This window comes from Mycobacterium sp. 852002-40037_SCH5390672, assembly GCF_001665875.1.
Taxonomy (GTDB): Bacteria; Actinomycetota; Actinomycetes; order Mycobacteriales; family Mycobacteriaceae; genus Mycobacterium.
The window spans coordinates 1-114,877 of sequence record NZ_LZTA01000038.1; the positions used below are offsets into that span (position 1 = coordinate 1).

General features: G+C 65.4%; 104 protein-coding genes, 2 tRNA genes, 3 rRNA genes and 5 pseudogenes (1 of these 114 cut by a window edge). 72 read left to right on the top strand and 42 right to left on the bottom strand.

Annotated elements, in window-relative coordinates; all coding sequences use genetic code 11:
• Both A5782_RS26695 and A5782_RS05430 read left to right on the top strand, forming a co-directional pair.
• Positions 1-332, top strand: a pseudogene (locus tag A5782_RS26695) (hypothetical protein); the annotation flags it as partial.
• Positions 329-1,339 carry a sensor domain-containing protein gene (locus A5782_RS05430; protein ID WP_082942790.1) on the top strand — a complete coding sequence of 337 codons (1,011 nt, stop codon included), beginning with the start codon at positions 329-331 and terminating at the stop codon, positions 1,337-1,339. The pseudogene A5782_RS26695 and the gene A5782_RS05430, both read left to right, overlap by 4 nt.
• A gap of 26 nt (positions 1,340-1,365) precedes the next feature.
• Here A5782_RS05430 and A5782_RS05435 read toward each other — a convergent pair whose 3' ends face one another.
• Positions 1,366-1,737, bottom strand: coding sequence for a nuclear transport factor 2 family protein (locus A5782_RS05435; protein WP_067096240.1), 372 nt, complete (start codon positions 1,735-1,737; stop codon positions 1,366-1,368).
• A gap of 118 nt (positions 1,738-1,855) precedes the next feature.
• Here A5782_RS05435 and A5782_RS05440 point away from each other — a divergent pair, with 118 nt between their 5' ends.
• Positions 1,856-2,341, top strand: coding sequence for an NUDIX domain-containing protein (locus A5782_RS05440; protein WP_231986610.1), 486 nt, complete (start codon positions 1,856-1,858; stop codon positions 2,339-2,341).
• Between the two features lie 72 nt (positions 2,342-2,413).
• A complete protein-coding gene (locus tag A5782_RS05445) occupies positions 2,414-2,923 on the top strand; it encodes a hypothetical protein (RefSeq protein WP_067096246.1) in 510 nt (169 codons plus the stop codon).
• A gap of 34 nt (positions 2,924-2,957) precedes the next feature.
• Here the strand turns inward: A5782_RS05445 and A5782_RS05450 are convergent, their stop codons facing one another.
• Complete coding sequence (locus A5782_RS05450; protein WP_067096952.1) at positions 2,958-3,245, bottom strand: DUF732 domain-containing protein; 288 nt, start codon at positions 3,243-3,245, stop codon at positions 2,958-2,960.
• 280 nt (positions 3,246-3,525) lie between these two features.
• Complete coding sequence (locus A5782_RS05455; RefSeq protein ID WP_067096955.1) at positions 3,526-4,218, bottom strand: glycoside hydrolase; 693 nt, start codon at positions 4,216-4,218, stop codon at positions 3,526-3,528.
• An 84-nt stretch (positions 4,219-4,302) separates the two neighbouring features.
• Here A5782_RS05455 and A5782_RS05460 point away from each other — a divergent pair, with 84 nt between their 5' ends.
• Positions 4,303-4,803: a nitroreductase family deazaflavin-dependent oxidoreductase gene (locus A5782_RS05460; protein WP_067096249.1), complete on the top strand. Its 501-nt coding sequence runs from the start codon at positions 4,303-4,305 to the stop codon at positions 4,801-4,803.
• A gap of 32 nt (positions 4,804-4,835) precedes the next feature.
• Here the strand turns inward: A5782_RS05460 and A5782_RS05465 are convergent.
• Positions 4,836-4,908, bottom strand: a tRNA-Arg gene (locus tag A5782_RS05465).
• Between the two features lie 127 nt (positions 4,909-5,035).
• Here A5782_RS05465 and argS point away from each other — a divergent pair.
• The 21 genes and pseudogenes from argS (at position 5,036) to A5782_RS05570 (ending at position 26,709) form a co-directional block, all read left to right on the top strand.
• Positions 5,036-6,688 (top strand): arginine--tRNA ligase, encoded by a 1,653-nt coding sequence (gene argS, locus A5782_RS05470; protein ID WP_067096251.1) that lies wholly within the window; start codon positions 5,036-5,038, stop codon positions 6,686-6,688.
• A gap of 56 nt (positions 6,689-6,744) precedes the next feature.
• Positions 6,745-8,103, top strand: coding sequence for a diaminopimelate decarboxylase (gene lysA, locus A5782_RS05475; protein WP_197694132.1), 1,359 nt, complete (start codon positions 6,745-6,747; stop codon positions 8,101-8,103).
• A 3-nt stretch (positions 8,104-8,106) separates the two neighbouring features.
• Positions 8,107-9,432, top strand: coding sequence for a homoserine dehydrogenase (locus tag A5782_RS05480; protein WP_067096257.1), 1,326 nt, complete (start codon positions 8,107-8,109; stop codon positions 9,430-9,432).
• On the top strand, positions 9,429-10,511 hold the full coding sequence (gene thrC, locus A5782_RS05485) for a threonine synthase (protein WP_067096261.1): 1,083 nt from the start codon (positions 9,429-9,431) through the stop codon (positions 10,509-10,511). Before A5782_RS05480 ends, thrC begins: the two co-directional genes overlap by 4 nt.
• A 49-nt stretch (positions 10,512-10,560) precedes the next feature.
• Entirely contained in the window at positions 10,561-11,505 is a 945-nt protein-coding gene (thrB, locus tag A5782_RS05490; protein ID WP_067096264.1) for a homoserine kinase, read from the top strand.
• 268 nt (positions 11,506-11,773) lie between these two features.
• The gene (gene rho / locus A5782_RS05495) at positions 11,774-13,651 is read left to right on the top strand and encodes a transcription termination factor Rho (protein ID WP_067096267.1); all 1,878 of its coding nucleotides are present in this window, start codon (positions 11,774-11,776) and stop codon (positions 13,649-13,651) included.
• A gap of 189 nt (positions 13,652-13,840) precedes the next feature.
• Entirely contained in the window at positions 13,841-14,071 is a 231-nt protein-coding gene (gene rpmE / locus A5782_RS05500; protein ID WP_067096270.1) for a 50S ribosomal protein L31, read from the top strand.
• 99 nt (positions 14,072-14,170) lie between these two features.
• Complete coding sequence (gene prfA, locus A5782_RS05505) at positions 14,171-15,244, top strand: peptide chain release factor 1 (RefSeq protein WP_067096958.1); 1,074 nt, start codon at positions 14,171-14,173, stop codon at positions 15,242-15,244.
• The gene (prmC, locus tag A5782_RS05510; RefSeq protein WP_067096273.1) at positions 15,241-16,119 is read left to right on the top strand and encodes a peptide chain release factor N(5)-glutamine methyltransferase; all 879 of its coding nucleotides are present in this window, start codon (positions 15,241-15,243) and stop codon (positions 16,117-16,119) included. The genes prfA and prmC overlap by 4 nt, the downstream gene beginning before the upstream one ends.
• Positions 16,112-16,771 (top strand): L-threonylcarbamoyladenylate synthase, encoded by a 660-nt coding sequence (locus A5782_RS05515; protein ID WP_067096961.1) that lies wholly within the window; start codon positions 16,112-16,114, stop codon positions 16,769-16,771. Before prmC ends, A5782_RS05515 begins: the two co-directional genes overlap by 8 nt.
• Positions 16,772-16,799: 28 nt before the next feature.
• A pseudogene (locus tag A5782_RS05520) lies at positions 16,800-18,009 on the top strand (glycosyltransferase family 4 protein); the annotation flags it as partial.
• Positions 18,010-18,225: 216 nt separating this feature from the next.
• The gene (locus A5782_RS05525) at positions 18,226-18,720 is read left to right on the top strand and encodes an ATP synthase subunit I (RefSeq protein WP_067096279.1); all 495 of its coding nucleotides are present in this window, start codon (positions 18,226-18,228) and stop codon (positions 18,718-18,720) included.
• On the top strand, positions 18,713-19,468 hold the full coding sequence (atpB, locus tag A5782_RS05530; RefSeq protein ID WP_067096282.1) for a F0F1 ATP synthase subunit A: 756 nt from the start codon (positions 18,713-18,715) through the stop codon (positions 19,466-19,468). The genes A5782_RS05525 and atpB overlap by 8 nt, the downstream gene beginning before the upstream one ends.
• 95 nt (positions 19,469-19,563) lie before the next feature.
• Entirely contained in the window at positions 19,564-19,809 is a 246-nt protein-coding gene (locus tag A5782_RS05535) for a F0F1 ATP synthase subunit C (RefSeq protein WP_065052998.1), read from the top strand.
• Positions 19,810-19,818: 9 nt separating this feature from the next.
• Positions 19,819-20,358 carry a F0F1 ATP synthase subunit B gene (locus A5782_RS05540; protein ID WP_067096286.1) on the top strand — a complete coding sequence of 180 codons (540 nt, stop codon included), beginning with the start codon at positions 19,819-19,821 and terminating at the stop codon, positions 20,356-20,358.
• A gap of 6 nt (positions 20,359-20,364) precedes the next feature.
• The gene (locus A5782_RS05545; protein WP_067096288.1) at positions 20,365-21,705 is read left to right on the top strand and encodes a F0F1 ATP synthase subunit B/delta; all 1,341 of its coding nucleotides are present in this window, start codon (positions 20,365-20,367) and stop codon (positions 21,703-21,705) included.
• 70 nt (positions 21,706-21,775) lie between these two features.
• Positions 21,776-23,467 (top strand): F0F1 ATP synthase subunit alpha, encoded by a 1,692-nt coding sequence (gene atpA / locus A5782_RS05550; RefSeq protein WP_067096291.1) that lies wholly within the window; start codon positions 21,776-21,778, stop codon positions 23,465-23,467.
• 6 nt (positions 23,468-23,473) lie between these two features.
• Positions 23,474-24,382: a F0F1 ATP synthase subunit gamma gene (locus tag A5782_RS05555; RefSeq protein WP_067096294.1), complete on the top strand. Its 909-nt coding sequence runs from the start codon at positions 23,474-23,476 to the stop codon at positions 24,380-24,382.
• Positions 24,383-24,400: 18 nt separating this feature from the next.
• Positions 24,401-25,858 (top strand): F0F1 ATP synthase subunit beta, encoded by a 1,458-nt coding sequence (gene atpD, locus A5782_RS05560; protein WP_067096297.1) that lies wholly within the window; start codon positions 24,401-24,403, stop codon positions 25,856-25,858.
• Between the two features lie 35 nt (positions 25,859-25,893).
• Entirely contained in the window at positions 25,894-26,259 is a 366-nt protein-coding gene (locus A5782_RS05565; RefSeq protein WP_067096299.1) for a F0F1 ATP synthase subunit epsilon, read from the top strand.
• 6 nt (positions 26,260-26,265) lie between these two features.
• Positions 26,266-26,709 (top strand): DUF2550 domain-containing protein, encoded by a 444-nt coding sequence (locus tag A5782_RS05570; protein WP_067096300.1) that lies wholly within the window; start codon positions 26,266-26,268, stop codon positions 26,707-26,709.
• Between the two features lie 37 nt (positions 26,710-26,746).
• Here A5782_RS05570 and A5782_RS05575 read toward each other — a convergent pair whose 3' ends face one another.
• The gene (locus A5782_RS05575) at positions 26,747-27,328 is read right to left on the bottom strand and encodes a cob(I)yrinic acid a,c-diamide adenosyltransferase (protein ID WP_067096964.1); all 582 of its coding nucleotides are present in this window, start codon (positions 27,326-27,328) and stop codon (positions 26,747-26,749) included.
• 70 nt (positions 27,329-27,398) lie between these two features.
• On the opposite strand from A5782_RS05575, the gene murA reads away from it, so the two are divergent.
• From murA to rrf, 4 genes are all read left to right on the top strand, one after another.
• Positions 27,399-28,652: a UDP-N-acetylglucosamine 1-carboxyvinyltransferase gene (murA, locus tag A5782_RS05580; RefSeq protein WP_067096302.1), complete on the top strand. Its 1,254-nt coding sequence runs from the start codon at positions 27,399-27,401 to the stop codon at positions 28,650-28,652.
• 370 nt (positions 28,653-29,022) lie between these two features.
• A 16S ribosomal RNA gene (locus A5782_RS05585) occupies positions 29,023-30,553 on the top strand.
• Between the two features lie 284 nt (positions 30,554-30,837).
• A 23S ribosomal RNA gene (locus A5782_RS05590) occupies positions 30,838-33,946 on the top strand.
• 89 nt (positions 33,947-34,035) lie between these two features.
• A 5S ribosomal RNA gene (gene rrf, locus A5782_RS05595) occupies positions 34,036-34,148 on the top strand.
• Together the 16S, 23S and 5S rRNA genes form the textbook arrangement of a ribosomal RNA operon.
• Positions 34,149-34,209: 61 nt before the next feature.
• On the opposite strand, the gene A5782_RS05600 is transcribed toward rrf, so the two are convergent.
• Entirely contained in the window at positions 34,210-34,713 is a 504-nt protein-coding gene (locus A5782_RS05600) for a methylated-DNA--[protein]-cysteine S-methyltransferase (RefSeq protein ID WP_067096305.1), read from the bottom strand.
• Positions 34,710-36,197: a DNA-3-methyladenine glycosylase 2 family protein gene (locus A5782_RS05605; RefSeq protein ID WP_067096307.1), complete on the bottom strand. Its 1,488-nt coding sequence runs from the start codon at positions 36,195-36,197 to the stop codon at positions 34,710-34,712. The genes A5782_RS05600 and A5782_RS05605 overlap by 4 nt, the downstream gene beginning before the upstream one ends.
• A gap of 226 nt (positions 36,198-36,423) precedes the next feature.
• Here A5782_RS05605 and A5782_RS05610 point away from each other — a divergent pair, with 226 nt between their 5' ends.
• On the top strand, positions 36,424-37,497 hold the full coding sequence (locus A5782_RS05610; protein ID WP_067096310.1) for a GGDEF domain-containing protein: 1,074 nt from the start codon (positions 36,424-36,426) through the stop codon (positions 37,495-37,497).
• Between the two features lie 56 nt (positions 37,498-37,553).
• Here A5782_RS05610 and A5782_RS05615 read toward each other — a convergent pair whose 3' ends face one another.
• Positions 37,554-38,453 (bottom strand): LysR family transcriptional regulator, encoded by a 900-nt coding sequence (locus A5782_RS05615; protein WP_067096313.1) that lies wholly within the window; start codon positions 38,451-38,453, stop codon positions 37,554-37,556.
• An 89-nt stretch (positions 38,454-38,542) separates the two neighbouring features.
• On the opposite strand from A5782_RS05615, the gene A5782_RS05620 reads away from it, so the two are divergent.
• On the top strand, positions 38,543-39,796 hold the full coding sequence (locus A5782_RS05620) for an MFS transporter (RefSeq protein ID WP_067096316.1): 1,254 nt from the start codon (positions 38,543-38,545) through the stop codon (positions 39,794-39,796).
• 9 nt (positions 39,797-39,805) lie between these two features.
• Here A5782_RS05620 and A5782_RS05625 read toward each other — a convergent pair whose 3' ends face one another.
• Together A5782_RS05625 and A5782_RS05630 are read right to left on the bottom strand one after the other, a co-directional pair.
• Positions 39,806-40,183, bottom strand: a complete 378-nt coding sequence (locus A5782_RS05625; RefSeq protein WP_067096319.1) for a hypothetical protein — start codon at positions 40,181-40,183, stop codon at positions 39,806-39,808.
• A gap of 59 nt (positions 40,184-40,242) precedes the next feature.
• The gene (locus tag A5782_RS05630; RefSeq protein WP_067096322.1) at positions 40,243-41,871 is read right to left on the bottom strand and encodes an adenylate/guanylate cyclase domain-containing protein; all 1,629 of its coding nucleotides are present in this window, start codon (positions 41,869-41,871) and stop codon (positions 40,243-40,245) included.
• Between the two features lie 45 nt (positions 41,872-41,916).
• Between A5782_RS05630 and nucS the strand changes: the two genes are divergently transcribed.
• Both nucS and A5782_RS25210 read left to right on the top strand, forming a co-directional pair.
• A complete protein-coding gene (nucS, locus tag A5782_RS05635; protein ID WP_067096967.1) occupies positions 41,917-42,588 on the top strand; it encodes an endonuclease NucS in 672 nt (223 codons plus the stop codon).
• A 23-nt stretch (positions 42,589-42,611) separates the two neighbouring features.
• Positions 42,612-42,920 carry a hypothetical protein gene (locus tag A5782_RS25210; protein WP_082942791.1) on the top strand — a complete coding sequence of 103 codons (309 nt, stop codon included), beginning with the start codon at positions 42,612-42,614 and terminating at the stop codon, positions 42,918-42,920.
• Between the two features lie 11 nt (positions 42,921-42,931).
• Here A5782_RS25210 and mce read toward each other — a convergent pair whose 3' ends face one another.
• A complete protein-coding gene (gene mce, locus A5782_RS05640; RefSeq protein ID WP_081397970.1) occupies positions 42,932-43,399 on the bottom strand; it encodes a methylmalonyl-CoA epimerase in 468 nt (155 codons plus the stop codon).
• Between the two features lie 89 nt (positions 43,400-43,488).
• Between mce and A5782_RS05645 the strand changes: the two genes are divergently transcribed.
• Together A5782_RS05645 and A5782_RS05650 are read left to right on the top strand one after the other, a co-directional pair.
• Positions 43,489-44,670 (top strand): acetyl-CoA C-acetyltransferase, encoded by a 1,182-nt coding sequence (locus A5782_RS05645; RefSeq protein ID WP_067096325.1) that lies wholly within the window; start codon positions 43,489-43,491, stop codon positions 44,668-44,670.
• 180 nt (positions 44,671-44,850) lie between these two features.
• On the top strand, positions 44,851-45,768 hold the full coding sequence (locus tag A5782_RS05650) for a tetratricopeptide repeat protein (protein WP_067096327.1): 918 nt from the start codon (positions 44,851-44,853) through the stop codon (positions 45,766-45,768).
• A gap of 16 nt (positions 45,769-45,784) precedes the next feature.
• Here A5782_RS05650 and glgB read toward each other — a convergent pair whose 3' ends face one another.
• Together glgB and A5782_RS05660 are read right to left on the bottom strand one after the other, a co-directional pair.
• Positions 45,785-47,980: a 1,4-alpha-glucan branching protein GlgB gene (gene glgB / locus A5782_RS05655; RefSeq protein WP_067096330.1), complete on the bottom strand. Its 2,196-nt coding sequence runs from the start codon at positions 47,978-47,980 to the stop codon at positions 45,785-45,787.
• A 23-nt stretch (positions 47,981-48,003) separates the two neighbouring features.
• A complete protein-coding gene (locus A5782_RS05660; RefSeq protein ID WP_231986600.1) occupies positions 48,004-50,097 on the bottom strand; it encodes an alpha-1,4-glucan--maltose-1-phosphate maltosyltransferase in 2,094 nt (697 codons plus the stop codon).
• A gap of 227 nt (positions 50,098-50,324) precedes the next feature.
• Here A5782_RS05660 and glgP point away from each other — a divergent pair, with 227 nt between their 5' ends.
• A complete protein-coding gene (glgP, locus tag A5782_RS05665; protein ID WP_067096334.1) occupies positions 50,325-52,985 on the top strand; it encodes an alpha-glucan family phosphorylase in 2,661 nt (886 codons plus the stop codon).
• Positions 52,986-52,994: 9 nt separating this feature from the next.
• Here the strand turns inward: glgP and A5782_RS05670 are convergent, their stop codons facing one another.
• Positions 52,995-54,998, bottom strand: coding sequence for an ATP-dependent DNA helicase (locus A5782_RS05670; RefSeq protein WP_156623816.1), 2,004 nt, complete (start codon positions 54,996-54,998; stop codon positions 52,995-52,997).
• Positions 54,999-55,063: 65 nt separating this feature from the next.
• Positions 55,064-56,380, bottom strand: coding sequence for a nicotinate phosphoribosyltransferase (locus tag A5782_RS05675; RefSeq protein ID WP_067096337.1), 1,317 nt, complete (start codon positions 56,378-56,380; stop codon positions 55,064-55,066).
• Positions 56,381-56,447: 67 nt separating this feature from the next.
• Between A5782_RS05675 and clpS the strand changes: the two genes are divergently transcribed.
• From clpS to rph, 7 genes are all read left to right on the top strand, one after another.
• Positions 56,448-56,753, top strand: coding sequence for an ATP-dependent Clp protease adapter ClpS (gene clpS, locus A5782_RS05680; RefSeq protein ID WP_067096345.1), 306 nt, complete (start codon positions 56,448-56,450; stop codon positions 56,751-56,753).
• 24 nt (positions 56,754-56,777) lie between these two features.
• Positions 56,778-57,359: a DUF2017 domain-containing protein gene (locus tag A5782_RS05685; protein ID WP_067096348.1), complete on the top strand. Its 582-nt coding sequence runs from the start codon at positions 56,778-56,780 to the stop codon at positions 57,357-57,359.
• Positions 57,360-57,375: 16 nt separating this feature from the next.
• Positions 57,376-58,416, top strand: coding sequence for a P1 family peptidase (locus tag A5782_RS05690; RefSeq protein ID WP_067096351.1), 1,041 nt, complete (start codon positions 57,376-57,378; stop codon positions 58,414-58,416).
• 62 nt (positions 58,417-58,478) lie between these two features.
• Positions 58,479-59,162 (top strand): rhomboid family intramembrane serine protease, encoded by a 684-nt coding sequence (locus tag A5782_RS05695; protein WP_067096354.1) that lies wholly within the window; start codon positions 58,479-58,481, stop codon positions 59,160-59,162.
• Positions 59,159-59,974: a glutamate racemase gene (murI, locus tag A5782_RS05700; protein ID WP_067096357.1), complete on the top strand. Its 816-nt coding sequence runs from the start codon at positions 59,159-59,161 to the stop codon at positions 59,972-59,974. The genes A5782_RS05695 and murI overlap by 4 nt, the downstream gene beginning before the upstream one ends.
• A 72-nt stretch (positions 59,975-60,046) precedes the next feature.
• Positions 60,047-60,829, top strand: coding sequence for a cyclic nucleotide-degrading phosphodiesterase (locus A5782_RS05705; RefSeq protein WP_067096360.1), 783 nt, complete (start codon positions 60,047-60,049; stop codon positions 60,827-60,829).
• Between the two features lie 23 nt (positions 60,830-60,852).
• Positions 60,853-61,632 carry a ribonuclease PH gene (gene rph / locus A5782_RS05710; protein WP_067096363.1) on the top strand — a complete coding sequence of 260 codons (780 nt, stop codon included), beginning with the start codon at positions 60,853-60,855 and terminating at the stop codon, positions 61,630-61,632.
• A 92-nt stretch (positions 61,633-61,724) separates the two neighbouring features.
• On the opposite strand, the gene A5782_RS05715 is transcribed toward rph, so the two are convergent.
• Positions 61,725-62,168 carry a nitroreductase family deazaflavin-dependent oxidoreductase gene (locus A5782_RS05715; RefSeq protein ID WP_067096367.1) on the bottom strand — a complete coding sequence of 148 codons (444 nt, stop codon included), beginning with the start codon at positions 62,166-62,168 and terminating at the stop codon, positions 61,725-61,727.
• A gap of 162 nt (positions 62,169-62,330) precedes the next feature.
• Here A5782_RS05715 and rdgB point away from each other — a divergent pair, with 162 nt between their 5' ends.
• Positions 62,331-62,945, top strand: a complete 615-nt coding sequence (rdgB, locus tag A5782_RS05720) for an RdgB/HAM1 family non-canonical purine NTP pyrophosphatase (RefSeq protein WP_067096370.1) — start codon at positions 62,331-62,333, stop codon at positions 62,943-62,945.
• 180 nt (positions 62,946-63,125) lie between these two features.
• Here the strand turns inward: rdgB and A5782_RS05725 are convergent, their stop codons facing one another.
• Both A5782_RS05725 and A5782_RS05730 read right to left on the bottom strand, forming a co-directional pair.
• Positions 63,126-63,476, bottom strand: a complete 351-nt coding sequence (locus A5782_RS05725; RefSeq protein ID WP_067096373.1) for a DUF3817 domain-containing protein — start codon at positions 63,474-63,476, stop codon at positions 63,126-63,128.
• Positions 63,473-63,853 carry a hypothetical protein gene (locus A5782_RS05730; RefSeq protein ID WP_067096376.1) on the bottom strand — a complete coding sequence of 127 codons (381 nt, stop codon included), beginning with the start codon at positions 63,851-63,853 and terminating at the stop codon, positions 63,473-63,475. The genes A5782_RS05725 and A5782_RS05730 overlap by 4 nt, the downstream gene beginning before the upstream one ends.
• Positions 63,854-63,948: 95 nt before the next feature.
• Between A5782_RS05730 and A5782_RS05735 the strand changes: the two genes are divergently transcribed.
• Both A5782_RS05735 and A5782_RS05740 read left to right on the top strand, forming a co-directional pair.
• A tRNA-Leu gene (locus A5782_RS05735) sits at positions 63,949-64,032 on the top strand.
• 61 nt (positions 64,033-64,093) lie between these two features.
• Positions 64,094-64,453: a hypothetical protein gene (locus A5782_RS05740; protein WP_197694123.1), complete on the top strand. Its 360-nt coding sequence runs from the start codon at positions 64,094-64,096 to the stop codon at positions 64,451-64,453.
• A 6-nt stretch (positions 64,454-64,459) separates the two neighbouring features.
• Here the strand turns inward: A5782_RS05740 and A5782_RS05745 are convergent, their stop codons facing one another.
• On the bottom strand, positions 64,460-64,885 hold the full coding sequence (locus A5782_RS05745) for a thiol-disulfide oxidoreductase DCC family protein (RefSeq protein WP_067096378.1): 426 nt from the start codon (positions 64,883-64,885) through the stop codon (positions 64,460-64,462).
• 276 nt (positions 64,886-65,161) lie between these two features.
• On the opposite strand from A5782_RS05745, the gene A5782_RS05750 reads away from it, so the two are divergent.
• The 3 genes from A5782_RS05750 (at position 65,162) to A5782_RS05760 (ending at position 70,674) form a co-directional block, all read left to right on the top strand.
• The gene (locus A5782_RS05750; protein ID WP_067096381.1) at positions 65,162-67,777 is read left to right on the top strand and encodes an ABC transporter ATP-binding protein/permease; all 2,616 of its coding nucleotides are present in this window, start codon (positions 65,162-65,164) and stop codon (positions 67,775-67,777) included.
• Positions 67,774-69,510, top strand: a complete 1,737-nt coding sequence (locus tag A5782_RS05755) for an ABC transporter ATP-binding protein (RefSeq protein ID WP_067096383.1) — start codon at positions 67,774-67,776, stop codon at positions 69,508-69,510. Before A5782_RS05750 ends, A5782_RS05755 begins: the two co-directional genes overlap by 4 nt.
• Before the next feature lie 87 nt (positions 69,511-69,597).
• Positions 69,598-70,674: a phosphotransferase family protein gene (locus A5782_RS05760; protein ID WP_067096386.1), complete on the top strand. Its 1,077-nt coding sequence runs from the start codon at positions 69,598-69,600 to the stop codon at positions 70,672-70,674.
• A gap of 4 nt (positions 70,675-70,678) precedes the next feature.
• Here A5782_RS05760 and A5782_RS05765 read toward each other — a convergent pair whose 3' ends face one another.
• Genes A5782_RS05765 through A5782_RS05775 form a run of 3 tightly spaced genes read right to left on the bottom strand, consistent with a single transcriptional unit; the run spans position 70,679 to position 73,212 of the window.
• Positions 70,679-71,107, bottom strand: coding sequence for a pyridoxamine 5'-phosphate oxidase family protein (locus A5782_RS05765; RefSeq protein ID WP_067096976.1), 429 nt, complete (start codon positions 71,105-71,107; stop codon positions 70,679-70,681).
• Between the two features lie 58 nt (positions 71,108-71,165).
• A complete protein-coding gene (locus A5782_RS05770; RefSeq protein WP_067096389.1) occupies positions 71,166-71,987 on the bottom strand; it encodes a mycofactocin-coupled SDR family oxidoreductase in 822 nt (273 codons plus the stop codon).
• Positions 71,988-72,027: 40 nt separating this feature from the next.
• Complete coding sequence (locus A5782_RS05775; RefSeq protein WP_067096392.1) at positions 72,028-73,212, bottom strand: acyl-CoA dehydrogenase family protein; 1,185 nt, start codon at positions 73,210-73,212, stop codon at positions 72,028-72,030.
• 128 nt (positions 73,213-73,340) lie between these two features.
• On the opposite strand from A5782_RS05775, the gene fabG reads away from it, so the two are divergent.
• The 6 genes from fabG to A5782_RS05805 all read left to right on the top strand — a co-directional run bounded on the left by fabG (position 73,341) and on the right by A5782_RS05805 (position 78,939).
• Positions 73,341-74,075 (top strand): 3-oxoacyl-ACP reductase FabG, encoded by a 735-nt coding sequence (gene fabG, locus A5782_RS05780; RefSeq protein WP_067096979.1) that lies wholly within the window; start codon positions 73,341-73,343, stop codon positions 74,073-74,075.
• Positions 74,072-75,298: an acetyl-CoA C-acetyltransferase gene (locus A5782_RS05785; protein WP_197694124.1), complete on the top strand. Its 1,227-nt coding sequence runs from the start codon at positions 74,072-74,074 to the stop codon at positions 75,296-75,298. Before fabG ends, A5782_RS05785 begins: the two co-directional genes overlap by 4 nt.
• Positions 75,295-76,494 (top strand): CoA transferase, encoded by a 1,200-nt coding sequence (locus A5782_RS05790; protein ID WP_067096395.1) that lies wholly within the window; start codon positions 75,295-75,297, stop codon positions 76,492-76,494. Before A5782_RS05785 ends, A5782_RS05790 begins: the two co-directional genes overlap by 4 nt.
• A gap of 23 nt (positions 76,495-76,517) precedes the next feature.
• Positions 76,518-77,711, top strand: a complete 1,194-nt coding sequence (locus tag A5782_RS05795; RefSeq protein WP_067096398.1) for an acyl-CoA dehydrogenase family protein — start codon at positions 76,518-76,520, stop codon at positions 77,709-77,711.
• 4 nt (positions 77,712-77,715) lie between these two features.
• On the top strand, positions 77,716-78,402 hold the full coding sequence (locus tag A5782_RS05800) for a GntR family transcriptional regulator (protein WP_067096401.1): 687 nt from the start codon (positions 77,716-77,718) through the stop codon (positions 78,400-78,402).
• A 174-nt stretch (positions 78,403-78,576) separates the two neighbouring features.
• The gene (locus A5782_RS05805; protein ID WP_067096404.1) at positions 78,577-78,939 is read left to right on the top strand and encodes a hypothetical protein; all 363 of its coding nucleotides are present in this window, start codon (positions 78,577-78,579) and stop codon (positions 78,937-78,939) included.
• Here A5782_RS05805 and A5782_RS05810 read toward each other — a convergent pair.
• The 6 genes from A5782_RS05810 to A5782_RS05835 are packed head-to-tail and all read right to left on the bottom strand — an operon-like array spanning position 78,936 to position 85,963.
• The gene (locus A5782_RS05810; protein ID WP_067096407.1) at positions 78,936-80,474 is read right to left on the bottom strand and encodes a class I adenylate-forming enzyme family protein; all 1,539 of its coding nucleotides are present in this window, start codon (positions 80,472-80,474) and stop codon (positions 78,936-78,938) included. The two genes, A5782_RS05805 and A5782_RS05810, sit on opposite strands and share 4 nt — an antisense overlap.
• Entirely contained in the window at positions 80,467-82,035 is a 1,569-nt protein-coding gene (locus tag A5782_RS05815) for a class I adenylate-forming enzyme family protein (RefSeq protein WP_067096410.1), read from the bottom strand. Before A5782_RS05815 ends, A5782_RS05810 begins: the two co-directional genes overlap by 8 nt.
• Complete coding sequence (locus tag A5782_RS05820) at positions 82,025-83,494, bottom strand: class I adenylate-forming enzyme family protein (RefSeq protein WP_067096413.1); 1,470 nt, start codon at positions 83,492-83,494, stop codon at positions 82,025-82,027. The genes A5782_RS05815 and A5782_RS05820 overlap by 11 nt, the downstream gene beginning before the upstream one ends.
• Positions 83,494-84,288 carry an enoyl-CoA hydratase/isomerase family protein gene (locus A5782_RS05825; RefSeq protein WP_067096416.1) on the bottom strand — a complete coding sequence of 265 codons (795 nt, stop codon included), beginning with the start codon at positions 84,286-84,288 and terminating at the stop codon, positions 83,494-83,496. The genes A5782_RS05820 and A5782_RS05825 overlap by 1 nt, the downstream gene beginning before the upstream one ends.
• Complete coding sequence (locus A5782_RS05830; RefSeq protein WP_067096419.1) at positions 84,285-85,097, bottom strand: enoyl-CoA hydratase/isomerase family protein; 813 nt, start codon at positions 85,095-85,097, stop codon at positions 84,285-84,287. The genes A5782_RS05825 and A5782_RS05830 overlap by 4 nt, the downstream gene beginning before the upstream one ends.
• 44 nt (positions 85,098-85,141) lie before the next feature.
• Positions 85,142-85,963, bottom strand: a complete 822-nt coding sequence (locus tag A5782_RS05835) for an enoyl-CoA hydratase/isomerase family protein (protein WP_067096985.1) — start codon at positions 85,961-85,963, stop codon at positions 85,142-85,144.
• A 121-nt stretch (positions 85,964-86,084) separates the two neighbouring features.
• Between A5782_RS05835 and A5782_RS05840 the strand changes: the two genes are divergently transcribed.
• Both A5782_RS05840 and A5782_RS05845 read left to right on the top strand, forming a co-directional pair.
• Positions 86,085-86,780, top strand: coding sequence for a hypothetical protein (locus A5782_RS05840; protein WP_067096420.1), 696 nt, complete (start codon positions 86,085-86,087; stop codon positions 86,778-86,780).
• Positions 86,777-87,685 carry an enoyl-CoA hydratase/isomerase family protein gene (locus A5782_RS05845; protein ID WP_067096423.1) on the top strand — a complete coding sequence of 303 codons (909 nt, stop codon included), beginning with the start codon at positions 86,777-86,779 and terminating at the stop codon, positions 87,683-87,685. Before A5782_RS05840 ends, A5782_RS05845 begins: the two co-directional genes overlap by 4 nt.
• Positions 87,686-87,704: 19 nt before the next feature.
• On the opposite strand, the gene A5782_RS05850 is transcribed toward A5782_RS05845, so the two are convergent.
• The gene (locus A5782_RS05850; protein WP_067096426.1) at positions 87,705-88,517 is read right to left on the bottom strand and encodes a TetR/AcrR family transcriptional regulator; all 813 of its coding nucleotides are present in this window, start codon (positions 88,515-88,517) and stop codon (positions 87,705-87,707) included.
• A gap of 191 nt (positions 88,518-88,708) precedes the next feature.
• On the opposite strand from A5782_RS05850, the gene A5782_RS05855 reads away from it, so the two are divergent.
• On the top strand, positions 88,709-89,506 hold the full coding sequence (locus A5782_RS05855; protein WP_067096429.1) for an SDR family NAD(P)-dependent oxidoreductase: 798 nt from the start codon (positions 88,709-88,711) through the stop codon (positions 89,504-89,506).
• A 43-nt stretch (positions 89,507-89,549) separates the two neighbouring features.
• Positions 89,550-90,566 carry a dihydrodipicolinate synthase family protein gene (locus tag A5782_RS05860; RefSeq protein ID WP_067096432.1) on the top strand — a complete coding sequence of 339 codons (1,017 nt, stop codon included), beginning with the start codon at positions 89,550-89,552 and terminating at the stop codon, positions 90,564-90,566.
• A gap of 60 nt (positions 90,567-90,626) precedes the next feature.
• Here A5782_RS05860 and A5782_RS05865 read toward each other — a convergent pair whose 3' ends face one another.
• Positions 90,627-90,866, bottom strand: a complete 240-nt coding sequence (locus tag A5782_RS05865) for a CsbD family protein (RefSeq protein ID WP_067096435.1) — start codon at positions 90,864-90,866, stop codon at positions 90,627-90,629.
• 347 nt (positions 90,867-91,213) lie between these two features.
• On the opposite strand from A5782_RS05865, the gene A5782_RS05870 reads away from it, so the two are divergent.
• The 6 genes from A5782_RS05870 to A5782_RS05895 are packed head-to-tail and all read left to right on the top strand — an operon-like array spanning position 91,214 to position 98,025.
• On the top strand, positions 91,214-92,059 hold the full coding sequence (locus A5782_RS05870) for an enoyl-CoA hydratase (RefSeq protein WP_067096438.1): 846 nt from the start codon (positions 91,214-91,216) through the stop codon (positions 92,057-92,059).
• A 30-nt stretch (positions 92,060-92,089) separates the two neighbouring features.
• Entirely contained in the window at positions 92,090-93,292 is a 1,203-nt protein-coding gene (locus A5782_RS05875; protein ID WP_067096988.1) for an amidohydrolase family protein, read from the top strand.
• A gap of 31 nt (positions 93,293-93,323) precedes the next feature.
• Entirely contained in the window at positions 93,324-94,949 is a 1,626-nt protein-coding gene (locus A5782_RS05880; protein ID WP_067096441.1) for an acyl-CoA synthetase, read from the top strand.
• Positions 94,946-95,776 (top strand): amidohydrolase family protein, encoded by an 831-nt coding sequence (locus A5782_RS05885; RefSeq protein ID WP_067096444.1) that lies wholly within the window; start codon positions 94,946-94,948, stop codon positions 95,774-95,776. Before A5782_RS05880 ends, A5782_RS05885 begins: the two co-directional genes overlap by 4 nt.
• A gap of 2 nt (positions 95,777-95,778) precedes the next feature.
• Entirely contained in the window at positions 95,779-96,825 is a 1,047-nt protein-coding gene (locus A5782_RS05890; protein WP_067096447.1) for an acyl-CoA dehydrogenase family protein, read from the top strand.
• Complete coding sequence (locus A5782_RS05895) at positions 96,826-98,025, top strand: acyl-CoA dehydrogenase family protein (RefSeq protein WP_067096450.1); 1,200 nt, start codon at positions 96,826-96,828, stop codon at positions 98,023-98,025.
• A gap of 20 nt (positions 98,026-98,045) precedes the next feature.
• On the opposite strand, the gene A5782_RS05900 is transcribed toward A5782_RS05895, so the two are convergent.
• The 9 genes and pseudogenes from A5782_RS05900 to A5782_RS05930 form a co-directional block, all read right to left on the bottom strand.
• Positions 98,046-99,191, bottom strand: coding sequence for a thiolase family protein (locus A5782_RS05900; protein WP_067096453.1), 1,146 nt, complete (start codon positions 99,189-99,191; stop codon positions 98,046-98,048).
• A 155-nt stretch (positions 99,192-99,346) separates the two neighbouring features.
• Positions 99,347-100,561 (bottom strand): CaiB/BaiF CoA-transferase family protein, encoded by a 1,215-nt coding sequence (locus tag A5782_RS05905; protein ID WP_067096455.1) that lies wholly within the window; start codon positions 100,559-100,561, stop codon positions 99,347-99,349.
• 21 nt (positions 100,562-100,582) lie between these two features.
• Entirely contained in the window at positions 100,583-101,791 is a 1,209-nt protein-coding gene (locus tag A5782_RS05910; protein WP_067096458.1) for a cytochrome P450, read from the bottom strand.
• A 98-nt stretch (positions 101,792-101,889) separates the two neighbouring features.
• A pseudogene (locus A5782_RS26700) lies at positions 101,890-102,024 on the bottom strand (acetoin dehydrogenase); the annotation flags it as partial.
• A 65-nt stretch (positions 102,025-102,089) separates the two neighbouring features.
• Positions 102,090-102,260 (bottom strand): annotated as a pseudogene (locus tag A5782_RS26705) (SRPBCC family protein); the annotation flags it as partial.
• Between the two features lie 81 nt (positions 102,261-102,341).
• Positions 102,342-103,994, bottom strand: coding sequence for an acyl-CoA synthetase (locus tag A5782_RS05915; RefSeq protein WP_067096461.1), 1,653 nt, complete (start codon positions 103,992-103,994; stop codon positions 102,342-102,344).
• An 8-nt stretch (positions 103,995-104,002) separates the two neighbouring features.
• Entirely contained in the window at positions 104,003-104,623 is a 621-nt protein-coding gene (locus tag A5782_RS05920) for a PaaI family thioesterase (RefSeq protein WP_067096464.1), read from the bottom strand.
• The gene (locus A5782_RS05925) at positions 104,620-105,249 is read right to left on the bottom strand and encodes an isochorismatase family protein (RefSeq protein WP_067096466.1); all 630 of its coding nucleotides are present in this window, start codon (positions 105,247-105,249) and stop codon (positions 104,620-104,622) included. Before A5782_RS05925 ends, A5782_RS05920 begins: the two co-directional genes overlap by 4 nt.
• Entirely contained in the window at positions 105,246-106,253 is a 1,008-nt protein-coding gene (locus tag A5782_RS05930) for a Rieske 2Fe-2S domain-containing protein (RefSeq protein ID WP_067096469.1), read from the bottom strand. Before A5782_RS05930 ends, A5782_RS05925 begins: the two co-directional genes overlap by 4 nt.
• Positions 106,254-106,337: 84 nt before the next feature.
• On the opposite strand from A5782_RS05930, the pseudogene A5782_RS27195 reads away from it, so the two are divergent.
• From A5782_RS27195 to A5782_RS05945, 4 genes and pseudogenes are all read left to right on the top strand, one after another.
• Positions 106,338-106,415: pseudogene (locus A5782_RS27195) on the top strand (DUF4440 domain-containing protein); the annotation flags it as partial.
• 182 nt (positions 106,416-106,597) lie between these two features.
• Positions 106,598-107,743 (top strand): PHB depolymerase family esterase, encoded by a 1,146-nt coding sequence (locus tag A5782_RS05935; RefSeq protein WP_067096991.1) that lies wholly within the window; start codon positions 106,598-106,600, stop codon positions 107,741-107,743.
• Positions 107,743-108,123 carry a nuclear transport factor 2 family protein gene (locus tag A5782_RS05940; RefSeq protein ID WP_067096472.1) on the top strand — a complete coding sequence of 127 codons (381 nt, stop codon included), beginning with the start codon at positions 107,743-107,745 and terminating at the stop codon, positions 108,121-108,123. Before A5782_RS05935 ends, A5782_RS05940 begins: the two co-directional genes overlap by 1 nt.
• The gene (locus tag A5782_RS05945) at positions 108,120-109,163 is read left to right on the top strand and encodes a TIGR03857 family LLM class F420-dependent oxidoreductase (protein ID WP_067096475.1); all 1,044 of its coding nucleotides are present in this window, start codon (positions 108,120-108,122) and stop codon (positions 109,161-109,163) included. The genes A5782_RS05940 and A5782_RS05945 overlap by 4 nt, the downstream gene beginning before the upstream one ends.
• Positions 109,164-109,195: 32 nt before the next feature.
• On the opposite strand, the gene A5782_RS05950 is transcribed toward A5782_RS05945, so the two are convergent.
• The gene (locus tag A5782_RS05950; RefSeq protein WP_067096477.1) at positions 109,196-110,692 is read right to left on the bottom strand and encodes an acyl-CoA carboxylase subunit beta; all 1,497 of its coding nucleotides are present in this window, start codon (positions 110,690-110,692) and stop codon (positions 109,196-109,198) included.
• Between the two features lie 158 nt (positions 110,693-110,850).
• On the opposite strand from A5782_RS05950, the gene A5782_RS05955 reads away from it, so the two are divergent.
• Both A5782_RS05955 and A5782_RS05960 read left to right on the top strand, forming a co-directional pair.
• On the top strand, positions 110,851-112,071 hold the full coding sequence (locus A5782_RS05955) for a cytochrome P450 (protein ID WP_067096480.1): 1,221 nt from the start codon (positions 110,851-110,853) through the stop codon (positions 112,069-112,071).
• Between the two features lie 52 nt (positions 112,072-112,123).
• Complete coding sequence (locus A5782_RS05960; protein WP_067096994.1) at positions 112,124-112,945, top strand: SDR family NAD(P)-dependent oxidoreductase; 822 nt, start codon at positions 112,124-112,126, stop codon at positions 112,943-112,945.
• Between the two features lie 21 nt (positions 112,946-112,966).
• Here the strand turns inward: A5782_RS05960 and A5782_RS05965 are convergent, their stop codons facing one another.
• Both A5782_RS05965 and A5782_RS05970 read right to left on the bottom strand, forming a co-directional pair.
• Positions 112,967-114,124 (bottom strand): Zn-dependent alcohol dehydrogenase, encoded by a 1,158-nt coding sequence (locus A5782_RS05965; RefSeq protein WP_067096482.1) that lies wholly within the window; start codon positions 114,122-114,124, stop codon positions 112,967-112,969.
• Positions 114,121-114,877 carry the 3' portion of a cytochrome P450 gene (locus A5782_RS05970; RefSeq protein ID WP_067096484.1) on the bottom strand. The gene runs 476 nt beyond the window's last position, so the window shows 757 of its 1,233 coding nt (coding positions 477-1,233); the start codon falls outside the window, past its right edge; the stop codon is at positions 114,121-114,123. The genes A5782_RS05965 and A5782_RS05970 overlap by 4 nt, the downstream gene beginning before the upstream one ends.

Consider the following 114,877-nt stretch of genomic DNA (forward strand, 5'->3'; position numbering starts at 1 on the left):
GCGGCCTCGGAATATGCGCGGGCGTGGCGATTTTCGTCCTCGGCCCGGGGGAGTCCGTGGCGTGGTTCGGCCAGTTGCTGCACGTGGGCGCCGTCGCGACGATGATCATTTCGGTGGCGTCCGCTGTGTTGCTTGGGTTGCCGGAGTCCCACGCGTACTTCGGGCAGGGGAGCCGACCTAAACCCGCTGCCGCGCCGGCCTTTCCGAATCCAGCCGGTTTTTCCGCGCCGCCGACCCCGTATCAACCTCCGGCGCCGACGCAACCGTCGGCCGGTTCCGCACCACCGCCACGGATGCCCGCGAATGACTCTGACTACGACCCGTTTTCATGACGGCTAGCTGGCCTGGCCCCAACTGGCCGAACCCCTTCGACCCGGGCGCACCGCCGCCCCCGCCGCCGGGCCAACCGCCCGCGCGCCCGCCTTCCGACGACGTGAACCCGCTTGCGACGCTGTCAGTCGTGTTTGCGTTTCTGCTGGCCCCGGTGGGAGTGGTGTTGGGGCACTTCGCCCTTGCCGATATCCGTCGCCGCGGCGACCGCGGCCGCAATCGTGCCCTGGTTGGACTGACGCTGTCGTATGCCTTCACCGTGATCGCCGTGGTGGCGCTGGTGCTGTGGGCGACCCTGGGCAACAACCGCGCCGGCCAGTCAACGGCGCACTCCGGGGGAACGACCGCCGGGGGTGCGGCGAAACCGAGTGCCCCTGCGTCCGCACCGCCGGAACCTTCGGTGACGGCCGAAGGCCTGCAGTCGCTGGTGCTCACCGGGGAAGATGTCGCCGGCCTCATCAAGGCGCCGGGCATGTACGTCAACAAAACATGGACTCAGACGCATGAACTGCAGCCCGGCGACAGCTTTGATCCCCCGCAGTGCACCGAAGCGGTGTTCAACGGCTTGACGGCGTCCTATCGCGACAGCGGTTACCGTGCCATCTACGGTGTCGACCTGGGTCAGCACACCAACGGCTTCCCGCATGGGGTTTCCGAGTTCGTCGCGACGTTCGACAACGCCGCGGCCGCAAAGAGTTTCGTCACCAGCGCCGTCAATCAGGTCAACAGCTGCGCCGGCAAGCAATTGACGTACTCGCACGGCGGCGTGTCGGGTATCTACAGCGTCGGAACACCGGTGCAAACCGGTCCGGTGACATCGGTGCGCAGCACCCTGGGGACCGTGCAGGACAACGGACGGACCACCGACGTGGGGAGTCAGCACACCAGCGCGCTGCGGGCCCTGGCGGCCAAGGCCAACGTCGTGGTCGACGTCGATGTCATCGGACGCGATCTCGGCGACGACGCCACCACCGTCGTGCAGGGCATCCTGGGCCGAATCCCGAGTTGAGCCGGGTGCCAAGAAGATTGACGGATTTACAGGAGCTGTACGTCTGCGGGTGACCAGAACGCGCGCATCGACGTGATCTTGGCGTCCCCGTCGAACGACATCGTCGAGATGGGCGAGATGCGGGTGCGGCTGTCCCCGGCGTCGAGGGTCAGGTGCCAGAAGAAGGCGGCTTCACTGCCCGAGATCCGCAACTCGGCGAGTTCGGTGTCTTTCTTCGCGTCTTGGAATCCCGCATAGAAGGCGCGGATGGCGTCATGCCCGCGCCGGATGTCGGATCCGATCGGATCCTCGATGGTGGCGTCGGCGGCGTAGAGGGTCACGATGTCCTCGGCGGTACCGGTGGCGACCAGGGCGAGGTAGCGATTGACGGTCTCGGTGACGGCTTCTGGGGACGGCATAGCTTCGGACGCTACTCCCCGCCGTCCCCACCGTACGAGTTGCGGTATTCACGGCAATACTGGCGGCGTGACGTTTATCGAACGCCTCGCGAGCCGCGAGATCTACCGGAACCCGTGGATGGTGCTGCGCGAGGACGACATCCGCCGCCCCGACGGCAGTGAGGGCATCTACAGCGTCGTCGACAAGCCGGCCTATGCGCTGGTGATGCCCTACGACGGGCACCGTTTCCGATTGGTCGAGCAGTTTCGTTATCCCCTCGGCGAGCGACGCTGGGAGTTTCCGCAAGGCACCGCTCCCGATCTGGTCGACCCCGAACCGGCCGAGTTGGCCGAGCGTGAGTTGCGGGAGGAAACCGGATTGCGCGCAACGTCGTTCGAGGCACTCGGCCAGCTCGACGTCGCTCCGGGAATGACCAGTCAACGCGGTTGGGTGTTTTTGGCCACGGGCATCGCCGAGGGAGAAGCCGACCGCGAGCACGAGGAGCAGGACATGCGCAGTGCGTGGTTCTCGCGTGAGGAGGTCGAGCAGATGATTCGCGGGGGAGTCATCGCCGACGCGCAGTCGGTGGCCGCCTACGGACTGTTCCTGTTGCGCCGGCGATGAATCCCGCGAGAACACCGCGATTGTGTCCGCGCCGAGATCGCGCCGCGTCATCGGACGCCCACCATTGACGTAATGCGGCCGACGTCTCGGGTAGTTGCGGTGCTCGCTGCCGTCTCCACGTTGGTCGTCGGTGCACCCGCCACGTGTGCGAATGCGATGTCGCCCTCGTGGAACGGCAAATACTCGTTGGTCAGGTATGCCGCCAGCAAGTCCGGCACCAGCATCGCCGCGACACAAGCCGAACCGACCTTCCGCGCGGACTACGTCTTCACCACCGCGTGCTCGTCGGGCAAGTGCGTGGCCACCGCCACCAACGGCCCGACGCCCAAGAACCCGACGCTGCCCCAGCCTTCGCACTACGCCTGGGACGGCGCGAAGTGGGTCGAGCGATTCGACTTCCAATGGGATTGCTATATGGGCGAAGGCGTTACGAAGGTGTGGACACCGGCACGGTCGTGGGCCTTTTACACACCGCAGCCGGACGGGTCACTGCGTGGCACCTGGCACACCGACATCAGCAGCGGTCCCTGCGCCGGGTCCGTCGAAATGCCGGTGGCGGCGTTCGCCGCCGGGCCGGCATGACGGAGACGCCGTCAAGACGACGCCTCAGGATCAATCAGGGGCAGTAGTTCGATTCCGCGGCGCTCACGATGGCCGTGGCGTCTGCGTAGTTGAAGGAACTGCTCAGCCCGGAATGCACATCGCTGGCCAGGTCGTCAGGAGTTTTGCCCGCGGCGCGGTCCGAGCAGATGGCATGGCCGAGCGAAATCAGCGTGCCTTCCCCACCTGGCTGCCAGACAACGCCGATCTTCTTCAATTGGCCGAGGTACCCGTCGTCGTCAGCGACGGCAATTCCGCTACCTACCGTTAACGCGGCAGCAACGACAGCCGGAATACATAACATGCGTAGCCCGCAAACAGCCTTCACGCGCGGCTCCATTTCTCTTCAATGGTGATGACTGCTCATTATGCGGTCTGCGGTGCGGCACTGCGCGGCGAATAGCAAAAGCTGGCAAGCGAGCATTAAGCAACTGTGTCCGCTGTCAGCAATCGAGGATTCTTTCCATGGCTATCGCTTTGGCCTGCGGTGGCGGGCAGGACGGATACGGGGAACCGCCGGAGCCCGCCCGTGGCGGGTGCTATAGCCGATGCCCGATCCTGTTGCCGCGCAATGGTGTAACGGATCAGTCCGGCGGCGTAGGGGTCATGGAGGCGATGTAATAGGTTTCGTGCCCGGTCGGGTAGCCACCACCGCCGGTGGCGATGTGAACGTGGTCGTAGTGGTCCGCGGTTTCCGAACCGAGGTCCGCCATCCAGTTGCCCCCGCCGACGCCCGGGTAGATCTTCTGGCGCCAGATCACGTGGTTGATGCCCCATCGTTTCGTGTTGGCCAAGGCATACCCGGCGATCTGGTTGCCGAGCTCAATGCCTTCCGGGGTGTGGAAGTTCGGGATCATCACGTCGATCGCCAACCCGTTGGGGTGCCACGGCAACGGGTCCTCGCGGTACCCGTAGATGGTTGTGATCTGGGGGAAGAGCACGCTGATGACCCGGGCCGCCCAGATGGTCTTGACCTGCAACCGTTCCTCGGACGCGACGCCGCGAGGCAACGCGAGCTGGAATGGCTGGCCGGCAGAAGGGGCGGGCGGTGCCAGGGCCGTCAACGATTCCACCTCGGCCGGACTGGCGGTGCGCGGAGCGTTTGCGGGCGGCGGAGCCGCTGCGGCGCTGGTGGCGGGGGTGCGGGTCGCCGCGGGCGTCTCGACGCAGCACCGTGCCTTGGTGCCCTGGGCGTGGATCATGGCAGCGGAGACGACGAGCGATGCCGCGATCGCCAGCCACCGGCCCCGGCCATTGGCCAACACTTTCACGCCCACGACCAGCAGCTTAATGTCGTCTGTGGCGCGTGGGGCGCTTTTCAATTGCTTGTTCAGCTCGGGCGGGCGGACCACAATGAGGCCATGCCCGGGCCATCGTTTGATGATGCGAATGCTTTTCACCGCACGATGCGTCGCTTCGCGTCCACGACCGTGGGTGTGGCGCTTCTTCGCCCGACGGCGCACCACCTCGACCGCCTCGTTGCCAAGGCCACCGGAGGTAGGAGCAGCTTCGCCATGGTCGCGACCGGCATCCCGGTGGTCATGCTCACCACCACGGGCGCCAAATCCGGTGAATCCCGCACCGTCGCCGTGTACGGGATCCCGCACCCGGACGGCGTGGCCCTCATTGCGTCCAACTTCGGCGGTACCAAGCATCCGGCCTGGTACCACAACCTGAAGGCCAACCCGAAAGCGACGGTCACCATCGGCCGCGATACCTGGGATGCCACCGCGCGGCTCGCGACGCCACGCGAGCGCGACGAGATCTGGGCCAAGGGCCTTGAGCTGTATCCCGGCTGGCGCAAGTACGAAGTTCGGGCGAAAGACCGGCACATCGAGGCGTTCGTGCTGGCACGCAGCTGAGGTGACCGGCACCGTTTCAGCTGGTCAAACGGTGCCCCCGGCAGGATTCGAACCTGCGGCCTTCTGCTCCGGAGGCAGACGCTCTATCCCCTGAGCTACGGGGGCGCACCGACATACCTGTTGCGCCATGGGGCTTTCGAACAAGCACGGACAGACTAACGCATTGCGGTGGCCGCGCTGCCACCGCAATGGATTCGAGGCGGGGGCACCACAGCCAATAGGATGAACGTTCGTGACCCCCGCTGACCTCGCTGAGCTGCTCAAAACCACCGCCGCGGCGGTGCTGGCCGAGCGCGGGCTGGATGCTGGCGCGATGCCGCAGACGGTCACCGTGGAGCGTCCCCGCAATCCCGAGCACGGCGACTACGCCAGCAATCTGGCACTGCAGCTGGGCAAAAAGGTCGGCGCCAACCCCCGCGAGCTGGCCGGATGGCTTGCCGAGGCGCTGTCGCAGGCCGACGGCGTCGCCTCGGCGGAGGTGGCCGGTCCCGGCTTCATCAACTTGCGCCTCGAGGCATCCGCGCAAGCCGTCGTCGTCACCAACGTCATCGACGCGGGCGAGCGCTTCGGTCACTCCGAGGCGCTGGCCGGCCACAACATCAACCTGGAATTCGTGTCGGCCAACCCGACCGGACCGATCCACATCGGCGGGACCCGCTGGGCCGCCGTCGGCGACGCCCTGGGCCGGCTGCTGTCCACGCAGGGCGCCGACGTGGTGCGCGAATACTATTTCAACGACCACGGCACCCAGATCGACCGGTTCGCCAGCTCGCTCATCGCCGCGGCCAAGGGCGAACCCACCCCGGAAGACGGCTACGCCGGCAACTACATCAACGACATCGCCGCCCAGGTGTTGCAGAAGGCGCCCGACGCGCTGAGCCTGCCCGACAGCGAAATGCGCGAGACCTTCCGCGAAATCGGTGTCGACCTGATGTTCACCCACATCAAAGAGTCGTTGCACGAGTTCGGCACCGACTTCGACGTCTACACCCACGAAGACTCGATGCACACCAGCGGTCGGGTCGACGAAGCCATCGCCAGGCTGCGCGAAACCGGCAACATCTACGAGAAGGACGGCGCAACCTGGTTGCGCACCAGCGCCTTCGGCGACGACAAGGACCGCGTCGTCATCAAAAGCGACGGCAAGCCGGCCTACATCGCCGGTGATATCGCCTATTACCTGGACAAGCGCCAGCGCGGCTTCGACCTGTGCATCTACATGCTGGGAGCCGACCACCACGGATATATGCCCCGGCTCAAGGCCGTGGCAGCGGCATTCGGCGATGATCCGGCCACCGTCGAGGTGCTCATCGGGCAGATGGTCAACCTGGTCCGCGACGGCGCACCGGTCCGGATGAGCAAGCGGGCCGGAACGGTGATCACGCTGGACGACCTCGTCGAGTCGATCGGCGTCGATGCCGCCCGCTACAGCCTGATTCGTTCCTCGGTGGACACCGCCATCGATATCGACCTCGCACTGTGGTCGTCGGCGTCGAGTGAAAACCCGGTCTATTACGTGCAATACGCGCATGCTCGGCTCTCGGCGCTGGCCCGCAACGCCGCCGAACTCGGCCTGATCCCCGACACCACGCACCTCGAGCTGCTCAGCCACGACAAGGAAGGGACGCTGCTGCGCACCATCGGCGAATTCCCGCGGGTGCTCAAAACGGCGGCGACTCTGCGCGAACCCCACCGGGTATGCCGGTACCTCGAAGACCTGGCCGGCGACTACCACCGGTTCTACGACTCATGCCGGGTCTTGCCGCAGGGCGATGAGCAACCGACCGATCTGCACACCGCGCGCCTGGCGCTGTGCCAGGCGACCCGTCAGGTCATCGCCAACGGACTGGCGATCCTCGGTGTCACCGCTCCGGAGCGAATGTGAACGTTCATCCCGCCGGTCCTCGGCACGCCGAAGAGACCCGCCATGCCGAAAGTCCGCTGCGGCCGCAATCCCCCGAGGAGCTGCTGCTGCTGGCGCCGAATGTATGGCCCCGCAACGTTGCCCGCGACGAAGCCGGAGTCGCCAGCATCGCGGGCGTCACGGTGACCGACCTCGCCCAGGAGTACGGCACCCCGCTGTTCGTCGTCGACGAGGACGACTTTCGTTACCGCTGCCGCGAAATCGCGTCGGCCTTCGGTGGCGGCGAAAACGTGCACTATGCGGCCAAGGCGTTCCTGTGCAGCGAGATAGCGCGCTGGATCGACGAAGAAGGTCTGTCGCTCGACGCGTGCACCGGCGGTGAGTTGGCCGTCGCGCTGCACGCCCATTTCCCACCGGAGCGGATCACCTTCCACGGCAACAACAAATCCGTCGCCGAACTGACTGCGGCGGTCAAAGCCGGTGTCGGCCATGTCGTATTGGACTCGATGATCGAGATCGACCGCCTCGACGCCATCGCGGGGGAGGCGGGCATCGTCCAGGACGTCTTCGTCCGTCTCACGGTCGGTGTCGAGGCGCACACCCATGAGTTCATCTCCACCGCACACGAGGACCAGAAGTTCGGGCTGTCGTTGGCCAGCGGTGCGGCCTTGGACGCCGTCGGCAGGGTATTCCAAACGCAGCATCTGCGTCTGGTGGGTCTGCACAGCCATATCGGTTCGCAGATCTTCGACGTCGCCGGCTTCGAACTCGCCGCGCGCCGGGTCATCGGTCTACTACACGAGGCCGTCGAGCGGTTCGGTGTCGACAAGACCGCACAGATCTCCACCGTGGATCTCGGTGGCGGGCTCGGCATTTCCTACCTCGCCGCCGACGATCCACCGCCGATGGGCGAGCTGGCCGCCAAGCTGAGCGCGATCGTGCAGAACGAGTCGGCGGCCGTTGGGCTGCCGACCCCGCGGCTGGTGGTCGAGCCGGGACGCGCCATCGCAGGACCGGGCACCATCACGCTCTACGAGGTGGGCACCGTCAAGGATGTCGACGTGAGCGCCACCGCGCATCGGCGTTACGTGAGCGTCGACGGCGGCATGAGTGACAACATCCGCACCGCGCTCTACGACGCGCAGTACGACGCCCGGCTGGTCTCGCGGCTCAGCGACGCCCCGGCGGAGCTGGCCCGTGTCGTCGGGAAGCATTGCGAGAGCGGCGATATCGTGGTACGCGACACCTGGGTTCCTGGGGACCTGCGGCCCGGTGACTTGATCGGGGTGGCCGCCACCGGTGCCTACTGTTATTCCTTGTCGAGTCGTTACAACATGATCTGCCGGCCCGCCGTTGTTGCGGTGCGCGACGGGCGCGCGCGTCTGGTTCTGCGTCGTGAGACGGTCGACGATCTATTGAGTCTGGAAGTGAGGTGAACTGTGCCCCGTGACGAAAAGCCGGTCGGTGTAGCGGTACTCGGGTTGGGCAACGTCGGCAGCGAAGTCGTCCGAATCATCGAGGGCAGCGCTGATGACCTCGCCGCTCGTATCGGCGCACCCCTGGTGTTGCGCGGCGTCGGAGTGCGTCGCGTCGCCGACGACCGTGGTGTCCCCGTCGATCTGCTCACCGATGACATCGAGGAACTCGCCGGGCGTGACGACGTCGACATCGTCGTGGAACTGATGGGACCGGTGGAACCGGCCCGCAAGGCCATCCTGTGCGCCCTCGAGCACGGTAAATCCGTAGTCACGGCGAACAAGGCACTATTGGCCACCTCCACGGGCGAGTTGGCCCAGGCCGCCGAAAGTGCGCATGTCGACTTGTATTTCGAGGCGGCCGTCGCGGGCGCCATTCCGGTGATCCGTCCGCTGACGCAGTCGCTGGCCGGCGACACGGTGTTGCGGGTCGCCGGGATCGTCAACGGCACCACCAACTACATCTTGTCCGCGATGGACAGCACCGGCGCCGACTACGACAGCGCGCTGGCCGAAGCCAGCGCGCTGGGCTACGCCGAGGCCGACCCCACCGCCGACGTCGAGGGCTACGACGCCGCAGCCAAGGCAGCGATTCTGGCCTCCATTGCCTTTCACACCAGGGTGACTGCCGACGACGTCTATCGCGAAGGCATCACCAAAGTCACCCCGGCCGACTTCGAGTCGGCCCGTGCCCTGGGTTGCACCATCAAGCTGCTGTCCATCTGCGAGCGCATCACGACCGACGATGGCCAAGAGCGGGTTTCGGCGCGCGTCTATCCGGCGCTCGTGCCGTTGTCACACCCGCTGGCGACGGTGAACGGCGCCTTCAACGCGGTGGTGGTCGAGGCCAAGGCCTCCGGACGGCTGATGTTCTACGGTCAGGGCGCGGGCGGCGCTCCCACCGCGTCCGCCGTGGCCGGTGACATGGTGATGGCCGCGCGCAACAGGGTGCTGGGCAGCCGCGGGCCGAAGGAATCAAAGTACGCCCAGCTTCCAGTGGCCCCAATGGGTTTCATCTCCACGCGCTATTACGTCAGCATGAACGTCGCCGACAAGCCCGGCGTACTGTCCTCAGTGGCCGCCGAATTCGCCAAGCGCGAGGTGAGCATCGCCGAGGTCCGTCAGGAAGGCGTCGCGGACGAGGGCGGACGACGGGTGGGCGCCCGCATCGTCGTGGTCACCCACACCGCGACGGATGCCGCGCTGTCCGAAACCGTAGATGCGCTGGCCGATCTGGATGTCGTCCAGAGCGTCACCAGCGTGCTGCGACTGGAAGGGACCGCCCTATGAGCGCTCCGCGCACCGCCGTCCACAAGCCGTGGCCCGGTCTCATCGAGGCATATCGGGATCGGTTACCGGTGGGCGACAACTGGACCCCGGTCACCCTGCTCGAGGGTGGCACCCCGCTGATCGCGGCGGGCCGGATCTCGGAAAAGACCGGCTGCAGCGTGTATCTCAAGGTCGAAGGCCTCAATCCCACCGGCTCGTTCAAAGACCGGGGCATGACGATGGCGGTCACCGACGCGTTGGCGCGCGGCCAGCAGGCGGTGTTGTGCGCGTCGACCGGAAACACCTCGGCGTCGGCGGCGGCATATGCGGCGCGTGCCGGTATCACCTGCGCGGTGCTGATACCGCAGGGCAAGATCGCAATGGGCAAGCTGGCGCAGGCGGTTATGCACGGCGCCAAGATCATCCAGATCGACGGCAACTTCGACGATTGCCTGGAGTTGGCCCGCAAGATGGCCGCCGACTTTCCGACCATCGCGTTGGTCAACTCGGTCAACCCGGTGCGCATCGAGGGCCAGAAGACGGCGGCGTTCGAGATCGTCGACGCGCTGGGTGCCGCGCCCGATGTGCACGCCCTGCCGGTCGGCAACGCGGGAAACATCACCGCGTACTGGAAGGGATACACCGAGTATCACCACGAGGGGCTGATCGAGAAGTTGCCGCGCATGCTGGGCACCCAGGCGGCGGGTGCGGCCCCGCTGGTGCACGGCGCGCCGGTCAAGAACCCGGAGACGATCGCCACCGCGATCCGCATCGGAGCGCCGGCGTCGTGGACGGCAGCCGTTGACGCGCAGCAGCAATCGAATGGCCGCTTCCTGGCCGCGACCGACGAAGAGATCCTGGCCGCCTATCACCTGGTCGCCGAGTCCGAAGGAGTCTTCGTCGAACCCGCCTCTGCGGCCAGCATCGCCGGACTGCTCAAGGCCGTTGACGACGGTTGGGTGGCCCGCGGGTCGACGGTTGTGTGCACGGTCACCGGCAATGGCCTCAAGGACCCCGACACCGCCCTGCGGGATATGCCGACCGTGACCCCCCTGCCGGTGGACCCGGTCCTCGTGGTGGAAAAGCTGGGGCTGGCCTAGTGGCGGGTCGGCACGTTTTGGGATCAGTGGCGATCGCGAAGGGCTGTTGATGACCCCGACGCTGCCCGCCGGGCTGGTGGCCAGCGCCGTGGTATCGGCGTCCAGCGCCAACCTTGGCCCCGGCTTTGACAGCCTCGGTCTGGCGTTGAGCCTTTACGACGAAATCATTGTCGAGACAACCGATTCCGGCTTGGTTGTGGTCGTCGAGGGTGAGGGAGCGGGCCAGCTGCCGGTGGGCCCCGAACACTTGGTGGTGCGTGCCTTGGAGTGCGGGCTGCGGGCCATCGGGGTCCGCGCACCGGGGCTGGTGGTGCGTTGCCGCAACGCCATCCCGCATTCACGCGGCCTCGGCTCCTCCGCGGCGGCGGTGGTGGGCGGCCTGGCGGCCGCGAACGGCCTTGTCGCACAGACGGATTGGAAGCCGCTCAGCGAGCCACAACTCATACAGCTGTCCTCGGAGTTCGAGGGTCATCCCGACAACGCGGCGGCCGCCGTGTTGGGCGGTGCGGTGGTTTCGTGGGTCGACAGCAGTGGTGATCGCCCGCAGTACGCCGCCGTGCCCCTGCGGCTACATCCCGATATCCGCCTGTACTCCGCGATACCCGAGGAGCGCTCGCTCACCGCGGAGACCCGCGTGCTGCTGCCCGCACAGGTCAGCCACGAGGATGCGCGCTTCAACGTCAGCCGCACCGCGTTGCTGGTGGTGGCGCTCACCGAACGCCCGGACCTGCTCATGGAGGCCACCGAAGACGTGCTGCACCAGTCCCAGCGCGCACCGGCCATGCCGGCCTCAGCGGAATATTTGCGACTGCTGCGGCGTCATAACGTTGCGACGACGCTTTCCGGGGCCGGACCTTCGCTGATAGCACTGTCCACGGCGTCGGAGTTGCCCTCAGAAGTGCTGAACTACGGGGCCACACACGGATTCACCATCACCGAAATGACCGCTGGCGAACCAGTTCGCTGGAGCCCAGGAGTCACCGCCGTCGGTTGATCCACAGCGTGGCCGGAGGGTTTGCTTGCTTCCGGCAAGGATGGGGGCTATCCTCGGAGCCGTCCAGCAATTGCAGCATCTGCATCTGCATCCATACTGCCTTGCCGCTAGGACAACACCAATTCTTCTTGTGGACGAGGTTCGCCGTTTACTCCGCCGATCCAGGCGATCACCGTTGCAGAGTCGATGATTGGGCGCACTCGGCAATTTTGCCTGAATGCAACGAACCCCCCGTATGGCCTGATCAGCGGGGGAAGAAAGGAAATCCGTGACCGATACGGACCTGTTCACGGCTGGCGAAAACACTGACGCCAATCAACTGTCGAATGCCGTGACCACAGACACTCCAGACGCGAAACGCAACGTCTCGGGAGGTGCACTGTCCACGATGGTGCTGCCCGAGTTACGCGCGCTGGCTAATCAAGTTGGCGTCAAAGGGACGTCGGGTATGCGTAAGAATGAACTGATCGCCGCGATCAAGGAAGTCCGGGGGCAGGCCAACGGCGCTCCCGCCAATGGCACGAAGTCCACTGAGGACAGCGGCAAGTCGGACAACAAAGCCGACGACAAGAACGACAACAGCGCCGAAGCACCGGCGGCACAGGATGACCAGAACGGTGTGACGACCGAGGCTCCCCGTCGCGAACGGCGCGGTGCTTCCCGCGATGGGGGTTCATCCGGCCGCGGCAACGACGACGCCGACCGCGAGGGCTCGGGCAGCCGCGAGGGCTCGGGCAGCCGTGAGGGCGCCGCCAGCGGTGAGGCCGACCGCCGCGAGAAAGCCAAACACGACAACCAGAATGACGGCCGCGGCCAAGACGGCGGCAGCGACCAGGATCAAAACTCGGGCGGCCAGCAGGGCCGCGGCGGCTCGAACCAGCAGGACGACGACGGTGAGGGCCGTCAGGGCCGGCGGGGACGCCGGTTCCGCGACCGTGACCGCCGTCGCCGGGGTGAGCGATCCGGTGAGGGTGGCGACACCGAGCTGCGTGAGGACGACGTCGTCCAGCCGGTAGCCGGCATCCTCGACGTCCTCGACAATTACGCGTTCGTGCGCACCTCCGGTTATTTGGCCGGCCCGCACGACGTCTACGTGTCGATGAACATGGTGCGCAAGAACGGCCTTCGTCGTGGTGACGCCGTGACCGGGGCGGTCCGCGTACCGAAGGAAGGCGAACAGCCCAACCAGCGGCAGAAGTTCAACCCGTTGGTGCGCCTGGACAGCATCAACGGCGGCTCGGTCGAGGACGCCAAGAAGCGTCCCGATTTTTCCAAGCTGACGCCGTTGTACCCCAACCAGCGACTCCGCCTGGAAACCACGAGCGACCGGCTGACCACGCGGGTCATCGACCTGATCATGCCGATCGGCAAGGGCCAACGCGCCCTGATCGTGTCGCCGCCCAAGGCCGGTAAGACCACGATCCTGCAGGACATCGCGAACGCGATTACCAGGAACAACCCGGAATGTCACCTCATGGTCGTGCTCGTCGATGAGCGGCCCGAAGAGGTCACCGACATGACCCGCTCGGTCAAAGGGGAGGTCATCGCCTCGACCTTCGACCGGCCGCCGACCGACCACACGGCGGTCGCCGAGCTTGCCATCGAGCGCGCCAAGCGCCTGGTTGAGCAGGGCAAGGACGTCGTCGTGCTGCTGGACTCGATCACCCGCCTCGGGCGCGCCTACAACAACGCGTCGCCGGCGTCGGGCCGGATCCTGTCCGGTGGTGTCGACTCCACCGCGCTGTACCCGCCGAAGCGGTTCTTGGGCGCCGCGCGCAACATCGAGGAAGGCGGATCGCTGACGATCATCGCCACGGCGATGGTCGAGACGGGGTCCACCGGTGACACGGTCATCTTCGAAGAGTTCAAGGGCACCGGTAACGCCGAGCTCAAGCTGGATCGCAAGATCTCCGAGCGGCGCGTCTTCCCGGCGGTCGACGTGAACCCGTCGGGTACCCGCAAGGACGAACTGCTGCTGTCGCCGGACGAGTTCGGCATCGTGCACAAGCTGCGCCGCGTGCTGTCGGGCCTGGATTCGCATCAGGCCATCGACCTGCTGATGTCGCAGCTACGCAAGACGAAGAACAACTACGAGTTCCTGGTCCAGGTCTCCAAGACGACACCCGGGGCGATGGACAACGACTAGCCTTCTCGCCTGACCCGAGCGCGGATCGGGTCATCGGGAATGTACGGGCGCAACTCGCTGTTTGGGATGATGGTGGTTGACCTGGCATAATCGGGGCTCGATTATCCGCACACCGCCTGAGGTTCGGAGTTCACGCCCGACCGTCTGAATTTGGACGGGGGCGGGCGACAAACGATCGAAGAGGACATCATGAAAGCTGACATTCATCCCGCCTATGCGGAGACCACGGTGCTCTGCGGGTGTGGTAACACCTTCCAGACGCGCAGCACCAAGGACGGCGGACGCATCGTCGTCGAGGTCTGCTCGCAGTGCCACCCCTTCTACACCGGCAAGCAGAAGATCCTCGACAGCGGCGGCCGCGTGGCCCGCTTCGAGAAGCGGTACGGCAAGCGCAGCGCCGGAACCGCCGCCGACAAATAGCTCGGTTACCGACGCCCGAACTGTGCACAGCGTCGCACAGGCCGGGCGTCGGTTTGCGTTTGCGGTAATGACAGGCGAAGCGGGGCAGGAGGTATGGCATTGACCAAGCCGGTACAGACCATTGATGTGCTGCTCGCCGAACACGCCGACCTCGAGCGCCGGCTGTCAGATCCCGAATTGCACAGCAATCCCGACGAGGCCCGCAAAGCCGGACGCCGGTTCGCTCGGCTGGCGCCGATCGTGGGCACCTACCGCAAGCTGGCGGCCGCCCGCGGCGACCTCGAAACGGCGCGAGAGCTGGCTGCCGACGACGACTCGTTCGCCGCCGAGGTGACCGATCTGGAAACCCAGGTGGCCGAGTTGGACAACCAACTCACCGACATGCTGGCCCCGCGCGACCCGCACGATGCCGACGACATCGTGCTCGAAGTCAAATCGGGTGAAGGCGGCGAGGAATCGGCCTTGTTCGCCGCGGATCTGGCCCGAATGTACATCCGCTACGCCGAGCGGCACGGCTGGACCGTCACCGTGCTGGACGAGACGACTTCGGACCTCGGCGGTTACAAGGACGCGACGCTGGCGATCGCCAGTAAGGGCGATACGGTCGACGGGGTCTGGTCGCGGATGAAATTCGAGGGCGGAGTGCACCGGGTGCAACGTGTGCCGGTGACGGAATCCCAAGGCCGCGTTCATACTTCGGCGGCCGGCGTGCTGGTGTATCCGGAACCCGAAGAAGTCGGTGAGGTGCAGATCGACGAGTCGGACCTGCGCATCGATGTGTACCGCTCTTCGGGCAAGGGCGGCCAAGGTGTCAACACCACCGACTCCGCGGTGCGTATCACGCACCTGCCCACCGGCATCGTGGTCACCTGCCAGAACGAGCGCTCACAGCTACAGAACAAAGCCCGCGCCCTGCAGGTCCTGGCCGCCCGGTTGCAGGCCTTGGCCGAGGAGCAGGCGCTGGCAGATGCCTCAGCGGACCGGGCCAGCCAGATCCGTACGGTGGACCGCAGCGAACGCATCCGCACCTATAACTTCCCGGAAAACCGGATCGCGGACCACCGCATCAATTTCAAGTCGCACAACCTCGACCAGGTCCTCGACGGCGACCTGGACGCCTTGTTCGACGCGCTGGCCGCCGCTGACAAGCAGACCCGGTTACAACAGGCATGAACGTCCTGCGGCGCGCGATCGACGATGCTGCGGCCACCCTTGCCGAAGCGGGAATCGATTCTGCGCGTTGGGATGCCGAACAGCTGGCCGCGCACCTCACGGGGACTGACCGCGGGCGCCTGGCCCTGCTCGAGTCGCCCGGCGAGGACTTTCTCGGGCGTTATCGCGACGTCGTGGCCGCCCGCTCGCAACGGGTACCCCTGCAGCATCTCCTCGGGACCGCGGCGTTCGGGCCCGTGCTGCTGCACGTCGGGCCCGGGGTTTTCATACCCCGTCCCGAGACCGAGGCCATGCTGGAATGGGCTATCGCGCAGCAACTTGCGCCGCGGCCCGTCATCGTCGACTTGTGCACCGGTTCGGGCGCCTTGGCGGTGGCGCTGGCCCACCACCGGCCCGCGGCGCGGATAGTCGCCATAGACAACTCCGATGCCGCGCTCGAGTACGCGCGCCGCAACGCGCAGGGCACTGCGATCGAGCTGCTGCGAGCCGACGTCACGGAGCTGGATTCCGGGCGGGGCTTGCTCGCCGAGCTGGACGGTCGGGTCGACCTGGTGGTGGCCAACCCACCCTATGTTCCCGATGATGCCGTGCTGGACCCCGAAGTCGCGCAACATGACCCACACCAGGCCGTCTTCGGCGGACCAGACGGATTGGCGGTGATCGCCCCTCTCGTCCGCCTCGCCGGTCGCTTGCTGCGCCCGCGCGGACTGATCGGCGTCGAGCACGATGACACCACCTCGGCGGAGACGGTCGAATTGTTCCATCGCACAGGAGCATTCGAAGACATTCAGGCCCGGCGAGACCTGACCGGCCGGCCTCGATTCGTGACAGCCCGCAGGAGGGCAGCAACCGGGGAGAACGGTGCACGTGACTGACGTCTTCGATTGTGCCAATCCCGATCAGCGCTCACTGGGAATAGCGGCCGCTGCAGCGGCGCTCAAGGGTGGCCGCCTGGTGGTCATGCCGACCGACACGGTGTACGGCATCGGCGCCGATGCGTTCAACAGCGCTGCGGTATCTGCCTTGTTGTCGGCAAAGGGCCGGGGGCGTGACATGCCGGTGGGCGTGCTGGTCGGCTCCTGGCACACCATCGAGGGACTCGTCTACACGATGCCGGACGGGGCCCGCGAGCTGATCCGCGCCTTCTGGCCGGGTGCGTTGAGCCTCGTGGTGACCCAGGCGCCGTCGTTGCAGTGGGATCTCGGCGATGCCCGCGGCACCGTGATGTTGCGCATGCCGCTGCATCCCGTTGCGATCGAACTGTTGCGCGAAGTCGGGCCCCTGGCGGTATCCAGCGCCAACATCTCTGGCCGCCCGGCCGCCGTGGACGCCAACGAAGCGCGCAGCCAGCTGGGCGATCTGGTCGACGTCTATCTGGAAGCGGGCCCGTCCGATCAGGGGGCCGCCTCCACGATCGTCGACCTGACCGGTGCCACGCCGCGGATTCTGCGCCCGGGCCCGGTGAGCGCGGAGCGGATCGCGGAAGTGCTCACCGTCGATCCGGAAAGCTTGACCGCCCAGGCCTGACTGGAGCGGTTGTCGAGGTGCCAGGTTTGTCCAGTACGGTCTCGGTGATGTCCAGCGACGTAACCAACCTTGCCGGTGGTTTGCTCGCCCTGGCTGACCGCGGCGCCGGTGTTCCGCTTCGTGAGCTGGCGCTGGTGGGGTTGACCGCAGCGATCATCACGTACTTCGCCACCGGACCGGTGCGGGTGCTGGCCACCCGGCTGGGCGCGGTCGCCTATCCGCGGGAGCGCGACGTCCACGTGACGCCGACTCCTCGGATGGGTGGGCTGGCAATGTTTTTCGGGGTCATCACGGCCGTCTTTCTGGCGTCTCAGCTTCCGGCGCTCACCCGTGGGTTCGTCTACTCCACAGGTATGCCGGCAGTCCTGGTGGCCGGCGCGGTCATCATGGGTATCGGCCTTATCGACGACCGGTGGGGCCTCGACGCGTTGACCAAGTTCGCCGGTCAAATCACTGCGGCCAGCGTCATGGTCACCATGGGTGTGGCGTGGAGCGTCCTGTACATCCCTATCGGCGGCGTGGGCACCATCGTGCTCGACCAGGCTTCGTCAATCCTGCTGACCCTGGCGCTCACTGTGTCGGTCGTCAACGCGATGAACTTCGTCGACGGGCTCGACGGCCTGGCCGCCGGGCTGGGACTGATCACCGCGTTGGCCATCTGCATGTTCTCGGTCGGCCTGCTGCGCGACCACGGCGGTGACGTCTTGTTCTACCCGCCGGCCGTGATTTCGGTCGTGCTCGCCGGGGCCTGTCTGGGCTTCCTGCCGCACAACTTCCACCGCGCCAAGATCTTCATGGGCGACTCCGGTTCGATGCTGATCGGGCTGATGCTGTCGGCCGCTTCGACGACGGCCGCTGGCCCGGTCTCGCAGAACGCCTACGGCGCACGCGACGTGTTCGTCCTGCTGTCACCGTTCCTACTGGTGGCGGCGGTCATCTTCGTACCGATGCTCGATTTGCTGTTGGCGATCGTGCGCCGGACCCGCGCGGGCCGCAGCGCGTTCAGCCCCGACAAGATGCATTTGCATCACCGGTTGCTGCAGATCGGTCACTCCCACCGCCGGGTGGTGTTGCTGATCTATCTGTGGGTAGGGATTGTCGCGTTCGGCGCCGCCAGCACAATCTTTTTCCGTCCCCGCGACACCGCGGCGGTAATGCTGGGCGCCATCGTGGTGGCCGGCATCGCGACGGCGATCCCCCTCCTGCGCCGGCGCGACGACTACTACGACGAAGGGTAGTAGTGGGGCTCGGCATGTGGTACGGTGCTGGTAGAACCCCAAAAAGCCGTGCAGGCTACCGGCCCATCGGAGGCTAATCCGACCGGGCTGGTTCAAGACCGGCCTCGGGAGATACCCCTTGGGTGATTCAACTGTGACGTGCGATACGCTCGGCGGACCACCGATCAATCGGTCGGGGGGGTTCCCGTTCCATCAATCTGGGATTGAGGTGCTGCAGTGACGACACCAGCGCAGGACGCGCCGTTGGTGTTTCCCTCTGTTGCTTTCCGCCCGGTTCGGCTCTTCGCGATCAGCATTGCCATCACCGCGGCGGCGATGCTCGCCGGCGGACTGTCCGGTCACCTGATGGTCGGAGTCTTCTTCGGCATCGGACTTCTCCTGGGTTTGCTCAATGCGGTGCTCGTGCGTCGCTCAGTTGAGTCGATTACCGCCAAGGACCACCCGCTGAAAAGGTCGATGGCGGTCAATTCGGCGTCACGGCTGGCCATCATCACCGTCTTCGGGCTGATCATCGCCTACGTCTTTCGGCCCGCCGGGCTGGGCGTCATGTTCGGATTGGCGCTTTTCCAGGTCCTATTGGTGGCGTCGACCGCGCTTCCGGTGTGGAAGAAGTTGCGCGCCGGCGATTGGGCGGAGTCCTCGGACAATGCCGAAGGCGGCGTGATCGCAGGATCGGAAGGACCGGAAGGAAGGAACACCACCGATGCCTGAGACGACGTTCCTGGCCGCGGCGATCGAGGTTGGCGAGCACACCAAAGCCAAGTGGCTCGGCCTGACCGTCAACACCGACACGATCCTGTCGACCGCGATCGCGGCGGTGATCGTGATCGGGCTGGCCTTCTTCCTGCGTGCGAAGATCACTTCCAAGGGCGTGCCCAGTGGCGTTCAGCTGTTCTGGGAGGCGATCACCGAACAGATGCGCGCACAGATCGAGAGCGCTATCGGCATGCGGATCGCCCCGTTCGTGCTGCCGTTGGCCGTCACGATCTTCGTGTTCATTCTGATCTCCAACTGGCTGTCGGTGCTTCCGCTGCAGTACACCGACAAGTCGGGACATGCCACCGAGGCGCTGAAGTCGGCGGCGGCGGACATCAATTACGTTCTGGCGCTGGCCCTTTTCGTCTTCGTCTGTTATCACGTAGCTGGCATCTGGCGCCGCGGCATAATCGGGCATCCGCTCGCGGTGGTCAAGGGTCACGTGGCGTTCTTGGCGCCGATCAACCTGGTCGAAGAGCTCGCGAAGCCGATCTCGTTGTCTCTCCGACTTTTCGGCAATATCTTCGCCGGCGGCATCCTGGTCGCGCTGATCGCGCTGTTCCCGCCGTACATCATGTGGGCACCCAACGCGATCTGGAAGGCCTTCGACCTGTTCGTCGGCGCGATCCAGGCCTTCATCTTCTCGATCCTGACCATCTTGTACTTCAGTCAGGCCATGGAGATCGAGGATCACCATGATTGAGACCGCCATGAATTGTTTTGTGCCACGCATCATTACAGAGGCCTGGTAGACCTCTACCAGATAGCCCCGAATATAGGAGGAAAAGAATGGCAGCCCTGGACCCCCAAATCGCTGCCGCCGCTCTCATCGGCGGTGGCCTGATCATGGGTGGCGGCGCGATCGGCGCCGGCATCGGTGACGGTATCGCCGGTAACGCGTTGGTTTCCGGTATCGCCCGCCAACCCGAGGCGCAAGGCCGGTTGTTCACGCCGTTCTTCATCACGGTCGGTCTGGTCGAGGCGGCCTACTTCATCAACCTGGCGTTCATGGCGCTGTTCGTCTTCGCTACCCCGGTCAAGTAATTCGCTGCAATGCGCGACGCGAACTTGAGCATTCTGGCATCCAGCCAGGCGGTGGCCGAGGGAGGCAACAACTTCCTCGTCCCCAACGGCACCTTCTTCTTCGTGCTGGCCATCTTCCTGATCGTGCTGGCCGTCATCGGCACATTCGTTGTGCCGCCGGTCATGAAAGTGTTGCGCGAGCGCGACGCCATGGTCGCCAAGACGGCCGCCGACAACAAGAAGGCGGCGGAGCAATTCGAAGCGGCCAAAGCCGACTACGAAGAAGCCCTTACCGAAGCGCGGGTTCAGGCGTCGTCTTTACGCGACAACGCCCGCGCCGAAGGCCGTAAGGTGGTGGAAGACGCGCGCGCCCGGGCCGAACAACAGGTGATGTCGACGTTGCAAATGGCATCCGAGCAATTGAAGCGGGAGAGGGACGCCGTGGAACTGGATCTGCGTGCCAACGTGGCTTCGATGTCGGCGACACTCGCCAGCCGGATCCTCGGCGTCGAGGTCGCACCGGCCACCGCCACCGCGAGCGCATCCGCAGCAGGAAAGTCCGGACGGTAATTACGTATGTCGACTTTCATCGGGCAGCTGGTCGGATTCGCGGCCATCGTGTTTCTGGTCGTGCGGTATGTCGTGCCCCCGGTGCGCCGTCTGATGACCGCTCGGCAAGACACCGTGCGCCAACAGTTGAAAGATGCTGCAACGGCGAGCGATCGGTTGACCGAGTCGACCACGGCACATAGCAAGGCCGTCGAATCCGCCAAGTCCGAGGGTGAACGGATCGTCGAGGAGGCCCAGACCGACTCTGGCCGCATCGTCGAACAGTTACGTGCCCAGGCTGATGTCGAGTCCGAACGCATCGGCACACAGGGCAGGCGGCAGGTCGATCTCCTGCGTACCCAGCTGAGCCGGCAGCTCCGTTTGGAACTGGGCCACGAAGCGGTGCGCCAGGCCGGCGAGTTGGTACGGAACTACGTCGCGGACGCGGCAGAGCAGTCAGCCACCGTCGACCGGTTCCTCGAGGAGCTCGACGAAATGGCGCCCGCGTCGGCCGACGTCCAGTATCCCTTGATGACCAAGATGCGCTCGTCGAGTCGCGTCGCACTGGGCAATCTGTCGGACAAGTTCAGCACCATAGCTAAAGACCTTGACAACAAGGGGCTTTCGAATCTCTCCAGTGAACTGGTAGAGGTGGCCCAGATGCTGGACCGCGAGATCGTTGTGACGCGGTATCTCACCGTCCCCGCCGAGGATGGGGCCCCCAGGGCCCGGTTGATCGAGCGACTGGTCTCCGGGAAGGTCGGCGACGCCACACTCGACGTGCTGCGCTCGGCCGTATCGGAGCGTTGGTCGGCCAACTCCGACCTCATCGACGCCATCGAACACGTGTCCCGGCAGGCGTTGCTCGAAGTCGCAGAACGTGAGGACAAAGTCGACGAGGTCGAAGAACAGCTGTTCCGGTTCTCCCGCATCCTCGACGCGCAACCGCGACTTTCCATCCTGCTGGGCGACTACGCCGTTCCGGTCGAAGGCCGAGTTGCGTTGTTGCGCAAGGTGCTTGACAGCGCAAGCGGCAAAGTCAACCCCATTGTGGCTGCGCTGCTGACCCAGACGGTCGAACTGCTCAGAGGCCAGCCGGCCGAGGAGGCTGTTCAGTTCTTGACAGAAGTCGCCGTGGCGCGCCGCGGCGAGATCGTCGCCCAGGTCAGTGCGGCGGCCGAACTCAGCGATGGCCAGCGATCTCGTCTCATCGACGTGCTCGGCCGCATCTACGGTCACACGGTGGCGGTGCAGCTGCAGATCGATGCCGAATTACTGGGTGGCCTACTCATCTCCGTGGCCGATGAAGTGATCGACGGAACACTCGCTTCTCGCCTTGCCGCGGCCGAGGCTCAATTGCCCGATTGACCACCGCCGACCAATCACAAACCTATTCCGACACCCGCGATACCAAGATCAAGTAGGAAGACGAAAAGCCATGGCCGAGTTGACAATCTCCGCTGATGACATCCAGAGCGCCATCGAGGAGTACGTAGGCTCTTTCACGTCCGACACCTCCCGGGAAGAGGTCGGTACCGTCGTCGACGCTGGGGACGGCATCGCGCACGTCGAAGGCTTGCCCTCGGTCATGACCCAGGAACTGCTCGAGTTCCCCGGCGGCGTCCTCGGCGTCGCACTCAACCTCGACGAGCACAGCGTCGGCGCGGTGATCTTGGGTGACTTCGAAAAGATCGAAGAGGGTCAACAAGTCAAGCGCACCGGCGAAGTCTTGTCGGTTCCCGTCGGCGACGGATTCCTGGGGCGCGTCGTGAATCCGCTCGGCCAGCCGATCGACGGCCGCGGCGACATCGAGACCGATATTCGCCGCGCGCTGGAGATTCAGGCGCCGTCGGTGATAAATCGGCAGAGCGTGAGCGAGCCGCTGCAGACCGGTATCAAGGCCATCGACGCGATGACCCCGATCGGTCGCGGCCAGCGGCAGCTGATCATCGGCGACCGCAAGACCGGCAAGACCGCTGTTTGCGTGGACACCATCCTCAACCAGCGGGAGAACTGGGAGAGCGGCGACGAGCGCAAGCAGGTGCGCTGCGTGTACGTGGCCATCGGGCAGAAGGGCACCACGATCGCGTCGGTCCGGCGCACCCTGGACGAGGGCGGCGCGATGGACTACACCACCATCGTCGCGGCTCCGGCATCCGACTCCGCCGGCTTCAAATGGCTTGCGCCGTATACGGGTTCGGCGATCGCCCAGCACTGGATGTACGAAGGCAAGCACGTGCTGATCGTCTTCGACGACCTGAGCAAGCAGGCCGAGGCGTACCGGGCGATCTCGTTGCTGCTGCGCCGCCCGCCCGGTCGCGAGGCGTACCCCGGCGACGTGTTCTACCTGCACTCGCGCCTGTTGGAGCGTTGCGCCAAGCTGTCCGACGAGCTCGGTGGTGGCTCGCTGACCGGATTGCCGATCATCGAGACCAAGGCCAACGACATCTCGGCCTACATTCCGACCAACGTCATCTCGATCACCGACGGGCAGTGCTTCCTGGAGTCCGACCTGTTCAACCAGGGTGTGCGGCCCGCCATCAACGTCGGTGTATCGGTGTCCCGCGTGGGTGGTGCGGCGCAGATCAAGGCCATGAAAGAGGTGGCCGGTTCGCTGCGTCTGGACCTGTCGCAGTACCGCGAATTGGAATCGTTCGCCGCCTTCGCTTCGGACCTGGACGCGACGTCCAAGGCACAGCTGGAACGCGGTGAACGCCTGGTCGAACTGCTGAAGCAACCGCAGCACCAGCCCATGCCGGTTGAGGAGCAGGTGGTTTCGATCTTCCTGGGCACCGGCGGCCACCTGGACTCGGTGCCCGTCGAGGACGTCCGGCGCTTCGAGACCGAGCTGTTGGACCACATGCGGGCTTCCGAAGAGAAGTTCCTGACCGGCGTCCGCGACAGCGGAAAGCTCTCCGAGGAGGGCGAGAACCAGCTCACCGAGATCATCAACAACTTCAAGAAGGGCTTCGCGGCCACCGGCGGTGGATCGGTGGTGCCCGACGAGCATGTCGATGCCCTGGACGAAGCGGATCTGGAAAAGGAATCCGTACAGGTCAAGAAGGACAAGCCCAAGGACAAGAAGGAATCCAAGGATTCCAAGAAGTCCTCGGACAAGGACAAGAAGTAGCTACCGATGGCAGCAACACTTCGCGAATTACGTGGCCGGATTCGTTCGGCAGGGTCGATCAAAAAGATCACCAAGGCCCAGGAAATGATCGCGACATCGCGCATCGGCAAGGCACAGGCCCGGCTGCAATCCGCCCGGCCCTACGCATTCCAGATCACGTCGATGCTCACCACGTTGTCCTCCGAAGCCGCCTTGGACCATCCTTTGCTGGTCGAGCGAGAAGAGCCGAAGCGGGCCGGCGTCCTGGTGGTGTCCTCGGACCGTGGTTTGTGCGGCGCGTACAACTCGAGCATCTTCCGTCGCTCCGAGGAGCTGTTCTCCCTGCTCAGGGAGGAAGGCAAGACGCCAGTCGTCTACACGGTGGGTCGTAAAGCGTTGAACTACTTCAAGTTCCGCAACTGGGACATCACGGAATCGTGGACGGGCTTCTCCGAGCAACCCACGTATGAGAACGCCACGGAGATCGCGTCCACCTTGGTCGAGACTTTCATGGCCGGCGCCGGTGACGACGAGTCACAGGACGACCGGGGCGTCGACGAACTGCACATCGTCTATTCCGAGTTCAAGTCGATGATGTCGCAGGCCGCGGTGGCCCACCGCATCGCCCCGCTGGTCATGGAATACGTCGAGGACACCGACGAACTCCACACCTTGTACTCGTTCGAGCCAGACGCGACAACGCTTTTCGAGGCGCTGCTGCCGCGGTATGTGACGACCCGGGTTTACACGGCGCTACTCGAATCGGCGGCATCGGAACTCGCGTCACGTCAACGAGCGATGAAGTCGGCAACGGACAACGCGGATGACCTGATCAAAGAGCTCACGCTGATGGCGAACCGCGAGCGGCAGGCTCAGATCACCCAAGAGATCAGCGAAATCGTCGGCGGCGCAAACGCGCTGGCCGACGCTAAGTAGCACACGAGGAAGAAGAAAATGACTGCTACTGACGAAAAGACCGACAAGTCCACGAAGTCCGAGACCAGCGGCCGCGTGGTGCGAATCACCGGGCCCGTCGTCGACGTCGAGTTCCCGCGCGGCTCCGTGCCGGAACTGTTCAACGCGCTCAACGCCGAGATCACGTTCGAAGAGCTCGCGAAGACGCTCACGCTCGAGGTCGCGCAGCACCTCGGCGACAACCTGGTTCGCACCATTTCGTTGCAGCCCACCGACGGCCTGGTGCGCGGGGTCGAGGTGACGAACAGCGGCAAGCCGATCTCGGTGCCGGTCGGTGAAGAGGTCAAGGGCCACGTCTTCAACGCGCTGGGCGACTGCCTGGACAAGCCGGGTTACGGAGAAGATTTCGAGCACTGGTCGATTCACCGCAAGCCGCCGCCGTTCGAGGAGCTCGAGCCGCGGACCGAGATGCTCGAGACGGGTCTGAAGGTCGTCGACCTGCTCACCCCGTACGTGCGTGGTGGCAAGATTGCGCTGTTCGGCGGTGCCGGCGTGGGCAAGACGGTGCTGATCCAGGAGATGATCAACCGTATTGCCCGGAACTTCGGTGGTACTTCGGTTTTCGCCGGCGTGGGAGAGCGCACCCGCGAGGGCAACGACCTGTGGGTCGAGCTGAAGGAAGCCGACGTGCTCAAGGACACCGCGCTGGTGTTCGGTCAGATGGACGAGCCGCCCGGCACCCGTATGCGGGTGGCGTTGTCCGCGCTGACCATGGCCGAGTGGTTCCGCGACGAGGCCGGCCAGGACGTGCTGCTGTTCATCGACAACATCTTCCGGTTCACTCAGGCCGGTTCGGAGGTGTCGACGCTGCTCGGTCGTATGCCGTCCGCGGTGGGTTACCAGCCAACGCTGGCCGACGAGATGGGCGAGCTGCAGGAGCGCATCACCTCGACGCGAGGCAAGTCGATCACGTCGATGCAGGCCGTCTATGTGCCTGCCGACGATTACACCGACCCGGCGCCGGCAACGACGTTCGCACACCTGGATGCCACCACGGAATTGTCTCGTAACGTGTTCTCCAAGGGTATCTTCCCCGCGGTGGACCCGCTGGCGTCGAGCTCGACCATCCTGGATCCGAGCGTGGTCGGCGATGACCACTACCGCGTTGCGCAGGAAGTCATCCGAATCTTGCAGCGCTACAAGGACTTGCAGGACATCATCGCGATCCTTGGTATCGACGAGCTCTCGGAAGAGGACAAGCAGCTCGTGCAGCGCGCACGACGCATCGAGCGATTCCTGTCGCAGAACATGATGGCGGCCGAGCAGTTCACCGGCCAGCCGGGTTCGACGGTGCCGCTGAAGGAGACCATCGAGTCGTTCGACCGCCTGACCAAGGGAGATTTCGACCACATCCCCGAGCAGGCGTTCTTCTTGATCGGTGGCCTCGACGACTTGGCTAAGAAAGCCGAAAGCTTTGGCGCCAAACTTGAATCCTGACGCATGAGCGAAAAGGCTCTGAAAGGCTCTGTGGCATGGCGGATTTGAACGTCGAGATAGTCGCCGTCGACCGAAAGATCTGGTCGGGTGAGGCAACGTTTCTGTTCACCCGCACCACCGTCGGTGAGATCGGCATCCTGCCGCGGCACATCCCGCTGGTAGCGCAGTTGGTCGACGACGCAATGGTGCGCGTCGAACGAGATGGCGAAGACGATCTGCGGATCGCGGTGGATGGCGGATTTTTGTCCGTCACCGAGGAATCGGTGACGATCTTGGCCGAATCCGCCGAGTTCGAGTCGGAGATCGACGAGAGCGCCGCCAGAGAGGCTTCGGAGTCGGACGATCCGCGTATCGCCGCCAGAGGGCGCGCAAGATTGCGCGCCGTCGGCGCGATCGACTAACCGCCGATGAGCGCGCCCATGACTGGCATGGTCGTGCTCGTCGTCGTGCTGGCGGGTGCTGTCGTCGCGCTGAGCTATCGGCTGTGGAAACTGCGCCAGGGCGGCACGGCGGGGATCATGCGAGACATTCCCGCGGTGGGAGGCCACGGCTGGCGGCACGGCGTAATCCGTTACCGCGGAGGCGAAGCGGCCTTCTACCGGCTGTCCAGTCTGCGATGGTGGCCGGACCGGCGGCTGAGCCGGCGAGGCGTGGAGATCGTATCCAGGCGGGCGCCACGCGGTGACGAGTTCGACATCATGACCGACGAGATCGTCGTCATCGAGCTGCGCGACACAACCCAGGACCGCCGGTCTGGCTACGAGATCGCCTTTGACAAGGGTGCGTTGACCGCGTTCTTGTCCTGGCTGGAGTCGCGTCCGTCGCCGCGATCCCGCCGGCGCAGCCTCTAGACCGCGTCACCGGTACGCGAGACGAACGGAGCCCCGGCTAACTCCCGGCAGCGTTCTCGCCGGGTTTCCAGCGCACGTCGCCGTCGGGATTGGCCACGCGCGACAGGATGAAGAGCAGATCCGAGAGGCGGTTCAGGTATTTCGCGGGCAGGACGTTGACCTGCCCGGGCGCGGCGTCGACCGCCGCCCATGCCGACCGTTCGGCCCGACGCACCACGGTGCGGGCGACGTGCAGCAACGCCGACAACGGCGAACCACCCGGCAGCACAAACGAATTCAGCTTCGGTAAGGACTCGTTATATGTGTCACACCACTTTTCGAGCCGATCGATGTAGGGCTGGGTGACTCGCAGGGGGGGATATTCGGGGTTTTCGACCACGGGAGTCGACAGATCCGCGCCGGCATCGAACAAATCGTTCTGGATCTGCTGCAACACACCCATGAGCTTCTCGTCGGGCTGACCCACGGCGATGGCGACGCCGATCGCCGAGTTGGCTTCGTCGCAGTCCGCGTAGGCCACCAGCCGGGGGTCGTTCTTGGAGACCCGCGAGAAGTCGCTCAATCCCGTGGTGCCGTCGTCGCCGGTCCGGGTGTAGATGCGAGTCAGGTGTACTGCCATGAGCAAACCGTACTCGGGTGTGTGGGTCGGCCGACTGACAAGCCGATACCGCTTCACTAGACTGACGCGGGTGGCTGAACGATTCGTGGTGACCGGCGGCAACCGCTTGTCAGGCGAAGTCGCAGTAGGCGGGGCAAAAAACAGCGTGCTCAAGCTGATGGCCGCGACGCTGTTGGCCGAAGGCACCAGCACAATCACCAACTGCCCCGACATCCTGGATGTGCCGCTGATGGCGGAGGTGCTGCGCGGCCTGGGCGCAACCGTCGAGCTGGATGGCGATGTCGCCCGAATCACCTCTCCGGATGAGCCGAAATACGATGCCGACTTCGCCGCGGTGCGACAGTTCCGCGCGTCGGTGTGCGTGCTGGGACCGCTGGTCGGCCGGTGCAAGCGCGCCCGGGTCGCGCTGCCGGGTGGTGACGCGATCGGCTCGCGTCCGCTGGACATGCATCAGGCCGGCCTGCGCCAACTGGGGGCGCAATGCAACATCGAGCACGGATGCGTGGTGGCACAAGCCGACACGTTGCGCGGCGCGGAGATTCAATTGGAGTTCCCCTCGGTGGGAGCCACCGAGAACATCCTGATGGCCGCGGTCGTGGCCGAGGGCGTCACCACCATCCACAACGCGGCGCGCGAGCCCGACGTCGTGGATCTGTGCACGATGTTGAACCAGATGGGCGCGCAGGTCGAAGGCGCGGGTTCGCCGACGATGACCATCACCGGCGTCCCGCGGCTGCACCCGACCGAGCATCGCGTGATCGGGGATCGCATCGTCGCCGCCACGTGGGGGATCGCAGCCGCGATCACCCGCGGAGACATCTCGGTGAAGGGCATCGACCCGGCCCACCTGCAGGTGGTGCTGCACAAGTTGCACGACGCCGGCGCCACCGTGACCCAAACCGACGACAGCTTCCGGGTGGCGCAGTACGAGCGCCCGAAGGCCGTCAATGTGGCGACCTTGCCGTTCCCCGGATTCCCCACCGACCTGCAGCCCATGGCGATCGCCCTGGCCTCGATCGCCGACGGCACGTCGATGATCACCGAGAACGTATTCGAGGCGCGCTTTCGGTTCGTTGAGGAAATGATTCGCCTTGGCGCCGACGCCCGGACCGACGGACACCACGCCGTCGTTCGCGGCCTGCCGCAATTGTCGAGCGCACCGGTTTGGTGTTCGGATATCCGGGCCGGCGCCGGCCTGGTGTTGGCCGGCCTTGTCGCCGACGGAGACACCGAGGTTCACGACGTCTTCCACATCGATCGCGGCTACCCGTTGTTCGTGGAAAACCTGGCGATTTTGGGAGCGGAGATCGAGCGGGTACAGTAACCAAAGTCAGTGCCCCACAAGCGCGATCACCAACGCGAAGGTGGACGAAGAGCGGGGCCTTGACTCCCTCGCTGGATTGGTACTAGCCTGGCACGGCTGCTCCCGACACGGTCTCTAGAAGATCAAAACTGGGAGTTGACTTAGCTGCCGGATGTGTATTAAGCTGGCAGGGTTGCCCCAAAACGGGCGAAACAAGTGTTGTTTGAGAACTCAATAGTGTGTTTGGTTTATTTATTTGTTGTTGTTTTTTTGACCATACTTGCACCCCCCGTGTGTGGGTATGGTCGTTTCTAGATGCCAGTTTTTGGTGTCTTTTTGTTAGGTCAGATTTTCTCTGATTGTGAATTCACCTCGTTTTGCGAGGAGTTTTTGTTTGGAGAGTTTGATCCTGGCTCAGGACGAACGCTGGCGGCGTGCTTAACACATGCAAGTCGAACGGAAAGGCCTCTTCGGAGGTACTCGAGTGGCGAACGGGTGAGTAACACGTGGGCAATCTGCCCTGCACTTCGGGATAAGCCTGGGAAACTGGGTCTAATACCGAATAGGACCTTTAGACGCATGTCTTTTGGTGGAAAGCTTTTGCGGTGTGGGATGGGCCCGCGGCCTATCAGCTTGTTGGTGGGGTGATGGCCTACCAAGGCGACGACGGGTAGCCGGCCTGAGAGGGTGTCCGGCCACACTGGGACTGAGATACGGCCCAGACTCCTACGGGAGGCAGCAGTGGGGAATATTGCACAATGGGCGCAAGCCTGATGCAGCGACGCCGCGTGGGGGATGACGGCCTTCGGGTTGTAAACCTCTTTCACCATCGACGAAGGTCCGGGTTTTCTCGGATTGACGGTAGGTGGAGAAGAAGCACCGGCCAACTACGTGCCAGCAGCCGCGGTAATACGTAGGGTGCGAGCGTTGTCCGGAATTACTGGGCGTAAAGAGCTCGTAGGTGGTTTGTCGCGTTGTTCGTGAAATCTCACGGCTTAACTGTGAGCGTGCGGGCGATACGGGCAGACTAGAGTACTGCAGGGGAGACTGGAATTCCTGGTGTAGCGGTGGAATGCGCAGATATCAGGAGGAACACCGGTGGCGAAGGCGGGTCTCTGGGCAGTAACTGACGCTGAGGAGCGAAAGCGTGGGGAGCGAACAGGATTAGATACCCTGGTAGTCCACGCCGTAAACGGTGGGTACTAGGTGTGGGTTTCCTTCCTTGGGATCCGTGCCGTAGCTAACGCATTAAGTACCCCGCCTGGGGAGTACGGCCGCAAGGCTAAAACTCAAAGGAATTGACGGGGGCCCGCACAAGCGGCGGAGCATGTGGATTAATTCGATGCAACGCGAAGAACCTTACCTGGGTTTGACATGCACAGGACGCGTCTAGAGATAGGCGTTCCCTTGTGGCCTGTGTGCAGGTGGTGCATGGCTGTCGTCAGCTCGTGTCGTGAGATGTTGGGTTAAGTCCCGCAACGAGCGCAACCCTTGTCTCATGTTGCCAGCGGGTAATGCCGGGGACTCGTGAGAGACTGCCGGGGTCAACTCGGAGGAAGGTGGGGATGACGTCAAGTCATCATGCCCCTTATGTCCAGGGCTTCACACATGCTACAATGGCCGGTACAAAGGGCTGCGATGCCGCAAGGTTAAGCGAATCCTTTTAAAGCCGGTCTCAGTTCGGATTGGGGTCTGCAACTCGACCCCATGAAGTCGGAGTCGCTAGTAATCGCAGATCAGCAACGCTGCGGTGAATACGTTCCCGGGCCTTGTACACACCGCCCGTCACGTCATGAAAGTCGGTAACACCCGAAGCCAGTGGCCTAACCCTTGGGAGGGAGCTGTCGAAGGTGGGATCGGCGATTGGGACGAAGTCGTAACAAGGTAGCCGTACCGGAAGGTGCGGCTGGATCACCTCCTTTCTAAGGAGCACCACGAAAAGCACTCCAATTGGTGGGGTGCGAGCCGTGAGGGGTTCTCGTCTGTAGTGGACGAAAACCGGGTGCACAACAGCAAATGATTGCCAGACACACTATTGGGCCCTGAGACAACACTCGGTCGAACCGTGTGGAGTCCCTCCATCTTGGTGGTGGGGTGTGGTGTTTGAGTATTGGATAGTGGTTGCGAGCATCTAGATGAACGCGTAGTCCTTCGTGGCTGACGTGTTCATCAAAATGTGTAATTTCTTTTTTTAGTTTTTGTGTGTAAGTAAGTGCTTAAGGGCGCATGGTGGATGCCTTGGCATCGAGAGCCGATGAAGGACGTGGGAGGCTGCGATATGCCTCGGGGAGCTGTCAACCTAGCATTGATCCGAGGATTTCCGAATGGGGAAACCCAGCACGAGTGATGTCGTGTTACCCGCACCTGAATATATAGGGTGCGGGAGGTAACGCGGGGAAGTGAAACATCTCAGTACCCGTAGGAGAAGAAAACAATTGTGATTCCGTCAGTAGTGGCGAGCGAACGCGGAACAGGCTAAACCGCACGCATGTATAACCGGGTAGGGGTTGTGTGCGCGGTGTTGTGGGAGTGATATGTCTCAGCCCTACCTGGCTGAGGGGTAGTCAGAAAGTGTCGTGGTTAGCAGAAATGGCCTGGGATGGCCTGCCGTAGACGGTGAGAGCCCGGTACGCGAAAACCCGTCACCTACCTTGTATCAGTTCCCGAGTAGCAGCGGGCCCGTGGAATCTGCTGTGAATCTGCCGGGACCACCCGGTAAGCCTAAATACTTCTCGATGACCGATAGCGGATTAGTACCGTGAGGGAATGGTGAAAAGTACCCCGGGAGGGGAGTGAAATAGTACCTGAAACCGTGTGCCTACAATCCGTCAGAGCCTCCTCGTGGGGTGATGGCGTGCCTTTTGAAGAATGAGCCTGCGAGTCAGGGACACGTCGCGAGGTTAACCCGTGCGGGGTAGCCGCAGCGAAAGCGAGTCTGAATAGGGCGCATCCCCTTTGGGGTGTAGTGGCGTGTTCTGGACCCGAAGCGGAGTGATCTACCCATGGCCAGGGTGAAGCGCGGGTAAGACCGCGTGGAGGCCCGAACCCACTTAGGTTGAAGACTGAGGGGATGAGCTGTGGGTAGGGGTGAAAGGCCAATCAAACTCCGTGATAGCTGGTTCTCCCCGAAATGCATTTAGGTGCAGCGTTGCGTGGTTCACCACGGAGGTAGAGCTACTGGATGGCCGATGGGCCCTACTAGGTTACTGACGTCAGCCAAACTCCGAATGCCGTGGTGTAAAGCGTGGCAGTGAGACGGCGGGGGATAAGCTCCGTACGTCGAAAGGGAAACAGCCCAGATCGCCGGCTAAGGCCCCTAAGCGTGTGCTAAGTGGAAAAGGATGTGCAGTCGCAGAGACAACCAGGAGGTTGGCTTAGAAGCAGCCACCCTTGAAAGAGTGCGTAATAGCTCACTGGTCAAGTGATTGTGCGCCGATAATGTAGCGGGGCTCAAGCACACCGCCGAAGCCGCGGCACATTCACCGTACGGTGGATGTGGGTAGGGGAGCGTCCCTCATTCAGAGAAGCCATTGGGTGACCGGTGGTGGAGGATGGGGGAGTGAGAATGCAGGCATGAGTAGCGATAAGGCAAGTGAGAACCTTGCCCGCCGTAAGACCAAGGGTTCCTGGGCCAGGCCAGTCCGCCCAGGGTGAGTCGGGACCTAAGGCGAGGCCGACAGGCGTAGTCGATGGACAACGGGTTGATATTCCCGTACCCGTGTATAGGCGTCCCTGACGAATCCATTCTGCTAACCACCCAAATGGTGGTCTATCAATCCCTTCGGGGTGCGAGGGCCGCCGGCTGCGTGGGACCCGGATGGGTAGTAGTCAAGCGATGGGGTGACGCAGGAAGGTAGCCGTACCAGTCAGTGGTAATACTGGGGCAAACCTGTAGGGAGAGCGATAGGCAAATCCGTCGCTCATTAATCCCGAGAGGTGATGCATAGCCGATTGAGGCGAATTCGGTAATCCTCTGCTGCCAAGAAAAGCCTCTAGCGAGCACATACACGGCCCGTACCCCAAACCAACACAGGTGGTCAGGTAGAGAATACCAAGGCGTACGAGATAACTATGGTTAAGGAACTCGGCAAAATGCCCCCGTAACTTCGGGAGAAGGGGGGCCGGAATACCGTGAACACCCTTGCGGTGGGAGCGGGATTCGGCCGCAGAAACTAGTGGGTAGCGACTGTTTACTAAAAACACAGGTCCGTGCGAAGTCGCAAGACGATGTATACGGACTGACGCCTGCCCGGTGCTGGAAGGTTAAGAGGACCCGTTAACCGTAAGGTGAAGCGGAGAATTTAAGCCCCAGTAAACGGCGGTGGTAACTATAACCATCCTAAGGTAGCGAAATTCCTTGTCGGGTAAGTTCCGACCTGCACGAATGGCGTAACGACTTCCCAACTGTCTCAACCATAGACTCGGCGAAATTGCACTACGAGTAAAGATGCTCGTTACGCGCGGCAGGACGAAAAGACCCCGGGACCTTCACTACAACTTGGTATTGGTGTTCGGTACGGTTTGTGTAGGATAGGTGGGAGACTGTGAAATACAGACGCCAGTTTGTATGGAGTCGTTGTTGAAATACCACTCTGATCGTATTGGATACCTAACGTCGAACCGTATATCCGGTTCACGGACAGTGCCTGGTGGGTAGTTTAACTGGGGCGGTTGCCTCCTAAAATGTAACGGAGGCGCCCAAAGGTTCCCTCAACCTGGACGGCAATCAGGTGTTGAGTGTAAGTGCACAAGGGAGCTTGACTGCGAGACTTACAAGTCAAGCAGGGACGAAAGTCGGGACTAGTGATCCGGCACCTCTGAGTGGAAGGGGTGTCGCTCAACGGATAAAAGGTACCCCGGGGATAACAGGCTGATCTTCCCCAAGAGTCCATATCGACGGGATGGTTTGGCACCTCGATGTCGGCTCGTCGCATCCTGGGGCTGGAGCAGGTCCCAAGGGTTGGGCTGTTCGCCCATTAAAGCGGCACGCGAGCTGGGTTTAGAACGTCGTGAGACAGTTCGGTCTCTATCCGCCGCGCGCGTCAGAAACTTGAGGAAACCTGTCCCTAGTACGAGAGGACCGGGACGGACGAACCTCTGGTATACCAGTTGTCCCACCAGGGGCACGGCTGGATAGCCACGTTCGGACAGGATAACCGCTGAAAGCATCTAAGCGGGAAACCTTCTCCAAGATCAGGTTTCTCACCCTTTTAGAGGGATAAGGCCCCCCGCAGACCACGGGTTCGATAGGCCAGACCTGGAAGCCCAGTAATGGGTGCAGGGAACTGGCACTAACCGGCCGAAAACTTACTAATACACAATCGCAACCACAGTCCATTTCTGCGGCTATTTGTCGCGGAAAGCTTTGACACCGCACCCCCCACCAAACTAATTTAAATAGAGTTACGGCGGCCACAGCGACAGGGAAACGCCCGGTCCCATTCCGAACCCGGAAGCTAAGCCTGTCAGCGCCAATGATACTGCCCCTACGGGTGGAAAAGTAGGACACCGCCGAACATACACAAAAACACCCCCGGCAACGGGGGTGTTTTTGCATGCGCAAATAAATGTGTGTTTCTTAATCGAATAACGTCCAATCTGCATTGACCGCCGTGCGTTTGCGCTCCATATCGAGAAGCGTTCGCTTTCGGTCCAGTCCGCCGCCGTAGCCGGTGAGGCTTCCGTTGGCGCCGATGACCCGGTGGCACGGGACGACGATCGCGATCGGGTTGTGCCCGTTGGCCAAGCCCACCGCGCGTGCGGAACCGATGGCTCCGATTTGGGCGGCGATCTGTCCGTACGAGCGCGTCTCTCCGTACGGAATTGTCAGCAGCGCCTTCCACACCCGTCGCTGAAATTCCGAACCGTGCAGATCGAACTCGATGTCGAAGTCGATGCGTTCGCCGGCGAAATACGCGGTGAGCTGCTCGACTGCCGCGCCGAATGCCCGAGGATTCTGCGTCCAGCCGTTGCGGCTCGGTTCGTAGGTCTGGTCGACCATTCGTAGATTCGTCAGCACCGAGCCGCGACCGGCCAGGGTCAGCAGTCCGATCGGGCTGTCGATGGTGCGGTACTCGATCATGCGACCTCCTGCGGCGGCCAATGGTTTACCGGATGCTCGAGAGTGGTCCAAAGGTATTGGGTGGCATAGGAACGCCAGGGCCGCCACCGCGCACTGTGCGCGATAAGGGACCGTTCGTCGGGCGGCAAGCCCAGCTGTTTGGCGGCCAGGCGCAAGCCCAGATCGCTGGCGGGAAACGCGTCGGGATCGCCGAGGCCGCGCATCGCAATCACCTCCGCGGTCCAAGGGCCCACCCCGGGCAACGCGAGTAATTGCGCTCGAGCGCTTTCCCAGTCGCACCCGGCGCTCAGCACGACATTTCCGTCGGCGAGGCCGGCGACCAGCGCGGTGAGTGTCCGTCGGCGCGTTACGGGCACCGCCAAATGGATGGGATCGATTTCTGCCAGCTGCTCAACCGACGGGAAGGTATGGGTCAAGGTTCCCGCGGGATCGTTGATCGGCTGTCCGTAGGCCGCAACGAGGCGGCCCGCATGGGTGCTCGCCGCCTTGGTGGACACCTGCTGGCCCAGCACCGCGCGCACCGCGAGTTCGGCCTCGTCGACCGTGCGCGGAATCCGCTGCCCGGGCGCCTTGGCTACTACGGCGCAGAACTCCGCGTCGCCGCTCAGCGCCTCGTCCACCGCTTCCGGGTCGGCATCGAGGTCCAGCAGCCGCCGGCAGCGCGCGATAGCCGTTGTCAGATCGCGGAAGTCGTCGAGCACGAGAACGCAACGGACGTGATCCACGGCGGGCGTCAGGGCGACGATCGCGTTGCCGAACGGCAGTCGCAGAGTGCGCCGGTAAGCACCATCGCGAACCTCCTCGCAACCGGGCACCGTGCCCGCCGCCAGGTGACCGAAGACACCGGCGTAGCCGAAGGGTGTGCGTACCGGGAGTCGAAGGCACACGGTGCCAGGCGAATTCGGGCCCGATGCGGAGCGCGTCGCCGCGCGCTTGCGCAGCGCGCTCGGAGTGTTCTCGAACACCGAGCGCACGGTGTCGTTGAACTGACGGATGCTGGAAAAGCCGGCGGCGAATGCGACGTCGCCGAACGGCAGGTCCGTGGTCTCGATCAGCACCCGGGCGGTCTGCGCCCGTTGCGCGCGGGCCAGGGCGAGCGGGCCGGCCCCGACCTCTGCCTGCAAGAGCCGCTCGAGCTGTCGGGTGGTGTATCCGAGGCGGGCGGCCAGGCCGCCGACACCTTCACGATCCACCGTGCCGTCGGCGATCAGCCGCATCGTTCGCGCCACGACGTCACCCCGCACGTTCCATTCCGGAGACCCCGGGGACGCGTCGGGGCGGCACCGCTTGCACGCGCGAAAGCCGGCGCGCTGAGCGGCTGCCGCGGTCGGATAAAACCGCACGTTACGTGCGAACGGGGGCCGCACCGGGCAGCTGGGTCGGCAATAGATCCGAGTGGTCAGCACCGCGGTGACGAACCAGCCGTCGAACCGGGCGTCCTTGGACTGGACGGCGCGGTAGCAGCGTTCGAAATCGTCGTGCACGGTTCCAGGCTTACACCCGCCCACCGACAAAACTGGCGGGAAAGCGACATCTACGTGAGATGCACCCGGAACGACCGATCAACCCTTTCCGCGGTTCACCATCCGATGCGCCTTTCTGGTCCATTCGAGATATTTCCTGCGCTCGATGGTATTAACTGTGACCCAACTCACCGGCTCTGGCGATATGACCCCGACGGGGTGAGCGAGTTCGGGGAAAGGCGAACCGATGACGCGGCTGGCGACGTGGTGGGGGCAAGATGACCATTTCGATTGGCTGACAGGCTATTTGCAAGCCCACGGGCTCAGCACGAGCACCCGCAGGGTGTTAGCCGTTGTGGCGGCATCATTGGTGTTGGTTCCGGTCAACGTGTTCTACGGGCCCGTCCCGTTGTATCCACGTGTGGCGCTGACGGTTTCGGTCGTAGCCGCCGTCCTGGGGCTGGGCATGACGGCGCTGTGGTTGAGCGGGTGGCCCACTCGACGCCAGTCCGTGTTCTACATCATGACCGGTGCCATATCAATTGGTGGCGGTTGTCTGTGGCAGCCTCAGTCACTCGTCGGGCTGATGTCATGCTCTGCGCTGTCGGTCACCGGTGGCTATATCGCGTTCTTCCACACGGCGCGGCTCATGGCGCTGAATTTCTTCCTGGCCAGCGCGATCGGGGCCTGGCAGGCGGTGCGGCTGGCCGCTACCGGGCAGACCGTGCTGGCCTTCACGGGTTACTTTCTGGTCCTAGAACTCAACGTGGTCGTGCCGCTTGCCATCCAGGTCGTAGTGCGCGCGCTGTGGATGGATCTCTTGCGCGCCAACCGCGATCCGCTGACCGGGCTGTTGAATCGAAGAGCCTGCGACCGGGCCATAGTGGGCCGGATGCTGGCGGGTGCCCGTCACATGTTTCTGGCGGTGGCCATGGTTGATCTGGACCGCTTCAAAGAGCTCAACGACAGTCGCGGACACGCTGCCGGCGATGAGGCGCTCATCGCGGTGGCGGGTACCTTGACCACTGCATGCGGAGAGACCGCCGTCGTCGGTCGCGTCGGCGGGGAGGAATTCCTGGTCGCGGACATCGTGACGACCGAACAGCTGCCGGAGTGGGGTCGACAGCTCTGTGACGCCGTGGCCGGGGTGGACGCATCCGTGACCGCCAGCGTCGGAATCGCGAGCCTGGCGTTGAGCAGCGTGGTCTCGGACTATGCCGAGCACGCGTTTCACCAGTTGGTCGCCCACGCCGACACCGCAATGTACGAAGCCAAGCGGTGTGGGGGTAACCAAATCCGCCACCACCAGATCGCGGCCTGAGTCGATACCCGAATTCCCCGCGTGGCACATCGGCCGGTGGGAGGCGCATGTTGCGTTCAGGTGATCCGGGTCTTCGTTTCGTGGTGCTCTACCGCGGCGGCCGCCGCGATGAAGTCGCGTGCCGAGCGAGACAACGGTCGACTGGAATTCCAGATCATGCCGACATCGCGGTAGGCGTCAGCGTCGGCCAGGCGCAGCACTCGCACTCCCGGTGCGTACTCGCTGCCGTCGACGGGAACCAGGCTGATGCCCAGCCCCTCGGCGACCAAGCCGGTGGCTGTGGTGAGAGTCGGCGCTTCCAAGCCGATTCGGGGCCGAAACTGTGCCGCGGCACAGAGTTCGTCGAGGAGTCGGCGCATGCCGAATCCGCGGTGCATGGTCACGAAGCGCTCGTCGGCCAGATCGATCGTGGACACCTCCGCAACGTGTGAAAATCGGTGATCCTGCGGGACGGCGATACCGAGTCGTTGGCGAAACAGGCTGCGCCAGGCCAGCGTTGGCTTACGCGGCCGTGGCGACACCACTCCGATGTCGACGACGCCGGATTGCACACGATCGCCGATCGATTCGGCGGCCCCCTCCTCGAGCGTGAATGTCACTCGCGGAGACGATTCCCCGAATCTCGCGATCAAACGCGGCACCACCGTTGACCCGAAAGAACTCAGGAAGGCCAACCGGATCTCGCTGACGGCCGGATTTGTCAGGTCGTCGATCGCGCGCCTGGCCGAATCAAGCTCCAACTGGGCGCGCCGGGCATGCTCGTAGAAGATCCGGCCGTACGTGTTGAGGGCAAGCCGCCTGCCGCGACGGTCGAACAGCGACACTCCCACGTGCTGTTCCAGACGAGCCAGCATCCGGGTCAGCGTCGGCTGGGCGATGTGAAGTTGCTGGGCCGCCGATGTGACATGTTGCAACTCGGCGAGTGTGATGAACCACTCGTAGTCGCCCTCAGCCATGCCGCCACCTCTGCTTATGTGATTATTGCATCATAATCCGTGGGATAATTCATTTCCGTTTAGGTGGCCCGGCCCGAAGCATCGAAGTTATGCAGCAAGTCGTCGCCCATCGGGCGGGAACCAAGGGATACCGGCGAATGACCGCCGCGCTGTACGGTGCCGGTCTGTCCAGTTTCGCCGCGATGTACTGCACGCAGGCCTTGCTCCCGGCGTTGTCGGCGTCTTACCGGATCAGCCCCGCCACAGCGGCGTTGACGGTGTCATTGACGACGGGAATGTTAGCGCTGTCAATCATTCCGGCGAGTGTGCTTTCGGAGCGCTACGGGCGCATCAGCGTGATGGTCACCTCGGGGGTAGCTTCCAGCGCCATCGGGCTGTTATTGCCGTTGAGTCCCACCCTGGGTGTGCTGCTGGTGGGACGCGCGCTGCATGGTGTCGCGCTGGCCGGCATACCCGCGGTCGCCATGGCGTTCCTCGCCGAGGAGGTGCATGCCTCGTCGCTCGGTTCGGCGATGGGCCGCTATGTCGCCGGGACGACGGTGGGAGGGCTGGTCGGGCGGATCGTGCCCTCCCTGGTCGTCGACGTCAGTAATTGGCGGGTCGCGCTGCTGGTGTGCTCGGTGACGACGCTCGCCGGTACGGCCGTGTTCGCCCTTGCCGTGCCGAGGTCGCAGTTCTTCACCCCGAAGGCGGCAAGCGTGCGCGACACCATCGGCAACCTTGCCGCGCATGTGCGAAACCCCGTGTTGCTGAAGCTGTTTGCATTGGGCTCGGTGCTGATGGGCGCATTCGTCACGGTCTACAACTACCTCGGGTACCGACTGACTGATCAACCCTTTGGATTGGCGTCCTCGGTGGTGGGTCTGCTGTTCCTCCTCTACCTCGTGGGCACCTGGACATCGGTTGTGGCGGGCCGGCTCGCCGACCGTCGAGGGCGCCGGCTCGTGCTCGGCTCTGCGTTGCCGATCACCGTGGTCGGCCTGCTGCTCACCGTCCCGCATGTGCTGGCCGTGATCGTCGTCGGCGTCGGCGTTTTCACCGGCGGGTTCTTCGCCGCGCACACCGTTGCCAGTGGCTGGGTGGGCGCGGTGGCGCACCGGGATCGCGCGGAGGCGTCCGCGCTGTACCTGTTCAGCTACTACCTGGGTGGATCGGTGGCCGGCGCGCTGGGCGGTCTCGTCTACGGCACCGGTGGCTGGCCGGCGACGACGTGGTTTGTGGGCGCGCTGCTGTTGGCCGCCACGTTGCTCGTCGCAATGTCAGTGAGAGACAACGGCTCCCGTCCCAGCCGGCGCCACGCCGCAGCCATGGTCACCGTCGCAATGATCCGCCCGGTGCCATAGCCTCCTGAATCAGCCCGGCGGCGTCCCGACGCACACGCCGCCGGCGCAGGCACCCGCGCCGCCCGGCCCCGCGGAAGCCCCGGCACCGGGCACGCCCGCGCTGGCCCCACCGGGCCCGGCGCCGGCACCCGAACCGCCCGGCCCCGCGGTGGTGGCGCCACCCGGTCCCACGGCGGGACCGCCGCCACCCGGGCCGCCGGGCGCCGGTGCCGCCGGAGCCGTCGTTGTGACGCTTGCCGGCGTCGTGAGTGTGGTGGTGACGGTCGAGGTGGTGGGGTTCTTGTTGTTGTTACTCGAGCCGCATCCCGCGGTCAACGAACTCAAGGCGATCGCAGCTGCGATCCCCGCGGCGACTGAGGCGCGGCGGGTGACTCCACTACCGGTCATGTCCAAACCAATCTCTGAGGGGTCATTTCTTGTGTCCCTCTACCCATTTCGGCCCGGTATCAACCGGCGGGCGGGGCGTCCGCCCCGGCGGGCATTGCCAACCGGGTGGGTCGCTCGTGCCCGCGAAGGGTCACGCTGTCGCCCAGAGACCAACGCTCCCGCTCGTTTTCACTTGCCCGCTCGATGGCGTCGGCTGTCGCGAGCAGCCGGCCCGAGTGCGACTTGGCGAGCTCGCACAGCCGGGCCGCCTCGTTGACCGGTTCACCGATCACGGTGTACTCAAAGCGCTCTCGGGCGCCGACGTTCCCGGCGACGGCTTGGCCCGCTGCCACGCCGATGCCGGCCGAAAGCTCAGACATTTCGTTGGCCAGTCGCCCGGCAATGCAGCGCGCGGCGGCCAGTGCCGCGTCTTCCGGGCTCTCCAGCCGGTTGGGCGCTCCGAAGATGGCCAGCGACGCATCGCCTTCGAACTTGTTGACCAGCCCGCAATATCGATCGACTTCCTCGACGACGATGGCGAAGAATCGGTTGAGCACGCGCACGACCTCGGCCGGGCGCCTGTTCGTCACCAACTGGGTGGATCCGACGATGTCGATGAAGACGACGGCCACATGGCGTTCCTCGCCGCCCAGCTTCGGCCGCTCGCGTTCTGCGGCAAGGGCCACTTCGCGGCCGACGTGGCGGCCGAACAGATCGCGCACCCGTTCGCGCTCTCGCAGGCCGTCGACCATCGCGTTGAAACCCCGTTGTAGCTCGCCGAGCTCCGTGCCGTCGAACACCACCAAGTCCCCGCGCAAGTCGCCCTTCTCGACTCGCTGAAGAGCCGCCCGCACCACTCGCACCGGTGTCGCCGTCAGCCAGGCCAGGATCCACATCAGGACGCATCCAAAAATCAGTGCGGCCGACGACACGATCAGCACACCGACCGCAAACTGGGTCTCGCTGAGGTTGTTCAGCCATAACTCAAAAAACGCGAGCAGCGCAATGCCGACGATTGGCACGCCCGAACCGAGAAACCACACCACCATGGTTCGGCCCATGATCCCCGCCGCCAGTCGCCGTGGGGGCGGTCCCGCCTCGAGCGCCTGAGCCGCCACCGGACGCAACGCGAACTCGGCGAGCAGATAACTGCCGGTGGCCACCAGCACACCGCAGAAGCTCACCCCGAACAGGAAGCGGGGGATGAACATCGTGTTGATCAGGCCGTAGAGCACCGTATAAAAAACCGCTCCGGCTCCCCACAAGATGAGGTCGACCAATGCGATTCGCCATGGAGCGATGAACGTGTTGCGCTCGTCCTCGGGAGTCGGAGTGCGCTCCTCGATCGCCCAGCGCAACGCGAGGACAGTTCTGCGGGTGATCCAAAAGGTGCCCAGCGTCGCCGCCAGGACGATGTAGGCCGGTGCGGCCCCGAAGGTGATCCAGGCCGGTGCGTCATCGAAAATACTCGGTACGGGGATGGCGACTATGACCAAGACCAGCCCCGCGCCGATCCCGAGCAGGTTTGCCCCCAGCACCAGAACGGTCATGATGACCTGGATGCGTACCCGGCGACGACCTTGGCTTTCCGACACCCGCCCGAGCAGCAGTGAGCCGTACGCAGGCGTCGCCGGCAGATGCCCGCTCTGACGGGTGACCCGCTCGAGTACCCGGCCTATTCGCCTTGCCACGGACTGGTTGGTCGACATGGTGGCGTCAGCCTATGTTGTCGGACACGCTCTAAGGTGAATCGGGTGCGTCTAGTGATCGCTCAATGCACCGTCGACTATGTAGGCCGGCTCACCGCGCATCTGCCGTCGGCACGCAGGTTGCTGCTGATCAAGGCCGACGGGTCGGTCAGTGTGCACGCCGACGACCGCGCCTATAAGCCGCTGAACTGGATGAGCCCGCCCTGCTGGCTGACCGAGGAGGCCGGCGATCCGGTACCGGTGTGGGTGGTTGAGAACAAGGCGGGTGAACAGCTGCGCATCACCGTCGAGGAGATCGAACACGACTCCAGCCACGAGCTCGGCGTCGACCCCGGGCTGGTCAAGGACGGCGTCGAGGCGCACCTGCAGGCCCTACTCGCCGAGCACGTGCAACTGCTCGGCGACGGATACACGCTGGTTCGCCGCGAGTACATGACCGCCATCGGACCCGTCGATCTGCTCTGCCGTGACGAACGCGGTGGCTCGGTGGCAGTGGAGATCAAGCGACGCGGCGAGATCGACGGCGTCGAGCAGCTCACCCGGTACCTGGAGCTGCTCAACCGCGACACCGTGCTCGCGCCGGTAAAAGGGGTGTTCGCGGCTCAGCAGATCAAACCGCAGGCCCGCACACTGGCCATCGATCGTGGTATCCGTTGTCTGACATTGGATTACGACAAGATGCGCGGGATGGACAGCGACGAGTACCGGCTGTTCTGAGGGTTCGCCAATAGACTGACCGGATGGCTCGACGCCGCACCCCGCCACGTCGGCAGCGGCCGCCCGCGCCGCCGCCGGCACTGCGGCGGGTGGAGGTCGGCCCTGACGGCCACGAGTACGAAGTCCGGCCCGTCCCGGCGGCGCGTGCGGTCAAGACCTATCGGTGCCCCGGCTGCGATCACGAAATACACTCCGGCTCAGCACATCTGGTGGTGTGGCCGAACGATCCGACACTCGGGGGAGGCCCGGGTCGCGTCGAGGACCGTCGGCATTGGCACACTCCATGCTGGGCGCACCGCGCTACCCGCGGTCCCACCAGGAAGTGGTGGTGAGTATCGGAGTCTCAGGCGGCCGGTTCGACGAGCTCGATCAGAACTCCGCCGCCGTCCTTGGGGTGGATGAAGTTGATCCGGGAGTTTGCCGTGCCGCGACGAGGTGCGTCGTAGATCAGCCGCACGCCTTGCTCACGAAGCTGCTCGACCAAGGCGTCGAGGTCACTGACCCGAACGGCCATCTGCTGAATGCCCGGTCCGCGCTTGTCGAGGAACTTCGCGATCGTCGAGGACTCATCGATCGGGGCCATCAACTGGATTTGTGCGGTACCCGCCGGGGCGCCGCGCACAGCCAGCATGGCTTCGCGGATTCCCTGCTCCTCGTTGACTTCCTCGTGCACCAGGATCATGCCGAGGGTGTCGTGGTACCAGGCGATGGCGGTGTCCAGGTCGGCGACTGCGATGCCGACGTGATCGATCGCCGTCACCAGCGAGGTGGCCAGGATCTGACGGGCGTCAACTTGATCGGTCGTCATCACATAACGGTAACCTGGCGGCAAAGATTGCGCTTCTCCGGGAGGCCGAAACGGCCGTCGAGGGAGCGCCCGGTAGGCCTTAGGAGATAGTCATGACGACCTCGGTGATCGTTGCTGGAGCACGGACACCCATCGGCAAGTTGATGGGTTCGCTGAAGGACTTTTCCGCCAGCGATCTGGGGGCCATCGCGATCGCCGCCGCGCTGGAAAAGGCCAACGTCCCGGCCTCCGCGGTCGACTACGTGATCATGGGCCAGGTGTTGACGGCCGGAGCCGGCCAGATGCCGGCACGTCAGGCGGCCGTGGCGGCCGGCATCGGCTGGGATGTTCCGGCGCTGACCATCAACAAGATGTGTCTGTCCGGGATTGACTCCATCGCGCTGGCTGACCAGCTCATTCGCGCCGGGGAGTTCGACGTGGTGGTGGCCGGCGGCCAGGAGTCCATGACCAAGGCGCCGCACCTGCTGATGGACAGCCGCTCGGGCTACAAGTACGGCGACGTGACGGTGTTGGACCACATGGCCTACGACGGGCTGCACGACGTGTTCACCGACCAGGCGATGGGCGCGCTCACCGAGCAGCGCAACGACGTCGACCAATTCACCCGGCAAGAGCAGGACGAGTTCGCTGCGCGATCCCACCAGAAGGCGGCCGCGGCCTGGAAGGACGGCGTCTTCACCGACGAAGTGGTGCCGGTCAACATCCCGCAGCGCAAAGGTGATCCGCTGCAGTTCACCGAGGATGAGGGGATCCGCGCCAACACCACCGCCGACTCGCTGGCCGGCCTCAAGCCGGCATTTCGCCGCGATGGCACCATCACCGCGGGTTCGGCGTCCCAGATCTCCGATGGCGCAGCCGCGGTGGTGGTGATGAGCAAGGCCAAGGCGCAGGAGCTGGGGCTGAGCTGGCTGGCCGAGATCGGCGCGCACGGCGTGGTGGCCGGACCGGATTCCACCCTGCAGTCGCAGCCGGCCAACGCGATCAAGAAGGCGATCAGCCGTGAGGGCATCTCGGTCGACCAGCTCGACGTCATCGAGATCAACGAGGCGTTTTCCGCGGTGGCCCTGGCGTCGACCCGCGAGCTCGGTGTGAACCCCGACCTCGTCAACGTCAACGGCGGTGCGATCGCCGTCGGGCATCCGATCGGGATGTCGGGAGCGCGGATCACGCTGCATGCCGCGCTGGAATTGGCGCGGCGCGGGTCCGGGTACGCCGTCGCTGCGCTGTGTGGGGCCGGCGGGCAGGGCGACGCCCTGATTCTGCGCGCAGGTTAGTCAGGGATCGGGCCGTTCGCCGACGTTGCTGGGGTGACGCGCCGATGCCGGATTGTGATATTCGTCATATTTGCCGATCACACCCCTTTTCGGCGCGATTTCTTGCCCCGGCGTGCCGCTAGGTGAGCGGCGCCGCCACCGGGTGGATGGGTAGCCCATGCACATGACAAACTTGACGGCGTGACGCGTCCGCGACCTTCTATCGGCCCCGCCCTGGCTGGTGCGGTCGATCTCTCCGGTCTCAAGCAGCGGCCCCAACCCGCAGTCGGTCCTCCCGGCGGATCCGCGCCGACGGCCGCCGAGGGTGACCCCGGCATCATCGCGGTCACCGAGGCCAACTTCGAGGCCGAGGTCCTGCTCCGGTCCGAGGAAGTGCCCGTCGTTGTGCTGCTGTGGTCGCCGCGCAGCGACGCGTGCGTCCAGCTGCTCGACACGTTCGCCGGCCTGGCCGCCCAGGACAATGGCAAGTGGTCGTTGACGACGGTCAACGTCGATGTCGCGCCCAGGGTCGCGCAGATCTTCGGTGTCGATGCCGTGCCGACCGTGGTGGCGCTGGCCGCCGGGCAGCCGATATCGAGTTTCCAGGGAATGCAGCCGGCTGAGCAGTTGCGCGGCTGGTTGGATCAGATTCTCTCGGCGACCGCCGGAAAGCTCAAGGGCTCAACCGGTTCCGCGGAGCCTGAGGCGGTCGACCCGGAGCTGTCCGCAGCCCGCCAACAACTGGACGACGGCGACTTCGAGGCCGCCAAAACGTCGTATCAGGCGATCCTGGACGCCAACCCGGCCAGCGCCGAAGCCAAGGGCGCGATCCGCCAGATCGACTTCCTCACGCGCGCAACCGCGCAGCGTCCGGACGCCGTCGCTGTCGCCGACGCCGCGCCCGACGACATCGAAGCCGCGCTGGCCGCGGCCGACGTGCAGATCCTCAATCAGGAGGCGGGCGCCGCCTTCGATCGTCTGATTGCCTTGGTGCGCAGCACATCCGGGGACGATCGCACCCTGGTGCGCACCCGGTTGGTCGAGCTGTTCGAACTGTTCGACCCAGCCGATCCCGAGGTCGTCGCCGGACGGCGCAACCTCGCCAACGCGCTGTACTGAAGCGGGCGCTGCGGCTTTACTCGGGCGCCAGCCACAGAGCCGACGTGGGCGGAAGCACCAGCAGCGCCGACGCCGGCCGGCCATGCCACGGGTCTTCGGTGGCATCCACGCCGCCCATATTGCCGATCCCCGAACCGTTGTACACCGTCGCGTCCGTGTTGAGCACCTCGCGCCAGCGCCCCGCCGACGGCAGGCCCAGCCGGTATCCACTGTGCTCGGCACCCGCGAAGTTGAACACGCACGCCATCACCGACCCGTCCTTGCCGTAGCGCAGGAAACTCAACACGTTGTTGCCCGAATCATTGGCGTCGATCCAGGAGTAGCCGTCGGGCACGGTGTCCTGGCTCCACAGCGCCGGGTGACTGCGGTAGATGGCGTTGATGTCGCGGACCAGGCGCAGAACTCCGCTGGAGAACCCCTGCTCGTCGAGCTGCCACCAATCCAGACCGCGCTCCTCGGACCACTCGGCGCGCTGCCCGAATTCCTGTCCCATGAACAACAATTGCTTGCCCGGGTGCGCCCACTGGTAGGCGAGCAGGCTGCGCAGTCCGGCCGCCTTGACGTGATTGTTGCCCGGCATCCTGCCCCACAGCGTGCCCTTGCCGTGCACGACCTCGTCATGGCTGATCGGCAGCACGTAGTTCTCGCTGAAGGCGTAGAGCATCGAGAACGTCATCTCGTGGTGGTGGTAGCTGCGGTGGATCGGATCGCGACTGATGTAGTCGAGGGTGTCGTGCATCCAGCCCATGTTCCATTTCATCGAGAAGCCCAGGCCGCCAAGGTTTGTCGGCCGTGTCACCCCGGGCCATGAGGTTGACTCCTCGGCGATCGTGACGATGCCGGGCGCGGCCTTGTGAGCCGTGGCGTTCAGCTCCTGCAGGAATTGCACCGCTTCGAGGTTTTCTCGGCCGCCGTAGATGTTGGGGGTCCAGCCGCCCTCGGGCCGTGAGTAGTCCAGGTAGAGCATCGAGGCGACCGCGTCGACACGTAGACCGTCGATGTGGAATTCTTCGAGCCAGAACAGTGCGTTGGCCACCAAGAAGTTACGAACCTCGCGACGGCCGAAGTCGAAAACATAGGTACCCCAGTCGAGTTGCTCACCGCGCTGAGGGTCGGAATGCTCATAGAGCGGGGTGCCGTCAAAGCGGGCCAGCGCCCACGCGTCCTTGGGGAAGTGTGCGGGAACCCAGTCCACCAGCACGCCGATGCCGGCTTGGTGCAAGGCGTCGACCAGGGCCCGGAACTCGTCTGGTGTGCCGAATCGAGACGTCGGCGCGTAGTACGACGTCACTTGATAGCCCCACGATCCGGCGAAGGGGTGCTCGGCGACCGGCAGCAGCTCCACATGGGTGAACCCGTGTTCCACCACGTAATCCGTCAGCTCGCGGGCCAGCTGGCGGTAGTTGAGTCCGGGACGCCAGGAACCCAGGTGAACCTCGTAGGTGCTCATCGGCTCGAAGACCGGGTTGCGTTGGGGGCGCTCGGACATCCAGTCGGCGTCTTCCCAGGTGTACTCGCTGCGCGTCACCCGGGATGCGGTGTGCGGCGGCACCTCGGTGGCGAACGCCATCGGATCGGCCCGCTCGGTCACGACGCCATCGGCGCCATGGACACGGAACTTGTACAGCCCCTCGAGAGGAAAGCCGGGCCAGAACAGTTCCCAGACACCTGATGAGCCCAACACTCGCATCGGCGCTTCGTTACCGTTCCAGCCGTTGAACTCACCGATCAGGCTGACGCCCTTGGCGTTGGGCGCCCACACGGCAAACGACACTCCGGTGACGACCCCGTCGGCCGTGGTGAACGAACGAGGATGCGCGCCAAGGACTTCCCAGAGCCGCTCGTGGCGTCCTTCTCCGAACAGGTGCAGGTCGACCTCACCGAGTGTCGGGAGGAAGCGGTACGCGTCGGCGACGACGTACGGTTCGGCACCTTCATAGGTGATCTGCAGCCGATAGTCGATCAGGTCGACGAACGGTAAAGCCACGGCGAAAAGACCGGATTCGATGTGCTGCAAAGTAAATCGGTCGTCGCCGACCAGTGCGACCACTTCGACCGCATGGGGCCGGTAGGCCCGAATGACGGTGTGATCGTCGTATTCGTGGGCGCCCAGAATGCTGTGCGGGTTGTAGTGCGCGCCGGCGACCAGGCGCGACAGGTCGGCCGGATCGGGCGCCAAGTGCGTCCGAGCGAGTTGGTCGGCTTGGCTCATGTCCCTTTCACCTCCGGTCCTTTTCATCGCCTGCGTAGCAATGTCATTCGAGAGTCATACGGTATGAGTGGCATGTTGATGATGTGGGCCACCGCCTGCCCGGGGTCGATGCGAACGTAATTGGATTGTCCCCACTGGAATTCCTGACCGGTGATCTCGTCGCGCACCCAAAAACGCTCGTAGGTCTCCATACCCAAAGCGGCCATATCTAAAAACAGTGTCGCTTCCTCAGTGCCGAACGCGTTGAGCGTCACCACCACCAACACGCAGTCCCCGGTGGCCGGGTCGAACTTGCTGAAGGCCAGCAACGCGTCGTTGTCGATGTCGTGAAAGTGGATGGTGCGCAGCTGCTGAAGTGCTGGGTGCACCCGGCGAATTGCGTTGAGCTGTGTGATGAATGGCTCGAGCGATCGTCCTTCGGCGAGCGCACCCGCGAAATCGCGGGGACGCAACTCGTACTTCTCCGAGTCCAGGTACTCCTCGCTGCCCTCGCGCACCGCACGGTGCTCGAAAAGTTCGTAACCCGAGTACACGCCCCATGCCGGTCCCATGGTCGCGGCCAGCACCGCGCGGATGGCGAACATGCCGGGCCCGTTGTGCTGCAAGATGGCGTGCAGGATGTCGGGGGTGTTCACGAACAGGTTGGGCCGGCGGAAGTCTGCGAGGTTGGCGATGTCGTTGCCGAACTCGGTCAACTCCCACTTCGCCGTGCGCCAGGTGAAGTAGCTGTAGGACTGCGTGAAGCCCAATTTGGCCAGACCGTACTGCCGCGCCGGTGGCGTGAACGCCTCGGACAAGAACAGCACGTCGGGATCGATGGCCTTGACCGCGGCGATCAGCCAGGCCCAGAAGTCCGGCGGCTTGGTGTGCGGGTTGTCGACGCGAAAGAACTTGACGCCGTGGTCCATCCAGTGCCGGACCACGCGCAGCACCTCGTCGTAGAGCCCCGCCGGGTCGTTGTCGAAGTTGATCGGATAGATGTCCTGGTATTTCTTCGGCGGGTTCTCCGCGTAAGCGATGGTGCCGTCGGGCAATTCGGTGAACCAGTTGCGATGATCGCGCGCCCAGGGATGATCCGGTGCGCACTGCAGCGCCAGATCCAGCGCCACCTCCATGCCCAACTCGCGGGTCGCCGCGACGAAGGCATCGAAGTCCTCGATGGTGCCCAGCTCCGGGTGGACGGCGTCATGGCCGCCCTCGTCGCTGCCGATTGCCCAGGGGGACCCCACATCTGTCGGCGCTGCGGTCGGGGAGTTGTTGCGTCCCTTGCGATGTACCTTGCCGATCGGGTGGATCGGCGGCAGGTAGACGATGTCGAATCCCATTGCCGCGATACGCGGAAGCTGGGCCGCTGCGGTGGCGAAGGTGCCGTGCACGGGGTTGCCCTCGGCGTCCCAGCCACCGGTCGAGCGGGGAAACATCTCATACCAGGAGCCGAACCGGGCCAGCGGCCGGTCCACCCAGACGCCGAACTGCTCGCCCCGGGTGACGAGATCGCGCAGCGGGTAGTCCGCCAGGATTTCTTCGATCTCGGGCCCCAGCGCCAGCGCGGTGCGGGTGACCGGATCTCCGGGCTTGCGCAGCGCGGCGGCGGCGGTCAGCAGCGGCTCGCGCAGCGCGCGGGGCACGCCGGTCGCCGCGCGCTCGAACAACCCGGCGCCGACCAGAAGATCATTGGACAGTTCGGTCTCGCCCTGACCGGCGTCCAGCTTGGCGACCAGTCCGTGCCGCCACGAGTGAATAGGGTCGCCCCACCCGTCGACTCGGAACGTCCACAGCCCGACCTGATCGGGGGTGAACTGACCGTGGAAAACGTAGGGCTCCAGACCCATCGTCATCGGGAGCAACAGCGGCTTGATGCGTTGCTGGTCGACCTTGCCGTCGCGTTGGGTCACCGGCTTTGTCGGCGCCTGGACCGCCTTGATTCGGCGAGTCTCGGTTACCTGCGGATAGCCGGGTCCGAGGTAGCGCACGACCAGGGTCGCCGCGACGGCCTCGTGGCCTTCTCGCCATACCGCGGCGCTGACCGGCACGACCTCGCCGACCACGGCCTTCGCGGGATATGCGCCACAGGAAACGACCGGTTGGACGTTATCGATCTCGACACGACCGGGCACCACCACTCCGTTCCGATTGTGTGCGGCCAAGCCCGCGGTGTGCTCCGTGCGGAATGCCGCTCGTCGGGAAACTCGCTGTCGTGGGGAAACTTTCTAGGTGGGGAAGCATCGTTGCGACCCCGATAACTACTCGATACCCACCCTAGTCTCCGGTCACACACCGCCGAGGAAATGCGGTGCGTCCTGTCGCCGTGCACGGGCCGGGAACCTCAGTAAGGTAGGGACGCGTGAAAGCCCTCCGCAGGTTTACCGTCCGTGCTCATCTTCCGGAGCGTCTGACCGCACTGGACCAGCTGTCGACCAACTTGCGATGGTCGTGGGACACGCCCACTCAGGAGCTTTTCGCGACGATCGACCCGCACCTGTGGCAGCGGTGCGGCAGCGATCCGGTGGCGTTGCTGGGCGCGGTCGAACCGGCGCGGCTTGACGAGTTGGCGCTCGATGAGGCGTTCCTGAACCGGCTCGACGCGCTGACCGCCGATCTGAACGACTACCTGAGCCGCCCGCTGTGGTATCAGCAGCAGCAGGAGCAACGTGCCGAGATGCCGGCCGCCATCGCCTACTTCTCGATGGAGTTCGGCGTCGCCGAGGTGCTGCCCAACTACTCCGGTGGCTTGGGAATTCTTGCCGGTGACCACCTGAAGTCCGCGTCCGATCTGGGCGTGCCGCTGATAGCGGTGGGCCTTTACTACCGCTCGGGGTACTTCCGGCAGTCGTTGACCGCCGACGGCTGGCAGAACGAGACCTATCCGTCGCTGGACCCGCAGGGCCTGCCGCTGCGGCTGCTCACCGATTCGACCGGCGAGCCGGCTTTGGTCGAGCTGATACTGCCGGACGCCGCGCAGCTGCACGCCCGGATCTGGGTCGCCCAGGTCGGCAGGGTTCCGCTGCTGTTGCTCGATTCCGACGTCCCTGAGAACGAGCACGATCTGCGCGGCGTCACCGATCGCCTGTATGGGGGCGACCAGGAACACCGGATGAGGCAGGAGATCCTGGCCGGCATCGGCGGGGTGCGGGCGATCCGGGCCTTCACCGACATCCACGGCCTGCCCGCCCCCGAGGTGTTCCACATGAACGAGGGCCACGCGGGTTTCCTCGGAGCGGAACGCATTCGCGAGCTGATGACCGGTTCGGGATTGGACTTCGACACCGCGCTGACGGTGGTGCGATCCAGCACGGTGTTCACTACCCACACCCCGGTACCCGCCGGCATCGACAGGTTCCCCATCGAGATGGTGCGGCTGTACTTCGACGACCATGCGGGCGACGAAGCGAAATCCGGTGAGAAGGCCCCGAGATCGGATGCCAACGCTGCGCCCGTGTTGCTACCGGGGGTGCCGACGGCTCACATCCTGGCGCTCGGCGCCGAGGACGACCCCGCCAAATTCAACATGGCTCACATGGGTCTGCGGCTGGCCCAGCGCGCCAACGGTGTGTCGTCGCTGCACGGCCGGGTGAGTCGGTCCATGTTCAACGAACTGTGGCCGGGCTTCGACGCGCGTGAGGTGCCGATCGGCTCGATTACCAACGGAGTTCACGCGCGCACCTGGGCGGCACCGCAATGGCTGCAGCTGGGTCGCGAGCTCGCCGGGTCGGATTCGTTCAGCGATCCGGGCGTGTGGCTGCGGCTCAAACAAGTCGACCCGGGACACCTGTGGTGGATCCGCTCGCAACTGAGGTCCCTGCTGGTCGACGACGTTCGGCAGCGGCTGCGCCGCTCATGGCTCGAGCGAGGCGCTTCGGACGCTGAATTGGGTTGGATCGCAACTGCATTCGATCCCGAGGTGTTGACCATCGGGTTCGCCCGGCGGGTGCCGACGTATAAGCGGCTCACGCTGATGCTGCGTGATCCGGACCGCCTGGAACAGCTGCTGCTCGACCGGGAACGGCCGATTCAGTTGATCGTGGCCGGTAAATCGCACCCGGCCGACGACGGTGGAAAAGCGTTGATACAGCAGGTGGTGCGCTTTGCCGACCGGCCCGAAGTGCGCCACCGCATCGCGTTTTTGCCCGACTACGACATGTCGATGGCGCGCCTGCTGTATTGGGGCTGCGACGTCTGGCTGAACAATCCGCTGCGTCCGTTGGAGGCTTGCGGCACTTCGGGAATGAAGAGCGCACTCAACGGCGGACTGAACCTGTCCATCCGCGATGGCTGGTGGGACGAATGGTACGACGGCGAAAACGGTTGGGAGATACCGTCTGCCGACGGCGTGGCCGACGAGGACCGGCGCGACGACCTGGAGTCCAGCGGGCTCTACACGCTGCTCGAAGAGGCCGTGGCACCGAAGTTCTACGAACGCGATGAACACGGCGTGCCGCCCCGCTGGATCGAAATGGTGCGCCACACCGTGCAGACGCTCGGCCCAAAAGTGCTGGCGTCGCGCATGGTGCGCGACTACGTCGAGCAGTACTACACGCCCGCGGCGCAGTCGCTGCGCAAGACGATCGCACCCGCCGACGGCGCCGAAGACGCGGCGAGTGGCGCCGAATTCGGCGCGGCCCGTGAGCTGGCCGCGTACCGCCGGCGAGCCCACGAGGCGTGGCCCAAGATCGTCATCACCGACGTCGACAGCACCGGCCTGCCGGACAGTCCGGTGCTCGGCTCCAAGCTGACGCTGACCGCCACCGTCCAGCTGGCCGGGCTGGCGCCCGACGAGGTCACGGTCCAGGCGCTGGTGGGCCGGGTGGACGCCGGCGACGCACTGCTGGAGCCGATCACCGTCGAGATGTCCTACACCGGCACCGCCGAGGGCGGCAACCAGGTCTTCTCGACGACGACGCCGCTGCCGCTGGCCGGATCGGTCGGCTACACGGTGCGTGTGCTGCCCCACAATCCGATGCTGGCGGCGAGCAACGAGCTCGGTCTGGTCACCCTGGCCCGCTAGCCGGACCGGTCAGGTCGACAGGCCCTCCTCCGACGACGGCGCGGTGCGCAGTCGCTGCAACGCCTGGCGCACCTGCTCGCCGTTGGTGGTCTGCCAGAACGGCGGCAACGATGCCCGCAGGTAGCCGCCGTAGCCGGCGGTGACCATGCGCGAGTCGAGCACCGCAACCACTCCGCGATCGGTGACGCGGCGCAGCAGCCGCCCAGATCCCTGCGCCAGCAGCAATGCGGCGTGGCTCGCCGCGACGGCCATGAAACCATTGCCGCCGCGCGCGGCGACCGCGCGCTGTCGCGCGCCCAGCAGGGGGTCGTCGGGCCGGGGAAACGGGATGCGGTCGATCAGCACCAACGACAGCGACGGTCCGGGCACATCGACGCCCTGCCACAGCGACAGGGTGCCGAACAGGGACGTCTGAGGGTCAGCGCTGAACTGTTCGACGAGCGCCGACGTGCTGTCGTCGCCCTGACACAGCACCGGTGTCGACAGGCGTTCGCGCATGGCCTCGGCCGCCGCCCGGGCCGCCCGCATCGACGAGAACAGCCCCAGGGTGCGCCCTTGCGCGGCGGTGATGAGTTCGGCGATTTCGCTCAGTTGCTCGGCCGAGCCGGTGCCGTCGCGTCCCGGCGGCGGCAGGTGCGCGGCCACGTACAGGATTCCGGCTTTGGCGTGCTGGAACGGCGACCCCACGTCCAGGCCGCGCCACCGCGCGTCGTCGTCGTCCTCGGCGGTCAGCCCCCAGGCGGTGGCCATGGCGTCAAAAGAGCCGCCGATGGTCAGCGTCGCCGACGTCAGCACCACCGTCGAACGCGAGAACACCCGGGACCGCAGCAGGTCGGCGACCGACAGCGGCGCCACCCGCAACACCGGACGCGGTGATCCCCTGACCTCCTCGTGCTCCAGCCACACGACGTCGGTGCGATCGGGGATCGCCGGGCCGAACGATGCCAGCACGCGCGACGCGGTGTCCGATATCTCGCTCAGTGCCGCAACGGCTTCCGCGCGAGCCGACGCCGCCTTGGGGTCGTTCGTGTTGTCGATCGCGGAACGCGCCGCGGTCGCCGCGTCGCGCAACGCGGTCAGGTACGTCGCCAGCTCCTCGTCGAGGCGGTCGATCCGGCCCGGTGTGCCGTCGTGGATGAGCGAGGCGAAGTTGGCCGTCGTCGCCTCCAGGCGCTGGATCAGTTCCGGGTCCACCAATCGGCCGATCCGCCGGGCGGCCACACCGAGGGAGGCCGACGTCAGCTCCGCGGTGGCCACCGACGTCACCCGATCCACCAGCTCGTGCGCTTCGTCGACGACCAGCAGCGCATGTTCGGGCAGCACCGCCGATTCGGCCACCGCGTCGATGGCCAGCAACGCATGGTTGGTGACCACGACATCGGCCCGGCCGGCCTGACCTCTGGCCCGTTCTGAGAAGCACTCGGTACCGAACGGGCAGCGGGCCACGCCGAGGCATTCCCGGGCGGACACGCTGACCTGCGACCAGGATCGGTCCGGCACGCCGGGCTTGAGATCGTCGCGGTCACCGGATTCGGTGCTCGACGCCCATTCGGTGAGCCGTTGCACGTCGCGGCCCAGGGCGCTGACGGCCATCGGGTTGAACAGCTCCTCCTGCGGCCGGTCGTCGCCTTCTTCACCGTCAGCCGCCGCGCCATTGTGAATCTTGTTCAAGCACAGATAGTTTCGCCGGCCTTTGAGCAGCGCGAACTGCGGGCGGCGCGGCAGCGCATCGGCGAGTGAATCGACCAGCCGGGGCAGATCGCGATCCACGAGCTGGCGCTGCAGGGCGATCGTGGCCGTGGACACGACGACGGGGGAGTCATCGTCAAGAGCGTGGACGATCGCGGGCACCAGATATGCGAGCGATTTGCCGGTACCGGTGCCGGCCTGCACCACCAGGTGTTCCCGGGTGGCAAATGCCCGTGCCACCGCGGCGGCCATCTCCTGTTGGCCGCTGCGTTCACTGCCGCCGAGCGCGGCCACGGCGGTGGCCAGCAACTCGGACACGGACACGTCGGACGTGGCTACCCTCTTCGCATCTTGGGGCGGTGCTATCCGCCGGGCATCGTTGGGCGGTGCTACCGCCGGCCGGCGGGAATCTGCGTCGTCGTGACCGCGGGATCGCCGTGCGACAAGTTCAATCCCTCCCACGGCAGACTGCGCAGCCCGGAAGTTACCAGTTCGCGCGCCGCGGCGAGGTTCGGTTTGGACACCAGCTCGCCACCACGCACCAGCGGGACGGTCAACAGCCGGGCCGGTTCGGAGACGGTCGGCCGATGGCCGGCGGGATACACCACCTCCTCGATGATGATGCCGGAGCCGCGCGACAGGCGCAGCGCCTCCTTACGTCCGCCATGGGATCCCTTGTGGCTGCTGCGCTTTTGCACCGCCATGCCGTCCACCTCGACGAGTTTGTAGACCATGTTGGCCGTCGGGGCACCCGATCCCGTCACCAGCGATGTGCCCACGCCGTAACTGTCCACCGGCTCGGCGGCCAGCCCCGCGATGGAGAACTCGTCGAGGTCACCGGAGACCACGATGCGAGTCCGGGTGGCTCCGAGCCCGTCGAGCTGTTCACGCACCTGGCGGGCCAGCACGCCCAGCTCGCCGGAGTCGATGCGCACCGCCCCGAGCCCGGTGCCGGCGGCGGCCACGGCGTTGGCCACACCGGTCGTCACGTCATAGGTGTCGACCAAAAGGGTGGTGTCCACGCCGAGCGCTTCGACCTGCGCCCGGAATGCCGCCAACTCGGTCGATTCCGTAGGGGAGTCGGCGCGGGCGTGCAGCATGGTGAACGCGTGCGCCGACGTGCCCTCGGCGGGGATTCCGTAGCAGCGCTGCGCCTCCAGGTTGGAGGACGCTTCGAAGCCGGCGATGTAGGCGGCGCGGGCCGCGGCGACCGCGGCCTGTTCGTGGGTTCGCCGCGACCCCATCTCGATCAGCGGACGCCCCCTGGCCGCGCTCACCATGCGCGCCGCGGCGGACGCCACCGCGGTGTCGTGATTGAAAATCGACAGTGCCAGCGTCTCGAGCACCACGCATTCGGCGAATGTCCCGCTCACCGACAGCACCGGGGATCCGGGGAAGTACAGCTCGCCTTCGGCGTAGCCGTCGATGTCACCGCTGAACCGGAATTCGCGCAAGTACCGCAACGTATCTGGGTCGAGGAATTGCCCCAGCGATTGGCACGCCTGGTCATCGAAGGTGAACTGCGGCAGCGCCTCGAGCAGCCGGCCGGTTCCGGCGACCACGCCGTAGCGGCGCCCTTCGGGAAGTCGGCGGGCGAAAAGCTCGAAGGTGGTCCGTCGATCGGCGCTGCCGTCTCGCAGCGCCGCCGCCAGCATCGTCAGCTCGTACTTGTCGGTCAATAGCCCAGTAACGACCTGGTCGTTCATTCCATAACGGTATCGGCTGCCATCAGGGGGTCGGTAACCTCATCCCACCCTCGGTATCGTGTAGGCCATGGTTGTTATGTCAGCGCCCACTAAGCCGGGCACTACAGGACAACGAGAGTCCGCCCCGGTAGAAGCCACTACCAGTCCGTGGGTCACGATCGTCTGGGATGACCCCGTCAACCTGATGACCTATGTGACGTATGTGTTCCAGAAGTTGTTCGGCTATAGCGAGCCGCACGCCACCAAGCTGATGCTGCAGGTGCACAACGAAGGCAAGGCCGTGGTGTCAGCCGGCAGCCGGGAGTCCATGGAAGTCGATGTGTCCAAGCTGCACGCCGCCGGTTTGTGGGCGACGATGCAGCAGGACCGCTGACGTTCGAGGCGCTGGCGATTCCCGGTGCGCAAATGGAAGCGGGTCGAGACCGCTGACGGTCCCCGTTTCCGGTCGTCCCTGGCATCCCACGAGGCCGCCCTGCTCAAGAACCTCGCCACGGCGATGATCGGCTTGCTCGACGAGCGTGAATCTTCCTCGCCGGCAGACGAACTCGAGGAGATCACCGGGATCAAGACCGGGAACGCCGAACCTCCGAAAGATCCCACGTTGCGTCGGCTGCTGCCCGACTTCTATCGGCACGACGACGATGACACCGCGCCGCCCGATGCCGCGGACAGCCTGAACGCCGCACTGCGCAGCCTGCACGAGCCCGACATCGTCGACGCCAAACGCGTTGCCGCACAGCGGTTGCTGAGCACGGTTCCCGAGGATGGCGGCCGCTTCGAGCTGACCGAGCAGGACGCGAACTCCTGGATCGCAGCGGTCAACGACATCCGGCTGACCCTGGGAGTCATGCTCGAGGTGGGCCCCGAAGGCCCGGAGCGCCTGCCGGCCGACCATCCACTGGCCGTGCACTTCGACGTGTACCAGTGGCTGACCGTGTTGCAGGAGTACCTGGTCTTGGTGCTCATGGGGCCCCGATGAGCGTGATAGGCGACAGATGAACGACATCACCGACGTCGGGGGTATCCGTGTCGGCCACTACCAGCGACTGGACCCCGACGCCTCGTTGGGCGCCGGCTGGGCCTGCGGCGTCACCGTCATACTCGCCCCGCCCGGGACCGTCGGTGCCGTTGACTGCCGCGGCGGTGCGCCCGGAACCCGGGAGACCGACCTGCTCGATCCGGCTAACACCGTGCGGTTTGTGGACGCGGTATTGCTCGCCGGGGGCAGCGCCTACGGGTTGGCGGCCGCCGACGGTGTCATGCGCTTCCTGGAAGAACGCGAACGCGGGGTGGCGATGGACGGCGGGGTGGTACCCATCGTGCCGGGAGCGGTGATCTTCGACCTGCCGGTCGGCGGCTGGGAGTGTCGCCCGACGGCCGAGTTCGGTTACGCGGCCTGTGCCGCCGCCGAAGCCGGCACGGCGATGGGTGTCGGGACCATCGGCGCCGGGGTGGGTGCCCGCGCCGGGGCGCTCAAGGGCGGTGTCGGGACCGCTTCCAGGGCGCTGCCGTCCGGCGTGACCGTCGGGGCGGTGGCCGTGGTGAACGCCGCCGGCGAGGTCGTCGACCGGGCCACCGGTCTGCCGTGGATGGCGGACCTGACCCGGGAGTTCGGACTGCAGCCGCCGCCGGCCGAGCAGATCGACGCCTTCGCCCAGTTGCCGTCCCCATCGAATCCGGTGGACAACCCGCTCAACACCGTCATCGCGGTGGTGGCCACCGACGCCGCCCTGAGCTCGGCGGCGTGCCGGCGGGTTGCGATCTCCGCCCACGACGGGCTGGCCCGCAGCATCCGGCCGGCGCACACACCGGTCGACGGTGACACCGTGTTCGTGCTGGCCACCGGGGCGGTCGAGGTGCCGCCGGCCGCGGATGCGCCCGCCGCCTTCTCCCCGGAGACCCGGCTGGCCACCGAAGTCGGCATCGCCGCCGCCGATTGCCTGGCGCAAGCGGTGCTGGGCGGTGTGCTGGCCGCCGAATCAATCGCCGGCATACCGAGCTACCGCGACGTGCTGCCCGGGGCATTCGGCCGATGAGATGCGACCGGTCGCGGCGCCGGTAGCCTTGACGATGCTGGAAATACGCCGGAAGGGCAGCCATGGGTAAGACCACCCCGCGGGGACGCCCCGGCGTGCCTGCCGCCCAGACGACGAAGCGCTCCACCACGACGGTGGGCGCCGCCACGATCCTCACCTTCGTGGCGTTGCTCTACCTCGTCGAGCTGATCGACCAGCTGACCCGGCATTCGCTGGACGCCAACGGCATCAGGCCATTGGAGACCGACGGCCTGTGGGGCATCGTCTTCGCCCCGGTGTTGCACGAGAGCTGGCAGCATCTGATGGCCAACACCGTGCCGCTGCTGATCCTGGGATTCCTGATGACGCTGGCCGGGCTGTCCCGGTTCGTCTGGGCGACCGCCATCGTGTGGATCCTGGGCGGCTTGGGCACCTGGCTCATCGGCAACGTCGGCAGCAGCTGCGGCCCCACCGACCACATCGGCGCCTCCGGCCTGATCTTCGGCTGGCTGGCCTTCCTGCTGGTGTTCGGGATCTTCGTCCGCCGGATGCGAGACATCATCATCGGGCTGATCGTGATGTTCGCCTACGGCGGCGTCCTGCTCGGGGCCATGCCGGTGCTCGGCCGCTGCGGTGGTGTGTCGTGGCAGGGCCACCTGTGCGGAGCGATCGCCGGCGTCGTGGCCGCCTACCTGTTGTCCGCACCGGAACGCAAAGGCCGGACGACGAGGAAAGCGAGCACCACCGTGCCGCGGCCCAAGACATGAGCTCGGCGCTGGCACCCGTCGGGGTGTTCGACTCCGGTGTCGGGGGACTCACCGTCGCGCGGGCGATCATCGACCAGTTGCCCGACGAGGACATCATCTACGTCGGCGACACCGGCCACGGTCCGTACGGGCCCCTCACCATCCCCGAGGTCCGCGCGCACGCGTTGGCCATCGGTGACGATCTCGTCGGCCGCGGCGTCAAGGCGTTGGTCATCGCTTGCAACACGGCATCCGCGGCTTGCCTGCGGGACGCTCGCGAGCGCTACGACGTGCCCGTCGTCGAGGTGATACTGCCCGCGGTGCGCCGCGCGGTCGCCACTACGCGCAACGGGCGTATCGGCGTCATCGGCACCCAGGCGACCATCAATTCGCACGCCTATCAGGACGCGTTCGCCGCCGCCCGCGACACCGAGATCACCGCGGTGGCCTGTCCGCGCTTCGTCGATTTCGTGGAGCGCGGCGTGACCAGCGGCCGTCAGGTGCTCGGCTTGGCCGAGGGCTATCTGGAGCCGCTGCAGCGTGCGCAGGTCGACACGCTGGTGCTCGGATGCACGCACTATCCACTGTTGTCCGGACTCATCCAGCTGGCGATGGGCGACAACGTGACGTTGGTTTCCAGCGCCGAGGAAACCGCCAAGGAAGTGTTGCGGGTGCTCACCGAACGGGACTTGCTTCGCCCTCATGACGCACCGCCCGCGACTCGGATTTTCGAAGCCACCGGCGACCCGGAGGCATTCACCTCATTGGCGGCGCGATTCCTGGGTCCCGCCGTCACCGGCGTCCAGCCCGTCCATCAGGTGCATATTGATTAACGGCGGGACGAGATACTCGTCACACCAATGCGGCGATGTTTTCGTCACGGTCCCATCGGGCATGGCACAGTAGTGTCCGTGCGAATAACCGTGCTCGGCTGCTCGGGCAGCGTGGTGGGTCCGGACTCGCCTGCGTCGGGTTATCTGCTCCGGGCACCGGACACTCCGCCTTTGGTCATCGACTTCGGCGGGGGCGTTCTCGGCGCGCTACAGCGCTATGCCGATCCCGGTTCCGTGCACGTGCTTTTGTCTCATTTGCATGCCGACCATTGTTTGGATTTACCCGGACTCTTCGTGTGGCGGCGCTATCACCCGACGCGTCCGCTCGGCAAGGCGTTGCTGTACGGCCCGGGGGACACCTGGTCGCGGTTGGGCGCCGCGTCGTCGCCCTACGGCGGTGAGATCGACGATTGTTCGGACATCTTCGATGTTCGCCATTGGGTGGATGGTGAGCCGGTGAAGATCGGCGCGCTGACGGTGACACCGCGAGTGGTGGCCCATCCGACCGAGTCCTACGGCTTGAAGATCACCGACCCCGCTGGGGCATCGTTCGTCTACAGCGGTGACACCGGCGTCTGCGATCAGCTCGTCGAGCTGGCTCGCGACGCCGACGTTTTTCTCTGCGAGGCCTCGTGGACGCACTCGCCGGACCGTCCGCCCGCGCTGCATCTGTCGGGCACCGAGGCCGGCCGCGCCGCGGCGCAGGCCGGCGTTCACGAACTGTTGCTGACGCACATCCCGCCGTGGACCTCGCGGGAGGACGTGATCAGCGAGGCCAAGGCCGAGTTCGATGGTCCCGTGCACGCGGTGGTGTGCGGGGAGACGTTCGATATCCGCCGGTCCGAGAGGGTCTGAGCTAGCGCGTTAGGGTTGGCGGCGTGACGAGACGAGAAGACGGCCGCCTTGACGATGAGCTTCGGCCCGTCGTCATCACCCGCGGTTTCACTGACCACCCCGCCGGTTCGGTATTGATCGAATTCGGCCACACCAAGGTCATGTGTACCGCCAGCGTCAATGAGGGGGTGCCGCGCTGGCGCAAGGGATCGGGCCTGGGGTGGCTGACCGCCGAGTACGCCATGTTGCCGTCGGCAACCCACACTCGGTCGGACCGCGAATCGGTGAAGGGCCGTCTGTCCGGGCGCACCCAGGAGATCAGCCGGCTGATCGGGCGGTCGCTGCGTGCGTGCATCGACCTGGCGGCGTTGGGGGAGAACACCATCGCCGTGGACTGCGACGTCTTGCAGGCCGACGGCGGCACCCGCACGGCGGCCATCACGGGTGCTTTCGTGGCGTTGTCCGACGCGGTGACGTATCTCGCGGCGGCGGGAAAGCTGTCGGATCCCCGGCCGTTGTCCTGTGCGATCGCGGCGGTCAGCGTCGGCGTGGTCGACGGCCGGATCCGGGTCGACCTGCCCTACGAGGAGGACTCCCGCGCCGAGGTCGACATGAACGTCGTCGCTACCGACACCGGGACCCTCGTGGAGGTCCAGGGCACCGGCGAGGGGGCGACGTTCCCGCGGTCCACGCTGGACAAATTGCTCGATGTGGCCCTGGCGGCGTGCGACAAGTTGTTCGCCGCGCAGCGCGAGGCGCTCCAGCTCCCGTACCCAGGTGTTCTTCCCGAGGGGGCTCCGGCGCCGAAGGCGTTCGGCAGCTGACCCGCCTGCTGGTCGCGACCTGAACTCAACCTAGCTGTCCCGCGGTTTATCACCGCCGACGCAGCGGCCAGGACCAGACCCCTTCCGGCCATTCACGACTCGTCCCTGTGCAGCTCGAATATTGGGATGGTGCGTGTGGTTTTTGACTGGTAGTTCGCGACGGCGAACGCGGGTACGGTCGCGTTGATTTTGGGAATGATCGCCTCACGTTCGGACGAGTCGAGCTCGTACGCGACGACGTCGAACGAGTCGGTGGCGACCTCAACGCGCGCCCGCGGGTTGGCCCGCAGGTTGTGCACCCACGCCGGATTGACGTCGGCGCCACCATAACCCGCGACGATCAGCAGCTTGCCGTCGATACGGAAGGCCACCAGCGGCGCGACGCGCGGCTCGCCGGACTTCGCGCCCTTCGTGGTGAGTAGCAGCAGCTCGTTGCCTTCGAATCGGCCGCCGACCTTCCCGGCGTTGGTGCGAAACTCGTCGGTGATGTTGTTATTGAGGGCCTTGAGCGTCTCGGTATCGGGTTTTTGGCTCACTCTGGGGGAAGCTACTTCGTTGCCCTGTCTATTCCTTGCGGAGCTTGCCGTCTGCTGTGCCGGCAACCGCTGAATGCGATTCGCGTCGCCGACCCATAGGCTCGCAGTCCGTAAGGTGGCCGGGGTGCATCGGCAACTGCCCAGACCCATGTTGAGGAATAGATGACGACCCGCCTCCTGGTCGCCAGCCGCAACCCCAAGAAGCTGGCCGAGTTGCGTCGGGTGCTCGACGCTGCTGGTCTGACGGGGTTGACGTTGGTGTCGCTCGACGACGTGGCGCCGTTCGAGGAGGCGCCGGAGACCGGAGCGGTTTTCGAGGACAACGCCTTGGCCAAGGCGCGGGATGCGTTCGCCGCGAGCGGGTTGGCAAGTGTGGCCGACGATTCCGGGCTGGAGGTCGCCGCACTCAACGGCATGCCCGGTGTGCTGTCGGCGCGCTGGTCGGGCAACCACGGCGATGACGCGGGCAATACCGCGTTGCTGCTGGCGCAATTACGCGACGTGCCGGACGGGCGCCGTGGTGCGGCGTTCGTGTCCGCTTGCGCGCTCGTCTCGGCCGCCGGCGAGGTCGTCGTCCGCGGCGAGTGGCCCGGCAGCATTGCCCGCGAACCGCGCGGCGACGGCGGCTTCGGCTACGACCCTGTCTTCATTCCGCACGGACATGACCGCACCGCGGCACAGCTGAGCCCGACCGACAAGGACGCCGTCTCACATCGCGGTCGCGCGCTGCGGCTGCTGCTGCCGGCGCTGGAAACGCTGGCCCGATCCGGGGGTTAGGCGGCGCTGCCGTGCTCGTCCCGACTGGGCGTGCGACCACACGGGTCACACCGGACGCGGTGCAGGGTGATTGACGTTGTGCCCACCTTTGAGCGACACCGCGCGCTGGGCCGACGTTGTCGCTCAAAGGTGGGCACTTCCCGTGCCTCGACCGGGAGAGGTCAGTGTTGCGGAAGTGGCCTAAAGCGCGAAACGCGCCTTGACGTCCCTGGTTTGGAAGTGCTCGACGATGATGCCCAGCAGCGGAATGGTCCCCGACAACAACACGCCGACCGTTTTGCCGAGTGGCCAGCGCACCTTGACCGCCAGATTGAACGCGGTCAACACGTAGATGAAATACACCCAGCCATGGACCACCTCGATCCACCGGATCTCGTGGTGGAAGACGAGGTGCGAGACGATCTCGTAGCACAGCGCGATGAGCCACAAACCCGTCGTCCACGCCATGATCCGATAGCCGAGCAGTGCGGTGCGGATCTTGTCGACGGGGACTGCAGGCACTGCCGCCCCAGGCGTCTCCGGTGTCGTCATGCGGTTGTCCTCTTCTGCTTTTCGGCGTCTTGCGCGGCGAGCTCGGCCAGGTAGGTGTTGTACTCCCGCAGGGCGGGATCGTCGAGCGCCCGCGGCGGGGGCTTGGGTCGCTCGGGCAGCAGCCCGGCGGGTATCTCCGTCATCGGGTCGGTGCTTCGCGGCTGCGGTGATTCCTCTTCATAGCGAACGAATTTGCGGTACGCGTACACGCAGAACCCCGCGAACAGCGGCCACTGCAAGGCATAGCCGAGATTCTGAAAGGAGCCGGAGACGGACTGAAACCTGGTCCACTGCCACCAGCCCAGGGCCAGGCACCCGCACGCCGCGACGATCACCAGCGCTATTAGCGCGGGCCTGCGACGATGCGTAGTGGACACCCCTTGACCGTACCGCTCACGATTTGGGCCCGACGAATTCGTCGAGCCCGTCACAGACAACTCGGCGATATCGCAAGCGATACGATCGGCACGCCGCGGGCGTGATGGAATTGGCAGACATGCCGGCTTTAGGTGCCGGTGCTCGAAAGAGCGTGAGGGTTCGAGTCCCTCCGCCCGCACTGTTGCGCACCGAGCCGAAATCTTCGGCGGGATAAGCATCAAACTTCAGTTACCGGGTACATGGACCTCACGGGACGCAAGGGAGACGCCATGGCCACCGGACACGAGGCATCGGCACGAGGCGAAAATGCCATCACCGCAGAAGATGTCGAGCTCGCCGAACACCGAGCCGCCATGGCCCGCGAACGCGCCGCTCGCGCAGGGCTCTACGCAGCGGCAAGCTTCGAGAAATCTGCTGTCCAGCATGAACGGGTCGCGCAAATACAAGAGTGGACCGTCGAACAAGGCGTGCCCCACCCGGACGAGCACCGACGGTCTGCGATCATCCACCGCCAAGCGGCGGCAGAAGACCGCAAGCTGGCGGAGCTCAAGCGGAAAGAATCCGAAGCGGACTTGGCCGCCGGCGCCGGCGCCGGCTGATGCCGGTCAGTCCTGCACAAAGCGGGCGCGAACCTCCGGCGCCGGCAGCGGACAACTGTCGTACTTGCCACCGACGCGATAACGGATGGCGGCGAACCTGTCGTAAAGCCAGTCGAGCAGTGGAGCCGGTATGGCGCGGACGACCGTGAACGCCCGCCACGGTCCGCCGAGATAATCCGCCATGCGCAGGGCGGCCCTGGATCGGACAGCAACCCGTTCCGAGGGTTGGGCGGGATCGTCGACAAAAACCATCGAGTCGATGTTTCCGATCTCCGGATGCCGTTCGATGATCGCCTTGGCGAAGACGCTCTCCAAGGCCGCAAAGCGCAGCCGGCCGTGGGGATCGAACCGGAGGATCGTGCGCACCGCCCGGTTGCATACCCCGCACACGCCGTCGTACAGCAATACGGGCGCCGCTGACTCACCGCTCATGTTTCCCAAGTTACCGACCGGCACGGACGGTGGACGCCCACCGAGGTTGACCTATGGTAAGGCAACCCTTAGTTTGTGGGGTAACGTACCAAGTCGTGACCGGCCGGCCGGTGATCCGCGGCAGGGTGCCGCCCAGGTGGGCTGTGGCAGGTGTCGAATTCAGAGGATGCGCGGCCCATGCCGGCGGTCGATGCGTGGCCTGGTGGCGGTGATTTCGCCGGGTCGTCAGATCGGCGAGGCCGTCGCGGCGCGCAGCGCCGCGAGAAAGGACCGCTAATGGCACGTGGATTCCAGGGCGTGATGCTGCGCAGCTTCGGCGCGCGCGACCATACCGCGACGGTGGTCGAAACCGTCCGGATCGCCCCGCACTTCGTGCGGGTACGCATGACGTCGCCGACCCTGTTCGAAGACGTGGATGCCGAACCGGCTGCGTGGCTGCGGTTCTGGTTCCCGGACCCGGACGGATCGACAACGGAATTCCAGCGCGCGTACACGATCTCGGAGGCAGACGTTCCCACCGGGCGCTTCGCGGTCGACATCGTGTTGCACGATCCCGCCGGCCCGGCGTCGCTATGGGCGCGCACCGTGGCGCCCGGTGCCACCATCGCCGTCATGGCCCTGATGGGCTCGTCGCGTTTCGACGTGCCCGACGAGCAGCCGGCCGGTTATCTGCTGATCGGCGACTCGGCATCCATCCCGGGAATGAACGGGATCATCGGGGTTGTCCCCGACGACGTGCCGATCGAGATGTACCTCGAACAGCACGACGACAACGACACATTGATCCCTGTGGCGCGGCATCCCCGGCTGCGGGTGCACTGGGTTGCCCGCCACGACGAGAAGTCGCTCGCCGCGGCGATCGAGACCCGAGACTGGTCCGACTGGTACGCATGGGCGACACCGGAGGCCACGACGCTCAAGCATGTGCGAACGCGGCTGCGTGAGCAGTTCGGCTTCCCCAAATCCGAAGTGCACGCCCAGGCCTACTGGAGCGCCGGGCGCGCGATGGGCACCCGGCGCGGCGACGAGCCGGCGGGATCCGACGGCGTCGTGCCCAGCGTTTCCGCGGAAGACATTGCGGCGCAGCTAGAGTCGACTCCGCAGGTTCCCGACGCAACGCCCGCGCCGGCGGCCCGCGGGAACTGGCGTGCGCAGGGCGCCGGCCGACTGCTGGCGCCGCTGCGGTCGGCGCTCGTGCTCTCGGGCGTGTTGCAGGCGGCGATAACGCTGGTGCAACTGGCGCCGTTTGTGTTGCTGGTCGAGTTGGCCCGGCTCCTGGTTTCGGGCGCGCCGGCGTCTCGACTGTGGAACATCGGTATCGCCGCGTTGTCGCTGCTGGGCCTGGGAGCGTTGCTCGGCGCCTCCCTCACCCTGTGGCTCCATGTCGTCGATGCGCGATTCGCGCGTGATCTGCGTTCGCGACTGTTGCGCAAGCTGTCTCGGCTACCGCTGGGCTGGTTCACCGCGCGCGGGTCGGGCTCGATCAAACAACTGTTGACCGACGACACACTGTCATTGCATTACCTGGTCACCCACGCCATCCCGGACGCGGTCACCGCTGCCGTCGCACCGGTCGCGGTGCTGATCTATCTGTTCGCTGTCGACTGGCGGGTGGCGCTCGTGTTGTTTGCGCCCGTCCTCGTGTACCTGGTGCTGACGTCGTCACTCACCATTCAGTCGGGCCCACGCATCCCGCAGTCGCAGCGTTGGGCGGAGACGATGAGCGGGGAGGCCGGCGCATACCTGGAGGGCCAGCCGGTGATCCGCGTCTTCGGTGGTGCCGCCGCATCGAGCTTTCGGCGCCGCCTGGACGAATACGTCGGCTTCCTGGTCGCGTGGCAGCGCCCGCTGGCCGGCAAGAAGACGTTCATGGACCTGGTCACCCGCCCCTCGACGTTCCTTTGGCTCATCGCGGTCACCGGCACATTGCTGGTGGTCACGGGCCGGATGAATCCGGTGGATCTGCTGCCGTTCTTGTTGCTGGGCACCACATTCGGCGCACGACTGCTCGGCATCGCCTACGGCCTGGGGGGCATCCGCGCCGGCATGCTGGCCGCCCGGCGCCTGCAGAACACGCTCGACGAAGCCGACCTCACCGTGCGAGACCACGACCAGACCAACCCGGATCCGGCGGCGACGGTGGTGTTCGACAACGTCGGCTTCGGCTACCGCCCCGGCGTCCCGGTCATTCACGATGTGTCGCTGACCTTGCGGTCCGGTACGGTCACCGCGCTGGTCGGCCCCTCCGGATCCGGCAAGTCGACCCTGGCCGCTTTGCTGGCCCGGTTTCACGATGTCGGACACGGCGCGATACGCGTTGGGGGACAAGACATTCGGTCGATGACCGCCGACCAGCTCTATGCCCAAGTCGGATTCGTGCTGCAGGAAACGCAATTGGTGCACGGCACCGTCGCGGAAAACATCGCGCTGGCCGTCCCGGACGCCACCGCGGCGCAAGTCGAACAGGCGGCGCGCGAAGCGCAGATCCACGACCGCATCATGCGACTGCCGGACGGCTACGACACCATGCTGGGTGCCGGGAGCGGGCTCTCGGGCGGTGAACGACAACGGCTCACCATCGCCCGCGCGATCCTGGCCGATACCCCGGTGCTGATCCTCGACGAGGCCACCGCGTTTGCCGATCCGGAATCGGAATACCTTGTGCAGCAAGCGCTCAACCGGTTGACGCGGGACCGCACCGTGCTGGTGATCGCGCATCGATTGCACACCATCACCCGGGCCCACCAGATCATCGTGCTCGACCACGGCCGCATCGTCGAACGCGGCACGCACGACGAGTTGCTGAGCGCCGACGGCCGGTATCGACGGCTGTGGGAGGGCGGCCGTCGTGACCAGGTCGCCGTGGGCACGACCGGCGAGGGAACGCGATGATTCGCACGTGGTTGAGCCTGGTTCCGGCGGATCGCCGCAACGGGGTGATCACCTACCCGGTGCTGGCACTGATGTCCGTGGTGGTGCGCGCGGTGGCCACCGTGCTGTTGGTCCCGTTGGTGGGCGCGTTGTTCGGCGACGTCCCGCAGCGCGCGCTGGTCTGGCTTGGCTGGCTGACCGCGGCCACCGTGGCCGGGTGGGTGATCGACACCGCGACCGCGCGTATCGGTTTCAACCTCGGTTTCGCCGTGCTGGATCACAGCCAGCACGACGTGGCGGATCGGCTGCCCGGCGTGCGGCTGGACTGGTTCACCGCCGAGCACACCGCGACGGCACGGCAGGCGATCGCTGCCACCGGACCCGAACTCGTCGGCCTCGTCGTCAACCTGCTCACGCCGCTGATCTCCGCCGTGCTGCTGCCCGCGGCGATCGCGGTGGCGTTGTTGCCGGTCTCGTGGCAGCTGGGGGTCGCCGCGCTGGGTGGCCTGCCGCTGCTGTTGGGCGCGCTGTGGGCATCGGCCCGCCTGGCGCGGCGCGCCGATTCCGCGGCGGCCCAGGCCAATAGCGCGCTCACCGAGCGGATCATCGAGTTCGCCCGAACCCAGCAGGCGTTGCGCGCCGCGCGGCGCGTCGAGCCCGCCAGGAGTCTGGTCGGCGACGCGCTGGCCGCACAACACGGCGCCACCATGCGCCTGCTCTCCATGCAGGTCCCCGGGCAGCTGGTGTTCAGCCTCGCCAGCCAGCTGGCGCTGATCCTGCTGGCCGGGGCGACGACCGCGCTGACCGTGAACGGAACGCTCACGGTGGCCGAGGCAATCGCGTTGATCGTCGTCATCGTGCGCTACCTCGAGCCGTTCACCACCCTCAGCGAGCTGGCACCGGCGCTGGAGAGCACCCGCGCCACGCTCGACAACATCCGTTCGGTGCTCACCGCGCCGCTGATGAATGCCGGAGTCACCACCTTGGTGAGCGCCTCGGCCCCTCGCATCGAGTTCGATGACGTCGTGTTCGGTTACGCCGGCGCCGCTGCGCCGGTGCTCGATGGGGTGAGCTTCGCGTTGAAGCCGGGCAGCACGACTGCAATCGTCGGACCGTCCGGTTCGGGCAAGAGCACGATCCTGGCGCTGATCGCCGGGCTGCATGAGCCCACCGCCGGCCGGGTGCTGATCGACGGGGTGGACGCGGCGACGCTGGACGGCGAGGTGCGGCGGGCGGCGAGCAGCGTCGTCTTCCAGCATCCCTACCTGTTCCACGGCTCGATCCGCGACAACGTGTTCGCCGGGGATCCGGGCGCCGGCGACGAGCAGTTCGCCCGGGCGGTGGCGCTCGCGCGCGTCGACGAGCTGGTCGCAAGGCTGCCCGACGGCGCCGACACCATCGTCGGCGAGGGCGGCTCGGCCCTGTCCGGCGGGGAGCGCCAACGGGTCAGCATCGCCCGTGCATTGCTCAAACCCGCACCGATCCTGCTGGTAGACGAGGCGACCAGCGCTTTGGACACCGAAAACGAAGCCGCGGTGGTCGACGCACTCACCGCCGACCCGCGATCACGCACCCAGGTGATCGTCGCGCACCGGCTGGCCAGCATCAGTCACGCAGATCGCGTACTGTTCCTCGACAACGGACGGGTGGTCGAGGACGGAACGGTCGACGAATTGCTCGCTGCGCGCGGACGTTTCGACGAATTCTGGCGGCAGCAGCACGAGGCCGCCGAATGGCGCATCCTGGCCGATTAGATCACCGCGGTTGACCGCAACTCTTGCGGTATGCCTTACAGTTTGTCAGTCGGACCGAGCTGTCTGCGTACAGGAGGCGTGCTGCTTATGAGTGCTGTGCTGTCGATACCGCGTTACCCCGGCGATGTGACCCCGCAGTGGTTGTCGGCCGCGCTCAGTGGCAGCGGCACACCCGTCGAGGTCGCCGACGTGGACGTGGTCGCGATCGGCACCGGACAGACCGGGGCGACCTACCGGGTGACCGCCCGCTATGCGACGGATCCCGGTGACCTGCCGCAGACCTTTGTGATCAAACTGCCCGCCCAGGACGACACGGTGCGTGACCGGGTGGTCATCGGCTACCGAAGCGAATGCGCGTTCTATTCCTCGGTGACCGATCGCGTGCAGGTGCCGACGCCACGGTGCTTCTACTCCGAGATCAGCGAGGATGCAATGGATTTCGCCCTGCTGCTCGCCGACCAGGCGCCGGCGGTGCAGGGCGATCAGCTCGCCGGTTGTGGCGAAACCGAAGCGCGCCTTGCGGTTACCGCGCTGGCCGGCCTGCACGCGCCCAGCTGGTGTGATCCCGCCTGGCTCGACTTTCCGGGCATCGCGTTCGGTCGACCGGACGAGGCCGGCGCGGGCGGCATGGGCGAGGTGGCGAAGATGAGCGCCGACATCACGCTGGAGAAGCTGGGCGATCGGATGAGCGCCGAAGACCGCGACACCTTCAGGGCGGCAATGGGTTCGATCGCGCCGTGGCTGCTGAGAGAGTATGACCGGTTCGCCCTGCTGCACGGCGACTACCGCCTGGACAACCTGCTGTTCGATCCCGAGCGGACCAGGGTCAGCGTGGTCGACTGGCAGACGCTCGGCGTGGGTTTGCCGACCCGGGATCTCGCCTACTTCACCGCAACGAGCCTCAATTCACAACTGCGCGCGAGCATCGAAGAAGAGCTCGTCGCCACCTATCACCGTGCGTTAACGGCCGGCGGTGTCAGCGACTACGACCGCGAAACATGTTGGCGTGATTACCGGCTCGGGGCGCTGCAGGCGCCGCTGATTTCGGCGTTGGGGTTCGCGTTCGCCGCCACCACCGAGCGCGGCGACGACATGGTGCTGACCATGCTCAGTCGTGGCTGCCAGGCAATCCGCGAGCTCGGGACGCTCGACCTGATCGGCTGAGCGATCAGAGGTCGCCGGTGAAGTCGGCGCTGAGCCAGCGGTCCGGCCGGATGGTGAACAGCACCTCCTCGACGCCTTCCATGCTGCGGACGAACGCGCGGCCGCCCTCCTCGCCGAGGTACCGGATGGCGATCGACTCCTGCAGGTCGGCCGGGGCCGGGGCGGTGGTCTCGACAACCGCACCCTCGACCACCACGTACTGATACGGCGGCTCCTCGCGCTGGACCACCAGCGTCACCGTCCCCGCCCGCTCGATGAGGCGGGCCTTGCGGCTGGACGCCCCGGTCATGATCCGGATGTTCCCGCCAGGGGAGTAGTCGTACCAGATCGGGACACTGGCCGGCGGACGGCCGTCGGTGGCGGCGACGGACAGCACCGCCACATGCTTGTCGGCGAGGAACTCCTGGCGTTCGGTTTCGCTGAAGCTTTTCATGACGAGTGCAAACACCCGAACCGCAGCGCTATTCCCGTGTGACCCCGCCGAAGGGCCATCAGTACTGCGTCGAGCCCTGATCCACCGGGATCCGGGCCGCGGTGACCTTGCGCGATTCGTCGCTGGCCAGCCAGCACACGGTATCGGCGATCTCCTCGGGTTCGGCGACCCAGTCGGGCAGAAACGGTGTGAGGACGTGCGACAACTGGGGATTGGTTTCCATGGTCTTGCCCACCGCCGTGACCATGTCGCCAGATCCCATCGCGGTGTTCACCGGACCCGGGTGAACACTGTTGACGCGAATCGAATGCCTGCCCAATTCCGCGGCAAACGCCCGCGCCAGGCCGGTGACAGCGTGCTTGCTCGCGGTGTAGTGAATCATGAACGGCTGCATCTTCATGCCGGCCGCGGAGCTGATCAGGATGATGGAGCCGCCGCGGCCCCCTTCGATGATCTTGTCCGCCCCGGCCATCACGGTGTTCCAGGTGCCGGTCACGTTGATGTCCATGACGTCGCGGAAGTTCTCGGGCGTGATGTCGTCCCACGCCTGCGGAGCAGCGACTCCGGCGTTGGCGACGATGATGTCCAGCCGGCCCAGCTCGGCGACGCCATCCGCCACCGCCTTTCGGAGTCCGTCGAAGTCGCGGGTGTCCACGACCGAGGCGATGATGCGGCGGTTCGCTGCCTCGACCAAGCGCACGGTCTCGTTCAGATCGTCGGGAGTCGCCGGATCGTAGGGCACGCAGGACGGGAGCTTGCCGGCGATGTCGACGGCGATGATGTCGGCGCCTTCGGCGGCCATGCGCACCGCATGCGCCCGGCCCTGGCCGCGTGCCGCGCCGGTGATGAATGCGACTTTTCCGGCAAGCCTGCCGCTCATAGTTGCTCCTCTGTTGGGTTCGGCCATCGCGCAGCCACTCTCATCGCTGCGCCGCCTTGACGAGGTTCGATCCGATGATCAAACGCTGAATTTCGCTGGTGCCCTCGTACAGCCGCAGGAGGCGCACGTCGCGGTAGATGCGTTCGACGGCAACGCCCCGCATGTAACCGGTGCCGCCGTGAATCTGCACCGCGAGATCTGCGACATTGCCGGCCATTTCGGTGCAGAAGACCTTGGCGGCCGACGGGGCGATCCTGCGATCCTCGCCTGCGACCCACAGCCGGGCCGCGTCGCGCACCAGCGCGCGACCGGCCATCACCCCGGTCTGCTGGTCCGCGAGCATGCCCTGCACCAACTGGAAGCTTCCGATCGGCGTCCCGCCCTGCGTCGCGGTCGCGGCGTAGGACACCGATTCGTCGAGCGCTCGTTGAGCGGCGCCCACCGCTAGGGCGGCGATATGCACACGTCCGCGGGCCAACGAGGTCATCGCCGCTCGATATCCGAGGTCTTCACTGCCGCCGACGAGGGCATCGGGGCCGACGCGGACGTCGGTGAAGTTGACGTCGGCCGTCCAGGCGCCTTCCTGGCCCATCTTGGCGTCCTTGGCGCCCACCTCGACGCCAGCGGCGTCCGCCGGTACCAGGAAGACGGCGATCCCCGGTCCCTGGTCGTCGGCGGGCCGCGTGCGCGCGAACACCACAAAGAGATTGGCGAGGGGCGCGTTGGTGATGAAGCGCTTCTGCCCGGAGATCACCCATGCCCCGTCGTTTCCGGAGCCGTCGCGGACGGCTTTGGTCCGCAAGCCGGCGGGGTTCGATCCGGCGCCGGGTTCGGTCAGCGCGAAGGAGGCGACGACGTCGCCGGACGCGATCGACTCCAGCCAGCGGGATTTCTGTTCGTCGGTGCCGAACCCGACCAGAACCTGTCCGGCGATGCCGTTGTTGGTGCCGAACATCGAACGCAGCGCCAGCGACGTGTAGCCCAACTCCATCGCCAACTCGACGTCTTGCATCAGGTTGAGGCCAAGGCCGCCCCAGTCTTGGGGAATCGCGTAGCCGAACAGGCCCATGTTCTTGGCCTGGTCGCGCAGGTCATCGGGGACGCGGTCGGTGTCGAGGATTTCCTGCTCGCGGGGGACGACCGCGCTGCGGACGAATTGCCTTGTCTGAGCGAGAATTTCGCGGAAGTCCTCGTCGGAGACTTCCGCGACTTCGGCGGTGGCCATGGACTCCACACTCCTCTCCCGATCCGGGGCACCCCGGTTCCGACGAGGATCCTATATCAAATATGATATTTGCCTGAGGGGTGCCCGGCGGAAGCGATAACAGTGAAGGATGTGTGGTCGGTGTGGCGATGTTGACAGGTCAGACGGCAGTAATCACAGGTGGAGCGCAAGGACTGGGTCTGGCCATCGCGGAGCGCTTCGTCGCCGAGGGTGCGCGGATCGTGCTCGGCGACGTCAATCTCGAGGAAACCCAAGTCGTGGCCAAGCAGTTGGGCGGTGACGATGTCGCGGTCGCGGTTCGGTGCGATGTCACGCAGTCGTCCGACGTCGAAACGTTGATCCAGACCGCAGTGCAGCGGTTCGGCGGCCTGGACATCATGGTCAACAACGCCGGGATCACCCGCGACGCGACGATGCGCAAGATGACCGAGGAACAGTTCGATCAGGTCATCAACGTGCATCTGAAGGGGACCTGGAACGGCACCCGGCTGGCCGCGGCGATCATGCGGGAAAACAAGCGCGGCGCGATCATCAACATGTCCTCGGTGTCGGGCAAGGTCGGCATGGTCGGTCAGACCAACTACTCGGCGGCCAAGGCCGGCATCGTCGGCATGACCAAGGCGGCCGCCAAAGAATTGGCCTACCTGGGCATCCGCGTGAACGCGATCGCTCCCGGCTTGATCCGCTCCGCCATGACAGAGGCCATGCCGCAGCGCATTTGGGATTCGAAGGTCGCGGAGGTGCCGATGGGCCGGGCCGGTGAACCCAGCGAGGTCGCCAGCGTGGCGCTGTTCCTTGCCTCCGACCTGTCGTCGTACATGACCGGCACCGTCATGGAAATCACCGGCGGCCGACACCTGTGAGCGCGATGCGCGAAGCCGTCATCTGTGAGCCCGTCCGGACGCCGATCGGCCGCTACGGCGGAATGTTCAAGGCGTGCAGCGCCGTCGACCTCGGTGTCACCGCGCTGAAAGGGCTGCTGGAGCGAACGGGGCTGGCGCCCGATGCCGTGCAGGACGTGATCCTCGGCCACTGCTACCCCAACAGCGACGCGCCGGCGATCGGGCGCGTCGTGGCGCTGGATTCCGGCCTGCCGGTGACGGTTCCGGGCATGCAGGTCGATCGGCGTTGCGGCTCGGGCCTGCAGGCGGTCATCCAGGCGTGCCTGCAGGTCGGCGCCGGGGACAACGACCTCGTCGTCGCCGGGGGTTGCGAGAGCATGAGCAACGTCGCCTTCTACTCCACCGACATGCGTTGGGGCGGCGCACGTAACGGTGTACAGGTGCACGACGGGCTGGCCAGGGGACGCACGACTGCCGGCGGCCGCCACTACCCGGTGCCCGGCGGGATGCTGGAGACGGCCGAGAATTTGCGCCGCCAGTATGGCATTTCGCGCGCGGAGCAAGACGAGCTCGCGGTGCGATCCCACCAGCGGGCCATCGCCGCGCAGAAAGATGGCATTCTGGACCAGGAGATCATCGCGGTCCCGGTCCGCACCCGCAGCGGCGAGGAGCTCATCCACACCGACGAACACCCGCGCGCCGACACATCGGTCGAATCGCTGAGCAAGCTCAAACCCGTTCTGTTGAGGGAGGATCCGGAGGCGACCGTCACCGCCGGCAATGCCAGCGGGCAGAACGACGCGGCATCGATGTGTGTGGTCACCACACCGGAGAAGGCCGACGAATACGGTCTGACGCCGTTGGTGCGCCTGGTGTCGTGGGGCGTGGCGGGGGTCGCACCCAACGTCATGGGCATCGGGCCGGTGCCTGCGACCGAGGTGGCGCTGGCCAAGGCGGGCCTGCGGCTGTCCGACATCGACCTCATCGAGCTCAACGAAGCCTTCGCCGCGCAAGCGCTTGCGGTGATGCGGGAATGGAAGTTCGGCGTCGCCGATCAGGAACGGACCAACGTGCACGGTTCGGGAATCTCGCTGGGCCATCCGGTCGGCGCGACGGGCGGACGGATGCTGGCCACGTTGGCGCGTGAGCTCAATCGCCGCGAGGCGCGCTACGGCCTGGAGACCATGTGCATCGGCGGCGGCCAGGGGCTTGCCGCCATCTTCGAGCGGGTCGCATCACGATGACCAATTCGGGGCTGCCGCTGGACGGGCTCACCGTCGTGGAGGTGTCGAGTTTCGTCGCCGCTCCACTGTGCGGCATGACGCTGAGTCAGCTTGGTGCAGAAGTCATTCGAGTCGACCCGATCGGCGGCGCTTCCGATGTGCAACGGTGGCCGCTGGCGGCCGACGGCACCTCGATCTATTGGACCGGTCTGAACAAGGGAAAGCGTTCAGCCACCATCGATCTGCGCTCCCCGGAGGGGCACGAGCTGGTCCAGCGGCTGATCATCGAGGGCGACGGCATCGTCGTGACCAACGCCGCGGGGTTGTCCTGGCTCAGCCACGACGTCCTGGCGGCCAAGCGCCCCGACGTGGTTCACGTCCAGTTACTCGGGCGCGGTGACGGTTCCACCGGGGTGGACTACACGGTCAACGCCGGTCTCGGGTATCCGCTCGTTACGGGCCCGCGCGATCATGGCGGTGCGATCAATCACGTGTTACCGGCCTGGGACGTGTGCTGCGGCCTGTATGCCGCACTGGCCGTCGTCACCGCCGTCCGCCACCGCGAACAGTCCGGCGCGGGGACGCGGATCAGCCTGGCGCTGGAGGACGTCGCCCTGGCGACCGCCGCCAATCTTGGGTTGCTGACCGAGCCGCAAGTCAATGGGACACAACGCGAACGGTTGGGCAACGCCATCTACGGCCAGTACGGGCAGGACTTCACCAGCCGCGACGGGGCCAGGTTCATGGTGGTTACCTTGACGGGGCGACACTTTCGCGACCTGCTTGCGGTGACCGGCACGGGCGCCGCGGTGTCGGCGCTCGCCGAGGCGCTGGGCGCCGATTTCGGGTCCGAAGGCGACCGCTACCGCTACCGCGAGGTGCTGTCGAGTCTGTTCGCCACCTGGTTCAGCGACCACACGGCCGACGAAATCACCACTGCGCTGTCAAATACCACGGTGCTGTTCGAGCGATACCGCACCTTCGCCGAGGTGGCCGCGGGACCGAAGGTCACCGCCAATCCGTTGTTCTCGCGATTGCGGCAACCGGGTCTCGGCGACTACTTCGCCCCGGGCCTGCCGGCCGCATTCGACGGCACCCATCCGGCCAGCGGGCCCGCGCCCGCCCTGGGGCAAGACACCGCCGAGGTCCTTGCGCGTCTCGGGTTGAGCGCCGCCGATATCGAACGTCTGACGAACGCCAAGACCATCGCCTGCTGAGCAGCCGAAAGGAATTGCAGCACATGACCAAACTCGCCCAGACCCTCGGATTGACCGAGTTCCAGACCGAGATCATCGCGACCGTCAGGAAATTCGTCGACAAGGAGGTCATCCCCCACGCCGCCGAGCTCGAACGCGGTGACACCTACCCGCAGGCGATCGTCGATCAGATGCGGGAGATGGGCCTGTTCGGCCTGATGATTCCGCAGGAGTACGGCGGGCTGGGGGAGTCGCTGTTGACCTACGCGCTGTGCGTCGAGGAGCTGGCGCGCGGCTGGATGAGCGTGTCCGGCGTGCTCAACACGCACTTCATCGTGGCGTACATGCTGCGCCAGCACGGCACGGACGATCAGAAGCAGCGGTTCCTGCCGCGGATGGCGGTCGGTGAGACCCGCGGCGCCTTCTCGATGTCGGAGCCGGAGCTGGGTTCTGACGTGGCCGCGATCCGCACCCGGGCCCGACGGAATTCTGACGGCGCCTACACCATCGACGGTCAGAAGATGTGGGTCACCAACGGCGCCACCTCGACACTGGTGACGGTGCTGGTACGTACCGACGAGGGCTCGGACAAACCGCACCGCAACCTGACGGCGTTCCTCGTCGAGAAGCCGGTCGGTTTCGGCGAAGTCGTTCCGGGCCTGCGTATTCCGGGCAAGATCGAGAAGCTGGGCTACAAGGGCATCGAAACGACGGAGATGATTTTCGACGGCTACCAGGCCGGCGCCGACGACGTTCTCGGCGGCACCACCGGGCAGGGCTTCTTCCAGATGATGGACGGTATCGAGGTCGGCCGCGTCAACGTGTCGGCGCGCGCCTGCGGTGTGGGGATTCGTGCCTTCGAGCTCGCGGTGCGCTATGCGCAACAGCGCGAGACCTTCGGCAAGCCGATCGCCGAGCACCAGGCCATCGCGTTTCAGCTGGCCGAGATGGCGACCAAAGTCGAAGCGGCACACCTGATGATGGTTAATGCGGCGCGCCTGAAGGATTCGGGGGAGCGCAACGATGTTGCTGCCGGGATGGCCAAATACCTGTGCAGCGAGTATTGCACCGAGGTTACCCAGCAGAGTTTCCGGATCCATGGCGGCTACGGCTATTCCAAGGAGTACGAGATCGAGCGCTTGATGCGGGATGCGCCGTTCCTGCTGATCGGCGAGGGCACCAGTGAGATCCAGAAGAACATCATCAGTAAGCGACTGCTCGCCGAGTATCAGGTGTAAGCAGATGAGCGTTCCTGATTTCGCTGCGCGGCCTCAACTTTCCGAGGACGTCGCGCGGATTATCCGGCGGCGGATATTCGACGGCACCTACGCCGCCGGGTCGTACGTCCGGTTGGATCAACTCGCCGCGGAGTTGGGTATCAGCGTCACGCCGGTGCGTGAGGCGCTGTTCGCGTTGTGCGCCGAGGGCCTGATCAACCAGCAGCCGCGTCGGGGATTTGTGGTGTTGCCGGTCACCGGACGCGATGTCACCGATGTCGCCAATGTGCAGGCGCACGTGGGTGGTGAATTGGCCGCGCGGGCGGCGATCAACATCACGGGCGACCAACTGCACGAACTCAAGGAGATCCAGGCGCAGCTGGAGGACGCTTACGCCGGTGATGAACATGAGCGCACCGTCCGGCTGAACCACGAATTTCACCGCGCCATCAATGTCGCGGCGGACTCGCCCAAGCTCGCCCAGCTGATGTCACAGATCACCCGTTATGCACCCGAATCGGTGTTTCCCGCCATCGAGGGCTGGCCCGAGCAATCGATGCGGGACCATCGGCGGATCTTGTCCGCGCTGAAAAAGCGCGACGACGAGCTCGCCCGCGCCGCAATGTCGGAACACCTTGCGGCCGGGGCGGTTCCGTTGATCGACCACCTGGTTGCGCGCGGGGTGGTGGCCGACGAGAATGGTCTAGCCTGAATCTGAGTTTCGACGTGCTGATCGACGGGAATGCCCTGGGCGGACACTGCCGCGCGGGCCGGTTGCCACCTTCGATGGTGTCCGGGACTCGCGGGTAGCTACCGCTATCTCTTGTCGCACAGCGAGGTTGGGCATACGCTGCCAGCAGGGTGGGCAACGGACGGAGATAAGAAGATGCCCGCAACGCTTTGCGCATCGGCCCTATTCGTCGCGGCCGTGACGGCGATCGCGCTTGCACCGACGGTTGTCGCCGAGCCGGTCGACCCGATCCCCGGCAATGGTGTTTTCGTCGTCGGGCCCGACATTGCGCCGGGCCTGTACCGAACGGCCGGTTCGGCGTCGACGTTCGGGGTCTGGATCAACAATGTGCCCACCCAAGACTCGATGTGCGCGTGGTTCACCTACAGCACGCCTGACGCGAACAAGGACCATGTAGTCCAGACGAATATGTCTGTCGGTCCGATGTTCGCGAACATCAACACGACGATCAAGGCGTTCGAGTCGCAGAACTGCCAGCCGTGGACGCGGGTGCCCTAAGGCTGGGCGGCGTCGACCAACATCTCGCGGAGCCGACGGACGTCGACCTTGCCGGTGCCGCCGCGCGGCATGTCGTCGTCGGACCCGAGCAGTAGCCACACCGTCGGAACCTTGAAGGCACTCAGCAGGGTTCGCGCGGAGCCGCGCAGCTCCTCGGCGGTCAGTGCGCCCGTGCCACATACCACGGCAGCGCCCACCCGTTCGCCCGCGGCGCCGGGCACATTGGTGACAACGGCATTGTCGACGCCATCTATCGCGCGCAGCGCGCGCTCAACCTCGCCGGGGTAGACGGTCGCGCCGCTGACTTTGAACATATCGTCGGATCGCCCGTGATAGAACAGGAACCCGTCTTCGTCGAGGTGCCCGAGGTCGCCCGTGGGGTAGAAGCCGTCGGCGGTAAACAGGTCCTCTCGGGTACGTCCGCAGATGCCGCGCAACGTGTGCGAACCCCGGATTTGGATCATTCCCACGGTCGGAACAGGCGCACCGCTTTCGGGATCAACGATGCGGACTTCCATGCCGGAGAACGGTTTTCCGCAACTGCCCCACGCTGTCGCGGGCATATCGGTGTCGGCGGGATAGCCGCTGTAGGGCCCGAAGGCCTCGGTCATGCCGAACAACGTGGCCCGCGCGCCGGGCTGGGCGCGCTGCTCGGGCGGGAGTAGAGCCTGCAGGCTTCCCGCCCGTAAAGCCGAGAGGTCAGCGCCGAGGCCGTCGGCGTGCCGCGCCAACGTCTCGGCCTGGTCCGGCCAGCCGCGAAACAGCGTGACCCGCTCGCCTTCCAGCAGTCGCAGGGTCGTTTCTGGCCGCGGTATCTCTTCGGTGACCAGGGTGGCGCCGGCCAGTAGCACCGACAGTATTCCGCTGCCGAAACCGCCCACCCAGAAGAACGGCATCGGCAGATACAGGCGGGTTTCGGACGTGATGCAACGCGCCGCAAGGCCCGATTGCACGGCGGACAAAGCGTTGCCGTGGGAGTGCATGACCCCCTTGGGCGATCCACTGCTGCCCGAGGTGAACATGATGACCAGGAGGTCGGCGGGCGTGACCGTCGCTGTCATGGGGTCGATGATCTTGCGGGCACGCTCACTGCCGATGGCGTTGTCGAGCCGGTCGATCGACCACACCTGGCGTAACGCGGGGAGTTCGGATTGCCGGACCGTCCGAACGTCGTCGAGGTAGCGGTGGCCGCGGAATTCTTCGACGCTGAGCAGGAATTGCACCGAGGCCGCCCGCAGCTGCGCGGCCAGTTCTCCGGCCGTCAACAGGGTGCTCAGTGGGACCAGGACGGCACCGATGCGGGTGAGCGCGATAGCGATCTGCACCCAGCGGGTGCCGTTGGGCATGATGAGCCCCACCCGGGTGCCCTTAGCCACGCCCGCTTCCACCAGGGCCGCGGCCAGATCGCGTGTGGTCACCTCGAGTTCGCGGTAGCTGATCCGGGAGGTGGGATCGATCACCATCATCGTGTCCCCATCGCGGTCGGCCCGAAATCGCACCAGCTGATCGATGGTGTGCATGCTCGGGTCAGACATCGAACAGGGTTCTCAGTTGTCGCGTGTCGACCTTGCCGCTGGACAGCAGGGGAACGTCGGCGCTGTGCAGGGCGACGAACCGCGTGGGAATCTTGTACGCGGACAGCTCCGTTTTGAGTCGTTCGGCCAGCGCGGCGCCGTCGAACGCCGCAGCGCCGTCGGCCTGGACAACCACCGCGGCGACGACCTGCCCGCGCCGGGCGTCGGGAAGGCCGATCACGTAAGCCGGCGCTCCGCCGGTGACCCTGTTGATGGCCTTCTCCACCTCGGCCGCCGAGACATTGGCGCCCGCCGTTTTGATCATCGCGCTGAGCCGGCCGACGAAATACACGAATCCGTCGGCATCTATGCGCACCAGGTCGCCGCTATGGAACCAACCGTCGGCATCGAAACACTCTTCCCGGCTGCGCTTGTAGTAGCGCTGCATCAGGTACGGCCCCCGAAGGCACAGTTCGCCAACCTCGCCGACGGGAACGACGGCCGCGGTGGCGGGATCGACGACCTTGGTCTCAAATCCCGGCGCCGCCTTGCCGAACGAGCCGCGCCGGTGCTCGGGTTGGTCGGTTTCGTCGTCGCCGATCAGCACGACGCTGCCGGCCTCGGTCATGCCCAGCATGTTGTGCCGCAGTTCCGGGTCGGCCGGGCGGGTGTCGGGAGCCATGATCGGGTACAGGTTGCCGCGCCGCATCGACGACAGATCGCGTCGCGGGAAACTCGGGTGGTCGGCCAGGTGGGCGATCCCGGCCGCGAAGCCGTTTGTCATGGTTGGCTTTTCGGCCTCCAGCAGGTCAAGCGTCGCCCCGGCATCGGTGGCGTTGGAACACACCAAGGTAGACCCGGCCACCAACGTCGCGAGCAAACCGAACGCAAGTCCACCAATCCAGAAGAACGGCGAATTGCAGAACAACCTGTCGTCGGCCGTCAAACCCCGGACTCGATTGAGATTTTGCTGATGTGCCAGCAGGGCGCCGTGGGTATGCACCGCCCCCTTTGGTGCGCTGGTGGAGCCAGACGTGTACACGATCGTCAGCGGATCACATTCTGCGACATCAGCTTCCATTGCCTTCAGGAGCCCGGGGTCGATGCGGTCGGCCAGCCGGTACACCGTCTCGTGAGTGACCGCGACGTGACGCAGCTGCGGCGCTGCAGCACAAAACAGTCGGGAACCGAGGTCGGCGCCCGAGAGAATCTCGGACAGTCGTTGGACATAGTCGTGAGAGCGAAAAGACTTAGCAGACAACAAGATTCCGGCATCACTGTCCACCAGTTGCTCGCGCAGCTCGCGAGCGGTGACGAAGGTGGAGAACGGGATCACCACGGCGCCGATCCGCGCCGCCGCGAGCATCCCGACGATGAACTCGGGGCCGTTCGGATAGAGCAGCCCCACATGGGTTCCCTTGCCGGCGCCGAGGGCGATCAGTGCGCGGGCCAGCTCCGCCGACCGGCGATCGGCTTCGGCGTAGCTGATGCGGTCACCGTCGCAGACCAGAAGCGGGTGATCACCGCGGTGGCGGGCTTGATGCCGCAGGACCTCGGTGACCGTCAAAGAATCAACGAGCATGGTCGCGCTGCGTTGCGGACTCGCGGAAGAAGTCCCGGATCGCGCCCAGATCGGCCTTCCCCGACGGTGTCCGGGGGATGGTGTCCACGATCGCGATTTCGGTGGGTATCTCGTAGCCGGCCAGTCGCTCTCGTAGATAGTCCACCAGCGCGTCGGAGTCGGCCGAGGCTTGCTCGCGTAACTCAACCACCGCGACCGGCGTCTCGCCGAGCCGCTCATGGGGTCGTGCGATCACGGCCGCACCGGCCACCGCGGGGTGGGTCTCCAGCGCGGAGCGAACGTCGTCAGGCATCACCTTGAAACCGCCACGGATGATCGCCTGGTCGGCGCGGCCAACGATCCACAGAAAGCCGTCGTCGTCGATTCGCGCCATATCCGTGGTCCGCGACCACGGTGCGGTAGGTCCCAGCTGACCCGGCTTCACCTCCAGCAGGCCGACTTCGTCTGGGCCCAGCGGTGTTCCGTCCTCGGCGACCACTCTGAGCCCTGAGCCCGGATTGGCCCGACCGACGCTGCCCCGCTTGGTTTTCCAGTACCGCTGATGGTCGGGTAGGGTCCAGCCGGCCACGCCACCACCGAATTCGGTTGCCGCATAGGAGGTCAGCACCGGAACGCCGTACTTCTCGGTGAAGGCATCGGCATCCTCGGCCGACAGCGGTGCCGTCCCGCAGGTGACCGCCCGCAGACTTTCCAGGTCGGCGCGCGGAACATCGGAGTGCAGTACCGTGCGCAGGGCCGCCGGTACCAGCGATACCGCGAGGGGCCGGTGCTTGCGCACCGCCTCGGCCCATGCGTTGAGCTCGAATCGTTCCAGCAGCACGAACGGTCTCGCCTCGGCGATGCATTGCAGCACGCGGAATACCCCGCCGATGTGCACCAGCGGCGAGTTCACGATCGCGACGCCGCGGCGCAGCTCGGCCGGTGCCGGCGCGCGGTCGGGTTCGGCGCCCATCACGCTGCGCGCCAGCATGTCGTAGCTCAGATCGATTCGCTTGGGCGGGCCCGTCGTGCCGCTGGTCAACATGCGCACGGCGACGTCGGACGGCGCACCGGCGTCGCCGATGGGCGGCGCGGAAACGTCGGCGTCGTCCAATAGGCCCGATATCGTGAGCGTCGGCATGCCCGCGGCCACCAGCGTCGTCAGATCGTCGCGCTCGCCAACGATCGCGGGAAGCTGCAGCCCGATAATGTCGGTCCTGGTGCGCTCGTCACCGCGAGACGGGTTGATGACCACCACCGTTCCACCGCCCAGCAGCACACCCAGAAAGGCCGCCACATGCCCCGGCCGGTTGCGCAACAGCATCCCGACTTCGGCTCCGCCGGTAGCCGAAGCGATGCGTTGTGCCAATGCGCCTACCTGAGCCCACGAGAGCCACTGACCGCCATACTCAATCGCGTGCGATTCCGGTTGTAGGTCGAGCACGGCGGCGATGCGCCGAACCAGCGGGTGACGCGACATCAGCGAATCTTCGGTTTGCGTGCGGCGTCCCGGGCCCCGGCTTCGTTCTGAGCGGCCAGCTCCGCGGTGCCCAGCGGGTTTCCCAGCCGGGTATAGATCAGGCCCTGGTCCAATGCGGCGCGGTAGGGCTTGTCCAGCGACTCCCAGATCGCTTTCACCGTGCCCGAGGTTGCGGTCGGCGGCTTGGCGGCGATGCTCGCCGCGATCTCGTGGGCGCGGCGCCAAAGCTGGTCGGGGGCGACGACCTCGGAGACCAACCCGATCCGGAGCGCGGTGTCGGCGCTGACCCGTTCGTCGTTGCCCATCAGTGCTATACGCAAGGTCTCGCCCAATCCGATGCGCCGCATCAGGCCGATCGGTTCCAATGCGCAGACCAGCCCCGCCGACACGTGCGAGTCGAAGAACGTGGCGTTTTCGGAGCAGATCACCACATCGGACTCGTTGATGAAGTAAAACGCGCCCGCGGTGCACATGCCCTGAACCGCACACACCACGGGTTTCCACATCTTCTGCCACTTGGGACTCAGGGTCTCGCCGGGATCCTCGTGGTTCCAGATGTTTTCGGGCTGGCCGTAGGGGGTCTTGATGTCCAACCCGGCGCTGAACGCCCGGTCGCCGGCGGCACGCAACACGACCGCATTCACCGACTCGTCGAGTTTGACCATGTGCCACGCGCGGGCCATTTCCTCACACATGGTGCGGTTGAACGCGTTGAGTCGCTCGGGCCGATTCAGTGTGATGGTGGCGACATGGTCCTGCGCGTCGACCTCGAGCAGGATGGTTTCGAAAGTCATCGGCACTGCCAATTCGGTTTGCGTTTTTCGACGAATGCCCTGGGGCCTTCGGCCGCGTCCTCGGTGCGCAATACGCGCTCGCGGAACGTTTCGGCGAGTATCTCCGCCTCGTGCAGGGGCACATTCAGGCCCTTGAGAATCGCCAGTCGAGTTCCCCGGACAGCCAGCGGCGCATTGGAATTGACGATGTCCGCGATTTCGTGGGCACGCTCCAGCAGGCGGTCGTGCTCGACAATTTCGCTGATCAATCCGAGCTCGTAGGCGCGTTGTGCGCTCATCCGTTCGTGCTTGCCCATCAGGGCCATCCGCAGCGCGATCGAGCGGGGTAACACCCTGGATACGCGCACCAATTCCCGGCCGGCCACCAGCCCGATGCTGACGTGCGGATCGAAGAAGGTCGCCTGCTCGGAAGCGATGACGATGTCGGTCGTTGTGACCCAATCCATGCCGGCGCCACAGCAGATTCCGTTCACAGCGGTCACCACCGGCTTGGCCATGCTGCGAAACGGCGGCGTGCCCTCCTGCGGCGCCTCCCATTGGTCATATGTCGACAGGTACGGTCGCTCGTAGATCACCTTGCCGTCTTCGGGGATTTCCTTGACGTCGGCGCCGGTGCAGAACGCGCGGCCGGTGCCGGTGACGACGGTCAGCCACACGGTGTCTTCGTTTTCGGCTTCGTCGTAGGCGGCCCGAAGCTCGGTGATCATGTGCGGGCTGAGCGCATTGAGGGCGTCCGGGCGGTTCAGGGTGATAGTCGCGGTGTGCCCGTCGACTTCGTACTTGATCGTGTCGAACGAATCACTGGGCATCGATCATCCCTTCGTGCAGCGTCCTGGGCTTGCTGCTTTTCTGGCTAGCGTCCACGAAAATCCGGATCCCGTCGCTGCTGGAAGGCCTCCAGGCCCTCCTTGAAATCTCTTGTACGGCAGGACAATTCCAGGTTGAACAGCTCCTGGGTCAGCGACTGGCTCAGCGTGGCATGCTGCCCGAAGTTCAGGGCCTGTTTGGCCAGCCCGATCGCGGCCGTTGGTCCGGAGGCCAGTTGGCCCACTAACTCCTCGGCGGCGTGGTCGAGGTCGGAGCCGCTCACCGCTTGATGAATCAATCCCCAGTCGGCCGCATCCGGCGCGCCCACCTTCTCGCCGAGCAGCAGCATTCGCCTGGCCCGCGCCAGGCCGACGAGGCGGGGCAGCAGCCATGTGGACCCCGAGTCCGGGCTGAACCCACGGTCGATGAACGGTTCCCAGAACACTGCGTCGTCGGCGGCCACGGTGAAGTCGGCGGCCAGTGCGAGATTGCAGCCGAATCCCACGGCCCATCCCCGCACGCTGCACACCACCGGCAGCTGGATGCTTGCGACGAGCTCGACCACGCGGTGAGCCCCATGGGGGATCCGCCGCACCAGATCACCGGTGCGGGGACGTTGGCCGCCGGGGTCGTTGGCGGCCACCCAGTCGGCGCCGGCGCAGAAGTCGTCGCCGGCGCCTCGGATGTGTACGGCTCGCAGCGAATCGTCGGCCGCAGCATCGGTAAGGACATCGACCAAAGCCGCGATCATCAACTGCGTCAACGAGTTACGCCGGGCCGGACGATCGAGCGTCACCAGTAACACCGCACCGTCTCGGTGCACTGTTACCGAACCCTCGCCACCGCCCGCGTCGGCTCCCTGACTCACCGTCGAATCCGGCCTTTCTTCGCCGATACGGTTACCCATACAGTAGGCAATACGATTGATACGCTGTATAAGTTAGCAAGGATACGCTGCCTGCGAAACAACTCAGGTGAAAGAGAGAACCATGGCCTTGTCGGAGGGGCATGCCGCGCGCGCGTCGACGAGTAACGGCGACGCCAGATTCGGCGAGGCGCCGCTTGCCCAGACCGTGGCCGCAGCGGCCGCCATGCGGCGCCTGAGCTCGCTGCTGGTGTCCCTCGAGCATCCACACCCCGCGGTGGAGGCCATGTTGGAGAAATTCGCCGAATGGGAAGGCGAGCTTTCGGCCGCGGCGCCAACGGACAACGCGCCGCGCATCGGAGAAATGCCCGACGATCCCCGGCGCGTCTACCTCAACCACGCAACCGATATCGGTGCGTACAACCCGTGCTTTCCCGAATACCAGTTCGACCAACTCGATATCGAGAACGCTACGGGGAGCGTCGAATTCCCGCTGGTTTACGAAGGGCCGCCCGGACTGGTGCATGGTGGCTTCCTCGGCGTCTTCTTCGATTGCGTCATTCAGCACCACAATTGCGTCACCGGCCTTTCCGGCAAGACACGATCCCTTGTCGTGACCTTCCGCCGACCGACCCCGGTGTTGACCGAGCTGCGATTCGACATTGCCCGCTGCGAGGGAGAACGCGGCATCACGTCGACCGGGCGGCTGTTGCTCGACGACGAAGTCCTGTGTACCGGCGAGGTCAACACGTTGGCTTCACAGCCGGACAAGCTTGCCGGATCGCGGTTCGGCAGGCGCCGAAAGGAGTCCGATACATGACCGCCTCAAGCACCTCCGACGATCGCGTGCTCTTCGACGTCGATCCCGATCGACGCATCGCGACCATCACGCTGAACAACCCCAAACAACGGAACTCTTATGACGCGGCAATGCGCGAAGCCGTCGCCCGTTGTCTGGATCGGGTGGCCGACGACGACGACCTCACGGTGGTGTTACTGCGCGGTGCCGAGGGGGTCTTCTCCACAGGTGCCGACATGAACAATGCCTACGGGTGGTACGGCTCGTCCGCGCCACAGAACCAGGCAGCCGGCGACGACCCGGCCGCCAACCGTCGCCCCAGCCAGCGCAGGCGACTTACCGTGGATCGCAAGTCTTTTGGCTTCTACCACAATTTCATGGGCTTCCCGAAGGTGACGGTGGGGGAGATCGCCGGTTACGCGCTCGGGGGCGGTTTCGAGATGGCGTTGATGACCGACATCTCCGTCATCGCACGTGACACCAAGATCGGCATGCCGGCAACCCGTTTCCTGGGTCCAGCGCTCGGCAGCCTGCACATGTTCTTTCACCGGCTCGGACCGGTGCTGTCCCGGCGCCTCCTGCTGACCGGCGACATCATCGAGGCGGGTGAGATCGAACACCTCGGAATCTTCACCGATACCTGCGCTCCCGGCGCGGTGACGGGCCGGGCGCGATATTGGGCCGAGAAGGCGGCGAAGATGCCCGCCGACGGTGTCGTCATCGCCAAGGAGGCATTCCGGCTTGTCGAGCAGAGTCAGGCGTACCAGGGCGAAGAGGTCGCCAGCTATCTGTTCCACGCCTTCGGCACCAACCTGCAATTCGGGCCGGGCGAATTCAACTTCGTCAAGACCCGTGCGCAGCACGGCGCCAGGGAAGCGTTCCGGCTACGCGACGAGCATTTTCACGTCCCGGAACCTGAAGCATGACAAGCGGTTCGGGGCCGGGCTAGCGAGCCGCTGCCGCCTTCGTCCGGCCCTGGGTGGGGGCCGACTTGGCCGGCTTGCGCTGCCGTGATGGCGCCGCCTTGCTGCGCTTCGATGCGTCGCTCTCGTCGATCAGCCGGCCGGCGTGATCGAGAATGCAGGTGAGCCCATACTCGAAATTGGTTTCATCGGGCGCGCCGATGCGGTGGCCTATCCGGGTTACCTGAGCAAGCAGCGGGGTCTTTTCCGGGTCGATGGCAACCGCATCCTCAATGGCGCGCGGTCCGACGTCCGACGATTGGTTCTTTTCGTAGAGCCGTTGCAGCACCACCGATCCGCGCACGTGAACCGAAATCGCCGAATAGGTGTCGAACGCATCCTCCGGCGACAGGCCGGCCTGCACCAGATTGGCAATCGCCTTTTCCATCTCCTGAGCACCCATGCGCGCCGCCTTTGGAGAAAGCGCCGCCCGAATCAGAATCAGGTCGCACAGAATTGGGTTGCCCATGAACGTCTTACGCATCAAGCGTGCGTGGTTGGCCAAGGTTTCGCGCCAGTCGCTGGCTTCGACATAGGGGGTGGCGAACACGTACTTGCTCAGCGCGCGGTCGGTCATCGCGTTGAGCAGGTCGTCCTTCTTGCGGAAGTACCAGTAGATGCTCGTCACACCGACACCGAGATGTTTGCCAAGCAGTGGCATGCTCAAGTTGTCGATCGACACCTGCTCCGCGAGTTCGAATGCGCCGCTGATGATGTCGTCGGGATTGATGGACCCGCGTTCGCGTCGTTGACGCTTATCGGCGGTTGCCTGTTTTGCCACTACGGGCACCTCCATCGAAATCTGTTTCGTGCATGCGGTCTGGCAGCGGACTTCCGGTAAGGTTGAATGTACCGGCACTTCTCTTCTGACCTGCGTATACGCCTTCGTGTCGCATTCTTCCTCTGCTACTGTAATACCTATCGTAGGCTTTTTGGTAAACCGGCTGGACAGGCGAAAATGACCAGGCTAGAGCTACGGGTCAAGCAATGGATCTAGGGCTGGCGAATGCCACTGCGGTGGTAGTCGGCGGTAGCCGAGGTATGGGATTGGCGACGGCACGTTGCTTCGCCGAGGACGGCGCCCGGGTGGCGGTGGTCGGCCGTAGCCGCGATGCCCTCGACGCCGCGGTGACCGATCTCGCGCAACGCGGTAGCCCTGACGCAGTCGGATTGACTGCCGACATCGGGGACGACGCTGCGGTCGGCAAGGTGTTCAGCGACCTCGCCCAGCGATGGGACGCTGAACTCAACGCCCTCGTCATCACGGTGGGACCGGGTGCCGCGGGCACGTTCGAGGATCTGACCGACGACCAGTGGCGCCAGTCTGTCGAAGACGGCGTGCTGGGGATGGTGCGCTGCGTCCGTGCGGCGCTTCCGCTGCTACGCAAGGCGCACTGGGCCCGGATCGTAAACTTCTCGGCGCACTCGACGCAGCGGCAAAGTGTGATGCTGCCCGCGTATACGGCGGCGAAATCGATGCTGACCAGCGTTTCGAAGAATCTTTCCCTGCTGCTGGCCAAGGACGAGATCCTGGTCAACGTGGTGTCGCCGGGCAGCATCGCGTCGGAATCCCTGATCGGCTGGGCGAGTTCGGTGGGGGTCGACGGCAACGACCCCTACGCACTGATGCAAGCCATAGCCAAGCATTTCGGTCATCCCGCGCACCTGCCGCGTGCGGGCTTGCCGGACGAAATCGGCCCGGTCGCCGCGTTTCTCGCCTCGCGGCGAAACTCCTACATGACCGGAGCCAACATCAACGTCGACGGCGGTTCGGACTTCACCTGACGACGGGTCGAAGAAATCGATTGGCAGACAAAAGGAGTCGACTGTGGCTACGGCAGCGGAGGCGCGTACGTGGGCGCCAGGCGCATTGCGGGGGATCGGTGACTCCCTCTACACCCCGTTCTGCGGCACCGACGGCGATGACATCGACTGGGACGCCTACCGGACGTTGGTGCGCTACTGCGTGGGCGATCTCGGGCATCCGATGTTGTGGTGCACCAGCGGAATCGCCGAGTTCTGGTCGCTGACCCTCGACGAGCGCAAGCGGCTGCTGGAGGTGGCGGTCGAGGAAGGGCGTGGCATCAATCCCGACGTGGTGGTGCAGGCCTGCACGGCGGCTATGTCGGCGAAGGACTGTGTGGACTTGACGCTGCACGCCCAAGAGGCGGGCGCCGACATCGCCTACATTCAGACGCCGATGATGGAGGCGCACGGCGGCGACGGCGTGCTGCGCTTCTTCAAATACGTGGCGGCGCGCACGAATATCGCGTTGGGTATGTTCAATTCGCCATCGTCGGGTTATGTGCTGACGCCCGCCGAAAGCGCCCGGGTCTACAACGAGGTCCCCGCGGTGTGCGCCACCAAGGAGGGCGCCTTCCGGCCGGCGAGCAGCCGGATGCTGCATGAACTGGCGCCCGGACTGGCGGTGTGGGAATGCGACAGGACGGTGTACCGAGCCGGCTGGCTGCGCGACGGGATCGTCTGTCCGGCGCAGTTGGGCACTGCGGGCTATCTTTTCGAAACGCCCACGCGACGATTGTTCTCCGAATACTGGGATCTGATTCAGAGCGACAAACTCGTCGAGGCCATGGACTACGGCCGCGAATCCGGCCTGGACCAGTTCGACCTGGACGTTGGATCGTGGTGGACGTGCTACCCGGGACGACCGGATTATTTCACCCACTGGGGCGGCGCCTTCAAGTACGCCGCGTCGCTGCTGGGGCTGCCCACTGGCGCGTATCCGCATTCCCGCCCACCGCAAGCGGAGCTGCCCACCGAGGCGAAGACCCAGATCGAAAGCGCCTATCAGCGCCTGGGCCTACTCGAAACCGTGTTGCGGTAAAAGGGATTACACAGCGAGCGGGCCCGGTCACTGACCGGGCCCGCTCGACTGGCTGGCCGTTTATTGCTGCTCGGCCCGCTCACGCTCCTCGTAGGCCTTGGCCTTACCACGGGCCTTCTCAGCGGCGGCTTCCTTCTTGCCGGCGTTGCGCTGCGCATCCGCCTTGTCCTGCTGAGCCTTGCCCTCTTCGATCAGGCCGTCGTTACCGATAATGATCCCGATGACCTGCTTGGTCTTGCCGAGGGCATCTTCGACGATGCCTCGAACGAGTTCGACCGGACCGCTCTTGACGTCAACCATTGTGTCTCCTCCGATAGTCGGCTCGTTCTGGGTTTCCCGATCGCCCGGTCGTTGCAAACGTGGCTGCGGCGTGTCACACACCACAACATCTAAGTCTTGCCACGTAGGTGGCCCTTTTTTCGCCCGAAATCGGATCTGCGGGCGGCCGTCCAGTGGGTTACGGCCCCGTCAAATTCGTCGTCGGCCGGACCTCCGATTCGGGAGGGTTGAAGCGACGCCCCGGGGCCCGTAATCGCAGTTTAGTCGGGGTTTCACCCCCGGGTGACGGCGGTTGTGGAATGCGGTACCGATAGGTATACAGTATGGGTACAAACTCGCCAGTGGGTCAGCTATGAGGGGACGGTCTGATGAGCGCCGCCGACCGTGTGATCACCGATGAGGCGGTGCTGTATGAGACCACTGAAACCGGTGTTGCGGTTCTGACGTTCAACCGGCCGGATCGGCTCAACGCCTGGGGCCCCGACATCGCCGCCGGGTTCTACTCGGGGATCGATCGCGCCGAACAGGACCCGGCCGTGCGGGCCATCGTCCTGACCGGCCGGGGCCGGGGGTTTTGTGCTGGGGCGTATTTGGGCGCACCGAGTTCGGCGCCCAGCTATGGCGAAACGATCCAGAAGGCAGGTCAGACAAATCTCGCCGACTTGGTCGGAGAGCGACCGCCCCACTTTGTGACGACGCTGCGCAAGCCCGTCATCGCGGCCATCAACGGTGCTTGTGTCGGCATCGGGTTGACCCAGGCGCTGATGTGTGACGTCCGGTTCGCGGCCGCCGGCGCGAAGTTCGGCGCGGTTTTCGCGCGCCGTGGCCTGATCGCGGAATTCGGTATTTCTTGGATACTGCCGCGGCTGACCACCTGGGGCGTCGCTCTAGATCTGTTGTTGAGCGGGCGGACCTTCCTCGCCGAGGAGGCGGTCGAGCTGGGGCTCGTCAAAGAGGTTGTCCCCCCGGACAGTCTGATGAAGCGTGCCCTGGAATACGCCGAGGACATCGCTGCGAACTGCTCTCCGGCGTCGATGGCGGTGATCAAGAGGCAGGTATACGGTGACGCGACTCGTGACGTCGTGCAGGCCAATTCACTTGCCGAGGTTTTGTTGCACGAGGCGATGCCGCGCCCCGACGTCATCGAGGGCATCACGAGCTTTCTCGAAAAGCGGCCGCCGCAATTCCCATCGCTCGATTCGACCGACGCTTAGTGTTCGCCGGTAGAGGCGGAAAGGATGATCATGGCTGACTTGGGTTACCAGGCGATCGACGTTGACAATCACTACTACGAGCCGCTCGACTCGTTCACCCGCCACCTGGACAAGAAGTTCAAACGGCGCGGCGTTCGGATGCTCAATGAGGGCAAACGGACCTGGGCCGTGATCGGGGACCGCGTCAACCACTTCATCCCCAACCCCACCTTCGACCCGATCATCGTGCCGGGCTGCCTCGACCTGTTGTTCCGCGGCGAGATTCCCGAAGGCGTCGACCCGGCCTCGCTGATGAAGGTTGAACGGCTGGCCGACCATCCCGAGTATCAGAACCGCGATGCGCGGATCACGGTGATGGACACCCAGGACATCGAGACGGCGTTCATGCTGCCGACGTTCGGATGCGGGGTCGAGGAGGCGCTCAAGCACGACATCGAGGCGACGATGGCGTCGGTGCATGCGTTCAATCTGTGGCTGGACGAGGACTGGGGCTTCGACCGGCCCGATCGCCGAATCATTGCCGCGCCGATCATCTCGCTGGCCGACCCGGCCAAGGCCCTCGAAGAGGTCGAGTTCGTGTTGGCGCGCGGCGCCAAGCTGGTGCTGGTGCGACCGGCGCCGGTGCCCGGCTTGGTCAAGCCGCGGTCACTGGGCGATCGGAGCCACGACCCGGTATGGGCGCGGCTGGCCGAGGCGGGGGTGCCGGTGGGATTCCACCTGTCCGACAGCGGCTATCTGCACATCGCGGCGGCGTGGGGCGGCAAAGCGACGTTCGAGGGCTTCGGCGCCAAGGATCCGCTGGATCAGGTGCTCCTCGACGATCGTGCCATTCACGACACGATGGCCTCGATGATCGTGCACGGTGTGTTCACCCGTCATCCGAAACTCAAAGCGGTCAGCATCGAGAACGGCTCGTACTTCGTGCACCGGCTGATCAAGCGCCTGAAGAAGGCGGCGAACACCCAACCCCAGCATTTCCCCGAGGATCCGGTGGAGCAGTTGCGCAACCACGTGTGGATTGCCCCGTACTACGAGGACGACCTGCCGGAGCTCGCCGAAGCCATCGGCGTCGACAAGATTCTGTTCGGTTCCGACTGGCCGCACGGAGAAGGCCTCGAATCGCCGGTGTCGTTCGCCGACGAACTGAAGGGCTTCAACGAGTCCGACATCCGAAAGATTATGCGGGACAACGCGCTGGATCTCCTCGGCGTCCAAGTCGGCTCGGCTGCTTGATCAGCTTGATCAACCAAGGCCGGCTACGCCCGTGAGCGAATGGACCATAGGGGCGGTTCTTGACGAAATCGCCGACGTAATCCCCGACCGGACGATGACGGTGTGCGGCAGCCGCCGCAGCACCTTTCGGGAATCGGCGGAGCGCACCCGCAGGCTGGCAAACTTCTTGGCAGGCAATGGGTTAGGCGCGCGCCGGGAACGCGCAACCCTGCAGAACTGGGAATGCGGACAGGACCGGGTGGCGCTGGTCATGCACAACGACCTGTACCCGGACATGGTCATCGGCTGCCTCAAGGCCCGAGCCGTCCCGGTGAACATCAACTACTACTACACGCCGCGTGAGGTCGGCGAGCTGCTCGACTACGTGAAACCCAGAGCGGTCATCTACCACCGCGGGCTGGGCGCAAAATTCGCCGATGTGCTGACAGATGCCGGCATCGACCTGTTGGTGTCGGTCGACGACGGAAGCGGCGCCCGGGAACTGCCCCGCGCGCTGTCGTTGGATGACGCACTGGCGCAAGGGAACACCGACCGCAACGTGACGGCGTCCCCGGACGATCTGCTGATGATCTGCACCGGCGGCACGACCGGTCGGCCCAAGGGTGTGCTGTGGCGACAGTCCGACATCTACGTGTCGTCGATGGTGGGGGCCGACCATGCCTGCGCCCGGGAGATCCACGACAAGGTGCGCGGTAACGCCGGTGCACCGTGGTTCGCCGTCTCGCCGTTGATGCACGCGGCCGGCATGTGGACGGCCTTCTCAGCGATCATGGCGGGCACCACCGTGGTGATGTATGACACCGGCAAGAAACTCGAACCCCGATCCGTATGGGAGACGGCACAGCGCGAAAAAGTCGGCTTGATGACCATGGTCGGGGATGCCTACGCCGCACCGCTGGTGGCCGAGCTGCAGGAGGGCTCCTACGAGTTGCCGTCGCTGTACGCCATCGGCACCGGCGGTGCCGCAACGAATCCGAAGTATCAGCAAGCTCTGCTGGAGCTGTTGCCCCACGTCACCCTCATCAACGGCTACGGCTCATCCGAGACCGGGAACATGGGCTTCGGCCACAGCCGGTGCGGCACCCAGACCGAGACTTTCACGCTGCGCGAAGGCGGATTGGTTCTTTCCGAGGACTACAGCCACTTCCTTTCTCCCGGCGAGTCAGAGGTGGGCTGGTCCGCCAGGGAAGGGCGAATACCGTTGGGATACTTCAACGATCCCGACGCCACCCGCAAGACTTTCCCCGAGATCGATGGCAAGCGAGTGGTGATATCCGGTGACCGGGCCGCACTTGAAGCCGACGGAACGTTGCGGTTGTTCGGCCGTGACTCTTTGGTGGTCAACACCGGTGGAGAAAAGGTTTTCGTCGAGGAAGTCGAAGAGGTGCTGCGTGCCCACCCGGCGATCGCCGACGCGCTGGTGGTCGGTCGCCCCAGCGAGCGCTGGGGCGAAGAACTCGTCGCCCTCGTCGAATTCCGCGATGGAACCGTCGCGGCCGCCGAGGAGCTGCACGGGCTTTGCACGTCGCGACTGGCGCGGTTCAAGGCGCCCAAGGAGTTCCTCGTCGTCGAACAGGTCCGGCGCCTGGGCAACGGCAAGGCCGATTACCGTTGGGCGAAACGTCAGGCAACAGCAAAGGCACCGATGTCGACATGAAAGCAATCGATTGCCTGGTCAACGTCCACTTCGGCGAGACCGAGCAGCAGCCGACGTGGATGCTCAAGGTGCGCGACGACTACTTCAAGGGGCCGGAGGCCATGTTCTCACCGGTCGAGTTGTCGAAGCTGCTCGACGAGATGGACGCCCAGGGTGTGCGTAAAGCCATCCTGATGGACAACCTCGCCAAGCCGTCGGTGACCGCGCGCAAATTCGTCGAGGAGAAACCCGAGCGTTTCGCGCTGGCGATGGGTGGGGTGAACCTGCTGCGCCCGATGCCGTCCCTGCGTGAACTTTCCTCCATCGTCAACGATCTGCCCGTCGCCTATGCCGCTGTGGGACCGAGCTTTTGGGGTGACGGTCAGTACCCGCCCAGCGATGCCGTCTATTACCCGCTGTACACCAAGTGCGCGGAGCTCGAGCTGCCGCTGTGTATCAACACCGGCATTCCGGGACCCCCCATCCCTGGAGAGGTGCAGAATCCGATCCACCTCGACCGGGTCTGCGTGCGATTCCCGGAACTGAAGCTGTGCATGATTCACGGCGCGGATCCCTGGTGGGACATCGCGATCAGGCTGCTGATCAAATACGCCAACCTGCGCCTGATGACGTCGGCGTGGTCGCCGAAGCGGTTGCCGGAGAGCCTGCTGCACTACATGCGGACCCGCGGACCGAACAAGGTGATCTTCGCTTCCGACTGGCCGGTGCTGAAAATGCACCGCGTCGTTCCCGAAGCGGCCGGGCTGGATCTGCCCGCCGACGTGCTCGACAACTATCTCTACAACAATGCGCAAGAATTCTTCTTCGGTGGCCAGGAGGAAAGCTGAGAATGGACCGCTATGAATTACGTAGGCTCGACTACACCCTGACGTCGGATCACGAGGCGTTGCAGGCCGCCTACCGCGACTTCTTCAAGACGCATTGTTCGATCGAAACCGTGCGCGCCGCGGAGGAAACCGGCTTCGACAAGAACCTGTGGGAGCGGTTGTGCGCCATGGGCGCAACGACCATGGCAGTTCCGGAATCCGCGGGCGGAGACGGTGCGACGATCGTCGACCTGACCTTGGTGGCCGAGGAGATCGGCCGGTCGCTGGCACCGGTGCCGTGGATCGACCAGGTCTGCACGGCACGGCTGCTCGCGCGCCTCGGCGCGGCCGAACCCGACGTGGTCCACGGCAGGCGGCTCGCCGCCTTCGATCCGCAGCAGGACAACGCGTCTGGGGCCCGGCTCCTGCCCACCGGATCCATTGCCGATCAGGTCATCGTGCGCGACGGCGCCGACGTCGTCGCGCTGACGTTCGGCACGCGCCCGACCAAGGTGGACAACATCGGCCGGCTGCCGATGGCGTGGGTGGACCCGTCGACCGCCGACGCCCGCACCGTACTGGCCGGCGGGCCGGACGCACTGGCGGAATATCAACGGGCGCTGGATGAGTGGCGGGTGCTGAGCGCTGCGGCGTTGGTGGGTCTGGTGGAGGAGACCATGACCATCGCGGCCGAGTTCGCCAAGACCCGCTACACGCTGGGGGTGCCCATCTCGACGCTGCAGGGCATCTCTCATCCGCTGGCCAACATCGCGATCGCCGTGCAGGGCGGCCGCAACCTGGCGCGGCGCGCGGCCTGGTTCCTGGACAACGAGCCGCACGAGCGTCCGGAGCTGGCGTCGTCGGCGTTCGTGTTCATGGCGGAGGAGGCGGCGAAGGCCGCGACCATGGCGGTACATATCCAAGGTGGCCTTGGTGTTTCGGCGGAGGCGGCCGCGACGGCGTATCTGGTGCGGGCCCGTGGCTGGGCACTGGCCGGCGGGGATCCCGGCGCCAGCGCCAAGCACATCGGCGAGCTCGTCGCCGCTCGCGAAAGTGGAAAGGGCGCCTAGGTGGATTTCTCACGAGTCACGCTGTCCGACGAAGACCAGCGCTTCCTCGAAGAAGCGCGCGATTTCCTGCGCACCCATGTGACAGAAGACGTCAAGCGCCGGGACCGGGAAACGGGCGACAACTTCGACGAAGGCGTACACCTGGCGTTGGGCGCCGCCGGCTACCTCGAACGCGAATGGAAGTCGGAAGCCGACGGCGGCTTCACCCGGGTGCGTCGCCGCATCTGGGAGCTGGAGAAGCGGCGCGCGCACGTGCCCTGGGTGACCTGGGGCACCACCGCCATGGTAGCGCGTTCGGTGGCAAGGTTCGGTTCCGCCGAGTTGCGGGACGAGGTGTTACCGGGCGTCTTCAGCGGGCACGTCCGGCTGTGCCTGGGTTACACCGAACCCGAGGGCGGATCCGACATCGCCACCTGTAAGACCCGGGCGGTCCGGGAGGCGGATGGATCGAGCTGGGTCATCAATGGCTCCAAGATGTTCACCACCGGAGCGCACAACTGCCAGTACGTTTTCCTCATCACCAACACCGATCCGGGCGCTCCGAAGCACAAGAGCCTGACCATGTTCCTGGTTCCGCTGAACTCCCCGGGCATCGAGATCCAGGGCATCCGCACCGTCGACGGCGACCGCACCAACATCGTCTATTACAGCGACGTGCGCGTCGACGACAGGTATCGACTGGGCGACGTCAACGCGGGCTGGACGGTGCTGCGTGAACCGCTCAACACCGAGCATGGAGCGGTGGCGGCCGCCCCGGACGGGCTGCAGGACGTGTCGATCATGATGCACCAGGCCGGTTTCATGGCCGACGCGCTGGACAAGGCCGCGGCCAAAGTCGCAGAGCCAGACCCTAACGGGCGCAGGCTCATTGACGACGCTGCGGTGGCATATCGCTTAGGGCGCAGCGCCGCGCGGATGGAAGCGTCACTGAGCGCCCCCGGTATCTTCGGGCGCGTCGCCCTGGCCCAGACGATGCGTGACATCTCCCCGGACCTGATGGACATCCTCGGCACCGCGGCCACGCTGCCCGTCGGCACCGACGGCGCGGCCGACAACGGCGCTGCGGAATACGTTTACCGATTCGCCCCGCTGGTCGGGATTTACGGCGGCACCCTCGAGGTGTTCCGCAACATGATCGCGCAGTACATGCTGGGGCTGGGCAAGCCGGCGTACGCGCCGGTCGTGCAGAAAGCCTCTTAGCCGGCGCCGAGGGAGTGCCGTCAGGTCGTGAGGATGGTCGCCGCGGCGGTGCCCGGCGCGCCGTAGAGCTGAGCGAACCCGACGCGCGGTTCACCGGCCACTTGACGATTGCCGGCTTCGCCGCGAAGTTGCCGCACGAGCTCGTGGATTTGGCGTAGACCGGACGCGCCGATCGGCTCGCCGTTAGCGATCAGGCCGCCGTCGGTGTTGATCGGCATCGAGCCGTGGATCTCGGTGGCGCCGTCGGCCAGGAGCTTCTCCTGATCGCCGTGCTCACAGAACCCGCACTCGGCCATGTGGATGATCTCGGCGCCGGCGTCGGTGTCCTGCAACTGGATCACGTCGACATCGTCGGGGGCGATGCCGGCCTTCTCGAATGCGCTGCGGGCAGCGTAAACCGTTGGTGCCACGTCTTCTTCGACGGGTGCGCAGGTGGTGTTGACCTCGTAGGCCCCGTAGCGGCGGGTGCGCACCTCCACCGCGCGCAGGTAGATAGGCCTGGAGGTATAACGGTGCGCGATGTCCGCTCGGCACATCACCACGGCGGCGGCGCCCTCATCGGGCGCGCAGAACATGTATTGGGTCAGCGGGTAATTGAGCATCGTCGAGTTCAGGATGTCGTCTTCGGAGATCGGCTTCCGGCGAAATGCGTTGGGGTTGATCGCCCCGTTGCGGAAATTCTTGGCGGCGACCTTGGCCAGGGTCTGCTGGGAGATGCCGTGATCGTGCAGGTAGCGATTGGCTTTCATGCCGAAGAACTGGGTGGTCAAGTACTGCCCGTTCTCGGCATACCAGCGCGGCATTCCTACCAGGGCGGGGTCCTCGGTGAACGCGCCACGCGGGTGCTTATCCAGGCCGATGGCGATCCCGATGTCGTAGTCGCCCAGTCGGATGCCGTCGGCGCAAGCCTTGGCGGCACTGGCGGCGGTCGCGCATGCGTTGAACACGTTGGTGAACGGGATACCGGTCAGGCCGACCATGCCGACGATCGCGTCAGGGTTGGCCACTGTCCAGCTACCGCCGGTGGCGAATTGGACGTCCTGCCAAGCGATACCGGCATCGGCGACCGCGGCGAGGATGGCGTCGACGCCCATCTGCATCGCCGCCTTGCCCTCGAAGCGCCCGAATGGGTGTAAACCCACTCCGATGATGGCAACGTCATTCATGGGCGCCGCTCCTCCTCATCGCTTCGCTCTGCATCGTCGCCGGCGGTGTTCATGGGCGCCGCTCCTTCGCATCGCTTCGCTCTGCATCGTCGCCGGCGGTGTTCATGGGCGCCGCTCCTTCGCATCGCTTCGCTCTGCATCGTCGCTGGCGCGGTTCACGCGATAGCTCCTGCATTCTTGAGTTCCTCGATCCGGTCCCAATCCATGCCGAGCTCCATCAGGACCAGCTCGGTGTGCTCGCTGGCCTGCGGCGCCCGCGTCGTCGTCAACGGCTCGTGGTTGAACTGAACGGGGCCGCGGACCACGCGGAACGGCTTGCCGCCGCCGGCGAGCTCGACTTCGGCGATCATGTCGTTGGCGATCGCCTGCTCGTCGTCAACCAGGTCGAGCAGGCTCTGGAACGGCGCCCATTGACCCTTCATGGTCTTGAGGTGCTGTCGCCAATAGTCAAAGGGCTTGCCAGCGAAGGCCTTTGCGATCAGTTCGGAGGCGGCGTCGGCATTTTGGATCAGCGGGAGTACGTCGGAGAAGCGGGGATCGTCGGCCGCCTCGGGGATGCCCAGGTGTTCGAACGTGTCGCGGATCAGCCCGGTCGGGCTGATGATGCACAGGTTGATGGTGCCGCCGTCGGAGGTTTCGTAGTTGCCCATGAAGGGATTCACCGAGGGCGCACCGGAACCCGGCATGGGCGTGCGCATGACCTCGCCGGTCTCCATGCCCTGCGTCACGCTGGCGCCCGCCGCCCACCAGGCCGTGCTCAGCAGTGACACGTCGAGCTCGACGGCTTCGCCGGTACGCTCACGGTGCAGCAGCGCGGCCGAGATGCCGCCGGCGATGAACATGCCGCCGATCGAATCGCCGAACGCGGGAATGCCTTGTCCCAGTGCGCCGCCCAACTCCTCGGGCGTCAGGGCGTACCCGACGCCACTGCGCGTCCAGAACGCCGTGCCGTCATAGCCGCCGGTGTCACGCTCGGCCCCCTTGTCGCCATAGGCCGAGCCGCGCGCATACACGATGTTCGGGTTCACCGCGCGAATGTGCTCCACGTCGAACTTGTGCTTCTGCCGCTGCGCGGGCATGTAGTTGGTGAGGAATACATCCGCGGTCTTGGCCAGCTCGTAGATCACTTGTTGACCACCCGGCGTGGAGACGTCGATCCCGACACTGCGTTTGCCGCGGTTGGGATGCTCCATCAACGGGTGTCGTTCCGGATCGACTTGAATGCCACCCATATTCACGAAACCGCGCTGGGTATCACCGCGCGCCGGGTGTTCGACTTTGATGACGTCCGCTCCCCAGTCGGCCAGGATTGCTCCGGCCGCGGGAACGAAGGTGAACTGTGCAAGCTCCAGGACCCGAAAGCCCGCCATGACTCTTACCATTCCCGGACCCTACTTCGCGTCGAACGTCACCGGAAGCGCATGCGGCGACCGGAAAGGCTGACCGTGGATGTGCGGGTCGTCGTCGGTCAGCAAGGTGACGTTGGTCAGCCGGTTCAACAGGCATTCCACTGCGACGCGGGTTTCAAGTCGCGCCAGGTGCAGACCCAGGCAGGTGTGCTCGCCGGCGGCGAACGAGATGTGTGGCATGTGCTTGCGAAAGATGTCGAACTCTTCGGAGCGTTCCCAGCGTCGCTCGTCGCGGTTCGCCGAACCGATGCACACGCCGATCACCGAACGTGCCGGAATCTTCACACCTTCCACCTCGGTGTCTTCGGTCGTGAAGCGTTGCACGGTGGTCAGCGGTGTCTCGTAGCGCAGCCCTTCCTCGATGGCCGGTGCCAGCAGCTCGCGGTCGGCCTGCAGCGCGGAGAACTGCTCCGGGTGCGTGAGCAGCAGATAGAGCAGGTTTCCCGACGAGCGGTAGGTGGTCTCCAATCCGGCGGGTAGCAGCAGACGCAGGAACGAGTAAATGGCTTCGTCAGTGAGCTTTTCGCCGTCGATCTCCGCGGTGACCAGGTCGCCGATGATGTCCTCGGTCGGCTTGGACTTACGCTGTTCGATCTGCTCGACGAAATAGTCCTTGAGCGCCGTCGACGCCTCGAAGGCGCGTTCGTAGTTGATGTGGTAGCTGATCAACTGCACGGCGCGGGTGTGGAACATCGGCAGGTCTTCATCGGGCAGCCCGAGCAGCCGGGCGATGACGCGGGTGGGGAATTCGAACGTGAACTGCCGGACCAGGTCAGCCGTGCCGGTCTCGATGAACTCGTCGATCAGGGCGTTGCAGATCGGCCGCACGATGGTGGGCTCCCAGCGGACCAGCGCCTTGGACTTGAATGCCGCGGAGACCAGGTTGCGGTGTTCGCGGTGCTTCTTTCCCTCCATCGCCAGGATCGTCGGCCCCATGAACAGACCGATGGTCTTGTCGTACGGCTTGGAACTGAACACCCGGCCATCCCGGAACACCGTGTTGACCGCGTCGAAGGACATCGCGGAGTACTCCTGCCTGGGCATCAGGGACTCCGGCGTCTTGGAGTAGTCCATCACCGTGCCGGCGAACACGCCGGCCTCCCGCCGTTTGCGGGCAAAGAACGGGTAGGGATCGCGCAGGTTGACGGTTTCGTCGCCGGCACCGGCGGCGGTGTGAACGTTGGTCGTCACCTGATCTCCAGCATCTTGATCTCAGCACGATCGAACACTTCTTCGTAAGATCGTACTGTAATTATTACAGTAGGCAATATGGGCGTGACCATGCGAGGTCAGCGGTCGGCGTGCCCGGAGCCCGCGTTGGTCAAGCGTGCGGCGCGGGCCAGCAGGCCCGCATAACGCACACCGAGCAACCGCGGCATCGCCGCCATCGCGCGCCCGTCGGCCCCGATGAGGATTCTGGCCTGAGGTACGTCCATTGTGTCCAGTCCCCACCCATCGCCTGAACGACGAATGAAAACCGGTGTCCCGGTTCGGCTTCCACGACGTCGGCAACGGTGCGCCACCGGCCCAGCCGGCGACGGTTCCACGACTGGAAACGAGTCGGCGCCAGCCACATCGCGCGCGTTGTCTCCGGACTCCACTCGGGGATTCTCGTGACGTCGGAAACCACAGCGTAGATCTGGTCCGCAGCGGCGCGCACCTCCGTCGATGCCGTCAGCGTCTCGCCCTTGTGCAGCGACAAGATTTACGCCCTCCCGCAGCGGGCTGCCGGCAGCACCGGTCAGCCATTCACCGCCTGCTCGCGTGCCCAGCGGTAGTCGGCCTTACCCGACGGGCTGCGCTCGATGACGGGACGGAACACGATCGCTTTGGGGAGTTTGTAGCGCGCCAGCGTCTGCGCGGCGTGTGCCACCAGTTCCCCGGCATCTGCGCTGACGCCCGGAGCAAGCGCCACCACGGCAACCACCTCCTGGCCCCACCGCTCGCTCGGCCGGCCGGCGACCACCACGTCGGCCACCGCGGGATGCGACGCGATGGCCGTTTCGACCTCCTCGACGAATATCTTCTCGCCGCCGGAGTTGATGGTCACCGAATCGCGGCCCAGCAATTCGATGGAGCCGTCGGTGCCGTGGCGCGCGCGATCACCGGGGACGGCGTACCGAACGCCGTCGATCACCGGAAAAGTCTTGGCCGTCTTGGCCGCATCGCCCTTGTAGCCGAGCGGCACATAGCCCCGCTGTGCCAGCCAGCCCATCCCGTCGTGCCCGGGTTCCAGGATTGCCGTCAGATCCTCGGCGGCCACGAAAGTGTCCGGCCCGGCGTTGAACGTGCCGGTCGCCACCGCGCCCGACGTCGACATGTGGTGCATCTGTGCCCCGGTCTCCGACGATCCGACGCCGTCGACGACGACGGCGTTCGGCAGCGTTTCGATCAAGCGTTGCTTGACGTACGGGGTCAGCAGGGCACCGCCGTTGGCGACGACCGCCAGCGACGACACGTCGGCGATTCCCTTCTCGATGGCGGCCACCAACGGTCGTGCCATCGCGTCGCCGACCACCGTGACCACCATGACTTTTTCCCGCTCGATGGTGCGCACCACGTCTTCGGCGTCCAGATGATCGACGACAGTGGGAAAGACGACGGACTGCCCCGTGGTGATCGCGGTCATCACACTCCACTGTGCGGCACCGTGGATCAGCGGAGGCAGAATCATCAGCTTGGTGCCCGGGCCCGCCGCGGCACGTTCGACGATCTCGTCGATGGAGCTCGACGGCTCGCCGGTCATGAGGTTCCGTCCGCCGAAGGACGTCATGAAAATGTCGTGCTGTCGCCACAACACGCCCTTCGGCATCCCCGTCGTGCCACCGGTGTACAGGACATACAGGTCGTCGGCCGAGTGCTGCAGCGGCGGTGGCTCCGGGGACACCGATGCCAGCGCGGCCTCGTAATCGACTGCGCCCTCGAGCAAGTCGTTGCCCGAGTCGTCGGCGATCTGGATCAGCACGCGTAGCTGTGGCAGGTCCGGCAGGATCTCGGCCACTCGCGGTGCGAACGCGGCGTGGTAGAGCAGCGCGCTCGCCCCGGCATCGGCCAGCAGGTATTGCAGCTCGCTCTTCACGTAGCGGAAGTTGACGTTGAACGGGGCGACCCGCGCCTCGAAGCTGCCCAGCAACGCCTCGACGAATTCGTTCCCGTTGTAGGCGTAGAGCCCCAGCAGGTCTTGGCCCACTTCGTGGCCGCCCAGCGCGGAGCGCTCGGTGTGGCAGCCCAACCCCTGTGAATGCAGATATGCGGCCAGCCGGTGGGAGCGATCGATCACCTGCTCATAGGTGTAGCGCCGATCCCCCTGGATGATCAGCTCCCGATCGGGGATGGCGGCGGCGACGGCCTTCGCGACGGCCGGAACCGTGAATGTTGTTGTGGTGTCGGACATCGTGCCTCTCACGGCTGGTGGGGGAGCAGTCGGACCATCAGGCCGTTGGCTTCGCTGAGCAGGGTTCCATCGGCGGCTATCATAGTAGCGTCAATGAAAACCTTCCTGCCGTCGATGTCCGTGATGCGGCCTTGGGCCGTCAGCGGCTGGTCGACGGGAGTGATGCTGCGGTAGTCGACGTGCAGATAAGCGGTGCGGGTCGGCCGGATGTCTGCGGCGGTCACGGCCATGCCGAATAGCCAGTCGTAGAACAGCGGGATCATGCCGCCGTGCACGGCCCGATTCCCGCCGATGTGCGAGGTGGTGAAATGACCGGCCATCCGCACGCCGTCGGGACCGGAGTCGGTCACCAGCCAGGGTGGCATCAGGGGATGGGCCAACCCGGGCAGGCTCAGCACCCGCCCGGCCACCGCCTCGGTCTCTGGGACCTGGTGGCCGTCCAGTAGAGCGCAGGCGTTCTGTAGGTGCGCGGTCGCGGCGGCCCACAGTGCGGGGTCCGGTTTGGTGGACACGGTCAGGTCCTGCAGGCGGCGCAGCGCGGCGACGAACGGGCCCAATTCCTCGGGCGCGTCCTCGACCGGTCTGACGTCGGGGAATCCGCCGCGAACTTCTGGCGCCGCGTCGGTCATCGCGTTCCCTCTCCCCATATCCGGAGCAGATCGTCGGTACTGGTGATGGTGGCCAGCAGCGACAGCGTGTTAGCGATCATCGCTGCACCATAGTCGGCGGGTATACCGGCGACCGCGTCCCGGGGGAGCACCACCCGGTAGGCGGCGTTGACGGCGTCCATGACGAGGTTGGGAATCGCGATGTTCAGCGAAACACCCACCACGACCACGGTCGACACCCCGAGATTGCGCAGCACCGCGTCCAGATCCGTGCCGCCCATCGGTCCCACACCATGCCAGCGACGCAACACCACATCGGAGGTCTCCGGCCCCAATTCGGGCAGCAGCTCCGCACCCGGCGTGCCCGGCGTGATGTCCACCTGGTTACCGCCGCCCATCGCGAAGATCTTCGCGTTGTGGTTGGAGCCGAGCCCGTCGGGCCGCCGCTGCACCAGGCAGTGCACCACCCGCACCCCGGCCGCCCGGGCCGCCGGCAGCAGGCGCGCGATGTTGGGCAGCGCCTCGCGGCGGGCTTCGTCGGCGAGCATCGCCAATCCGGCGTCGGGACCCATCACCGCACCCTGGCACTCCTGCGTGACGATCGCGGTGTGCTCGGGTGCGGCCAGGTCGGCCAGCCGATCCATCATGCGGGGGTGCCCACCGGCGCGACGTCATAGAACTGCATCGCCCATTTCCGCAGCGCCATATACCCTTTCGCGTCGACTTTCGACAACGCGGGGTGTTCTACGTACTTTTGGTAGCGCCAGATTTGCAGATCGTCGAACACGGTGGACAGGAACTGTTTCTCGATGACCTCCCGCAGTTTGCCCTCGGGAACGTCTGCGGTGTCGCCGGGGGTCCGCGGCCACCAGATCGAGTAGAACAGGTCCGAGCATTCGTCGTCGACCGGCGTGCAGGTGAAGATCAGCCGGTGATTCTGCGCGCCTTCGAAGACGCTGATCGCACCGCCGAGGCCGAACAAGTGGCTGTGGAACCGCAACGCTAGCTCCGTTGGGTCGTCGCTGCGCGCATCCGGCCAGCCCGCGATGAACTGCCACTCGTGGTCGACGATCTTCCAGTCCAGCACCCGCGGCGTCACCGTGGCATGGTGGACGTACTCGAAATGAGCACTGTCGGGCGCATTCTCGGCGACGATCTGCGGATGCACCGGTTCGCGTTCCGCGCGGCGGGAGAACTCCGGGTATGCACGGTAATAGGCCGCCGGGTCCGTCTCGAACTGCGGGAACTTGCGAAAGATGTCCGGCATTTCCCACTGCGGCTCCTTGCCGTCCGGGTGGTGCCAGACGAAGACGCAGTCGTACTGCTCCCGGACGGGAAAGACCTTGAGCCGTAGCCCGCGGTTGGGCCGGTCCGGCTGATAGGGGATGTATCGGTTGGTGCCGTCCGGACCCCAGCGCCAGCCGTGGAAGGGGCACTCGACGCAATCGCCGACCACCTTGCCGCCGTGACCGATATGCGCGCCGAGGTGTTTGCAATGTGCTTCCAAGACGTGCAACTGACCCTGCTCGTCGCGGTAGGCCACCAGATCCTCACCGAAATAATGCAGCGGCCTGACCTCGCCGACGGGAAACTCCGGAGACCAGCCGACCATGAACCAACCGGTGACCTTCCAGGTGAACGGGACCTTCACGGCCAGCGCCTCTCGTGATCGTTGATACTAAATCCATTACAGTATAGATTTCAGCAGTCCGGCCCGCGTCCGGCAAGGAGTGAAATGACGACAGCGGCTGACGAGCTGGAAGCCACCCGGCAGCTGAAGGCGCGCTACTGCCGCTTCCAGGACACCAAAGACGTCGAGTCCTGGCGTGGGGTCTTCACCACCGATGTCGTGGTCACCCTGGCAATGTGCCCGGCAAGAAACGGATGTACACGGGTTATACGGGCGGAGTACCCGAATACCGGCGCCGCCGCGACGAAATCGCGTCCGGCGGATACACCGGGTCCAAACTGGCTTAGCGGGTGAAGGTGGGCGACATGGCGACGGCATTGAGTGGGCTCAGCCTGGCCAGGGACGTGGCCCGCGAATTGGGAATGCTGGTGCCGCGCACGGTGGCCGGGCTGCAGGAGTCGACCGGCTGGGCCCCGCTATCGCCACGCGGAGCGCGCCAGTTCGGCGAGGCGATGCTCGACGAGATTGTGCTGAGCGGCTTTTCGCTGCTGGGCAGAAGTCCCGCCGCGATGCGGCCACTGGACGCGTGCACCGCGGCGGCCGAGGAGCTCTCCTCGCTGGGTATCGACCGGGCGCACGCGGACCCGAAACCGTTGCGGGCAAATTCGATACGCAAGCGCAGCTTCGCGGGTCTTGCCTATGAACGGATGGCGTTCGAACACGACCCGATGCTGCCGGCCACGCTGGAGGCCGACGGACTCGGCGGCCCGGCGCGGGCGGTGGTGCACCTGTGCCGGCACCACGATGGGCCCAGGCCGTGGCTGGTATGGGTGCACGGCGCCGGTCAGGGCGGCACCGAAGACCTGCTGTTGTCCCGGATCGGACGGATACATCACACGCTGGGGTTCAACGTCGCGATGCCGGTGCAGCCCGGTCACGGTTGTCGGCGGCGCCAGTGGCCGGTTTATCCCGACATGGATCCGCTGGGCAATGTGGCCGGGATGATGCGCGTGGTCTCCGAGGTGCGCGCCGTCGTGCGTTGGGTGCAGCCGCAAGCCACCGCCGTTGTGGTGGCGGGGATTTCGATGGGGAGCCCGGTGGCCGCGCTGGTTTCACACCTGGAGAAGCAGATTGACGCCGTCGCCCTCTACACGCCGATTCTGGGGCTCAATGCGATGATCGCGCGGCACCTGCAGCGGTGGGGCTCATCTCGCGAGGGTTTCCGCGAGTTGCTGGAATCGCCTGTGGTCACCCAGCTGACCTCGGTGATCGACCCCTTGGCGGTCATTCCGTCCCCGCCGCCGGATCGCCGGCTCATCGTCGGGGCGTGGCACGACCGGATGGCGATGCGCGAGCCCGCGAACGCCTTGCAAGACCGCTGGGGCGGCCAGCTGTACTGGTACGACGGCAGCCACGTCGGGCACATCTTCTCGCGGCGGGTGCAGCGCATCACCGACCGATTCCTGGGCGACGTGGCCGCGCGAAACGCAGACGACGCGGTGCCCGACTGATGGCACCCACGTGGACCGCACGAACGGTGGTCGAGCTCTACAACCTCGTCGTGTGGAACGAGCGCAATATCGAACTGGCCGAGGAATTGCTGGCCGACACCGTGATTCGGCACGAGGTCGGCGAGGCGCGCACGCTGACCCACGCTGAAGCGGTACAGCGGGTGGTGGACATGTGGCAGATGGTCGATTCGTTGCACTTCGACCTCAACGTGGTCATCGAGGGGGACGACGGCGAGCACGTGGCGATCGTCTACGACTCGACGATAACCGCCAAGGACGGCACCGAGACCACCATCGCCAGCATCGAGGTGTTCCGCGTCGTCGATGGCAAGATTACCGAGGTTTGGAACTGCGGCTACCAGCAAGGGGTTTGGAATTGAGTGACGGTGCGCTTGATGAATTGGGCTTCTATCTGCTGGCCGGGGCCGGCGGTGAAGGCCCGTCAACATTGATGGACGAGGCTCGCCGTGGCGAGGAACTCGGCTTCGGCACCGCGTTCATCTCCGAGCGGTGGAACGTCAAAGAGGCGTCGTCTCTGGTCGGGGCGGCGTGCGCGGTGACCAGCCGGATGCAAATCGCTACCGCCGCAACCAATCACAACACCCGCCATCCCCTGATCACCGGGTCGTGGGCGACCACGATGCATCGCCTCTCCGGCGGCCGGTTCACCCTGGGTGTCGGGCGCGGCATCGCCGCGATCTACGGGGCCTTCGGCATCCCGGCGGTGACGACAGCGCAGATGGAGGACTGGGCCCAGGTCATGCGCCGACTGTGGCACGGCGAGCTGATCTTCAACCACGACGGCCCGATGGGTAAGTACCCCATCTTGTTCCTCGATCCCGACTTCAACGAGGACATCCGGCTGGCGCTGGTGGCCTTCGGGCCCAACACGCTCGCGCTCGGGGGACGCGTGTTCGACGACGTCATACTGCACACCTACTTCACCCCAGAGACCTTGCAACGCAGCGTCAAAACGGTGAAGTCGGCCGCGGAGAAGGCCGGCCGCGACCCCGACAGCGTGCGGGTGTGGTCGTGCTTCGCCACCGTCGGTGACCATCTGCCCGAAGCACTGCGGCTGAAGAAGACCGTGGCGCGTCTGGCCACCTACCTGCAGGGCTACGGTGATCTGCTGGTCGAAACCAATAACTGGGATCCCGCGGTGCTGCAACGATTCCGCGAAGACCCGGTGGTCACCTCGATCGCCGGCGGGATCGATCACAAGGGCACGGCCGAACAGATCGAGCACATCGCGACGCTGATTCCCGACGAATGGCTGGAACCCTCGGCCACCGGGTCGGCGAGTGAGTGTGCGAATCGTATCCGCAAGGAATTCGCCTACGGAGCCGACGCGGTCATCATGCACGGTGCCACACCCGACGAGCTCGAGCCGGTCGTCGCGGCCTACCGCACGGGGGATTAGCTTCAATTGTGGCGTGCCGGTGGGCGCGTCACTCACGGCATGATGACGGTCCGGGTCACGGGTTCGGCGGCGGCTTGCCTGCTGGACAGGCCGCGCTTCAGGGAAGCGAGCAGGGCGTCACGTGTCTCACGGGGATCGATGAGTTCGTCGAATCCCATGTGCTCGGCCGACCGGAAGGACGCCTGCAGCTCGGCGTCGCGCAGCTTGACCGAGAGATCCTCGCCGGCGTGCGATGCGCGGCTGAGCGCCGCGGCGCTCATGGCGCCCATGGTCGCCCCGGGATAGGCGAAGGTCGCGACCTGATGGTCGAAGCCCAACAGCGACATCACCATCGATCCGAACCCATAGGCCTTGCGGAGCGTGAGATGCAGCTTCAACGTGGTGGCGGCGGTCTGCGCGGCGAACATCCGCGCGCCGGCCCGCAAGACGCCGCTGCGCTCGGAGCGGCTGCCGGGCAGCATGCCCGGATTGTCGGCCAAAAAGACGATGGGCAGGTGGAACGAGTCGGCCACCATGATGAAGTGCGCGGCCTTGTCGGCGGCGTCGGCGTCGATGGAACCGGCCAGCACCTGGGGCTGGTTGGCCACCACCGCGACGGGGTGGCCGCCGAGGCGGGCCAGCCCGCAGATGATCGCCTTGCCGAACTGCGGTTGTACCTCGAACCAGTCGGGGTCGTCGAAGACGACGTCGAGCACGGCACGCATGTCGTAGACGCGGCGATTGTCCCGGGACACGATGTCGAGCAGCTCCGGCGTCTGCCGCGGCCGGCCGGCCTCGTCCGCGGGCAGTGACGGCGGGTAGGACCATGCGCTCGGCGGGAAGTACGACAGATAGCGCCGGACATGGTCGAGGACGGCCTCGTCGTCCTCGGCGACGTTGTGGATCACTCCGCTGGGCAGAGCGACGGTCGGTCCGCCGAGGTCTTCCTTCGAAATCTCTTCGCCGGTGGACTCTTTGACGACGGGCGGTCCGGCGGTGAAGATGGCACCCTGTCTGCTCATGATGCGGAAGTCGCAGACCGGGGCCACCAGCGCGCCGTGTCCGGCCGACGGGCCGAGCACGGCCGCGACGGTCGGGACGCGGCCCGAGCACTGCGCCTGGGCGAGCAGGTCGGTAGGGGTCCGGCCGTAATGGCCACCGGTGGGGCGGAAGCCGGCACCTTCGAGCAGCATCACCAGTGGAATCTTGTCCCGCAGCGCCAGTTCGGCGATGCGGTACCGCTTCGAGTTGCCGCCGGGCCCGATGCTGCCCGCCATGGTGGTGAAGTCCTCGGCGCCCAACATCACCGGTGAGCCGTTGATCTCGCCGGAGCCGACAACCAGGCCGTCGGCCGCGATCTCACCACCCACCAGGGTGCCGAGCTCACGGAATGTGCCCGGATCGAGGAGGTACTCGATTCGCGCCCGGGCGTCGAGCTTGCCTTTACTGCGATGCTTGTCGAGCCGCTCCGGCCCGCCCATGTCCCACGCCTGCTGACGGCGCCGCTCGAGATCCTCGAGCGTTTCTCCCCAATCCTGGGCTTTCGGCATGCCTATGTCCTACCTCATGGAGATTCGTCGCGCGACCAGATTTGCAGGGTCACATACTGGATCGCTTACTGTAAAGTTACCCGCATGTCTGACGCCGCCTGCCTGGAGGCCGGCGGGGCGTCCCGAATCGAGGAGTCTCACCAGTGAGCGCAACGACGATGGACGAGGCCGCGAAGCTGTTGGCGGACCCGTTGGCGTACACCGACGAGCGGCGGCTGCATGCGGCACTGACACACCTGCGTGCCAACGCTCCGGTGTCCTGGGTGGACGTTGCGAACTACCGGCCGTTCTGGGCGATCACAAAACACGCCGACATCATGGACATCGAACGCGAGAACATGCTCTTCACCAACTGGCCGCGGCCGGTGCTGACGACCGCCGAGGGCGACGAGATGCAGGCCGCCGCCGGCGTGCGCACGCTGATCCATCTGGACGATCCTGCGCATCGGGTGGTGCGCGCGATCGGCTCAGACTGGTTTCGGCCAAAGGCGATGCGGGCGTTGAAGGTCCGTGTTGACGAATTGGCCAAGATCTATGTCGACAAGATGATGGCGGCCGGCCCCGAATGTGACTTCGTTCAGGAAGTCGCCGTCAATTACCCGCTCTACGTGATCATGTCGCTGCTTGGGCTGCCCGAGGCCGATTTTCCGCGGATGCTCAAGCTGACCCAGGAGTTGTTCGGTAGCGACGACTCCGAATTCAAACGTGGCAGCACGAACGAGGACCAGCTGCCGGCTTTGTTCGACATGTTCGGTTACTTCAACGGTGTGACGGCGTCTCGTCGCGAGCATCCCACCGAGGACCTCGCATCGGCGATCGCGAACGCCCGCGTCGACGGCGAACCCTTGTCGGACATCGATACCGTGTCCTACTACCTGATCGTGGCCACCGCCGGTCACGACACCACCAGCGCGACCATCTCCGGCGGCCTGCACGCGCTCATCGAGAATCCCGACCAACTGCAGCGCCTGCGCGACAACCTCGACTTGATGCCGCTGGCCACCGAGGAGATGATCCGCTGGGTAACTCCGGTCAAGGAATTCATGCGGACCGCCGCGAAGGACACCACCGTGCGTGGAGTGCCCATCGCCGCCGGGGACTCGGTGCTGCTGTCCTATGTTTCGGCCAACCGCGACGAGGATGTCTTCAGCGATCCGTTCCGCTTCGACGTCGGTCGCGACCCCAACAAGCACGTGGCCTTCGGTTACGGTGTGCACTTCTGTATGGGTGCGGCGCTGGCCCGCATGGAGGTCAACAGCTTCTTCTCGGAGCTGTTGCCCCGGCTCAAATCCGTTGAACTGACCGGTGACCCGGAATTGGTCGCCACCACGTTCGTCGGCGGACTCAAACACCTGCCGGTTCGGTACTCGCTGGCCTGACCGCACCCGCCCCCCGCGCGCTATCGCTACACTCGCCGTGGAGGTCGAGGCAATGGCGCGCAGGACGATCGTCATCACCGGTGCCAGCGACGGCATCGGCGCGGCGGCGGCCCGCCGGATCAGCCGCGGCGGTGACAACGTGGTGCTGGTGGGACGGTCGGAGAGCAAGACCGCGGCCGTGGCCGCGGAGCTCGATGCCGACTACTTCGTCGCCGACTTCGCCGACCTGTCCCAGGTGCGGGCGCTGGCGGACAAAATCCGGTCCGGGTATCCGCGCATCGACGTGCTGGGCAACAACGCCGGGGGAGTGTTCTCGAAGCTGCAGCGGACGCCCGACGGCCACGAGATCACCCTTCAGGTCAACTACCTGGCGCCGTTCTTGCTCACCACGCAGCTGCTGGACGTGCTCGTCGGTTCGCGAGCCACGATCGTCAACACATCCAGTTCGTCTCAACGATTGCTGCGAAAGGTCAAGCTCGCCGATTTCGATACGACGGACCGACGCCGGCCCAGCACCGCCTACGCACTTGCGAAGCTGGCAAACATCTTGTTCACCAAGGAATTACATCGTCGCTTTTCCGCCGAAGGTCTTTCGGTGGCGGTGGTGCACCCCGGGTTCGTCAATACCAACATCGGTCACTCGTCTGGCTCTCGGTTTCTGACCACCATGCAACGCACGCCGGTCAGCCGGATGATCAAGTCCGCAGATCATGGCGCCGATTCGCTGGTCTGGCTGGCGACCAGCGTGCCGGGCGTCGACTGGGCGGTCGGTGAATACTACGTGAAAGGCAAAGTCGCCAAAGCTAATCGGGCGGCAGAAGATCCCGACCTCGCACGTGAATTGTGGGATCACACCCTGGCCAAGCTCGGCTAGGGCGCTACCCCGGACGCCAGGTCAGCTGACCCCGAAATCGATGACGCCCCGGACGATCTTGCCGTTGAGTAGGTCGTCGTAGGCGTCGTTGACCTCGTCGAGGCGATAACGCTTCGTGATCATCTCGTCGAGCTGAAGCTGGCCGGTCTGGTAGAGCAGCGCCAGCCGGGAGATGTCCGCCTTCGGGTTACACGAGCCGAATATGGTGCCCGCCAACGTCTTGTTCATCAAGATGAAGTCCTGCAGGTCGATCTTGACCGACCGGGTCAGCTGCGAGGTCATGCCGGTCAGCACGCAGGTGCCGCCCTTGCGGGTGAGCTTCACCGCGTCACGGACATCCTCGGCGGTGATCAACGACGGCGAGACCACCACCGCGTCGGCCATCACCCCGTACGTCAAATCCCGCACCAGGTCCATCGCCTCGACGGTCGTTGCCGCGCTGTGGGTCGCGCCGAATTGCAGCGCCGATTTCTGTTTGAACTCCACCGGGTCCACCGCCACGATCTGGGCAGCGCCGTTGATCCGGGCACCTTGGATCGCGCCCGTGCCGATCCCACCGACGCCGATCACCACGACGGTATCGCCGGCGCGCATGTTGGACCGGTTGGCGACCGAACCGTAACCGGTTGGGATGGCACAGGACAACAGTGCGCTTGACGTCAGTGGCAGGTGTTCCTGGATCTTCACCAGTGAATTCGTCGATACCACAGTGTGTTCGGCAAATGCGCCGATCTTGGCGATATGACCCAGGTTTCGGCCGTCGGCGGTGTGGTGGCGGAACGTGCCGTCCGTCGGCATTCCCGGGATCATGGTGCCGATGCCGACGTCGCAAAGGTACTCGATTCCGCTGGCGCACCAACGACATTGGCCGCAAACGGCGACGAAGGACATCACTACGTGGTCACCCGTTGCGAAGTCGGTGACACCGGGACCGACCTCACGCACGATGCCAGAACCTTCGTGACCACCGATCGTCGGGAACATGGTCGGCAGCCCCATGGATCGCATCACCTCATTGGGCGCCGACATGTCGCCTTTGAGGATGTGGTCGTCGGAATGGCACAAGCCGGCGGCCGCCATCTGCACCAGGACCTCGCCGGCCTTGGGCGGATCGAGCTCGAATTCCTCGACAGACCACGGCCCGCCGACGTCGTGCAGGATCGCTGCGCGGCTTCTCATGCGGCGGGGGCGAACGTGACCGGAATCTTGTTCGGCGATCGGAAGGTGACCCCGATGATCTTGGATTCCTCACCGGTTCCGTCGTCGGGCACGAACTCCAGATGTTCGACGCGGTCGAACAGGCTGTTCAACATGACCCGTGTCTCCATCCGGGCCAGGTGCATGCCGAGGCACATGTGGATACCACCGGCGAAGGCGATGTGAGATTGGCGAGGCCGGCGAATGTCGAACGTGTTGGGATCGGTCCAGCGACTCTCGTCGCGATTGGCCGAGCCCATACACATGTCGATCTGGGCCTCGGCAGGGATTGTCTTACCGCCGATTTCGACCTCCTCGGTCGTGGTGCGCATGACCATGGTCAGTGGAGTTTCGAATCGTAGACCCTCCTCGATCGCCATCGGTATCAATGACCGATCCTGGTACACCATCGCCAGCTGTTCGGGGTGGGTCAGCAGCAGGTACAGCAGATTGCCCGATGAGCGATAGGTGGTCTCCAGGCCGGCAGGCAACAACAACCGCAAGAAGGCGATGATGGCCTCGTCGGTGAGTTTTTCACCATCGATTTCGGCGGCGACCAGGTCGCCGATGATGTCATCGGTCCGCTTGCGCCGGCGCTGCTCGACCTGTTTGAGGAAGTAGTCGTAGAGCTCGGTGGCGGCGTTCAATCCCGCCACGATGTCGGTCGGGATCGAGATCAGGTCGAGGGACAGACGCCGGAACAGGTCGAGATCCTCAGCGGGCAGACCCAACAGC

What these genes read in the sequence shown, in the direction of transcription:
- atpA (WP_067096291.1), top strand. Translation starts at nt 21,776, where the DNA reads ATGGCCGAGTTGACAATCTCCGCTGATGACATCCAGAGCGCCATCGAG.
- prmC (WP_067096273.1), top strand. Translation starts at nt 15,241, where the DNA reads ATGAACGTCCTGCGGCGCGCGATCGACGATGCTGCGGCCACCCTTGCC.
- A5782_RS05645 (WP_067096325.1), top strand. Translation starts at nt 43,489, where the DNA reads ATGACGACCTCGGTGATCGTTGCTGGAGCACGGACACCCATCGGCAAG.
- A5782_RS05740 (WP_197694123.1), top strand. Translation starts at nt 64,094, where the DNA reads ATGGACCTCACGGGACGCAAGGGAGACGCCATGGCCACCGGACACGAG.
- A5782_RS05830 (WP_067096419.1), bottom strand. Translation starts at nt 85,097, where the DNA reads ATGCCCAGTGATTCGTTCGACACGATCAAGTACGAAGTCGACGGGCAC.
- atpD (WP_067096297.1), top strand. Translation starts at nt 24,401, where the DNA reads ATGACTGCTACTGACGAAAAGACCGACAAGTCCACGAAGTCCGAGACC.
- A5782_RS05905 (WP_067096455.1), bottom strand. Translation starts at nt 100,561, where the DNA reads ATGGCGGGCTTTCGGGTCCTGGAGCTTGCACAGTTCACCTTCGTTCCC.
- A5782_RS05615 (WP_067096313.1), bottom strand. Translation starts at nt 38,453, where the DNA reads ATGGCTGAGGGCGACTACGAGTGGTTCATCACACTCGCCGAGTTGCAA.
- A5782_RS05795 (WP_067096398.1), top strand. Translation starts at nt 76,518, where the DNA reads ATGACCAAACTCGCCCAGACCCTCGGATTGACCGAGTTCCAGACCGAG.
- A5782_RS05440 (WP_231986610.1), top strand. Translation starts at nt 1,856, where the DNA reads ATGGTGCTGCGCGAGGACGACATCCGCCGCCCCGACGGCAGTGAGGGC.
- A5782_RS05875 (WP_067096988.1), top strand. Translation starts at nt 92,090, where the DNA reads ATGGCTGACTTGGGTTACCAGGCGATCGACGTTGACAATCACTACTAC.
- A5782_RS05625 (WP_067096319.1), bottom strand. Translation starts at nt 40,183, where the DNA reads ATGACCGGTAGTGGAGTCACCCGCCGCGCCTCAGTCGCCGCGGGGATC.
- A5782_RS05570 (WP_067096300.1), top strand. Translation starts at nt 26,266, where the DNA reads ATGAGCGCGCCCATGACTGGCATGGTCGTGCTCGTCGTCGTGCTGGCG.
- atpB (WP_067096282.1), top strand. Translation starts at nt 18,713, where the DNA reads ATGCCTGAGACGACGTTCCTGGCCGCGGCGATCGAGGTTGGCGAGCAC.
- A5782_RS05915 (WP_067096461.1), bottom strand. Translation starts at nt 103,994, where the DNA reads ATGTCCGACACCACAACAACATTCACGGTTCCGGCCGTCGCGAAGGCC.
- A5782_RS05540 (WP_067096286.1), top strand. Translation starts at nt 19,819, where the DNA reads ATGCGCGACGCGAACTTGAGCATTCTGGCATCCAGCCAGGCGGTGGCC.
- A5782_RS05565 (WP_067096299.1), top strand. Translation starts at nt 25,894, where the DNA reads ATGGCGGATTTGAACGTCGAGATAGTCGCCGTCGACCGAAAGATCTGG.
- A5782_RS05750 (WP_067096381.1), top strand. Translation starts at nt 65,162, where the DNA reads ATGGCACGTGGATTCCAGGGCGTGATGCTGCGCAGCTTCGGCGCGCGC.
- glgB (WP_067096330.1), bottom strand. Translation starts at nt 47,980, where the DNA reads ATGAGCCAAGCCGACCAACTCGCTCGGACGCACTTGGCGCCCGATCCG.
- A5782_RS05690 (WP_067096351.1), top strand. Translation starts at nt 57,376, where the DNA reads ATGAACGACATCACCGACGTCGGGGGTATCCGTGTCGGCCACTACCAG.
- A5782_RS05725 (WP_067096373.1), bottom strand. Translation starts at nt 63,476, where the DNA reads ATGACGACACCGGAGACGCCTGGGGCGGCAGTGCCTGCAGTCCCCGTC.
- fabG (WP_067096979.1), top strand. Translation starts at nt 73,341, where the DNA reads ATGTTGACAGGTCAGACGGCAGTAATCACAGGTGGAGCGCAAGGACTG.
- A5782_RS05855 (WP_067096429.1), top strand. Translation starts at nt 88,709, where the DNA reads ATGGATCTAGGGCTGGCGAATGCCACTGCGGTGGTAGTCGGCGGTAGC.
- A5782_RS05950 (WP_067096477.1), bottom strand. Translation starts at nt 110,692, where the DNA reads ATGCCGAAAGCCCAGGATTGGGGAGAAACGCTCGAGGATCTCGAGCGG.
- A5782_RS05840 (WP_067096420.1), top strand. Translation starts at nt 86,085, where the DNA reads ATGGCCTTGTCGGAGGGGCATGCCGCGCGCGCGTCGACGAGTAACGGC.
- clpS (WP_067096345.1), top strand. Translation starts at nt 56,448, where the DNA reads ATGGTTGTTATGTCAGCGCCCACTAAGCCGGGCACTACAGGACAACGA.
- A5782_RS05820 (WP_067096413.1), bottom strand. Translation starts at nt 83,494, where the DNA reads ATGTCGCGTCACCCGCTGGTTCGGCGCATCGCCGCCGTGCTCGACCTA.
- rpmE (WP_067096270.1), top strand. Translation starts at nt 13,841, where the DNA reads ATGAAAGCTGACATTCATCCCGCCTATGCGGAGACCACGGTGCTCTGC.
- A5782_RS05925 (WP_067096466.1), bottom strand. Translation starts at nt 105,249, where the DNA reads ATGATGGATCGGCTGGCCGACCTGGCCGCACCCGAGCACACCGCGATC.
- A5782_RS05810 (WP_067096407.1), bottom strand. Translation starts at nt 80,474, where the DNA reads ATGTCTGACCCGAGCATGCACACCATCGATCAGCTGGTGCGATTTCGG.
- A5782_RS05965 (WP_067096482.1), bottom strand. Translation starts at nt 114,124, where the DNA reads ATGAGAAGCCGCGCAGCGATCCTGCACGACGTCGGCGGGCCGTGGTCT.
- A5782_RS05920 (WP_067096464.1), bottom strand. Translation starts at nt 104,623, where the DNA reads ATGACCGACGCGGCGCCAGAAGTTCGCGGCGGATTCCCCGACGTCAGA.
- A5782_RS05630 (WP_067096322.1), bottom strand. Translation starts at nt 41,871, where the DNA reads ATGTCGACCAACCAGTCCGTGGCAAGGCGAATAGGCCGGGTACTCGAG.
- A5782_RS05675 (WP_067096337.1), bottom strand. Translation starts at nt 56,380, where the DNA reads ATGAACGACCAGGTCGTTACTGGGCTATTGACCGACAAGTACGAGCTG.
- A5782_RS05865 (WP_067096435.1), bottom strand. Translation starts at nt 90,866, where the DNA reads ATGGTTGACGTCAAGAGCGGTCCGGTCGAACTCGTTCGAGGCATCGTC.
- A5782_RS05770 (WP_067096389.1), bottom strand. Translation starts at nt 71,987, where the DNA reads ATGAGCGGCAGGCTTGCCGGAAAAGTCGCATTCATCACCGGCGCGGCA.
- A5782_RS05815 (WP_067096410.1), bottom strand. Translation starts at nt 82,035, where the DNA reads ATGCTCGTTGATTCTTTGACGGTCACCGAGGTCCTGCGGCATCAAGCC.
- A5782_RS05960 (WP_067096994.1), top strand. Translation starts at nt 112,124, where the DNA reads ATGGCGCGCAGGACGATCGTCATCACCGGTGCCAGCGACGGCATCGGC.
- A5782_RS05940 (WP_067096472.1), top strand. Translation starts at nt 107,743, where the DNA reads ATGGCACCCACGTGGACCGCACGAACGGTGGTCGAGCTCTACAACCTC.
- thrB (WP_067096264.1), top strand. Translation starts at nt 10,561, where the DNA reads ATGACCCCGACGCTGCCCGCCGGGCTGGTGGCCAGCGCCGTGGTATCG.
- A5782_RS05760 (WP_067096386.1), top strand. Translation starts at nt 69,598, where the DNA reads ATGAGTGCTGTGCTGTCGATACCGCGTTACCCCGGCGATGTGACCCCG.
- A5782_RS05695 (WP_067096354.1), top strand. Translation starts at nt 58,479, where the DNA reads ATGGGTAAGACCACCCCGCGGGGACGCCCCGGCGTGCCTGCCGCCCAG.
- A5782_RS05755 (WP_067096383.1), top strand. Translation starts at nt 67,774, where the DNA reads ATGATTCGCACGTGGTTGAGCCTGGTTCCGGCGGATCGCCGCAACGGG.
- A5782_RS05430 (WP_082942790.1), top strand. Translation starts at nt 329, where the DNA reads ATGACGGCTAGCTGGCCTGGCCCCAACTGGCCGAACCCCTTCGACCCG.
- A5782_RS05610 (WP_067096310.1), top strand. Translation starts at nt 36,424, where the DNA reads ATGACGCGGCTGGCGACGTGGTGGGGGCAAGATGACCATTTCGATTGG.
- A5782_RS05460 (WP_067096249.1), top strand. Translation starts at nt 4,303, where the DNA reads ATGCCCGGGCCATCGTTTGATGATGCGAATGCTTTTCACCGCACGATG.
- A5782_RS05955 (WP_067096480.1), top strand. Translation starts at nt 110,851, where the DNA reads ATGGACGAGGCCGCGAAGCTGTTGGCGGACCCGTTGGCGTACACCGAC.
- A5782_RS25210 (WP_082942791.1), top strand. Translation starts at nt 42,612, where the DNA reads ATGGCTCGACGCCGCACCCCGCCACGTCGGCAGCGGCCGCCCGCGCCG.
- A5782_RS05825 (WP_067096416.1), bottom strand. Translation starts at nt 84,288, where the DNA reads ATGACTTTCGAAACCATCCTGCTCGAGGTCGACGCGCAGGACCATGTC.
- A5782_RS05620 (WP_067096316.1), top strand. Translation starts at nt 38,543, where the DNA reads ATGCAGCAAGTCGTCGCCCATCGGGCGGGAACCAAGGGATACCGGCGA.
- murI (WP_067096357.1), top strand. Translation starts at nt 59,159, where the DNA reads ATGAGCTCGGCGCTGGCACCCGTCGGGGTGTTCGACTCCGGTGTCGGG.
- A5782_RS05805 (WP_067096404.1), top strand. Translation starts at nt 78,577, where the DNA reads ATGCCCGCAACGCTTTGCGCATCGGCCCTATTCGTCGCGGCCGTGACG.
- thrC (WP_067096261.1), top strand. Translation starts at nt 9,429, where the DNA reads ATGAGCGCTCCGCGCACCGCCGTCCACAAGCCGTGGCCCGGTCTCATC.
- A5782_RS05790 (WP_067096395.1), top strand. Translation starts at nt 75,295, where the DNA reads ATGACCAATTCGGGGCTGCCGCTGGACGGGCTCACCGTCGTGGAGGTG.
- A5782_RS05850 (WP_067096426.1), bottom strand. Translation starts at nt 88,517, where the DNA reads ATGGAGGTGCCCGTAGTGGCAAAACAGGCAACCGCCGATAAGCGTCAA.
- A5782_RS05575 (WP_067096964.1), bottom strand. Translation starts at nt 27,328, where the DNA reads ATGGCAGTACACCTGACTCGCATCTACACCCGGACCGGCGACGACGGC.
- A5782_RS05765 (WP_067096976.1), bottom strand. Translation starts at nt 71,107, where the DNA reads ATGAAAAGCTTCAGCGAAACCGAACGCCAGGAGTTCCTCGCCGACAAG.
- A5782_RS05555 (WP_067096294.1), top strand. Translation starts at nt 23,474, where the DNA reads ATGGCAGCAACACTTCGCGAATTACGTGGCCGGATTCGTTCGGCAGGG.
- A5782_RS05900 (WP_067096453.1), bottom strand. Translation starts at nt 99,191, where the DNA reads ATGAATGACGTTGCCATCATCGGAGTGGGTTTACACCCATTCGGGCGC.
- A5782_RS05885 (WP_067096444.1), top strand. Translation starts at nt 94,946, where the DNA reads ATGAAAGCAATCGATTGCCTGGTCAACGTCCACTTCGGCGAGACCGAG.
- rdgB (WP_067096370.1), top strand. Translation starts at nt 62,331, where the DNA reads ATGACGACCCGCCTCCTGGTCGCCAGCCGCAACCCCAAGAAGCTGGCC.
- A5782_RS05800 (WP_067096401.1), top strand. Translation starts at nt 77,716, where the DNA reads ATGAGCGTTCCTGATTTCGCTGCGCGGCCTCAACTTTCCGAGGACGTC.
- A5782_RS05445 (WP_067096246.1), top strand. Translation starts at nt 2,414, where the DNA reads ATGCGGCCGACGTCTCGGGTAGTTGCGGTGCTCGCTGCCGTCTCCACG.
- A5782_RS05545 (WP_067096288.1), top strand. Translation starts at nt 20,365, where the DNA reads ATGTCGACTTTCATCGGGCAGCTGGTCGGATTCGCGGCCATCGTGTTT.
- A5782_RS05935 (WP_067096991.1), top strand. Translation starts at nt 106,598, where the DNA reads ATGGCGACGGCATTGAGTGGGCTCAGCCTGGCCAGGGACGTGGCCCGC.
- A5782_RS05845 (WP_067096423.1), top strand. Translation starts at nt 86,777, where the DNA reads ATGACCGCCTCAAGCACCTCCGACGATCGCGTGCTCTTCGACGTCGAT.
- A5782_RS05745 (WP_067096378.1), bottom strand. Translation starts at nt 64,885, where the DNA reads ATGAGCGGTGAGTCAGCGGCGCCCGTATTGCTGTACGACGGCGTGTGC.
- A5782_RS05870 (WP_067096438.1), top strand. Translation starts at nt 91,214, where the DNA reads ATGAGCGCCGCCGACCGTGTGATCACCGATGAGGCGGTGCTGTATGAG.
- A5782_RS05600 (WP_067096305.1), bottom strand. Translation starts at nt 34,713, where the DNA reads ATGATCGAGTACCGCACCATCGACAGCCCGATCGGACTGCTGACCCTG.
- A5782_RS05435 (WP_067096240.1), bottom strand. Translation starts at nt 1,737, where the DNA reads ATGCCGTCCCCAGAAGCCGTCACCGAGACCGTCAATCGCTACCTCGCC.
- A5782_RS05450 (WP_067096952.1), bottom strand. Translation starts at nt 3,245, where the DNA reads ATGTTATGTATTCCGGCTGTCGTTGCTGCCGCGTTAACGGTAGGTAGC.
- A5782_RS05890 (WP_067096447.1), top strand. Translation starts at nt 95,779, where the DNA reads ATGGACCGCTATGAATTACGTAGGCTCGACTACACCCTGACGTCGGAT.
- A5782_RS05775 (WP_067096392.1), bottom strand. Translation starts at nt 73,212, where the DNA reads ATGGCCACCGCCGAAGTCGCGGAAGTCTCCGACGAGGACTTCCGCGAA.